Source organism: Variovorax stachyos, from assembly GCF_051400855.1.
In the GTDB taxonomy this organism is placed as follows: Bacteria; Pseudomonadota; Gammaproteobacteria; order Burkholderiales; family Burkholderiaceae_C; genus Variovorax.
The window spans coordinates 1-110,961 of sequence record NZ_JBLFFN010000002.1; the positions used below are offsets into that span (position 1 = coordinate 1).

105 protein-coding genes, 1 tRNA gene, 1 pseudogene and 2 riboswitches are annotated in these 110,961 nt (G+C 67.5%); of the genes and pseudogenes, 51 read left to right on the top strand and 56 right to left on the bottom strand.

The window, feature by feature from the left end; genetic code table 11:
• Positions 1-330: 330 nt before the first annotated feature.
• Positions 331-1,215, bottom strand: a complete 885-nt coding sequence (locus tag ACMGEZ_RS03230; protein WP_436820823.1) for a DMT family transporter — start codon at positions 1,213-1,215, stop codon at positions 331-333.
• A gap of 581 nt (positions 1,216-1,796) precedes the next feature.
• Here ACMGEZ_RS03230 and ACMGEZ_RS03235 point away from each other — a divergent pair.
• From ACMGEZ_RS03235 to ACMGEZ_RS03245, 3 genes are all read left to right on the top strand, one after another.
• A complete protein-coding gene (locus tag ACMGEZ_RS03235) occupies positions 1,797-3,035 on the top strand; it encodes an NHL repeat-containing protein (protein WP_436820824.1) in 1,239 nt (412 codons plus the stop codon).
• The gene (locus ACMGEZ_RS03240) at positions 3,032-4,402 is read left to right on the top strand and encodes a HupE/UreJ family protein (RefSeq protein ID WP_436820825.1); all 1,371 of its coding nucleotides are present in this window, start codon (positions 3,032-3,034) and stop codon (positions 4,400-4,402) included. Before ACMGEZ_RS03235 ends, ACMGEZ_RS03240 begins: the two co-directional genes overlap by 4 nt.
• Positions 4,403-4,493: 91 nt before the next feature.
• Entirely contained in the window at positions 4,494-4,778 is a 285-nt protein-coding gene (locus ACMGEZ_RS03245) for a hypothetical protein (protein WP_436820826.1), read from the top strand.
• A gap of 160 nt (positions 4,779-4,938) precedes the next feature.
• On the opposite strand, the gene ACMGEZ_RS03250 is transcribed toward ACMGEZ_RS03245, so the two are convergent.
• From ACMGEZ_RS03250 to ACMGEZ_RS03265, 4 genes are all read right to left on the bottom strand, one after another.
• Positions 4,939-5,232, bottom strand: coding sequence for a DUF1330 domain-containing protein (locus ACMGEZ_RS03250; protein ID WP_436820827.1), 294 nt, complete (start codon positions 5,230-5,232; stop codon positions 4,939-4,941).
• Between the two features lie 134 nt (positions 5,233-5,366).
• Complete coding sequence (locus ACMGEZ_RS03255) at positions 5,367-7,187, bottom strand: IlvD/Edd family dehydratase (protein WP_436820828.1); 1,821 nt, start codon at positions 7,185-7,187, stop codon at positions 5,367-5,369.
• Complete coding sequence (gene denD, locus ACMGEZ_RS03260; protein WP_436820829.1) at positions 7,187-8,203, bottom strand: D-erythronate dehydrogenase; 1,017 nt, start codon at positions 8,201-8,203, stop codon at positions 7,187-7,189. Before denD ends, ACMGEZ_RS03255 begins: the two co-directional genes overlap by 1 nt.
• A gap of 22 nt (positions 8,204-8,225) precedes the next feature.
• Positions 8,226-9,020 (bottom strand): FadR/GntR family transcriptional regulator, encoded by a 795-nt coding sequence (locus ACMGEZ_RS03265; protein WP_436820830.1) that lies wholly within the window; start codon positions 9,018-9,020, stop codon positions 8,226-8,228.
• Positions 9,021-9,194: 174 nt separating this feature from the next.
• Between ACMGEZ_RS03265 and ACMGEZ_RS03270 the strand changes: the two genes are divergently transcribed.
• From ACMGEZ_RS03270 to ACMGEZ_RS03290, 5 genes are all read left to right on the top strand, one after another.
• A complete protein-coding gene (locus ACMGEZ_RS03270) occupies positions 9,195-10,268 on the top strand; it encodes an ABC transporter ATP-binding protein (protein WP_436820831.1) in 1,074 nt (357 codons plus the stop codon).
• A 40-nt stretch (positions 10,269-10,308) separates the two neighbouring features.
• Positions 10,309-11,637, top strand: coding sequence for an ABC transporter substrate-binding protein (locus ACMGEZ_RS03275; RefSeq protein ID WP_436820832.1), 1,329 nt, complete (start codon positions 10,309-10,311; stop codon positions 11,635-11,637).
• Between the two features lie 79 nt (positions 11,638-11,716).
• On the top strand, positions 11,717-12,571 hold the full coding sequence (locus ACMGEZ_RS03280; RefSeq protein WP_436821355.1) for a carbohydrate ABC transporter permease: 855 nt from the start codon (positions 11,717-11,719) through the stop codon (positions 12,569-12,571).
• Positions 12,568-13,449 carry a carbohydrate ABC transporter permease gene (locus ACMGEZ_RS03285; protein WP_436820833.1) on the top strand — a complete coding sequence of 294 codons (882 nt, stop codon included), beginning with the start codon at positions 12,568-12,570 and terminating at the stop codon, positions 13,447-13,449. Before ACMGEZ_RS03280 ends, ACMGEZ_RS03285 begins: the two co-directional genes overlap by 4 nt.
• 206 nt (positions 13,450-13,655) lie before the next feature.
• On the top strand, positions 13,656-14,561 hold the full coding sequence (locus tag ACMGEZ_RS03290; protein ID WP_436820834.1) for a ZIP family metal transporter: 906 nt from the start codon (positions 13,656-13,658) through the stop codon (positions 14,559-14,561).
• A 3-nt stretch (positions 14,562-14,564) separates the two neighbouring features.
• On the opposite strand, the gene ACMGEZ_RS03295 is transcribed toward ACMGEZ_RS03290, so the two are convergent.
• Positions 14,565-15,998, bottom strand: coding sequence for an aldehyde dehydrogenase family protein (locus ACMGEZ_RS03295; protein ID WP_436820835.1), 1,434 nt, complete (start codon positions 15,996-15,998; stop codon positions 14,565-14,567).
• 52 nt (positions 15,999-16,050) lie between these two features.
• Positions 16,051-16,606: pseudogene (locus ACMGEZ_RS03300) on the bottom strand (peroxiredoxin).
• Positions 16,607-16,725: 119 nt separating this feature from the next.
• Here ACMGEZ_RS03300 and ACMGEZ_RS03305 point away from each other — a divergent pair.
• The 4 genes from ACMGEZ_RS03305 to ACMGEZ_RS03320 all read left to right on the top strand — a co-directional run bounded on the left by ACMGEZ_RS03305 (position 16,726) and on the right by ACMGEZ_RS03320 (position 19,777).
• Positions 16,726-18,300: a phospholipase D family protein gene (locus tag ACMGEZ_RS03305; RefSeq protein WP_436820836.1), complete on the top strand. Its 1,575-nt coding sequence runs from the start codon at positions 16,726-16,728 to the stop codon at positions 18,298-18,300.
• A 63-nt stretch (positions 18,301-18,363) separates the two neighbouring features.
• Complete coding sequence (locus ACMGEZ_RS03310) at positions 18,364-18,717, top strand: hypothetical protein (protein WP_436820837.1); 354 nt, start codon at positions 18,364-18,366, stop codon at positions 18,715-18,717.
• The gene (locus ACMGEZ_RS03315; protein WP_162575364.1) at positions 18,704-18,943 is read left to right on the top strand and encodes a hypothetical protein; all 240 of its coding nucleotides are present in this window, start codon (positions 18,704-18,706) and stop codon (positions 18,941-18,943) included. The genes ACMGEZ_RS03310 and ACMGEZ_RS03315 overlap by 14 nt, the downstream gene beginning before the upstream one ends.
• A 270-nt stretch (positions 18,944-19,213) precedes the next feature.
• Entirely contained in the window at positions 19,214-19,777 is a 564-nt protein-coding gene (locus ACMGEZ_RS03320) for a hypothetical protein (RefSeq protein WP_436820838.1), read from the top strand.
• Positions 19,778-19,827: 50 nt separating this feature from the next.
• Here the strand turns inward: ACMGEZ_RS03320 and ACMGEZ_RS03325 are convergent, their stop codons facing one another.
• The gene (locus tag ACMGEZ_RS03325) at positions 19,828-22,008 is read right to left on the bottom strand and encodes a sodium-translocating pyrophosphatase (protein WP_436820839.1); all 2,181 of its coding nucleotides are present in this window, start codon (positions 22,006-22,008) and stop codon (positions 19,828-19,830) included.
• A gap of 253 nt (positions 22,009-22,261) precedes the next feature.
• Here ACMGEZ_RS03325 and ppa point away from each other — a divergent pair, with 253 nt between their 5' ends.
• Positions 22,262-22,792 (top strand): inorganic diphosphatase, encoded by a 531-nt coding sequence (gene ppa, locus ACMGEZ_RS03330; RefSeq protein ID WP_436820840.1) that lies wholly within the window; start codon positions 22,262-22,264, stop codon positions 22,790-22,792.
• 16 nt (positions 22,793-22,808) lie between these two features.
• Here ppa and ACMGEZ_RS03335 read toward each other — a convergent pair whose 3' ends face one another.
• The 4 genes from ACMGEZ_RS03335 to ACMGEZ_RS03350 all read right to left on the bottom strand — a co-directional run bounded on the left by ACMGEZ_RS03335 (position 22,809) and on the right by ACMGEZ_RS03350 (position 27,125).
• Positions 22,809-23,843 carry an L-idonate 5-dehydrogenase gene (locus ACMGEZ_RS03335; protein ID WP_436820841.1) on the bottom strand — a complete coding sequence of 345 codons (1,035 nt, stop codon included), beginning with the start codon at positions 23,841-23,843 and terminating at the stop codon, positions 22,809-22,811.
• Positions 23,844-23,868: 25 nt separating this feature from the next.
• Positions 23,869-24,642, bottom strand: coding sequence for a glucose 1-dehydrogenase (locus tag ACMGEZ_RS03340; protein WP_436820842.1), 774 nt, complete (start codon positions 24,640-24,642; stop codon positions 23,869-23,871).
• An 84-nt stretch (positions 24,643-24,726) separates the two neighbouring features.
• Positions 24,727-25,680 (bottom strand): Bug family tripartite tricarboxylate transporter substrate binding protein, encoded by a 954-nt coding sequence (locus ACMGEZ_RS03345; protein ID WP_436820843.1) that lies wholly within the window; start codon positions 25,678-25,680, stop codon positions 24,727-24,729.
• The gene (locus ACMGEZ_RS03350) at positions 25,677-27,125 is read right to left on the bottom strand and encodes a M20 family metallopeptidase (protein ID WP_436820844.1); all 1,449 of its coding nucleotides are present in this window, start codon (positions 27,123-27,125) and stop codon (positions 25,677-25,679) included. Before ACMGEZ_RS03350 ends, ACMGEZ_RS03345 begins: the two co-directional genes overlap by 4 nt.
• Before the next feature lie 117 nt (positions 27,126-27,242).
• Here ACMGEZ_RS03350 and ACMGEZ_RS03355 point away from each other — a divergent pair, with 117 nt between their 5' ends.
• A complete protein-coding gene (locus tag ACMGEZ_RS03355) occupies positions 27,243-28,190 on the top strand; it encodes a LysR family transcriptional regulator (RefSeq protein ID WP_436820845.1) in 948 nt (315 codons plus the stop codon).
• On the opposite strand, the gene ACMGEZ_RS03360 is transcribed toward ACMGEZ_RS03355, so the two are convergent.
• Positions 28,178-29,326, bottom strand: coding sequence for a GNAT family N-acetyltransferase (locus ACMGEZ_RS03360; RefSeq protein WP_436820846.1), 1,149 nt, complete (start codon positions 29,324-29,326; stop codon positions 28,178-28,180). The two genes, ACMGEZ_RS03355 and ACMGEZ_RS03360, sit on opposite strands and share 13 nt — an antisense overlap.
• A 10-nt stretch (positions 29,327-29,336) precedes the next feature.
• On the bottom strand, positions 29,337-30,275 hold the full coding sequence (locus tag ACMGEZ_RS03365; RefSeq protein WP_436820847.1) for a DMT family transporter: 939 nt from the start codon (positions 30,273-30,275) through the stop codon (positions 29,337-29,339).
• 228 nt (positions 30,276-30,503) lie between these two features.
• On the opposite strand from ACMGEZ_RS03365, the gene ACMGEZ_RS03370 reads away from it, so the two are divergent.
• Positions 30,504-30,842 carry a P-II family nitrogen regulator gene (locus tag ACMGEZ_RS03370; RefSeq protein ID WP_068683717.1) on the top strand — a complete coding sequence of 113 codons (339 nt, stop codon included), beginning with the start codon at positions 30,504-30,506 and terminating at the stop codon, positions 30,840-30,842.
• A 37-nt stretch (positions 30,843-30,879) separates the two neighbouring features.
• On the opposite strand, the gene ACMGEZ_RS03375 is transcribed toward ACMGEZ_RS03370, so the two are convergent.
• From ACMGEZ_RS03375 to ACMGEZ_RS03400, 6 genes are all read right to left on the bottom strand, one after another.
• Positions 30,880-31,470, bottom strand: a complete 591-nt coding sequence (locus tag ACMGEZ_RS03375) for an LOG family protein (protein WP_436820848.1) — start codon at positions 31,468-31,470, stop codon at positions 30,880-30,882.
• 55 nt (positions 31,471-31,525) lie between these two features.
• Positions 31,526-31,921: a diacylglycerol kinase gene (locus ACMGEZ_RS03380; RefSeq protein ID WP_436820849.1), complete on the bottom strand. Its 396-nt coding sequence runs from the start codon at positions 31,919-31,921 to the stop codon at positions 31,526-31,528.
• Positions 31,918-32,487, bottom strand: a complete 570-nt coding sequence (locus ACMGEZ_RS03385; protein ID WP_436820850.1) for an RDD family protein — start codon at positions 32,485-32,487, stop codon at positions 31,918-31,920. The genes ACMGEZ_RS03380 and ACMGEZ_RS03385 overlap by 4 nt, the downstream gene beginning before the upstream one ends.
• Before the next feature lie 12 nt (positions 32,488-32,499).
• Complete coding sequence (locus ACMGEZ_RS03390) at positions 32,500-33,252, bottom strand: DUF3106 domain-containing protein (protein WP_436820851.1); 753 nt, start codon at positions 33,250-33,252, stop codon at positions 32,500-32,502.
• Positions 33,253-33,344: 92 nt separating this feature from the next.
• Positions 33,345-33,770: a DUF3619 family protein gene (locus tag ACMGEZ_RS03395; RefSeq protein WP_436820852.1), complete on the bottom strand. Its 426-nt coding sequence runs from the start codon at positions 33,768-33,770 to the stop codon at positions 33,345-33,347.
• Positions 33,767-34,333, bottom strand: coding sequence for an RNA polymerase sigma factor (locus ACMGEZ_RS03400; protein WP_436820853.1), 567 nt, complete (start codon positions 34,331-34,333; stop codon positions 33,767-33,769). The genes ACMGEZ_RS03395 and ACMGEZ_RS03400 overlap by 4 nt, the downstream gene beginning before the upstream one ends.
• Before the next feature lie 282 nt (positions 34,334-34,615).
• On the opposite strand from ACMGEZ_RS03400, the gene ACMGEZ_RS03405 reads away from it, so the two are divergent.
• The 7 genes from ACMGEZ_RS03405 (at position 34,616) to ACMGEZ_RS03435 (ending at position 43,730) form a co-directional block, all read left to right on the top strand.
• Positions 34,616-36,391 (top strand): acetolactate synthase 3 catalytic subunit, encoded by a 1,776-nt coding sequence (locus tag ACMGEZ_RS03405; protein ID WP_436820854.1) that lies wholly within the window; start codon positions 34,616-34,618, stop codon positions 36,389-36,391.
• Positions 36,392-36,521: 130 nt separating this feature from the next.
• Positions 36,522-37,013: an acetolactate synthase small subunit gene (gene ilvN / locus ACMGEZ_RS03410; protein ID WP_436820855.1), complete on the top strand. Its 492-nt coding sequence runs from the start codon at positions 36,522-36,524 to the stop codon at positions 37,011-37,013.
• A 47-nt stretch (positions 37,014-37,060) separates the two neighbouring features.
• Entirely contained in the window at positions 37,061-38,077 is a 1,017-nt protein-coding gene (ilvC, locus tag ACMGEZ_RS03415) for a ketol-acid reductoisomerase (RefSeq protein ID WP_162581199.1), read from the top strand.
• A gap of 88 nt (positions 38,078-38,165) precedes the next feature.
• A complete protein-coding gene (gene pssA, locus ACMGEZ_RS03420) occupies positions 38,166-38,990 on the top strand; it encodes a CDP-diacylglycerol--serine O-phosphatidyltransferase (RefSeq protein ID WP_436820856.1) in 825 nt (274 codons plus the stop codon).
• Positions 38,991-39,172: 182 nt separating this feature from the next.
• Positions 39,173-40,876, top strand: coding sequence for a 2-isopropylmalate synthase (gene leuA / locus ACMGEZ_RS03425; RefSeq protein ID WP_436820857.1), 1,704 nt, complete (start codon positions 39,173-39,175; stop codon positions 40,874-40,876).
• 18 nt (positions 40,877-40,894) lie between these two features.
• Positions 40,895-42,433, top strand: a complete 1,539-nt coding sequence (locus ACMGEZ_RS03430) for a 2-isopropylmalate synthase (protein WP_436820858.1) — start codon at positions 40,895-40,897, stop codon at positions 42,431-42,433.
• A gap of 115 nt (positions 42,434-42,548) precedes the next feature.
• On the top strand, positions 42,549-43,730 hold the full coding sequence (locus ACMGEZ_RS03435) for a serine hydrolase (protein ID WP_436820859.1): 1,182 nt from the start codon (positions 42,549-42,551) through the stop codon (positions 43,728-43,730).
• Positions 43,731-43,775: 45 nt separating this feature from the next.
• Here the strand turns inward: ACMGEZ_RS03435 and ACMGEZ_RS03440 are convergent, their stop codons facing one another.
• Genes ACMGEZ_RS03440 through aat form a run of 3 tightly spaced genes read right to left on the bottom strand, consistent with a single transcriptional unit; the run spans position 43,776 to position 46,101 of the window.
• Positions 43,776-44,570, bottom strand: a complete 795-nt coding sequence (locus ACMGEZ_RS03440; protein WP_436820860.1) for an IclR family transcriptional regulator — start codon at positions 44,568-44,570, stop codon at positions 43,776-43,778.
• Positions 44,571-44,602: 32 nt separating this feature from the next.
• Positions 44,603-45,352 (bottom strand): arginyltransferase, encoded by a 750-nt coding sequence (locus ACMGEZ_RS03445; RefSeq protein WP_436820861.1) that lies wholly within the window; start codon positions 45,350-45,352, stop codon positions 44,603-44,605.
• Positions 45,349-46,101: a leucyl/phenylalanyl-tRNA--protein transferase gene (aat, locus tag ACMGEZ_RS03450; RefSeq protein WP_436820862.1), complete on the bottom strand. Its 753-nt coding sequence runs from the start codon at positions 46,099-46,101 to the stop codon at positions 45,349-45,351. The genes ACMGEZ_RS03445 and aat overlap by 4 nt, the downstream gene beginning before the upstream one ends.
• A 116-nt stretch (positions 46,102-46,217) precedes the next feature.
• Here aat and ACMGEZ_RS03455 point away from each other — a divergent pair, with 116 nt between their 5' ends.
• Positions 46,218-48,548, top strand: a complete 2,331-nt coding sequence (locus ACMGEZ_RS03455; RefSeq protein WP_436820863.1) for a xanthine dehydrogenase family protein molybdopterin-binding subunit — start codon at positions 46,218-46,220, stop codon at positions 48,546-48,548.
• 3 nt (positions 48,549-48,551) lie between these two features.
• Here the strand turns inward: ACMGEZ_RS03455 and pobA are convergent, their stop codons facing one another.
• The gene (pobA, locus tag ACMGEZ_RS03460) at positions 48,552-49,733 is read right to left on the bottom strand and encodes a 4-hydroxybenzoate 3-monooxygenase (protein WP_436820864.1); all 1,182 of its coding nucleotides are present in this window, start codon (positions 49,731-49,733) and stop codon (positions 48,552-48,554) included.
• 133 nt (positions 49,734-49,866) lie between these two features.
• Here pobA and ACMGEZ_RS03465 point away from each other — a divergent pair, with 133 nt between their 5' ends.
• The 5 genes from ACMGEZ_RS03465 (at position 49,867) to ACMGEZ_RS03485 (ending at position 54,687) form a co-directional block, all read left to right on the top strand.
• Positions 49,867-50,637, top strand: a complete 771-nt coding sequence (locus tag ACMGEZ_RS03465) for an IclR family transcriptional regulator domain-containing protein (RefSeq protein WP_436820865.1) — start codon at positions 49,867-49,869, stop codon at positions 50,635-50,637.
• Positions 50,638-50,686: 49 nt separating this feature from the next.
• The gene (locus tag ACMGEZ_RS03470; protein ID WP_436820866.1) at positions 50,687-51,346 is read left to right on the top strand and encodes a response regulator; all 660 of its coding nucleotides are present in this window, start codon (positions 50,687-50,689) and stop codon (positions 51,344-51,346) included.
• Positions 51,343-52,656, top strand: coding sequence for an ATP-binding protein (locus tag ACMGEZ_RS03475; protein ID WP_436820867.1), 1,314 nt, complete (start codon positions 51,343-51,345; stop codon positions 52,654-52,656). The genes ACMGEZ_RS03470 and ACMGEZ_RS03475 overlap by 4 nt, the downstream gene beginning before the upstream one ends.
• Positions 52,657-52,726: 70 nt before the next feature.
• Positions 52,727-54,184, top strand: a complete 1,458-nt coding sequence (locus ACMGEZ_RS03480; protein WP_436820868.1) for a DegQ family serine endoprotease — start codon at positions 52,727-52,729, stop codon at positions 54,182-54,184.
• Positions 54,185-54,336: 152 nt separating this feature from the next.
• Positions 54,337-54,687 carry a hypothetical protein gene (locus ACMGEZ_RS03485; RefSeq protein ID WP_436820869.1) on the top strand — a complete coding sequence of 117 codons (351 nt, stop codon included), beginning with the start codon at positions 54,337-54,339 and terminating at the stop codon, positions 54,685-54,687.
• Positions 54,688-54,737: 50 nt separating this feature from the next.
• Here ACMGEZ_RS03485 and ACMGEZ_RS03490 read toward each other — a convergent pair whose 3' ends face one another.
• The 13 genes from ACMGEZ_RS03490 to ACMGEZ_RS03550 all read right to left on the bottom strand — a co-directional run bounded on the left by ACMGEZ_RS03490 (position 54,738) and on the right by ACMGEZ_RS03550 (position 65,956).
• On the bottom strand, positions 54,738-55,679 hold the full coding sequence (locus ACMGEZ_RS03490; protein WP_436820870.1) for a carbohydrate kinase family protein: 942 nt from the start codon (positions 55,677-55,679) through the stop codon (positions 54,738-54,740).
• The gene (gene xylB / locus ACMGEZ_RS03495; protein ID WP_436820871.1) at positions 55,672-57,138 is read right to left on the bottom strand and encodes a xylulokinase; all 1,467 of its coding nucleotides are present in this window, start codon (positions 57,136-57,138) and stop codon (positions 55,672-55,674) included. The genes ACMGEZ_RS03490 and xylB overlap by 8 nt, the downstream gene beginning before the upstream one ends.
• A 14-nt stretch (positions 57,139-57,152) precedes the next feature.
• A complete protein-coding gene (locus tag ACMGEZ_RS03500) occupies positions 57,153-58,088 on the bottom strand; it encodes an AraC family transcriptional regulator (protein WP_436821356.1) in 936 nt (311 codons plus the stop codon).
• A 31-nt stretch (positions 58,089-58,119) separates the two neighbouring features.
• Positions 58,120-58,908 carry an L-iditol 2-dehydrogenase gene (locus ACMGEZ_RS03505; protein WP_436820872.1) on the bottom strand — a complete coding sequence of 263 codons (789 nt, stop codon included), beginning with the start codon at positions 58,906-58,908 and terminating at the stop codon, positions 58,120-58,122.
• Positions 58,905-60,326 carry a D-arabinitol 4-dehydrogenase gene (gene dalD, locus ACMGEZ_RS03510; protein WP_436820873.1) on the bottom strand — a complete coding sequence of 474 codons (1,422 nt, stop codon included), beginning with the start codon at positions 60,324-60,326 and terminating at the stop codon, positions 58,905-58,907. The genes ACMGEZ_RS03505 and dalD overlap by 4 nt, the downstream gene beginning before the upstream one ends.
• Positions 60,327-60,342: 16 nt before the next feature.
• Complete coding sequence (locus ACMGEZ_RS03515) at positions 60,343-61,374, bottom strand: ABC transporter ATP-binding protein (RefSeq protein WP_436820874.1); 1,032 nt, start codon at positions 61,372-61,374, stop codon at positions 60,343-60,345.
• A gap of 11 nt (positions 61,375-61,385) precedes the next feature.
• Positions 61,386-62,210: a carbohydrate ABC transporter permease gene (locus ACMGEZ_RS03520; protein ID WP_436821357.1), complete on the bottom strand. Its 825-nt coding sequence runs from the start codon at positions 62,208-62,210 to the stop codon at positions 61,386-61,388.
• Between the two features lie 10 nt (positions 62,211-62,220).
• Positions 62,221-63,051, bottom strand: coding sequence for a carbohydrate ABC transporter permease (locus tag ACMGEZ_RS03525; RefSeq protein ID WP_436821358.1), 831 nt, complete (start codon positions 63,049-63,051; stop codon positions 62,221-62,223).
• A 152-nt stretch (positions 63,052-63,203) separates the two neighbouring features.
• On the bottom strand, positions 63,204-64,514 hold the full coding sequence (locus ACMGEZ_RS03530; RefSeq protein WP_436820875.1) for an ABC transporter substrate-binding protein: 1,311 nt from the start codon (positions 64,512-64,514) through the stop codon (positions 63,204-63,206).
• Positions 64,515-64,683: 169 nt separating this feature from the next.
• A complete protein-coding gene (locus ACMGEZ_RS03535; RefSeq protein ID WP_436820876.1) occupies positions 64,684-64,923 on the bottom strand; it encodes a hypothetical protein in 240 nt (79 codons plus the stop codon).
• A gap of 129 nt (positions 64,924-65,052) precedes the next feature.
• Positions 65,053-65,289: a hypothetical protein gene (locus tag ACMGEZ_RS03540; protein ID WP_436820877.1), complete on the bottom strand. Its 237-nt coding sequence runs from the start codon at positions 65,287-65,289 to the stop codon at positions 65,053-65,055.
• 28 nt (positions 65,290-65,317) lie between these two features.
• Entirely contained in the window at positions 65,318-65,494 is a 177-nt protein-coding gene (locus ACMGEZ_RS03545; RefSeq protein ID WP_436820878.1) for a DUF3606 domain-containing protein, read from the bottom strand.
• A gap of 117 nt (positions 65,495-65,611) precedes the next feature.
• Positions 65,612-65,956, bottom strand: coding sequence for a PRC-barrel domain-containing protein (locus ACMGEZ_RS03550; protein WP_436820879.1), 345 nt, complete (start codon positions 65,954-65,956; stop codon positions 65,612-65,614).
• 281 nt (positions 65,957-66,237) lie between these two features.
• Here ACMGEZ_RS03550 and ACMGEZ_RS03555 point away from each other — a divergent pair, with 281 nt between their 5' ends.
• The 4 genes from ACMGEZ_RS03555 to ACMGEZ_RS03570 are packed head-to-tail and all read left to right on the top strand — an operon-like array spanning position 66,238 to position 69,297.
• Positions 66,238-66,438, top strand: coding sequence for a hypothetical protein (locus ACMGEZ_RS03555; protein WP_436820880.1), 201 nt, complete (start codon positions 66,238-66,240; stop codon positions 66,436-66,438).
• A gap of 16 nt (positions 66,439-66,454) precedes the next feature.
• Entirely contained in the window at positions 66,455-66,652 is a 198-nt protein-coding gene (locus tag ACMGEZ_RS03560) for an aminoglycoside phosphotransferase (RefSeq protein ID WP_436820881.1), read from the top strand.
• Positions 66,653-66,679: 27 nt separating this feature from the next.
• On the top strand, positions 66,680-67,321 hold the full coding sequence (locus ACMGEZ_RS03565) for an ATP-dependent DNA ligase (RefSeq protein ID WP_436820882.1): 642 nt from the start codon (positions 66,680-66,682) through the stop codon (positions 67,319-67,321).
• Positions 67,318-69,297, top strand: coding sequence for a hypothetical protein (locus ACMGEZ_RS03570; protein WP_436820883.1), 1,980 nt, complete (start codon positions 67,318-67,320; stop codon positions 69,295-69,297). The genes ACMGEZ_RS03565 and ACMGEZ_RS03570 overlap by 4 nt, the downstream gene beginning before the upstream one ends.
• A gap of 19 nt (positions 69,298-69,316) precedes the next feature.
• Here ACMGEZ_RS03570 and ACMGEZ_RS03575 read toward each other — a convergent pair whose 3' ends face one another.
• Together ACMGEZ_RS03575 and ACMGEZ_RS03580 are read right to left on the bottom strand one after the other, a co-directional pair.
• Complete coding sequence (locus ACMGEZ_RS03575) at positions 69,317-69,772, bottom strand: outer membrane protein assembly factor BamE (RefSeq protein ID WP_436820884.1); 456 nt, start codon at positions 69,770-69,772, stop codon at positions 69,317-69,319.
• A gap of 35 nt (positions 69,773-69,807) precedes the next feature.
• On the bottom strand, positions 69,808-75,237 hold the full coding sequence (locus ACMGEZ_RS03580) for a YadA-like family protein (RefSeq protein ID WP_436820885.1): 5,430 nt from the start codon (positions 75,235-75,237) through the stop codon (positions 69,808-69,810).
• Positions 75,238-75,800: 563 nt separating this feature from the next.
• Between ACMGEZ_RS03580 and ACMGEZ_RS03585 the strand changes: the two genes are divergently transcribed.
• Positions 75,801-76,067, top strand: a complete 267-nt coding sequence (locus tag ACMGEZ_RS03585; RefSeq protein ID WP_436820886.1) for a hypothetical protein — start codon at positions 75,801-75,803, stop codon at positions 76,065-76,067.
• A gap of 278 nt (positions 76,068-76,345) precedes the next feature.
• Here ACMGEZ_RS03585 and ACMGEZ_RS03590 read toward each other — a convergent pair whose 3' ends face one another.
• The gene (locus ACMGEZ_RS03590) at positions 76,346-77,485 is read right to left on the bottom strand and encodes a sensor histidine kinase (protein ID WP_436820887.1); all 1,140 of its coding nucleotides are present in this window, start codon (positions 77,483-77,485) and stop codon (positions 76,346-76,348) included.
• Positions 77,486-77,683: 198 nt separating this feature from the next.
• On the opposite strand from ACMGEZ_RS03590, the gene ACMGEZ_RS03595 reads away from it, so the two are divergent.
• A complete protein-coding gene (locus ACMGEZ_RS03595; protein ID WP_436820888.1) occupies positions 77,684-78,091 on the top strand; it encodes a hypothetical protein in 408 nt (135 codons plus the stop codon).
• A 186-nt stretch (positions 78,092-78,277) separates the two neighbouring features.
• On the opposite strand, the gene ACMGEZ_RS03600 is transcribed toward ACMGEZ_RS03595, so the two are convergent.
• The 5 genes from ACMGEZ_RS03600 to ACMGEZ_RS03620 all read right to left on the bottom strand — a co-directional run bounded on the left by ACMGEZ_RS03600 (position 78,278) and on the right by ACMGEZ_RS03620 (position 81,485).
• Positions 78,278-78,353 (bottom strand) — tRNA-Asn (locus ACMGEZ_RS03600).
• 76 nt (positions 78,354-78,429) lie between these two features.
• Positions 78,430-79,344, bottom strand: a complete 915-nt coding sequence (locus ACMGEZ_RS03605) for a thiamine phosphate synthase (RefSeq protein WP_436820889.1) — start codon at positions 79,342-79,344, stop codon at positions 78,430-78,432.
• Between the two features lie 5 nt (positions 79,345-79,349).
• The gene (locus tag ACMGEZ_RS03610) at positions 79,350-80,165 is read right to left on the bottom strand and encodes a thiazole synthase (protein ID WP_436820890.1); all 816 of its coding nucleotides are present in this window, start codon (positions 80,163-80,165) and stop codon (positions 79,350-79,352) included.
• Between the two features lie 19 nt (positions 80,166-80,184).
• Positions 80,185-80,382 (bottom strand): sulfur carrier protein ThiS, encoded by a 198-nt coding sequence (gene thiS / locus ACMGEZ_RS03615; RefSeq protein WP_436820891.1) that lies wholly within the window; start codon positions 80,380-80,382, stop codon positions 80,185-80,187.
• On the bottom strand, positions 80,379-81,485 hold the full coding sequence (locus ACMGEZ_RS03620; protein WP_436820892.1) for an FAD-dependent oxidoreductase: 1,107 nt from the start codon (positions 81,483-81,485) through the stop codon (positions 80,379-80,381). The genes thiS and ACMGEZ_RS03620 overlap by 4 nt, the downstream gene beginning before the upstream one ends.
• 50 nt (positions 81,486-81,535) lie before the next feature.
• Between ACMGEZ_RS03620 and thiD the strand changes: the two genes are divergently transcribed.
• The gene (thiD, locus tag ACMGEZ_RS03625; RefSeq protein ID WP_436820893.1) at positions 81,536-82,381 is read left to right on the top strand and encodes a bifunctional hydroxymethylpyrimidine kinase/phosphomethylpyrimidine kinase; all 846 of its coding nucleotides are present in this window, start codon (positions 81,536-81,538) and stop codon (positions 82,379-82,381) included.
• On the opposite strand, the gene ACMGEZ_RS03630 is transcribed toward thiD, so the two are convergent.
• The gene (locus tag ACMGEZ_RS03630) at positions 82,326-83,648 is read right to left on the bottom strand and encodes a purine-cytosine permease family protein (protein WP_436820894.1); all 1,323 of its coding nucleotides are present in this window, start codon (positions 83,646-83,648) and stop codon (positions 82,326-82,328) included. The genes thiD and ACMGEZ_RS03630 overlap by 56 nt on opposite strands.
• An 83-nt stretch (positions 83,649-83,731) precedes the next feature.
• A riboswitch (TPP riboswitch) is annotated at positions 83,732-83,843 on the bottom strand.
• A gap of 52 nt (positions 83,844-83,895) precedes the next feature.
• Positions 83,896-85,590, bottom strand: coding sequence for a dihydroxy-acid dehydratase (gene ilvD, locus ACMGEZ_RS03635; RefSeq protein ID WP_436820895.1), 1,695 nt, complete (start codon positions 85,588-85,590; stop codon positions 83,896-83,898).
• A gap of 96 nt (positions 85,591-85,686) precedes the next feature.
• Between ilvD and ACMGEZ_RS03640 the strand changes: the two genes are divergently transcribed.
• Entirely contained in the window at positions 85,687-86,622 is a 936-nt protein-coding gene (locus ACMGEZ_RS03640) for a LysR family transcriptional regulator (protein WP_436820896.1), read from the top strand.
• Between the two features lie 66 nt (positions 86,623-86,688).
• Positions 86,689-87,522 carry a prolipoprotein diacylglyceryl transferase gene (gene lgt, locus ACMGEZ_RS03645; RefSeq protein ID WP_436820897.1) on the top strand — a complete coding sequence of 278 codons (834 nt, stop codon included), beginning with the start codon at positions 86,689-86,691 and terminating at the stop codon, positions 87,520-87,522.
• A gap of 159 nt (positions 87,523-87,681) precedes the next feature.
• On the opposite strand, the gene ACMGEZ_RS03650 is transcribed toward lgt, so the two are convergent.
• Together ACMGEZ_RS03650 and ACMGEZ_RS03655 are read right to left on the bottom strand one after the other, a co-directional pair.
• Entirely contained in the window at positions 87,682-89,001 is a 1,320-nt protein-coding gene (locus ACMGEZ_RS03650; protein WP_436820898.1) for a leucine-rich repeat domain-containing protein, read from the bottom strand.
• 166 nt (positions 89,002-89,167) lie between these two features.
• Positions 89,168-90,511 carry a leucine-rich repeat domain-containing protein gene (locus ACMGEZ_RS03655; protein WP_436820899.1) on the bottom strand — a complete coding sequence of 448 codons (1,344 nt, stop codon included), beginning with the start codon at positions 90,509-90,511 and terminating at the stop codon, positions 89,168-89,170.
• Positions 90,512-90,902: 391 nt separating this feature from the next.
• Between ACMGEZ_RS03655 and ACMGEZ_RS03660 the strand changes: the two genes are divergently transcribed.
• From ACMGEZ_RS03660 to ACMGEZ_RS03680, 5 genes are all read left to right on the top strand, one after another.
• Positions 90,903-91,571, top strand: a complete 669-nt coding sequence (locus ACMGEZ_RS03660; RefSeq protein WP_436820900.1) for a GntR family transcriptional regulator — start codon at positions 90,903-90,905, stop codon at positions 91,569-91,571.
• A complete protein-coding gene (locus tag ACMGEZ_RS03665) occupies positions 91,568-93,031 on the top strand; it encodes a malonyl-CoA decarboxylase (protein ID WP_436820901.1) in 1,464 nt (487 codons plus the stop codon). Before ACMGEZ_RS03660 ends, ACMGEZ_RS03665 begins: the two co-directional genes overlap by 4 nt.
• 71 nt (positions 93,032-93,102) lie before the next feature.
• Positions 93,103-94,092, top strand: a complete 990-nt coding sequence (locus ACMGEZ_RS03670; RefSeq protein WP_436820902.1) for a Bug family tripartite tricarboxylate transporter substrate binding protein — start codon at positions 93,103-93,105, stop codon at positions 94,090-94,092.
• On the top strand, positions 94,089-94,850 hold the full coding sequence (locus ACMGEZ_RS03675) for an enoyl-CoA hydratase/isomerase family protein (RefSeq protein ID WP_436820903.1): 762 nt from the start codon (positions 94,089-94,091) through the stop codon (positions 94,848-94,850). Before ACMGEZ_RS03670 ends, ACMGEZ_RS03675 begins: the two co-directional genes overlap by 4 nt.
• A gap of 12 nt (positions 94,851-94,862) precedes the next feature.
• On the top strand, positions 94,863-96,407 hold the full coding sequence (locus ACMGEZ_RS03680; RefSeq protein ID WP_436820904.1) for a malonate--CoA ligase: 1,545 nt from the start codon (positions 94,863-94,865) through the stop codon (positions 96,405-96,407).
• Between the two features lie 2 nt (positions 96,408-96,409).
• Here ACMGEZ_RS03680 and ACMGEZ_RS03685 read toward each other — a convergent pair whose 3' ends face one another.
• Both ACMGEZ_RS03685 and ACMGEZ_RS03690 read right to left on the bottom strand, forming a co-directional pair.
• Positions 96,410-97,468, bottom strand: a complete 1,059-nt coding sequence (locus tag ACMGEZ_RS03685; protein ID WP_436820905.1) for a phenylacetaldoxime dehydratase family protein — start codon at positions 97,466-97,468, stop codon at positions 96,410-96,412.
• Positions 97,469-97,483: 15 nt separating this feature from the next.
• On the bottom strand, positions 97,484-98,533 hold the full coding sequence (locus ACMGEZ_RS03690) for a carbon-nitrogen hydrolase family protein (RefSeq protein ID WP_436820906.1): 1,050 nt from the start codon (positions 98,531-98,533) through the stop codon (positions 97,484-97,486).
• A 167-nt stretch (positions 98,534-98,700) separates the two neighbouring features.
• On the opposite strand from ACMGEZ_RS03690, the gene ACMGEZ_RS03695 reads away from it, so the two are divergent.
• The gene (locus tag ACMGEZ_RS03695) at positions 98,701-99,657 is read left to right on the top strand and encodes an AraC-like ligand-binding domain-containing protein (protein WP_436820907.1); all 957 of its coding nucleotides are present in this window, start codon (positions 98,701-98,703) and stop codon (positions 99,655-99,657) included.
• Between the two features lie 45 nt (positions 99,658-99,702).
• Here the strand turns inward: ACMGEZ_RS03695 and ACMGEZ_RS03700 are convergent, their stop codons facing one another.
• From ACMGEZ_RS03700 to ACMGEZ_RS03715, 4 genes are all read right to left on the bottom strand, one after another.
• Positions 99,703-100,128, bottom strand: coding sequence for a universal stress protein (locus ACMGEZ_RS03700; RefSeq protein ID WP_436820908.1), 426 nt, complete (start codon positions 100,126-100,128; stop codon positions 99,703-99,705).
• 107 nt (positions 100,129-100,235) lie between these two features.
• Complete coding sequence (locus ACMGEZ_RS03705) at positions 100,236-101,051, bottom strand: sulfite exporter TauE/SafE family protein (protein WP_436820909.1); 816 nt, start codon at positions 101,049-101,051, stop codon at positions 100,236-100,238.
• 287 nt (positions 101,052-101,338) lie between these two features.
• Positions 101,339-101,689, bottom strand: coding sequence for a cell division protein ZapA (locus tag ACMGEZ_RS03710; RefSeq protein ID WP_436820910.1), 351 nt, complete (start codon positions 101,687-101,689; stop codon positions 101,339-101,341).
• Entirely contained in the window at positions 101,689-101,916 is a 228-nt protein-coding gene (locus ACMGEZ_RS03715) for a DUF904 domain-containing protein (RefSeq protein WP_436820911.1), read from the bottom strand. The genes ACMGEZ_RS03710 and ACMGEZ_RS03715 overlap by 1 nt, the downstream gene beginning before the upstream one ends.
• Before the next feature lie 39 nt (positions 101,917-101,955).
• Positions 101,956-102,193, top strand: a riboswitch (cobalamin riboswitch).
• Between the two features lie 81 nt (positions 102,194-102,274).
• Between ACMGEZ_RS03715 and ACMGEZ_RS03720 the strand changes: the two genes are divergently transcribed.
• Genes ACMGEZ_RS03720 through ACMGEZ_RS03755 form a run of 8 tightly spaced genes read left to right on the top strand, consistent with a single transcriptional unit; the run spans position 102,275 to position 109,993 of the window.
• A complete protein-coding gene (locus ACMGEZ_RS03720) occupies positions 102,275-104,161 on the top strand; it encodes a TonB-dependent receptor domain-containing protein (RefSeq protein ID WP_436820912.1) in 1,887 nt (628 codons plus the stop codon).
• Positions 104,158-104,727 (top strand): bifunctional adenosylcobinamide kinase/adenosylcobinamide-phosphate guanylyltransferase, encoded by a 570-nt coding sequence (gene cobU, locus ACMGEZ_RS03725; protein WP_436820913.1) that lies wholly within the window; start codon positions 104,158-104,160, stop codon positions 104,725-104,727. Before ACMGEZ_RS03720 ends, cobU begins: the two co-directional genes overlap by 4 nt.
• Positions 104,724-105,602, top strand: a complete 879-nt coding sequence (locus ACMGEZ_RS03730) for an ABC transporter substrate-binding protein (RefSeq protein WP_436820914.1) — start codon at positions 104,724-104,726, stop codon at positions 105,600-105,602. The genes cobU and ACMGEZ_RS03730 overlap by 4 nt, the downstream gene beginning before the upstream one ends.
• On the top strand, positions 105,599-106,606 hold the full coding sequence (locus ACMGEZ_RS03735; RefSeq protein WP_436820915.1) for a FecCD family ABC transporter permease: 1,008 nt from the start codon (positions 105,599-105,601) through the stop codon (positions 106,604-106,606). The genes ACMGEZ_RS03730 and ACMGEZ_RS03735 overlap by 4 nt, the downstream gene beginning before the upstream one ends.
• A 23-nt stretch (positions 106,607-106,629) precedes the next feature.
• Positions 106,630-107,373, top strand: coding sequence for an ABC transporter ATP-binding protein (locus ACMGEZ_RS03740; RefSeq protein ID WP_436820916.1), 744 nt, complete (start codon positions 106,630-106,632; stop codon positions 107,371-107,373).
• A 19-nt stretch (positions 107,374-107,392) separates the two neighbouring features.
• Positions 107,393-107,962, top strand: a complete 570-nt coding sequence (gene cobO / locus ACMGEZ_RS03745) for a cob(I)yrinic acid a,c-diamide adenosyltransferase (RefSeq protein ID WP_436820917.1) — start codon at positions 107,393-107,395, stop codon at positions 107,960-107,962.
• A 1-nt stretch (position 107,963) separates the two neighbouring features.
• Positions 107,964-108,992 carry an adenosylcobinamide-phosphate synthase CbiB gene (gene cbiB, locus ACMGEZ_RS03750; RefSeq protein WP_436820918.1) on the top strand — a complete coding sequence of 343 codons (1,029 nt, stop codon included), beginning with the start codon at positions 107,964-107,966 and terminating at the stop codon, positions 108,990-108,992.
• Positions 108,989-109,993, top strand: a complete 1,005-nt coding sequence (locus ACMGEZ_RS03755; protein WP_436820919.1) for an aminotransferase class I/II-fold pyridoxal phosphate-dependent enzyme — start codon at positions 108,989-108,991, stop codon at positions 109,991-109,993. The genes cbiB and ACMGEZ_RS03755 overlap by 4 nt, the downstream gene beginning before the upstream one ends.
• Before the next feature lie 25 nt (positions 109,994-110,018).
• Here ACMGEZ_RS03755 and ACMGEZ_RS03760 read toward each other — a convergent pair whose 3' ends face one another.
• On the bottom strand, positions 110,019-110,933 hold the full coding sequence (locus ACMGEZ_RS03760; protein WP_436820920.1) for a LysR family transcriptional regulator: 915 nt from the start codon (positions 110,931-110,933) through the stop codon (positions 110,019-110,021).
• Positions 110,934-110,961 lie beyond the last annotated feature (28 nt).

Consider the following 110,961-nt stretch of genomic DNA (forward strand, 5'->3'; position numbering starts at 1 on the left):
CCTACGCAGCGACTCTGCCCCGAGGCAAACCGCTGGTCTGTGCGACGAGACCACTGGATGACTCCGTGGCGCCGATGGCCACCACAAGGCCGCGTGGCCGGCATACTCGCAAGTCAAAAGCCATTTGCACACAACCTCGGCCCGCTGCGGTCCTTCAGCAACAAGAGAAGCTGACCTTCGTGAAAGTTGCTGAACGGCCATCAAGCGACATTTGCCGCTGTACCGGAATGCTGACCTTCGGGACGTACAAGCGAGCCGTAGGACGCGTAACCGGTGCGGCCACGGACAGCAGGTTTTCGCGGCGGACCTTGGTTCTGACGCGAAGGGGCTTCAGCTCCTCGCCCGCGCCGCCGCCGGCTTGAACAGCGCTAGGCCCAGGCCGACTGCGCAGCAAATCATCGCAGCCCACTGCACCAAGCCAAGGGGCTCAAGGTGGATGATCGCACCCGACGCCATGGCCACCACCGGCACCATCACCGACGACATCGCAGCGACGTTGGCGGGCAGCATGCCGACGATTGAAAACCACGCGACGTTGCCGATGGCGATCGGGACCAGCGTGATGTACATGATGAGCAGGATGCTGGTCGCCGACGGCATGAACCACGGCGCATCGCGGCCGAACCAGAATGCTCCGATGACGATGGGCACGGCGGCAATGAGCAGCTGCCACGCCGTCAGCACGAGCGGCGATACCGGCGCCGGGCTGCGCTTGAGGATGACGGTGCCCACGGCCCAACCGACGCCTGCGAGCAACCCCAGAGAAAAGCCAAGGGGAGCTTTCGCATACGCTTCGACACCGTTCACGATCAGCAGCACCACGCCCAGTCCGCCGATGGCCAGGGCTGCCAGCACGCGCGTGCGGGGCCGCTCGCCCAACCACGCCCACGTGATCAACGCCGCCCACAGCGGCATCGTGAACCCCAGGATGGCCGCTTGCCCGGACGGGATCAGGACGGCCGAGTACGTGCTGGCCACGTTCCAGACGAAGAAATACGCCAGCGACGATGTCACCATCGTTCCCCAATGCGCGCGCGGAATGCGCATCGACTCACCCTGGAAGCGTGCAAACGCTAGCAGCACGAGGCTCGCGCCGAGCAGGCTCACCGCGCGAAACGTCCAGACCGATACTTCGCGCACCGCGAGTGGGAAAAGCGGCCAATTAGTGCCCCAGACGAAGGTGAGCACAATGACGAACGGGATGGCCTTACGCATCGATGCAAGGTTAGCTCAAGCCCTGCTCCGCGAAGGCCGCGTACCCCTCTTCCTCGCAACCTTTCTGCAAAGGAATTGAGCAGACCTGCCGATCGGCAATCCTGATCAAACGTTCGCGGTTGACGCCATGGCAACGACCGCTTCTCGCCCACCCGAATGACCGCTCAGGATCGTTCAGCGCCAGTCGGGCGCGCGATCTCGCCGCCGTACAGCTGACATCCAAGTTGGCTGGCCCGATACCCGCCTTTCATGGCTGCCGGCGGTCGGCCATGAGCAGACGGTGACGAACGACTGTTTTGAGGAGTTGCCGATGCGATCCACCTGTCGGCATCATGTCGAGCAGTGAGCTTAATTTGACGGCGACCAGGAGGTCGGCCTGGCTGGCGAAGTCCTTATTCAAACTGACCCGCCAACAGTCGCTCGCCTCACCCTCGCGACCTTGATGTCAATCAATGCCCGATACGTTTTCGGGGTTTCTGACCCACGGTTGCCAACGCGACGCCCGAGTTCGATGATGGTCCAGCGGAGGGTCGCGACGTCCATGCCGGGTGCCATTCCGCACAACCAGCAGAAGGAGACAAATGGACACGCGAAAAAAGTGGTACGTGGGGGCGATGTTGTTCGCCCTCCTGTCGATTGTGGGCATCAGCGTCCAGGCACAAGGCTTTAAGGCCGATGCACGTCAGTTTCAGAACGACGATCGCCGTGATGGCCGCGACAAGAATCGTCCGCGACACCGGGATGCCCCCGAATTCAAGGTCGATCACGAGTGGCCCAAGACGCTGCCCAACCAGTGGCTGCTCGGGCAGGTGGCCGGCATCGCCGTCGACCGCCACGACAACATCTGGATCATCCAGCGACCCGGATCGCTGACGGCCGACGAAGCCGGCGCGGTGCAGGTCCCGCCGCGCTCGGAATGCTGCGTGCCGGCCCCCTCCGTGATGCAGTTCGACGGCCGCGGCAACCTGCTGCGCGCGTGGGGTGGCACCGCGGACCCGGATTTCCTGACCAGTCGCTGCACGCCTGCGATGGGGTGCGAGTGGCCGACCAATGAGCACGGCATCTTCGTCGACCACAACGACAACGTCTGGATTGCGGGCAACGGCGCAGTCAACCATCAGGTCCTCAAGTTCACCCGCGACGGCACGTTTCTGCTGCAGATAGGCAAAGCTGGCTTGACTGGAGGCAGCAACAACACGGCGGGGGCACCGAACGGCACCCCGTTGCTCGGGCAGCCGGCCGACATCGAGGTCGATCCGACGAACAACGAGGCCTATATCGCGGACGGCTATCAAAACAAGCGGGTGCTGGTCGTGGATGGCAACACGGGCCGGTATAAGCGCCACTGGGGCGCGTACGGCAACGTCCCCAACGACGCCAACCCGGGCCCGTATGTCCCTGGAGCGCCTGCACTGCAGTTTCGCAATCCCGTTCACTGCGTGCGCATCACCAATGATGGACTCGTCTACGTGTGCGACCGGGTGAACAATCGCATTCAGGTGTTCAACAAGAACGGAACGTACGTGAAGGAGATGTTCCTCGACCGCGCGACGCTGGGCAACGGGTCGGCGTGGGACGTCGACGTCTCGCCTGACCACCGTCAGCGCTGGCTCTACAACGCCGACGGTGAGAACAACAAGATCTGGATCCTCGAGCGGTTTTCGGGGTTGTTCGGAGACACCTTCGGCCGCAACGGCCGCTACGCCGGACAGTTCCACTGGGTCCACAACCTGGCGGTCGATTCCGAGGGCAACATCTACACGGCCGAGGTCGACACCGGCAAGCGCGCCCAGAAGTTCGTCCCCGAGCGTCGCCGGTGACCGCAGCGCTGGGCGGAGAGCAGAGCACTCGCGGAGGCGTGGCGCGTTGGCGCCACGCCCTCGTCGCGCTCGCTCTCCTGCTCTGGCTTCTTCCGGCGTCGGCCCACGACATCCCGGGCGAGGTCCGCGTGCACGCGTTCGCCAAGGTCGAGCGCGATCGCCTGCAGGTTCTTCTGCGCATTCCGCTCGGTCTGCTCCTGAACGTGGACCTGCCCAAGCAGGGGCCGGGGTACCTCGCCCTTAACGATATCGACGAGGGTCTGGCGCGAGCGGTGCGCGCCGCGGACAAGGACATCCGCTGGCTGGAGAACGGTCGCCCGCTCGCACCGGCGGCCAACTCGGCCCGCATATCGCTCCCTTCCGACAAGTCGTTCGACAGCTACGCCAACGCGCTGGCGTTGCTGCGCGGGCCTCGATTGCCTCCGACCGAGTACGTGTTCTGGAACCAGGGCTACTTCGACGCACATCTCGAGTACCCAATCGAGTCTTCCAAGTCGGCCTTCTCGCTCGACTTTCGCGTCGCGCCCGGATTGCGAGACAGGCTGAAGCTCGACCTGCGCTTCTTGTCCCCGGACGGCCGCGAGCGCGCCTTCGATCTCAGCACGGGCCAGGGCGCCGTCGTGCTCGACCCCCGCTGGTATCAGGCCGCCGCCACCTTCGCTGCTTCCGGATTCGAGCACGTCGTGCTCGGGCCGGATCATCTGCTGTTCCTTGTCTGCCTCATTCTTCCGTTCCGGCGGCTAGACGGCTACCTCGTCGGCGTGGTGACCGCGTTTGCGGTCGGCCATTCCGTCACCCTCATCGCCGCGGCGTACGGCCTTACGCCGTCGGGCGCGTGGTTCGCGCCGCTGGTCGAGGTGCTCATCGCCGTGTCGATCCTGTTCATGGCGATCGAGAACGTGTTGCGTCCGCAGCTGAAGCGCCGCTGGGTCACCAGCGGACTGTTTGGGCTGGTGCATGGGTTCGGCTTCGCCGCCATGCTGCAGTCGCAGCTCCAGTTCGCGGGGTCGAGCCTGATGGTCTCGCTGCTCGCGTTCAACGTCGGCATCGAAGGCGGCCAGCTGATGGTGCTAACGACGGTGCTGCCGACCGTTATCCTCCTGCGTCGTTGGCTGCCGGATTCGGACCGCACCATCGCCGTGATCGTCGGGCTATTCGCCGGTCATGTCGCGCTGCATTGGCTCAACGACAGGATGCAGGCGCTGTGGAAGGCGTCGGACCTCGCGAGCGAGTGGCTGCCGGTCTTCGGGCTCGGCCTGATAACCGTCGCGATCGCCTGCTGGGCCGCGTGGCGCGGCCGTGCCGCGCTGCGAAGTTCGAACAAGCCGCAAATGGCGCCTGTTTCAGGTCCGACGATGCCTTCCTGAGGACGGCCGCGGGGGGCGCTTGGCAGTCGCTTGCTGCGTCCGCCCCCGTTGCAGCGTCCGTGCCGCAGTGCTGCGCCCCACTAGCTGCGCAATGTCTGAACTGCGATCAACGGCTGCTTTCAAGCATGCAATTTGTAGCCCCGAGCTTCGCCTGAGGGTCGAGAGCGGCGTCGAGCGGCTGCTTTCTGGCATCCGCATTGAATGGCTGGTGATGGCCGACTGGAGCCTTCAGCAATTTTCTTGTCATTCGCCGTCGCGCGGATGCTTCGTCAAGGTGCGTTCCATGATGCCGGTGCGCTCCTCGCCATGGGAGGAGTCGCGCACCGCCTTGAATCTGCAAGCGCCCTCGGGCCGCAGCGCGCGAACGAATCGATAAGCTCAGCACCAGAAACGGTGCTGGTCGTTCTGCGGGGGACCAGGGCCACCCATTTCAGCGAGGGCCTAGCAACCGCAGGTGAAATGGATATCGGATTTATGGGTAGATTGGGGGAGAGCGGAAGGTCCGGGCCTGGCCCTGCAGCGGCCGGCCCAGGCGTCTAGGCGTCTAGGCCCTCGACGCAGACTAGGCGAGCTGAACTGCATTCGTCCCGAATTGCCTTTAGTCCCTGGTAGACAGGACCGTTGTAGAAGGTCTCCCACGCTGGCACCGAGGGAAATTCCAGAATGACTACTCGTCGAGGTGACCAGTCTCCCTCGTAGACCTTGTGGGCGCCTCCACGGGCTAAGTACCTCGCTCCAGCGGCTTCGAGCGCCGGCTTGACTTGGCGCATGAAATCCTGGTACCGCTGCGCGTTTCGAATCTGGACGTCAAAGATTACGTAAGCAGCCATATCACCTCCAGTGCTTGGGAACGCCTTAAGTCCTCATGTTCAGGTTACCGTCGACTACTCCGCTCGCTTTGCCTCCCGGTGCGTCAACGTATGGTCTGTTCCCGATGGGTTAGTTGTGGCTATCTCGACGGCCGTCAGTGGTTGTCCCGGGGGATGCCGAAGGTCGCATGGATCTTCTGGTACTTGACGGCCGGCTTGAGCACCATGCCTTCGGAGAGCTCGTCGACGATGGCGCGCTGGATTTCCTGCCACGGCGTCTGGCTCGGCGGGAAGGGGTAGCCGCCGGCCGCCTCGAGCCTTGCCCGGCGGCTGGCGAGCTCCTCCTGCGGGACCAGCATGTTCGCCGTACGCTTCTTCAGATCGATACGGACGCGATCGCCGGTCTTGAGCAGCGCGAGTCCGCCGCCAGTCGCGGCCTCCGGCGAGGCGTTGAGGATCGAGGGCGAGCCCGAGGTGCCGGACTGCCGGCCGTCGCCGATGCAGGGCAGCGCGGTGATGCCCTTCTTCAGCAGGTAGTCGGGCGCGCGCATGTTGACCACCTCGGCGGCCCCCGGATAGCCGACCGGGCCCACGCCGCGCATGCAGAGAATGCTGTTCTCATCGAGCTTCATGTTCGGGTCATCGATGCGGCGGTGATAGTCCTCCGGGCCGTCGAAGACGATCGCCGTGCCTTCGAAGGCCATCGGGTCTGTCGGGTTCTCGAGGTAGCGCGCATGGAATTCCGGCGTGATCACGCTGGTCTTCATGATCGCGGAGTCGAACAGGTTGCCGCTGAGGTTGAGGAAGCCAGCGTTCTTCTTCATCGGTTCGGCATAGGGAAAGATGACCTTGCGGTCGCTGGTGAACCTGCCTTCGCAGTTCTCGATGAGCGTCTTGCCGTTTGCGGTGAGCGAGGGCTGGATCTTGCCTTGGGCGATCAGCTCGGCGACCACCGCCGGCACGCCGCCGGCTCGGTAGTACTCCTCGGCCAGGTACTCGCCGGCCGGCTGCAGGTTCACGATCAGCGGGATCTCGTAGCCGTGCTTCTCCCAGTCGGCTGTCGTCAGCTCCACGCCGATGTGGCGCGCAATGGCATTCAGATGGATCGGCGCATTGGTGGAGCCGCCGAGCGCGGAATTCGCGACGATGGCGTTCTCGAACGCTGCACGCGTGAGGATGTCCGACGGCTTGAGGTCCTCTCTCACCATCTCGACGATGCGCTTGCCCGTCCTGTACGCCATCTCCTGGCGGTCGCGGTAGGGTGCCGGGATCGCGGCACTGCCCGGCAGCGTCAGGCCCAGGACTTCCGCCAGCGAGTTCATGGTCGATGCCGTGCCCATGGTGTTGCAATGGCCCGTCGACGGCGCCGACGAAGCCACGAGCTTCAGGAATTCCTGGTAGCCGATCCCGCCTGCGGCCATCATCTCGCGCGCTCTCCACACGATAGTGCCCGAGCCGGTGCGCTCGCCCTGGAACCAGCCATTGAGCATCGGGCCCGAATTGAGCGCAATCGCCGGAATGTCCACCGTCGCAGCGGCCATGATCTGTGCCGGCGTGGTCTTGTCGCATCCGGTCGTCAGCACCACGCCGTCGAGCGGATAGCCGTAGAGGACCTCGACCAGGGAGAGGTATTGCAGGTTGCGGTCGAGCGCCGCCGTCGGGCGCTTGCAGGTTTCCTGGATGGGGTGGATCGGGAACTCGAAGGCGATGCCGCCGGCATCCCGGATGCCTTCGCGCACGCGCTCGGCCAGCACCAGGTGATGGCGGTTGCACGGCGCGATGTCCGAGCCGGTCTGCGCGATGCCGATGATCGGGCGTCCCGACTGCAGCTCGTCGAAGCCGAGGCCGAAGTTCATCGTGCGCTCGATGTAGAGCGCCGTCATGTCGGCATTGGCCGGGTTGTCGAACCAGGCCTGGGAGCGCAGTGCCGCGGTCTTGCTCATCTTGCTGTTCTTGCTGTCATTCCCCGGCTTCATCAGCGCATTCCCTTCAAGGTCTGGTCCGCATCCGGCCCGGCGCGGCAGTCGTCGATGTACTGCCGCACGATGTCGGCGAAGTTGTCGTGCGCAAAGAGGCCGAGCCGCGCGGCGCGCTCAGCCGACGCGGCCGTGGGCCAGTTGGCCACGATGCCGGCGATACGCTCGTCGCGCTGGAAGCGCACGCGCGAGCGCACGGCGGACCCGGCGACCTGCTCGAGCGCGTCGAGCATCTCGCTCACGCGCACGTTGAGGGCCGGCAAGTTGAGCGCGGTGCGCCCGCCGAAGGCCTCGCGGCTGGCCTCGTAGACGGCGATGAGGCCCTCGACCGTGCGTTGCGGCGACGACACCGGATGCGACACGTCGGGCGACACCGGGCAGATCGACTCCACGCCGGCCAGGGGCTCGCGGATGATCCCGCTGAAGAAGGACGAGGCAGCGCCGTTGGGCCTGCCGGGGCGTACCGTCACGGTCATGAGCCGTGCGGCCCGGCCATCGATGTAGCCCTTGCGCGTGTAGTCGGCGACCAGGTGCTCGCAGATGAGCTTTTGCGTGCCGTACGAGGTCTGGGGCGCGGGCAGCGTGGTGTCGGCCACCACGCTGGGCATGGGCACGGCCGCATCAGGGCCGAAGACCGCGACCGAGCTGGAGAAGACCAAGCGCGCCACCTTGCCGCCCGCTTCGGCATGCGCGCGCAACGCGTCCAGGAGCGCGCGCGTGCTATCGAGATTGGAACGCAGGCCGAGCTCGAAATCGGCCTCGCACTCGCCGGAGACCGCAGAGGCCAGGTGGAAGACGCCATCGAAGGGCTCCTCGCGGAGGGCTTCGGTCTGCGAAAGCAGCGCGCCGGTGCGTGCCTCGACCCGCGCATCGGCGAGCAGATCGGTGGGCGGTGGCGCGATGTCGGTCAGCACGAGCCTGTCGATGCGCTCGCCGGCCAGGGTGCCGCGCGCGAGCAGCGCTCGCGCAAGCCGCGAGCCCACGAAGCCGCCGCCACCTGTGATCATCAGTTTCATACGCTGTCCTTGGTTGTCATTGCTATTCCTTCGGGGTGTGCAGGGGCGCAGCGGTGCGCACGGCCCTGGCTGCGGCGCGCCGGCGCCGGGCATCGATGACCCCGCTCTCGACGAGCCGCTGCTCGCTGCGGATCAGGTGATCGATGGCGTGATGTCTCGCCGCCACCTGATCGCGCGCGGCGATGGCTTCGAAGATGGCGCGATGCTCGCGCTGCACCGCCGCCATGAAGTCCGTGCGCCGGGCCTCGTTGCCGCGCGTGATGCGCATGCCCTCGCGCAGGTACTGTTCGAGAAAGCCAAGCAGCAGCCGGAACTGCGGGTTGCCGGTGGACTCGCCGATCACGCGGTGGAAGGCGAGGTCTTCCGCCACCCCGTCGCGCCCCTCGGCGACGGCAGTGTCGATGGCCTTCAGGCTGCGCCGCAGGGCGGCGATCTGCGCGCGGGTGGCGCGCTCGGCGGCCAGCGCGGCGATCTCGCCCTCGAGCACGCGCCGCACCTCGACCACGTGCACCACCGCCTGCACCGACCCCAGCACGGCGGGGTCGAAGGCCAGCGGCTGGTTCTTCGGTGGTGGCGCCACGAACACGCCCAAGCCCTGGCGCGACACCACCATGCCCTTGGACTTGAGCTGGTGCACGGCCTCGCGCACCACGGTGCGCGAAACCCCGTGCGAAGCCGCGAGCTGCTGCTCGGTGGGCAGCCGGTCGCCGGGTTTGAGCGCACCCGATTCGATCTGCGCGCACAGGCGCGCCGCCAGCCGGTCCGACAACCGGTCGACCGTCAACTGCTGGGGCTGGGAGAAGGTGGACGCCCGCACGGCGGTGGTGAGATGAGCTCGCTTATCAGGTCATCATACAAGTGTCATGTGGTAGCCGCCTACCGGTTTGCCCTGATGCGCGGGGCCGTCGCATTGCCAATACTGCGCCCTGCGACGGCTGCGGCTCTTGCCGCACCGGTGCCCGCCCGCTTGCGAACTCTCAGGACTCAGTGCATGGCCAGTGTCACGATCCAGGCAGTCAAAAAGAACTTCGGCGAGGTCCCGATCCTGCATGGGGTCGACATCGACATCCAGGACGGTTCGTTCACCGTGCTGGTGGGCCCGTCGGGCTGCGGCAAGTCCACGCTGCTGCGCATGATCGCCGGCCTGGAGGAGATCAACGGCGGCGAGATCCGCATCGGCAACCGGCGCGTGAACGAGCTGCCGCCCAAGGAACGCGACATCGCGATGGTGTTCCAGAACTACGCGCTCTATCCGCACATGACGGTGCGCGACAACATGGCGTTCGCGCTCGCGCTGGCCCGGCTGGACAAGCCCGCGATCGAGTCGAAGGTCAGGCGCGCCGCCGAGATCCTGGGCCTCATTCCACTGCTCGATCGCTTTCCGCGCCAGCTCTCGGGCGGGCAGCGCCAGCGTGTGGCCATGGGCCGCGCGATCGTGCGGGACCCGCAGGTGTTCCTCTTCGACGAACCGCTGTCCAACCTCGATGCCAAGCTGCGCGTGGCGATGCGCGGCGAGATCAAGGAGCTGCACCAGCGCCTGAAGACCACGTCGATCTACGTCACGCATGACCAGATCGAGGCGATGACCATGGGCGACAAGATCGTGGTGATGCGCGACGGGCGCATCGAGCAGACCGGCAGTCCGCTCGATCTGTACGACAACCCGGCCAATCAGTTCGTCGCCGGCTTCATCGGCTCGCCGGCCATGAACTTCCTGCCAGGCACGCTGCGGCGCCGGGAGGGCAGGGCGCACGTGGAACTGAAGGACGGCACCGAGCTCGCAGCACCGCTGCGCTGCGGGGGCGTGGACGGCCAGCCTGTCGTCTACGGCACCCGGCCCGAGCACCTGACGCTCGCGGACTCGAACGGCATCCCCGCGCGCGTGGCCGTGATGGAGCCGACGGGCATGGACACCTTCGTTGCATGCCGCCACGAAGGCGCGGAACTCTCGGCGGTGTTTCGAGAGCGCCACGACTTCGCGCCCGGGACCACGATCCATCTGCAGCCAGATCTGCAGCGCGCGCACCTCTTCGACGCAGGCACCGGCGAACGGCTGGTGTCCTGAATTCCACGGGCAGTCCGTTCAAAACACGAAGGAGACAGCAATGACTGGGTTCAATCGCCGAAAGTTCCTGGAAGGCTCGGCCGGCGTCGCCGCCGCCGCCACGATCGGCACGGGCACCGCGATCTTCCCAATGGCCTCGCACGCGCAGTCGATGACCTTCAAGCCGGAGAAGGGCGCCACGCTGCGCGTGCTGCGCTGGAGCCGTTTCGTGCAGGGCGACATCGACGCCTACATGGCCAACGTGAAGAAGTTCACCGAGGCGACAGGCGTGCAGGTGCGCGTGGACAACGAGACCTGGGAGGACGTGCGGCCCAAGGCGGCAGTGGCGGCCAACACGGGTGCGGGCCCCGACATCATTCTGTCGACCAACGACGACGCCAATCTCTATCCCGACAAGCTGCTCGACGTCACCGACCTGGCGGAGTACCTGGGCAAGAAGTACGGCGGCTGGTACCCGGCCGCGCAGGCCTTCATGCGGCCCGACGGCAAGAAGTGGATCGGCTTGCCGCTGGGCGCATCGGGTTCGCTGATCGTCTATCGCCAGAGCATGGTGAAGGCCGCGGGATTCGACACCTTCCCGAAGACCACGGACGAATTCCTCAGGCTCTACAAGGCGCTCAAGGAAAAGGGCACGCCCGGCGGCATGGCGCTGGGCAACGCGACGGGCGACAGCACCTGGACCAACTGGCTGGTGTGGGCCTTCGGCGGCAAGCTGGTCGACAAGAGCAACAAGGTGGTGATCGACAGCCCGGAGACGCTGAAGGCGCTGGAGTACGCGAAGGAGCTCTACGCCAACTTCATCCCGGGCACGCTCTCGTGGCTGGACCCGAACAACAACAAGGCATTCCTCGACGGCCAGATCAGCGTGACCAACAACGGCATCTCCATCTACTACGCGGCCAAGAACTCGCAGGACCCGAAGATCAAGGAGATGGCGGGTGACATCCACCATGCGGTGTTCCCGATCGGGCCGGTGGGCGTGCCGACGGAATCGCACCTCTTCTTCAACCAGATGGTGATGAAGTACACCAAGTACCCGCAGGCGGCGAAGGAGTTCCTGCGCTTCATGATGGAGCGGCCGCAGTTCGACGACTGGCTGCAGGGCGGCGGCGGCTACGTGGCCCAGCCGCTGGCCGACTACGAGAAGAACCCGATCTGGTCCGTCGACCCGAAGCACACGCCCTATCGGGACTCGGTGAAGAACCTGCGCCCCGCCGGCTACGAAGGCAAGCTGGGCTACGCCTCGGCGGGCGCGGCGGCCGACTTCATCATTCCGAACATGGTGGCGGAGGCGGCCAGCGGCTCGAAGTCGCCGAAGGAAGCCGCCGAACGGGCGCAAAAGCGTGCCGAGCGCTACTACAAGGTCTGAGCCCGCCACGGACGCGCCGGCGGCGCGTCCGTGGAAGGCGCGGCTCGCCGACAACCGCAACTTCCTCGGCTTGCTCTTCATGCTGCCGGCGGCGGGGCTGCTGCTGCTGTTCCTCACCTACCCGCTCGGCCTGGGCATCTGGCTCGGCTTCACCGACACCAAGGTCGGCCGCGGCGGCCAGTGGATCGGGCTGGAGAACTACGAGTTCCTCTGGGACGACGCGGTCACGCGGCTGGCGCTCTTCAATACGCTGCTCTACACGGTGGTGGCGAGCGTGTTCAAGTTCGTGCTCGGGCTGTGGCTGGCGCTGCTGCTCAACAAGAACATCCGGCTCAAGACCCTGTTTCGCGCCGTCATCCTGCTGCCCTACATCGTGCCGACGGCCCTTTCGGCCATCGCCTTCTGGTGGATCTACGACTCGCAGTTCTCCATCATCAGCTGGGCCCTGCTGAAGATGGGGCTGATCGACAGGTACATCGATTTCCTGGGCGACCCGTGGAACGCGCGCTGGTCCGTGATCGCGGCCAACGTGTGGCGTGGCATCCCGTTCGTTGCGATCACGCTGCTGGCCGGGCTGCAGACCATCTCGCCCTCGTACTACGAGGCCTCGGCCATCGACGGCGCATCGCCCTGGCAGCAGTTCCGGCATGTCACGCTGCCGCTGCTCACGCCCATCATCGCCGTGGTCATGACCTTCTCGGTGCTCTTCACCTTCACCGACTTCCAGCTCATCTACGTGATCACGCGCGGCGGACCGCTCAACGCCACGCACCTGATGGCCACGCTGTCCTTCCAGCGCGCGATCTCGGGCGGGGCGCTCGGCGAAGGCGCGGCCATCGCGATCGCGATGGTGCCGTTCCTGCTCGCCTGCGTGCTCTTCAGCTACTTCGGCCTGCAAAGACGCAAGTGGCAGCAGGGAGGATCCGACAAATGAGCGCCAGCAAAGCCGCAACGACCGACATGGTCGGCATGAGCTATCTCGAATCGGTGCCGCGCAAGGTGGTGACCGTGTACGTGCCGCTGGTGGTCTTCCTGATCGTGCTGCTGTTCCCGTTCTACTGGATGGCGATCACGTCGGTGAAGCCCGACGCCGAACTGCTGACGCGCGAGGGCAATCCCTTCTGGGTGGTGGCGCCGACCCTGGCGCATTTCCACAAGCTTCTGTTCGAGACCTCGTACCCCCAATGGATCTGGAACACGCTGCTCGTGTCGGTCGTATCGACCTTCTTTTCGCTGGGCTGCTCGGTGTTCGCGGCCTACGCGATCGAGCGGCTGCGCTTCAACGGCTCGCGCCAGGTGGGGCTGGCGATCTTCCTGGCCTACCTGGTGCCGCCATCGATCCTCTTCATTCCGCTCGCCAACGTGGTGTTCGGCCTCGGCCTTTTCGACACGCGCCTGGCCTTGATGCTCACCTATCCGACCTTCCTGATCCCCTTCTGCACCTGGCTGCTGATGGGCTATTTCCGCTCCATCCCGTTCGAACTGGAGGAGTGCGCGTTGATCGACGGCGCGAGCCGCTGGCAGATCCTCGTGAAGATCGTGCTGCCGCTGGCCGTGCCCGGCCTGATTTCGGCGGGCATCTTTGCGTTCACCTTGTCGTGGAACGAGTTCATCTATGCATTGACCTTCGTCTCCTCTTCGGAGATCAAGACAGTGCCGGTCGGGGTGGTGACCGAGCTCGTGCAGGGCGATGTCTACCAATGGGGGCCGCTGATGGCGGGCGCGCTCCTGGGCTCGCTGCCCGTGGCGTTCACCTACTCCTTCTTCGTGGAGTACTACGTGTCGGGGCTGACGGGATCGGTGAAGGAGTGACGGGGAAGGGCCTGGCGGGCAGGGCAGGGATATCCACCGGCCGGGACGTGGGCCGGCGCCCGTCTGGGCTACGCGGATCGAAGCATCCTGGAGCGACGCCTGCGCATCGAGTCGTGTGAGCCAACCGGGCCGGTTCAGCGCGCCGCTATCGCAAGGATTGAAATTCCCCAACCACGGCTCAGATGAGAATTACTATCATCTAGAGCATGAACCGCAGCTCGTCCCTCGCCAGCGCCGCCGTGCGCCCCTCCTTGCCCTTGCGGCAGGCCTTCGGGATAGCCATCGTGCTGGCCGGCGTGCTGGTGCTGGGGGTGCAGTTCTGGCAGTACGCGGCGGCCCGGCCGGTGGTGTTGCAGGCCCTGACCGGCGGCTCGGTGGCGGCACTCGCAACCGCGTTGGGCACCTTGCCCATTGTGTTCGCCCAGCGCTTGTCGGACCGCACGCAGGACACGCTGTTCGGCTTCGGCGCCGGCGTGATGCTGGCGGCGAGCGCCTTCTCGCTGATCATCCCCGGCATTGCCGCGGCGCGTGCTGCCGGCGCGGATGCCTGGGGCGCCGGCGGCATCGTCGGCAGCGCGATCCTGCTGGGCGGCCTGGCGCTGCTGGTGCTGGACCGGGTGCTGCCGCACGAGCACTTCATCAAGGGCGTGGAAGGGCGGGACACGCGCGTGCTGCGGCGCACCTGGCTCTTCGTGTTCGCGATCGCGCTGCACAACCTGCCGGAAGGTTTGGCGATCGGCGTCGGCTTTGCCGGCGGGGATGCGTTGCGCGGCGGTGCACTGGCGACCGGCATCGCGATCCAGGACGTGCCCGAGGGCCTGGTCGTCGCCGCGGCGCTGCTGGCGGCGGGCTACCGCCGGCCCTTCGCGGTGGCGATCGGCATGGCCTCGGGCCTGGTCGAGCCGGTGGGGGCGGTGTTCGGCGCCGCGGTCGTCAGCCACTCGGCGCTGCTGCTGCCCTGGGGCCTGGGGTTTGCGGCCGGGGCGATGCTCTTCGTGATCAGCCACGAGATCATTCCGGAGTCCCACCGCAAAGGCCACGAGGCCTTCGCGACGGGCGGGCTGATGGTGGGCTTCGTGCTGATGATGCTGCTGGATACCGCGCTGGGCTGATGCTCAGCCGTGGCGCACCGCCACGGTCTTGAGCGTGGTGAAGCCATAGAGCGCCTCGAAGCCCTTCTCGCGGCCGTAGCCCGAGGACTTGACGCCGCCGAAGGGCAGCTCCACGCCGCCGCCGGCTCCGTAGTTGTTGACGAAGACCTGGCCGCTCCTCACGCGCTTGGCCATGCGGAACTGGCGGGCACCATCCTTCGTCCAGATGCCGGCGACCAGGCCGAACTGGGTGGCGTTGGCCAGCGCCACGGCTTCGTCCTCGTCGCGGAAGGACATCGCCGCGAGCACCGGGCCGAAGACTTCTTCCTGCGCCAGCCGGTGCGTCACCGGCACGTCGCGCAGCAAGGTGGGCGCCTGGTAGAAGCCGGTCTGCGGCGCCTCGTCGACCACCACGCCCTGGGCCACCATCGGGATGCCGGCATGCTGCGCGTCGGACAGGAAGTCCCAGACGCGCTGCTGCTGGGTCTGGCGGATCAGCGGGCCGACGTCGAGGTCCATCGCTGCCGGGCCGACGCGCAGCGCCTCGAAGGCCTGGCCCAGGCGCTCCAGAAGCAGCTCGTAGATTTCGCGCTCGACCAACACCCGCGAGCCGGCCGAGCAGGTCTGCCCGGCGTTCTGCACGATGGCGTTGATCAGCACCGGGATGGCCGCGCCCAGGTCGGCGTCGGCAAAGATGATCTGCGGGCTCTTGCCGCCCAGTTCCAGCGTGACGGGGCAGTGGCGTTCGGCCGCCACCTGCTGGATCAGCGTGCCCACCTTCGGGCTGCCGGTAAAGCTGATGTGGTCGATGCCGGGATGCCGGGCCAGCGCGTCGCCCACCTCGTGGCCGTAGCCGGTCACGATGTTGATCGCGCCGGGCGGAAAGCCAACCTCCGCCGCCAGCTGCGCGACGCGGATCAGCGACAGGCAGGCGTCCTCGGAGGGCTTGACCACGCAGACGTTGCCGGCGGCCAGCGCGCCGCCGACGCTGCGGCCGAAGATCTGCATCGGGTAGTTCCAAGGAATGACGTGGCCGGTGACGCCGTGCGGCTCGCGCCAGGTGAAGACGCTGTAGCCCTCCTGGTAGGGGATGGTTTCGCCGTGCAGCTTGTCGCAGGCGCCCGCATAGAACTCGAAGTAGCGCACCAGCGCCAGCGCATCGGCGCGCGCCTGCTTGACGGGCTTGCCGCAGTCGCGCTGCTCGAGGAGCGCCAGCTCGTCCGTGTGCTCGGCGATCTTTTGCGACAGCCTGTAGAGCAGCCGGCCGCGCTCGGCCGCGCTGAGCTTCTGCCAGTGGCCCTCGAAGCAGTCGCGCGCTGCGCCCACGGCCGCATCGATGTCGGCTGCGTTGCCGCGCTGCAGCTCGTCGAAGGGCTGGCCGTCGGAGGGGTCGAGGACGGGGAGGGTGCGGCCGGAGGAGGAGGGGACGCTTTCGTTGGCGATGTAGTGGAGCTGCATGGCTGAAATTGTGCGCGAAGGCGGCCGGCCACGTACCGGAGACGGTCGGCAGCTAGCGTTTGGCTGTCGATTTCGGCAGCGCCTTCAGCGCATTGAGCATGCGCTCCACGTGCTTGTCGGGATTGAGGTTCTGGTAGTAGTAGGCGACGGTGCCATTGGGCGCAACCACGTACGACAGCCGGTTGGCGAAATCGGGGCGCGTCTGCATCACCGCGTCGAAGCCCTCGATCACGACCTTGGATCGGTCGGCCGCCACCGGGAACTTGCTCTGGCACTGCTTCACCGAGAAATCCTTCAGCGTCTCGATGTCGTCGGCCGAGACGCCGATTACCGTGGCACCGGCCGCCTCGAACTGGTCCATGGCCTCGGCGAAGGCATGCGCCTCGATGTTGCAGTCGGTGGTGCCGGCCGCGGGGAAGAAAATACACCACCACCGGGCCCTTGGCCAGTGCGTCGGCCAGCGAATAGTTGAAGGTCTTGCCGCCCAGTGCGGCAGTCGCGGTGAACTTGGGGACCGGATCGCCGATGTCCAGGGCCGCGAAGGCTGGGGAAAGTCCCAGGCTGGCGAGCCCCAGTGCAGCGAGACGCGCGAGAATCCGTCGGGTCATGGTGTAACTCCGGGAAGAGGCATCGCGAAATTCTAGAACCCGGATGCCTTGCGCGGCAGAGGTGAAACCAGCCTGCAACCGGCGCCGTATCCGGAACGAGTCCAAAGAGGGGAAAGATCATGAACGCATGGGTCCATCTGCTGCGCGCGGCGCTGCTGTGCGCCCTCGCCGCAGGGCTCGGCGCCTGCGGCTCGCTGCCGCCGGCCAGGGAGCGGCCCGCGGCATTCGCGGCGCCGGCCGATCCGTCGACCACGCTGGCCAAGGTGGTGGCGGCCTCGACGCCGCCCGGCGAACATTCCGGCTTTCGCCTGATGCCGCTCGGCGTGTATTCGCTGGACGCCCGCATCCAGCTCGCCAGGCGTGCCGAGCGCTCCCTGGTGGTGCAGTACTACCAGCTCGAGAACGATGGCGTCGGCCGGCTGCTGATGCGCTCGCTGCGCGAGGCCGCGGCCCGCGGCGTCAAGGTGCGCATCTTGGTGGACGATCTCTACACGGCCAACAGCCAGCACCTGCTGCTGGCGCTCTCGCAGACGCCCAATGTCGAGGTGCGGCTGTTCAACCCGTTCTGCTGCGGGCGCGACGGCTTCCTTTCGCGCTTCGTCGCCTCGCCGCACGAGATCTACCGGCTCAACCACCGCATGCACAACAAGCTGTTCATCGCGGACGGCGCCATGGCGGTGGTCGGCGGGCGCAACATCGCCGACGAATACTTCGTGCTGAGCGAGGCCCAGAACTTCATCGACATGGATGCGGTGGTGGTCGGCAAGGTGCTGCCGCAGCTCGAAGCCATCTTCGACGCCTACTGGAACAGCGAGCAGGTCTGGCCCATCGGCGACATCGTGCGCGGCCAAGGTGGCAGGACGCCCGGCACCGCCGAGTTCGATGGTTGGGTCGACATGGCTGCGCCGGCGCCCAAGATCGTGCTGCCGCCCAATGACATCCTCGGCTACGGCCCGATCTCCGAAGAACTGGACGAGGGACGAATGGGCCTGCTGTGGGGCGCGGCCTATGCGGTGGCGGACCCGCCCACCAAGCCCACGACCATGACTGCCGACGAGGCCCTGGCCACCAGCGTCACGATGCGGATCTGGGGCAGCCTGCTCGAGGCCAAGCAGGAGGTGCAGATGACCTCGCCCTACCTGGTGCCAGGCGAGAAGGGTATGGCTGCATTCGAGGAGCTGGGCAGGCGCAAGATCAAGGTCGTGCTCCTGACCAACTCGCTCGCGGCCAACGACGAGCCGCTGGTCCACACGGGTTACATGCGCTATCGCGAGCGTCTGCTGAAGGCCGGCGCCGATCTCTACGAGCTGAGCCCCGAGCGCACCACCGCGAGCTCGCGCTTCGGCTCCTTCGGCAGCTCGCTGGGGCGGCTGCACGCGAAGACCGCGGCCATCGACCGGTCGCGCATCATGATCGGCTCGGCCAACCTCGATCCGCGCTCGGCCACGCAGAACACGGAGATGGGCATGCTGATCGACAGCCCGCAGCTGGCGCGAGAGATGGTGCGGGTGATCAACGTGAGCCGGGTCCAGAACTCCTACCGCCTGCGGCTGGCCAAGGACACCGGGCGGCTCGAATGGCTGACCACCGATGGCGAGAAGGAGGTCGTCCTCACCTCCGAGCCGGAGGCGACCTTCTTCCAGCGCTTCTACAACAGGCTGATCGCGCCGATCGTGCCTGAGATGCTGCTTTAGCCCCGGTTGCCGGCCCCGCGGACGAGCACTTGTAATCCGGCATCCCCGCCCCAACTGCCCTGCATGAACGCTACCCAATCCCCGGCGCCCAAGACCGACCTGGCGGTGACGCATGTGCTGGCCCAGCTCCTCGAGCGGCTCGAGCACAGCCCCGTTCCAGTGGGCGCAGAGCAGTACCGCTCGGTCGTGATGCACCTGGTCGACGAGTTCCGCGACGTCGCTCCCGGCGACGGGCTGGGCAAGCTGCTGGACGCCTACCCTGCCGCGGCCGAGGTGTACGAGAACCTCAACTACCAGCACGCCGGCCTCTGCCGCTCCGGCCTGGACGCCTCGCTCGCCGCCGAGCTGGCGGCCAAGGATGCGATCCAGCGCGTCATGCGCCGCGCCGAGCCGGATACCACCCATGGCCAAAGCTGAGGTCAAGACCGCCATCGTCGCCGATGGCCTGCGCTACAAGGCCAAGGCCTCCGGGTCTCCCTTTCGGGCCTCGGCCTCGTTCAGTGGGGCGACCATGTCCTGCTTCCTGTGCGGCAAGCACCGCGTGCGCTCGCAAATGCGCACGCGCCAGTTCCTGGGCAAGTCGCAAACAGTCTGCGCACCTTCCTGCAAGGCGCTGGACGAGGCAGAGTCGGCCGCGGCGTAAATCGCCCCGGGAGGTACCGCTGTGCTGGGGCGCTTCATGCGCTCCGGCAGGCCTCGGTTCGTGACGCTGTCGAGACGTAGTTGAGCAATTCACTCGCCTCTGCAAACCAGCTACCAAAAGCGTCAGATTCGATCTACAGTTAGACACAATTGATGCAAATACTTGCGTCAATGCAAAAGTTCTAATTCACGGTCGATAAATGAGTTCGCTTAAAACCATTCACTGCTATTGGTTGCGGCGCCTCCATGACAACGGAAAGGGCGGTCTGCGATGAGTCGGCCCGCCCGTCATGTCGTGATGCAGGTCGTCAAGCGTTCGGGTGGCGCCACGCACCACGTGGAGTTCACCATGGACGACAACTTCGCCGAGCGCCTGCGGCAATTGCGTTCCCTGGTCCCGCCGCTGACCGCGCTGAACCGCCAGCGGGACCTGGTCATCGACAAGGTGCGCGTGCGGCTGCCCACCGCCGTGTGGCGCCTGGGCGGCGAAACGGAAGCGGAGGTCGACGGCTCGTGCATCGTCATCGCCGCCGAGGGCTTCTTCAATTGCGGCGGCAAGGATCGCAAGACCAAGGAGAAGCTGGTCACCTACACCTTCCCGATTGCGCGCCTCATCGAACTGCACACCGAGCGGCCCGCCGGCGAAACCTTCTATATCCGCGACGGCATCTTCACCAACGACGAGCCCGCCGACTCAGCGGCCGGCCGCTGGGTCGCCTCGCTGCACGAAATGGAAGAGACGCGTCCGCCGGAGTCGCCGTCCGACTTCGACACGCTCCAGGGCGTGCCGCTGCGCACCGAGCAGGGCACGCTGCCAGCCCACGGCCTGAACTGAGGGCACCGGCGGCCAGTCGCCGCCCGTGCCCATCCACCCTTACTGAAGCTTCACTTCGACCCGGCAGCGGGTGCCACCGCCGGTGCCGACACGGGAGCCGGGGCGACCGCCGGGGCGACCGCCGGAGCGGGCGAGCTGGCGGGCGGGGTCATCGCGCCCGCGTCGCCGGTGTGGAACTTGACCACCAGCGGCACGATGAGCAGCGCCACGATGTTGATGATCTTGATCAGCGGATTCACCGCCGGCCCGGCCGTGTCCTTGTAGGGGTCGCCCACGGTGTCGCCGGTCACCGCGGCCTTGTGTGCCTCGGAGCCCTTGCCGCCGTGATTGCCGTCTTCGATGTACTTCTTGGCGTTGTCCCAGGCGCCGCCGCCGGTGCACATGGAGATGGCGACGAACAGGCCGGTGACGATGGTGCCCATCAGGAGCCCGCCCAGCGCCTTCGGCCCCAGCACCAGGCCGACCACGATCGGCACCACGACCGGCAGCAGGCTGGGGATCATCATCTCCTTGATGGCGGCGCCGGTCAGCATGCTCACGGCGCGGCCGTACTCGGGCTTGCCGGTGCCTTCCATGATGCCGGGGATCTCGCGGAACTGCCGGCGTACCTCCTCCACCACCGAGCCGGCTGCGCGGCCGACGGCCTCCATTGCCATGGCGCCGAACAGGTACGGAATGAGTCCGCCGATGAAGAGGCCCACGATCACCATCGGCTCGCTCAGGTTGAAGCTGATGGCCTGGCCGTAGGTCTCGAGCTTGTGGGTGTAGTCGGCGAACAGCACGAGCGAGGCCAGGCCGGCCGAGCCGATCGCGTAGCCCTTGGTCACGGCCTTGGTCGTGTTGCCCACCGCGTCCAGGGGGTCGGTGATGTCGCGCACGCTGGCCGGCATCTCCGACATCTCGGCAATGCCGCCGGCGTTGTCGGTGATCGGACCGTACGCGTCGAGCGCCACGACGATGCCCGCCATGCTCAGCATGGCCGTGGCCGCGACCGCGATGCCGTAGAGGCCACCGAGCCAGTATGAAGCCATGATCGCGATGCAGACGCAGAGCACCGGCCAGGCGGTGGAGCGCATCGACACGCCCAGGCCCGCGATGATGTTGGTGCCGTGGCCCGTGGTCGAAGCCTGCGCGATATGCCGCACCGGCGAGTACTGGGTGCCGGTGTAGAACTCGGTGATCCACACCAGCGCCGCCGTCAGCGCCAGGCCGACGAAGCACGCGCCGAAGAGCTTGAGCTGGCTGCCCGAGGCCGCGATGGCGTTGTCCGGGATGAGCCACTGCGTCACGAACCAGAAGGCGATCAGCGACAGGATGCCTGCCACCGCCAACCCCTTGTAGAGCGCCGGCATCACGTTGACCATGCCGGGTGAGGCGCGCACGAAGAAGCAGCCGATGATCGAGGCAATGATCGACACGGCCCCCAGCGCCAGCGGATACAGCACCGCGTTGACGGGCGCCGCAGCGACCATGAGCGCTCCCAGCACCATGGTCGCGATCAGCGTCACCGCGTAGGTCTCGAACAGGTCGGCCGCCATGCCGGCGCAGTCGCCGACGTTGTCGCCCACGTTGTCGGCGATCACGGCCGGATTGCGGGGATCGTCTTCGGGGATGCCGGCTTCGACCTTGCCCACGAGGTCGGCGCCGACGTCCGCGCCCTTGGTGAAGATGCCGCCGCCCAGCCGCGCGAAGATCGAGATGAGCGAGGAGCCGAAGGCGAAGCCGATCAGCGGATTGAGCAGGGTGGCCAGCTTGGTGTCGGGCGTCAGCTGCCCGTTGCCCGTGAGGAACCAGAAGAAGACCGTGACCCCCAGCAGTCCCAGCCCCACCACCAGCATGCCGGTGATGGCGCCGCCGCGAAAGGCGACATCGAGCGCCGGGCCAATGCCCTGCGTGGCGGCCTGCGCGGTGCGCACGTTCGCGCGCACGGAGACGTTCATGCCGATGAAGCCGCAGGCGCCCGAGAGCACGGCGCCGATGATGAAGCCGATCGCGGTGGTGGCGTCGAGGAAGACGCCGATCAGGATCGCGAGCACGATGCCCACGACCGCGATGGTGCGGTACTGCTTGGCCAGGTACGCCGCCGCGCCGGTCTGGATCGCGGCCGCGATTTCCTGCATTCGGGCGTTGCCCGGGTCCTTGGAAAGTATCCAGCTGCGCGCCCAGAAGCCATAGCCCACGGCCACGAGGCCGCAGACGATCGCGAGGACGAGAGGGGTGTTGCCGATCATGCCTTGCTTCTCCATTCGTTCGTTGTGACTTGTGGAGACGAAAGCACCAATCCCTGCGCGCAACGCGTACGGGTCAGTGCTTCCGCCGCGTTGCTTCCTCGAAGCCCCGTCGCCTGGAAAGGCGGGGGCCGATTGGCCAACGGGGCCAATTTACAGGCAAAAGTCTCGTTTGGTGCGACCGGCCCGTGACACGGAAAGTAAACTGCGGGTTTGTCCGAATCCCTCTAACACTTATCCACTACAAGACCGCTCTATGTCCCTCGGCCTAGTTTCTCCCGGCAAAGACGCCCCCGAAGCCTTCAACGTCATCATCGAGATCCCGATGAATGCAGATCCGATCAAATACGAGGTCGACAAGGAGTCGGGCGCGATCTTCGTCGATCGCTTCATGACGACGGCGATGCACTACCCGACCAATTACGGCTACGTGCCGCAGACGCTTTCGGGCGACGGCGATCCGGTGGACGTGCTGGTCATCACCCCCTGGGCGCTGGTGCCGGGCGTGGTCGTGCCCTGCCGGCCGATCGGCATCCTGATGATGGAAGACGAGGCTGGCGTCGACGGCAAGGTGCTCGCCGTGCCGACCGACAAGGTGCTGCCCATCTACAGCCACTGGAAGAAGGTCGAGGACGTGAACCCGATGCGCCTGAAGGCCATCACGCACTTCTTCGAGCACTACAAGGACCTGGAGCAGGGCAAGTGGGTCAAGGTGCTGGGCTGGGAAGGCATCGATGCTGCCAAGAAGGAAATCATGGACGGCATCGCGAACTACAAGAAGGGCTGACGCGCCCCCTTCGACCTCAATCGAAGTTGAGCAGGACCTTCATGGCCTGCGAACGATCGGCGGCCAGCGCGAAGGCGCGCGCCGAATCGCGGTAGGACAGCGTGGCCGAGATCAGCGGCTTCACGTCCACCAGCCCCTTGTTGAGCAGCTCCACCGCCACGGCGAACTCCTCGTGGAAACGGAAGGCGCCGCGCAGCTCGAACTCCTTGGCCACGATGGTGTTGATGGGCAGCGTCATCTCGCCGCCGAGCCCGAGCTGCACGATGATGCCGCGCGGGCGCAGCGCATCGAAGGCGCCGACCAGCGCGCGCTGGTTGCCGCTGGCTTCGAACAGCACGTCGAAGCTGCCCTTGTCCGCAGTGAAGCGCACGAGCCCATCAGGCTCCTCGGCCACGTTCACGACCTCGTCGGCCCCGACCTTCAGCGCCTTGCCCAGCGTGTGCGAGCCGACATCGGTGGCCACGATGTGCGTGGCGCCCGCGCGCCGCGCCGCGATGATGGCCAGGGCACCGATCGGCCCGCAGCCGGTGACCAGCACGCGCTTGCCCAAGAGCGGGCCCGCGCGGCGCACCGCATGCAACGCTACCGAGAGCGGCTCGGCCATCGAGCCCTCGCCATCGCTCACGCTGTCGGCCAGTCGGTGCGCCTGCCAGTGCTCCACCACGATCTGCTGGCGGAAGGCGCCCTGCACATGGGGCGTGCGCATTGCGCTGCCGTAGTAGCGCATGTCGAGGCAGTGGTTCTGCAGGCCTTGCTGGCAATAGCGGCACAGCCCGCAGGGGCGGCTCGGGCTGATGGCGACGCGCTCGCCGGGCGCGAAGCCGCCCGCGCCGGCAGCCACGGCCTCGATCACGCCGGCCACCTCGTGGCCGAGCACCATGGGCTCCTTGATGCGCACTGTGCCGAAGCCACCGTGCTGGTAGTAATGCAGGTCCGAGCCGCAGATGCCCCCGCAGCGCACGCGCACGCGCAGCTGCCCGGGCCCGAGCTCGGGCGTGGGGACGTTCTCGACCCGCAGGTCGCCGGGGGCGTGGATGACGAGTGCTTCCATGATGTGTGCTTCCTTGGGGCGGGGCTCAGAGGGTGGCGGTCACGCCGCCGTCCACATAGAGGACATGCCCGTTGACGAAGTTGGAGGCATCGCTGGAAAGGAACACCGCCGCGCCCACCAGGTCTTCCACATCGCCCCAGCGGCGCGAAGGCGTGCGCCCCACCAGCCAGGCGGTGAACTCGGGGTTCTTGACCAGCGCATCGGTCAGCTCGGTCTTGAAGTAGCCGGGGCCCAGGCCGTTGACCTGGATGCCGTGCGGGCCCCAGTCGATGGCCATGCCCTTGGTCAGCATCTTCACCGCTCCCTTGCTCGCGGTGTAGGGCGCGATGCCGGGGCGGCCCAACTCGCTCTGCACGGAGCAGATGTTGACGATCTTGCCGCGCCCGCGCGGGATCATCTGGCGCGCCACGGCCTTGCCGACCAGGAACACGCTGTCGAGGTTGGTCTTCATCAACTCGTGCCACTGCGCTTCCTCGAACTGGTCCAGCGGCGCGCGGCGCTGCATGCCGGCGTTGTTGACAAGGATATCGATGGGGCCGATCTCCGCCTCGATGCGCTCGATGGCCGCATTCACCGCCTGGCCGGAGGTCACGTCGAAGGCAGCGGTGAAGACGGTGGCGCCTTCTTCCCGCAGCCGTGCGGCGGCCTGCTCGAGCTTGTCGGCGCTGCGCGCGTTGAGGACCACGCGCGCGCCGGCGCCTGCGAGCCCGCGCGCCAGCGCGTAACCGATGCCGGCGCTGGAGCCGGTGATGAGCGCGGTGCGTCCGCCGAGGTCGAAGCTTTTGAGGACAGGGTTCAAGGCGCAGTCTCCATCAAGGGTTGGGGCGCGGCATGGCCGGGCATCGAAGTATCGCCTTGGAGCTGCTGCCCGCAGCCCCCTTGCTCACTCGGCGGCAATGCCCGCGCGGTGCGCCAGCGCCCGATAGCGCGAGATCTCCGACTCCATCGTGCTGCGGAAGGGCGCCGCGCCGATCATCACGGGCTCCATGCCTTGGGCGCGGAACTGGTCCTGCAGTGCTTTGTCTGCCACTGCTGCACCGACTGCGGCCGCGAGCTTCTGCAGCACCGGCGCCGGCGTGCCGGCGGGCGCGGCCAAGCCGTACCAGGCGTCGAAGGTGGCGTCGGGCAGCTTGAGCTCCGTCATCGTCGGCACCTCCGGCAGCATGCTTGAGCGCGTCTTGCCCACGACGGCCAGGGCGCGCAGCTTGCCGGTGCGCACGTGCGGCGCGACTGCGGCCACGGTGTCGATGGCCATCTCGATCTCGCCGCCGATCAGCGCGACGGTGCTCTGGCTGCTGCCCCTGTAGGGCACGTCCTGGAGCTTCACGCCAACTGCCATCGCGAACAGTTCGCCGGCGAGGTGTGGGCCGGAGCCGCTGCCGAACGTGGCATAGCGGATGCCCTGGGGCCTGGCCTTGGCGGCCTCGGCCAGCTCCGCCACGCTGCGCCACGGCGAGCCGGCGTTCACGACCAGCACCAGCGGGGCCTTGGCGATGATGGCCACCGGCGCGAGGTCCTTCATCGGGTCGTACGGCAGGCGCGCTCGCAGCGCCGCGTTCACGCTGTAGGTGGTGGAGCCCGACACCAGCAGCGTGTAGCCGTCCGGCGGCGACTTGGCGACCGCGTCGGCGCCGGGCTTGTTCTCGATCACCACGACCTGCCCCAGTTTTTCCGCGAGCTTCTGGCCCAGACTGCGCGCCACGATGTCGGTTCCGCCGCCGGGCGGAAAGGGCACGACCAGCTTGACCGGCTTCGCCGGCCAGGCGTCGCTGGCCTGCGCAAGGCCGCTGGCGGCAAGAAGGGCGATGGCGGCGAGGAGATGGACGAAGGGCTTCATGCGGACTCGGCTTTCAGGGACGAGGAGGAGTTGGTGGTGATGGAAGACGCGGCGTGCCAGGGCGTGCTCGCCGCCGCGTCGCCGAGGTCCCAGTACAGGCCGGCCATGATCTGCAGGCCTTCGCGGGCCAGCGGTGCCAGCAGGTGTTCATTGGGCGCGTGCTGCGCGCAGGCCGGATAGGAATGGGGCACCCAGAGCGTGGGCAGGCCCAGCAGATCCGCGAAGACGTCGTTGGGCAGAGAGCCGGCGAGGTTCGGCAGGGTGTCGGGCCGCAGGCCCGTGCTCGCCTCGATCGACCGCTGCGCCCAGCCGACCCATGGGTTGTCGAGGTCCAGGCGCGTCGCCGCCCCTTCGAGCGTGACCTGCACTTCGACCTGGTCGAATCCGTGCGCATCGAGGTGCGCGCGCACGATCGAGGCGAGGTCTTGCCAGGGCGTGCCCGCCACGAAGCGCAGCTGGCAGTGCGCCACCGCCTCGCCCGGAATCGCGTTCACCGGCCGCTGCGCCGAGCCCGCGCCGAGGGCGAGCACCTCGATGGTGTTCCAGGCCATCAGGCGCTCCGCCGGGCTCAGCCCGGGTTCGCCCCAGCCGGCGTCGAGCGCAGGATCGTCGGCGCCGCCGCCGACCTCGATGCTCGCCAGTGCCTGGCGTACCGAAGCAGGGATGTCCCGCGGCCGCAGCGCGTCGACCTGGATACGGCCCTTCGCATCCACCAGCGTCGCCACGGCGTGGCTCAGCACCGTGGCCGGGTTCGCGAGCACGCCGCCCCAGTTTCCCGAGTGATAGCCGCGCGTCCGCGCACGCAGCCTGAGGCTGAAGTTGACCGCGCCGCGCGAACCGAGGAAGAGCGTGGGCCGCCGCGCGTTAACACGCGGGCCGTCGCAGGCGATCAGGAGGTCGGCGCGCAGCTTGTCGGCATGCAGGGCGCAGACTTCGTGCAGGCCGGGCGAGGCCGCCTCCTCGCCCATCTCGAGCAGCAGCGTCACGTTGTAGCCGAGCCTGCCGCCGCGCGCGCGGATCGCTTCCGCCAGCGCGCCGAGGTTGATGGTGTGCTGGCCCTTGTTGTCGGCGGTCCCGCGGCCGTACCAGCGCTCGCCCTCGACCGTGAGCGTCCAGGGGGCGAGACCCTCGCGCCATTGCGCGTCCTGGCCGCTCACCACATCGCCGTGGCCATAGCTCAGCACCGTGGGAAGCCCGGGGTCTTCGATGCGGCGCGCGATCAGGAAGGGGCCGCCGCCCGGCGCCGGGTTGTCGATCAGCTCGCAGTCGAAGCCGAGCTGCGCCAGCGGCGGGCCGATCTCGTCACGCAGATAGGCGCCGAGCGCGGGCGTCGCGACACCGGTGTCGCTCTCGGTGCGAAAGGCGATGCGCCGTCGCAGGTCGTCGAGGAAGCGGCCGTCGTCGAAATAGGCGGCGGCTGCGGAGAGGCAGTCGTGGCGTTGCATGGGTCTCGTGTTCCTGGTGATGGCGCAGACGCAAGTAAAAGGCCTGATCGGCATTGCGGGAACCACTGATTTCGCAAGCTACCATTGCCTTCAAGGCAACGCTGGCAAGGGCTTCCCATGGCGACTTCCATCCTCAGCATCCCCATGCGCTACTTCATGGAGGTGGCGACTCGCGGCTCGGTGAGCCAGGCGGCGGCCCACCTCTACGTCGCGTCCTCGGCGGTGAGCCGACAGATCGCCAAGCTGAAGGACTCGCTGCAGACGCCGCTGTTCGAGCGCAAGGCGCGCGGCATGGCGCTCACCCAGGCCGGCGAGCGGCTGGCCGCGCATCTGCGGACGACGCAGGCGGACACCGAGCAAGTGATCGAGCAGGTGCGCGGCATCGGCGGCCGGGAGGCCAGCCGCGTGCGCGTGGCCTGCACCGAGGGTTTTGCGGTGGGCTTCATGCCGGAGGTGATGCGCGGTTTCCGCGCAGCGCATGCCCAGAGCCGGATGCAGGTGCACGTCGGCGCGCCGGACGAGGTCAGCGAGCTGCTCGCCCGCGGCGACGTGGACCTCGCGCTCAAGTACGCGGTCGCGCCCGAGCGCGGCTTTCGCATCGAGCACTCGGCACCTGCACCGGTGTTCGCGGTGATGGCGCCGGACCACCCGCTGGCGCGGCGGCGGGCGGTGAGCGTGGCCGAGGTGGTGGGCTATCCGCTGGCCGTGGGAAGCCGGGGCGTCACCGCGCGTCAGCTTTTCGACCTGAGCTGCAGCGTGCAGGGCCTGAGTTACGAGCCAGCCTTCGTCAGCAACTTTTCATCGGTTCTGCTGCCGTTGGTGCGCACGCCGGAAATCGTGCTGTCTGGCCACCTCACGGCCGTTCACCTGATCGAGAACGGCACCCTGGTCGCGCGGCCTTTCGTGGAGGCGCAGATGCAGCAGCGGCGGCTGCAACTGCTGTCGCTCGAGGGGCGCACGCTGGCGCCGCTGACGCGTGCACTGGTGCAGCAGCTCGCCGCTGCCATTGCCGGCGGCAGCCGGCGCCGGCTCGGGCGTGCGCGGGCGGCGGCCTATTCGGCGTGACGGAAGGGGCTGCGTTCTCCCAGGTGGTCGATGTAGTTCGCGATTCCCTCGTCCTCGCGTTGCAGGAAACGCTCCACCGCGTCGGCGAAGGCGGGGTGGGCCAGCCAGTGGGCGCTGGTGGTCTTCACCGGCATCAGCGCGCGCGCCATCTTGTGCTCGCCCTGTGCGCCGCCCTCGAAGCGCTGAACGCCGTGCTCGATGCACCAGGCGAGCGGCTGGTAGTAGCAGGCCTCGAAGTGCAGGCAGTCCACGCGCTCGAGCGCGCCCCAGTAGCGGCCGTAGGCCACCGAGGTGTCGGCAGACAGGGCGATCAGGCTGCTGGCGATGGGCTTGCCGCCGCGCTCCGCGATGAACAGCAGCCAGGCCTCAGGCATGTGCTCAGCCATGCGGCCGAAGAACTCGGGCTTCAAATAGGGCGGGTTGCCGTGCTCGCGGTAAGTGCGGGCATAGCAGCGATAGAAGAAGTCCCAGTCGGCCTCGCGGATGTCGGCGCCGCGCGACCAGCGGAAGCGCACGCCGGCGTCGTGCACCTTGCGGCGCTCCTGGCGGATCTTCTTGCGCTTGTCGTGGGAAAGGCTGGCGAGGAAGGCGTCGAAGTCCTTCCAATGGGCGTTCTTCCAATGGAATTGAACGGTGTGTCGCAGCATCAATCCGGCATCGGCGCAGGCCTCGATGTCCTCGTCGGCACCGAAGAGCAGGTGCACCGAGGAAAGTTCTTCCTGCTTGCACCAGGCGAGCAGCGCCTGCACCAGCAAGGCGCGGCTGGCGGCGTCGCGGGCCAGCAGGCGCGTTCCCGGAACCGGGGTGAAGGGTACCGCCACCACGGCCTTCGGGTAGTAGGCGAGCCCATGCTGCTGGTAGGCGTTGGCCCAGGCCCAGTCGAACACGTACTCGCCGTAGGAGTGGCCCTTGAGGTACATCGGACAGGCTGCCGCCAGCTCGCGGCCGCGCCACACCGTCAGGAAGCGCGGCGCCCAGCCGCTCTCGGGCGCGGCGCTGTCGCTCTGCTCCAGGGCGTCCAGGTAGGCATGGCGCATGAAGGGGGAGGGCGCGGCCTGCGCGGCCAGCAAGCTGTCCCAGGCGGCGGCGTCGATCTCGGAGACGGCGCCATGGATGCGGACGACGAAGTCGGTCAAGGGCTCCCCATCAGCGGCCGCGCGGACCGGTCGTCTCGGCGATGTAGATGCCGCCCAATACCAGGGCCAGCGCTACCGCATGGTAGAGCGACAGCGCCTCGCCGAGCACGAGCACCGCGAGCAGCGGCCCGAAGATCGGCACCAGGTTGAGGAAGACACCCGCCCGCGCCGGACCGATCAGCCCGACGGCGTGGATGAAGGTGACCTGCGAGACGAAAGAGGGCAGCAGCCCGACGAACAGCACCAGCGCCCAGCCCGTGGGCGTGGGCACGAAGAAATCGCCCATGGCGACCTCTGCCACGAGGAGCGGCACCGACACCAGGCAGGCCACCGCCGCGGTCGCAGCGAAAAAGACGACGGCCGGCACGTCGGGCCGCCGGCGCAGGCCCAGCGCATAGGCGGTGTAGAGGATGCAGGCCACGATCATCCAGACGTCGCCGATGTTGAAGCCGAGCTCGGCCAGCAGCGCCGGGTGACCGCGCGAGGCCACCACGACGATGCCCGCGAGCGTCAACGCCACGCCCACCAGCTGCAGCCCGCCGACGCGGGTGCGAAAGAAGAGCAGGCTGCCCAGCAGCACCAGCACTGGAATGGTGCCCTGGATGATCGCGATGTTGATGGCCGTCGTGTGATGCGCCGCGGCGTAGAACAGGGCGTTGAAGCCGGTGAAACCCAAGGTGCCCATCACCGTGATGAAGCGCCAGGAGGGCAGCAGGCTGCGCCAGTGCAGGGCGATCTGCCGGCGCGCGCACAGGCCCAGCGCGATGCAGCAGACGATCCAGCGCGAGAAGGTCAGCATCATCGGCGAGACCTCGCCCACGGCCAGGCGGGCGGCGACCGCATTGGCGCCCCAGATCAGCGTCGTGAACACCAGCAGCACATAGGCTTGGTTGTAGAGCCAGGGGAAGAACGAGGAGAAAAGGCCGGTGGAGGAGGAACCAGAGCGCATGGCCTGCCGAGCGTAGCAGCCCCCGCGATCGTTGGCGCGGCGCCCTTCCCAAGCCTTCGGCGCAGGAAGGCAAATGACATAATCTTTTCGACTCGCTCGCCCCTGGCACGCTACATGCAGGATGACGAAGGCATCGTGGGCATCGGGTACGCCGTCGCCGCTTCGGCGCTGATTGGCGCTACCCTATCGCAAGCAAGTTCAACGAAATCGCCGAAGGAAAGAGACCCTATGAAGCAGATCACTGCCATCGTCAAACCGTTCAAGCTCGACGACGTGCGCGAGGCGCTGGCGGAAGTCGGGGTCACGGGGCTCACTGTCACCGAGGTCAAGGGCTTCGGCCGACAAAAGGGGCACACCGAGCTCTACCGCGGTGCCGAATATGTGGTCGACTTCCTGCCGAAGATGAAGGTCGAGGTGGTCGTCAACGAAGCCGACCTGGACCGCTGTGTCGATGCCATCGTCGCCGCCGCGCGCACCGGCAAGATCGGCGACGGCAAGATCTTCGTGACCAACGTCGAACGGGTGGTGCGCATCCGCACCGGCGAGGAAGACGAAGCCGCCGTCTAGGCGGCGCTCGGAGCCGAAGCCGCCGTGTATGCGGCGCTCAGAGCACTTCGGCGAGCTTGTCGCCGCGCGGGTGGCGGCCTGCCTCCACAACCAGCGCGTCGAGCAGGGCGGCGGCGTCGTTGCCCGAACGAATCAAGCCCATCTGCCATTCGCCCATGAAGCCCTCGCGAACGCTGTGGGACAGGAAGTCGAGCAGGCCTCCGTAGTAGCCCGCCACATCGAGGATGCCGACCGGCTTGTCGTGGTAGCCGAGCTGACGCCAGGTCCAGATCTCGAACAGTTCCTCGAAGGTCCCGATGCCGCCCGGCAGGGCGATGAAGGCATCGGCACGCTCTCCCATCATGGCCTTGCGCTCGTGCATGGTGTCGACCACGTGCAACTCGTCGCACAGGGGGTTGGCGAGTTCCTTGTCGACCAGCGCCTTCGGGATGATGCCGACCACGCGTCCGCCGCTGGTGCGCGTCGCCTCCGCCACCAGGCCCATCAGGCCGGTGCGGCCGCCGCCGTAGACGAGCTGGCCGCCGCGTTCGCCGATCCAGCGGCCGACCGTCTGGGCCGCCGCCGGGAATTCCTGCCGCTCGCCGGGGCGCGAACCGCAATACACGCAAATCGAAAAAGAAGGGGTCATCCCCCGATCATGCCGCCATCGAATGACGCTCGGCTTGCATCGGAGGCTGCTCGCGCTAGCCCGAAAAGCGGTGCCACAACGCGGCGAGCCAGACGCTGCAACACAGGAGGATGGACAGCAGCACCGCGGCGCTGCCCACGTCCTTGGCGTTCTTGGAGAAGGAGTGCCATTCCGGGCCCACGCGGTCGATGGCCGCCTCTATGCCGGTGTTGAGCAGCTCGACGACCATCACCAGGATCACCACCGCCGCGAGCAGCGCGGTTTCGACCCAGGTCCGGCCGACCCAGAAGGCGGCCGGCACCATGACAATGGCGCACAGCACTTCCTGGCGGAAGGCGGCCTCGCCCCAGCCGGCTCGGAAGCCGTCGAGCGAAATGAGGGTTGCGTGCCAGATGCGGTCCAGGCCGCGTCGCGACTTCTGTGGATTGACGGGGTTGTCGACGGTGCTCATCTACGGCTCAGCGGTTTGGAGGGGATCAGGCGGGTGCCGGCCCAGGCGTCGTGCCAGAACTGGCGTTCTGGATGAAAGCGCGAGAGTAGCGCCCAGACGATCACCCAGCCGAAAATCAGTACAGCGGATTCGCCACCGCCCAGCCGGAAAGGCGCTATGGCGGCCAGCGGCGGCAGGAACCAGACCCAGGAGAGCAGATAACGCAGCAACGCGCGCCCTTGCGTGACCGGGCGGCCGAGCCGGTCGACCACGCGGATGCCCCAGGTCTTCATGGCCAGGGTCTGCCCCTTGGACCAGAACCAGACGAAGTAGACGCCGAACACGACGAACAGGAACGCCTGCAGCAGGTGCCGGCGCGAATCCATGGCGTCGCGCATCTGGCCCAGCGTGCTGAACAGCCAGCCTGCGACGAACACCACGGCGAACAGCAGCATGCCCTCGTACAGCCAGCAAGCCATGCGCCGCCACAGGCCTGGTGCGCTCAGTTCGGGGGGAATCGGGGGAGCGGAGGGATCAGGAGAGGCCGTGCCGCGGGCACCGGCGCTGTCGGAGGAACTGGAAGCCATCGGCAGCTTGTATCACGGCGCGGCAGGGGGCTGATCGGTGGTGCGTACCGGAGAGGTGGCCGAGGCCGAGGCATCCGCCGGGGCGGCCGGCGGGGAGGGTGCTGGCACCTGCGCCTCTGCGGTGATCGGCGGGCCGGCTGTCGGGACCGGCGAACGGGTCACCGCCGCAGCCGCGGGAGGCAGGCGTGCGGGGAACGGCTGCGACATGGACGTCGGCGGCGCCAGCTGAATACGCGGGGTGTGTTGCGCGTCGGGGGCCGCAGCGGGCAACTGGACCAGCTTCTGGGCCGGCACCGGCCGGATCGACACTGCGGCTCCCGGGCGGGGCTTGGCCCGCGCGGCCAGCTCGCGCTTTTCTTCCTCGCTGAGCGCCTGGTAGGCCTCCCACTTGGCCTTGCGTTCGTCGACCGGAACCTGCTTCACCTCGGCGAAGTTGAAGCGAGCCTGAGAGCGTTGCTGGTTGCTCAGGGTGGCCCACTCGGTCATCCGGCTGTGGAGGATTTCCTGCTCGGCCGGCGACAGCCTGGCGTAGTTGCGCGAAAGGGCCAGCCATTTGCGCTTGTGAGGTTCGGTCAGGCTGTCCCACTGCAGCGCGAGCGGCTCCAGGGCGCGCTGCTGACGGGCGCTCAGGTCGCGCCACAACGGCTTGGATGGGGTTGCGGGCTTCGGCGCGGCGGACGAGGTCGTCGCGCCTGTGCCCTGGGTCGGGACCTGGGCGCCGGCGGGCTCCACCGCCGTGCCTGCGAGCGCGAACACCAGCAGCACGCACGCTCCTCCGACCGCGCCCGGCAGGAGCCGGCGCAACGGGATGGGCGCGAGGGAGCGAGGGCGTTGCGGCATGTGAAGGGACGGAAGACTCAGCGCTGGGCGGCGGCGCCCTCAGACTTCAGGAACTGGGCGAAACCAGGGTCGGTATAGGCCGCAGGCGGCAAGTCGTCGGTCAGCAGGGCGGCATCGACTTCGGCGAGCTCGTTGGTCCGGCTGTCCTCCTGCAGGGAGGTGATGACGACGAGGCCCGCCACGAGCGCGATCAGCGGGATGATGGCGCCGATCCGCGTCCACCAGCCACCGCCGAGCGCCGCGGTGCTGCCGTTCGGCAACATGGCCGGGGCCGCTTGCAGCACGCGCACCACCTTGCGGCGCGCCACGGCCTGCGTGCGCGCGGCGCGCAGGCGCTCGATGATCTCGTGCGGCAGATCCTCGGCGCCGGCCGAAAGCCGCTCGGCCACTCGGCGGCCGAACTGCTCTTCGGTCGCGGCAGAGGTCGAAAGCGTTGTATTCATAGCGAAATTCCCTTGGCCTTGAGTGCCTTGCTCAGGGCGTGGACGGCGCGCGAGCAATGGGTCTTGACGCTGCCTTCGGAGCAGCCCATTGCAGCGGCCGTCTCGGCGACGTCCAGCTCTTCCCAGTAACGCATCAAAAAGGCCTCGCGTTGACGACCCGGCAAAGCGGCGATTTGTTCCTCGATCTGGTGAAAAATCTGAGCGCGGCGGGTGGTGTCCTCGGCACTCTCGCTTTCCCGGGTGTCCGAGTTGACCGTGAAATGCTCGAGCAGGTCGAATTCGCCGTCCTCCGCGATGGTCTCGAAGTCGCTCATGTTCGAGAACAGGGCCCGCCGGGTCTTCTGGCGCCGGAACCAATCCAGCGTGCAGTTCGAGAGGATGCGCTGGAACAGCAGGGGGATTTCGTTGGGCGGCTTGTCCCCGTAGTGCTCGGCCAGCTTCATCATGCTGTCCTGCACGATGTCGAGGGCGGCTTCCTCGTCGCGCACGTGGTAGACCGTGCGCTTGAAAGCGCGCCGTTCGACGCCTTTCAGGAAATCGGAGAGTTCTTGTTCAGTGGCCAAGCGAGTCCGGCACAGTGCGCGCCGTATGGGGGAGGTGTCTCGGGGACAGGGCGTTTTTGACGCCGCGGATTATGCCTGCGCGCCTGTTACAGCCGTGCGTGCGGCTTCCGGCAGTTTTCCGGTGTCATAATCCGCGCTGCAAGTCAAAAGGCAAACGGGTCACGGTCCGGCGGTACGACAAGTCCGCTCATGGCTTTGGCCTCAAGTTTCGACGCGGCTTCACAAGAGCTTGCGAAGGAGCACCCAAGGTTTTTCGTTCCCGAAAAAACGCAAAGGTTGATCATGGAAATGTCAAAGGCGGAACTCGCTTCCGCGGCAGCCGTTACCGGCAGTCAAACGCAAGAACTCATGGGCGCCGAAGTGCTGGTCAAGGCACTCCAGGCAGAAGGCGTCCAGTATGTCTGGGGCTATCCCGGCGGCGCGGTTCTCTACATCTACGACGCGTTCTACAAGCAGGACACCATCCAGCACGTGCTGGTGCGCCACGAGCAGGCGGCGGTGCACGCGGCGGACGGCTATGCGCGCGCCACCGGCGAGGTCGGCGTGGCACTGGTGACCTCGGGGCCGGGCCTGACCAATGCAGTCACTGGTATTGCGACTGCTTACATGGACAGCATCCCGATGGTGATCATCTCGGGCCAGGTCCCGACGGCAGCCATCGGCCTGGATGCGTTCCAGGAATGCGACACGGTCGGCATCACGCGCCCGATCGTCAAGCACAACTTCCTCGTCAAGGATCCCAGGGATCTGGCGATGACGATGAAGAAGGCCTTCCACATCGCTCGCAGCGGGCGGCCAGGCCCGGTGGTCGTGGACGTCCCGAAGGACGTGTCCTTCAAGAAGGTGACCTACACCGGCTATCCCGACAAGGTCGAGATGCGCTCGTACAACCCGGTGCGCAAGGGCCATGGCGGCCAGATCCGCAAGGCGCTGCAGCTGCTGCTCTCGGCCAAGCGTCCCTATATCTATACCGGGGGCGGAGTGCTGCTCGGCAACGCGACCAACGAGTTGCGCGCGTTGGTCGACATGCTGGGCTACCCGGTTACGAACACGCTGATGGGCCTGGGCGCATACCCGGCGTCCGACCGCAAGTTCCTCGGCATGCTGGGCATGCACGGCACCATCGAGGCCAACAACGCGATGCAGAACTGCGATGTGCTGCTGGCCGTCGGCGCGCGCTTCGACGACCGCGTGATCGGCAACCCGAAGCACTTCGCGCAGAACGAGCGCAAGATCATCCACGTCGACATCGACCCCTCGAGCATTTCGAAGCGGGTGAAGGTCGACATCCCGATCGTCGGCGACGTGAAGGAAGTGCTGACCGAGCTGATCTCGATGATCAAGGAAAGCAGCACCAGGCCCGATGCGACCGCACTGGCCGGCTGGTGGGACACCATCGAGGGCTGGCGTGGCAAGGACTGCCTCAAGTACGACCGCGGCAACAAGGATGTGATCAAGCCGCAGCACGTGATCGAGACCCTCTGGAACATGACCAAGGGCACCGATACCTACATCACCTCGGACGTCGGCCAGCACCAGATGTGGGCGGCGCAGTACTACCGCTTCGACGAGCCGCGCCGCTGGATCAACTCCGGCGGGCTGGGCACCATGGGCGTGGGCATTCCCTACGCCATGGGCATCAAGCTGGCGAAGCCGGAGGCGGAGGTGTTCTGCGTCACGGGCGAGGGCTCGGTGCAGATGTGCATCCAGGAGCTGTCGACCTGCCTGCAGTACAACACGCCGATCAAGATCGTGTCCCTGAACAACCGCTACCTGGGCATGGTGCGCCAGTGGCAGGAGATCGAATACTCCGGCCGTTACAGCCACAGCTACATGGATGCGCTGCCCAACTTCGTGAAACTGGCCGAGGCGTACGGCCATGTGGGCATGCTCATCGAACGGCCTCAGGACGTGGAGCCCGCACTGCGCGAGGCCCGCAAGCTGAAGGATCGGACCGTGTTCATGGATTTCCGCACCGATCCTACCGAGAACGTGTTCCCGATGGTCAAGGCGGGCATGGGCATCACCGAGATGCTGTTGGGCTCCGAGGATCTGTAACGGACGACAAGCCTGTCCGCGAGCGGGTCGGCTCCTTTTTTAACTTTACTGCGGATGAATCTATTGTCCGTCGAGCCCGCGCATTACCGTGCACGGGGGAGGGCGGCGAAAAGAGGAATCCCTTCTTGACATGAAACACATCATTGCCGTGCTGCTCGAGAACGAGCCCGGTGCACTCTCCCGCGTCGTGGGCCTCTTTTCCGCCCGCGGCTACAACATCGAATCGCTCACCGTCGCCCCCACCGAGGACGCCAGCCTGTCACGCATGACCATCGTGACGGCCGGGTCGGACGACGTGATCGAGCAGATCACCAAGCATCTCAATCGCCTGATCGAGGTCGTCAAGGTCGTCGACCTGACCGAGGGCGCCTACACCGAGCGCGAGCTCATGATGGTGAAGGTGCGTGCGGTCGGCAAGGAGCGCGAGGAGATGATGCGCATGGCGGAGATCTTCCGCGGCCGCATCATCGACGTGACCGACAAGAGCTACACCATCGAGCTGACCGGCGACCACGGCAAGAACGACGCCTTCCTCGAGGCCATCGACGGCGGCGCCATCCTCGAGACCGTCCGCACCGGCGCCAGCGGCATCGGCCGCGGCGAGCGCATCCTGCGCGTTTGAGAAGCCCCCACTCACACATTTACCGAATTTACGAAGGAGCAAGCACCATGAAGGTCTATTACGACAAGGACGCCGATTTGAGCCTGATCAAGGGCAAGACCGTGGCGATCATCGGCTACGGCAGCCAGGGCCATGCGCACGCGCAGAACCTCAACGACAGCGGCGTGAAGGTCGTCGTCGGCCTGCGCAAGGGAGGCGCTTCCTGGCCCAAGGTCGAGAAGGCGGGCCTCAAGGTCGCCGAAGTGGCGGATGCCGTCAAGTCGGCCGACGTGGTGATGATCCTGCTGCCCGACGAGCAGATCGCCAATGTCTACAAGAACGATGTCGCCCCCAACATCAAGGAAGGCGCATCGCTGGTGTTCGCGCACGGATTCAACGTGCACTACGGCTTCGTGCAGCCGCGCGCCGATCTCGACGTGTGGATGGTGGCGCCCAAGGCCCCCGGCCACACCGTGCGCAGCACGTACACCCAGGGCGGCGGCGTGCCGCACCTGATCGCGGTGCACGCCGACAAGAGCGGCAAGGCACGCGACCTGGCCCTGTCCTATGCGACCGCCAATGGCGGCGGCAAGGCCGGCATCATCGAGACCAACTTCCGCGAAGAGACCGAGACGGACCTCTTCGGCGAGCAGGCCGTGCTGTGCGGCGGCACCGTGGAGCTGATCAAGGCCGGCTTCGAGACGCTGGTGGAAGCCGGCTACGCGCCCGAGATGGCCTACTTCGAGTGCCTGCACGAGCTCAAGCTGATCGTCGATCTGATCTATGAAGGCGGCATCGCCAACATGAACTACTCGATCTCGAACAACGCCGAATACGGCGAGTACGTGACGGGTCCGCGCATCGTGACCGAGGAAACCAAGAAGGTGATGAAGCAGGTCCTGAAGGACATCCAGACCGGCGAGTACGCCAAGAGCTTCGTGCTCGAGAACGCAGGCGGCGCCCCCACGCTGATGAGCCGCCGCCGCCTGAACGCCGAGCACCAGATCGAAGTGGTCGGCGAGAAGCTGCGCGCCATGATGCCCTGGATCAAGAAGAACAAGCTGGTCGACCAGACCCGCAACTGATCGGTTCCTCCGACTCGACAAGGGCCACCCGCGAGGTGGCCCTTTTCTTTGATGCAGCCAGAACAGCTGAACTACACTGCGCCGATCCATGCATGACGACACGCTCCCCGAAGATCTAGCGCCGCGCAAGCGCCGCAAGGGCATCTATATCCTGCCGAACCTGTTCACGCTGGCCGCGCTGTTCGGTGGCTTCTACTCGGTCGTGATGGCGATGAATGGGCGCTTCGACCTTGCGGCACTCGGCGTGTTCGCGGCCATGATCCTCGACAGCCTGGACGGCCGCGTGGCGCGCATGACCAATACGCAGAGCGCGTTCGGGGAACAGATGGACTCGCTGTCGGACATGGTGTCCTTCGGCGCCGCGCCGGCATTGATCGCCTATGAATGGTCGCTCAAGGGCCTGGGGCGCTGGGGCTGGATTGCGGCCTTCGTCTATTGCGCCTGCGCCGCGCTGCGGTTGGCGCGCTTCAACGTCAACACGGGCGTGGTCGACAAGCGCTGGTTCCAGGGCCTGCCTTCCCCGGCGGCCGCGGCGCTGGTGGCGGGCTTCATCTGGCTGATGACCGAATGGGGCAAGCGCGGCGGCGAGGTGCTGTATCTGTCCTGGCAGCAGATCACCTGGATCACCTTCGGCTTCACGCTCTATGCGGGCCTCACGATGGTGACCAACGCACCCTTCTACAGCTTCAAGGACATCCAGGTGAAGAAGAGCGTGCCCTTCGCCGTGATCGTGCTGATCGCGCTCGCCATCGCGGTGATCAACATCCATCCGCCGACGGTGCTGTTCGGCTTGTTCGTGGCCTACGGGTTGAGCGGCTACGTGGTCTACGGCTGGCGCAAGGCCAAGGGGCAGCCCGCGAGCGTGATCAGCACCTCGACGGAGGAGCCCGACGAGCGCGGGCTGCACAAGTGAATTGGCCTGTGCTACATTCGCCACTCTCATGAACAAGATTTCGCTGGCCCTACTACTGATCCCCCACGGGCGGAGACGGTAGAGCGCGCAAGCGAATCCATCACACGGCCCGTTCGCACCAGCAACGGGCCGTTTGTTTTGGGGTTGCTGGTTGTCCATCCAACCACAGCGAGAAATACCAGATGTTGAAGCAACCCGACCGCAAGTACCGCGCCTTCGCACCCATCGGCCTCAAGGACCGCACCTGGCCCGATGCCGTGCTGACCCAGGCCCCGGTCTGGCTGTCGACCGACCTGCGCGACGGCAACCAGGCGCTGGTGGAGCCGATGGACATCGCCCGCAAGATGCGCATGTTCGAGACGCTGGTGGCCATCGGCTTCAAGGAGATCGAGGTCGGCTTTCCCTCGGCCTCTCAGATCGAGTTCGACTTCGTCCGCAAGCTGATCGAGGAAGACCGCATCCCCGACGACGTGACGATCCAGGTATTGACGCAGGCGCGCGATCACCTGATCGAGCGCACCTTCGAGTCGCTCCAGGGCGCGCCGCGCGCGATCGTGCATCTGTACAACGCGGTGGCGCCCGTGATGCGCCGGGTGGTGCTCGGCATGGACGAGGACCAGATCGTCGAGCTCGCCACCTCCCACGCGCGCATGTTCAACGAGTTGGCGGCGAAGCAGCCGGCCACGCAGTGGACCTTCCAGTACTCGCCCGAGATGTTCTCCGGCACTGACCTGGCCTTTTCCAAGCGCGTCGTGGATGCGGTGACCGAGGTGTGGGCGCCGACGCCCCGGCGCAAGTGCATCGTCAACCTGCCATCCACTGTCGAGCACTCCACGCCCAACATCTTTGCCGACATGATCGAGTGGATGCACCGCAACCTGGCGCGGCGCGATTCGATCGTGTTGTGCGTGCATCCGCACAACGACCGCGGCACGGGCACCGCAGCCGGCGAGTTCGCCTTGATGGCGGGTGCCGAGCGCATCGAGGGATGCCTGTTCGGCAATGGCGAGCGCACCGGCAACCTCGACCTGGTGAACGTCGCGCTCAATCTGTACACGCAGGGAGTTTCGCCCGGGCTGGACTTCTCGAACATCGACGAGATCCGTGCAACCGTGGAGCATTGCAACCAGTTGCCGGTGCATCCACGGCACCCCTATGCGGGTGACCTGGTCTACACCTCTTTCTCCGGCTCGCACCAGGATGCGATCAAGAAGGCCTTCGCGGCCCGCAAGGACGGCGATATTTGGGAGATGCCGTACCTCCCGATCGATCCCAAAGATGTGGGCCGCAGCTATGAGGCGGTGATCCGCGTCAACAGCCAGTCGGGCAAGGGCGGGATCGCGTATCTGCTCGAAAGCGAGTACGGCCTCGAGCTGCCGCGACGCCTGCAGATGGAGTTCAGCCAGGTGGTTCAGCGCGTGATGGATGTCGCCGGCAAGGAGCTCACGGCGGCGGACCTCTGGCAGCTGTTCGAGCGCGAGTACCGCATCGTCGAGGGGGCGGGACCGCAGCATCGCGTGCTCGAGGAGCGCGGCGAGGGCGCCGAAGCGTCGGTGGTGCTGCGCGCCGACCTGCCGTGGGCCGGCGAGATTCGCCGCATCGAAGGCCAGGGCAACGGGCCGATCGACGCCTTCATCCACGCGCTGGCCGAGGCCACCGGGCATTCGATCCGGGTGATCGACTACCACCAGCATGCGATCGGCGCCGGCGCCGATGCGCAAGCCGTCGCCTATCTCGAACTTCGCGTCGACGAGACCCGCACGCTGTTCGGTGTCGGCAAGGACGCAGACATCGTCTCCGCCTCGCTCAAGGCCATCGTTTCGGGCCTCGAGCGGGCGCGGGCGCAGGGCGCCCGCAGCGCACAATCGGCGGTTGAAGCCGCCTGAAAACCAAGGAGATCCGCGATGGCCGACAAACTCATCATTTTCGACACCACCCTGCGCGATGGCGAGCAGTCGCCGGGTGCCTCGATGACCAAGGACGAGAAGCTGCGCATCGCGCGCCAGCTCGAGCGCCTGCGGGTGGACGTCATCGAGGCGGGCTTTCCGGCGAGCTCGAACGGTGATTTCGAAGCCGTCGCGGCGATCGCCGGTGCGATCAAGGAATCGACCGTCTGCGGCCTCTCACGGGCCAACGACCGCGACATCTCCCGCGCCGCCGAGGCCTTGAAGGGAGCGGCCAGCGGCCGCATCCACACCTTCATCGCGACGTCGCCGCTGCACATGGAAAAGAAGTTGCGCATGACGCCCGACGAGGTGTTCGAGCAGGCCAGGCTTTCAGTCCGCTTTGCCCGCAACCTGGTCGGCGATGTCGAGTTCAGCCCGGAGGACGGCTACCGCAGCGACGTCGACTTCCTGTGCCGGGTGCTCGAAGCGGTGATCAAGGAGGGCGCGACCACCATCAACGTGCCCGACACCGTCGGCTACGCCATCCCCGAGCTCTACGGCAACTTCATCAGGACGCTGCGCGAGCGCATCCCGAACAGCGACAAGGCCGTCTGGTCCGTGCATTGCCACAACGACCTGGGGATGGCCGTGGCCAACTCGCTGGCCGGCGTGAAGATCGGCGGCGCGCGGCAGGTGGAATGCACCATCAACGGCCTGGGCGAGCGCGCCGGCAACTGCTCGCTCGAGGAAATCGTCATGGCGGTGAAGACACGAAAGGACTACTTCGGGTTGGAGCTCGGCATCGACACCCGGCACATCGTGGCGGCGAGCCGCATGGTCAGCCAGACCACGGGCTTCGTCGTGCAACCCAACAAGGCTGTGGTGGGCGCCAATGCCTTCGCTCATGCGTCGGGCATCCACCAGGACGGCGTGCTCAAGGCGCGCGATACCTACGAGATCATGCGCGCGGAAGACGTGGGCTGGACCGCCAACAAGATCGTGCTGGGCAAACTCAGCGGCCGCAATGCCTTCAAGCAGCGCCTGCAGGAACTGGGCGTCGTGATGGAGAGCGAGGTCGACATCAATGCTGCCTTCGCCCGCTTCAAGGAACTCGCTGACAGAAAAAGCGAAATATTTGACGAAGACATCCTCGCACTTGTAAGCGATGAGGAGCATTCACACGTTGCGGAGCAGTTTGGTTTTGTATCCTTGTCGCAGCACAGCGAAACCGGCGAGCGCCCCCAGGCGCGCATCGTGTTCACGGTGCTTGGCAAGGAAGTCACGAGCGAATCGGATGGCAATGGTCCTGTCGATGCGTCACTGAAAGCCATCGAGGCCCACGTGAAGAGCGGGGCGGAGATGGTGCTCTATTCGGTGAATGCCATCAGCGGGTCGACCGAGAGCCAGGGCGAGGTTACGGTCCGTCTGCAGAACGCGGGCCGAGTCGTCAATGGTGTCGGTGCCGATCCGGACATCGTTGTGGCTTCAGCCAAGGCTTATTTGAGTGCTCTCAACAAGTTGCAGAGCCAAGCTGAGAGAGTGGCCGCACAAGGTTAGTTGTTTGGGGAATCCTTTGTTCCGAATGAAGAAAGGAATGCAAGTAACTGATATTGCGTGTCTTTTTTGATTTCGATACACTGCGATACCTGTTAATCGCCGCTGGAGTTTTTTGATGCCCGAAGCCCGTTCCTACCGAGTTTCCAGCCAGCGGCTTCTTCCCGCTCTTCGCCTCATCGCCGTCGTGCTCTGCGCCACGGCGTTTTTGTTGCCTACGGCCGAAGCCGCCAAGAAGGCACCCGCGAGCAAGAAGGCGCAGGTCGCCGACGAGGGCGGGCGTAGCGCGGCCTCCAAGCGCAAGGTGGCATCCAACAAGCGCAGCGGCAAGAGCGAGCAGGCGGACCGGGTGGTGAGCGGCGGGCGCAACGTGGTGGCTTCGATTCGCAAGCGCGGCGGCAAGACGGTGGTCGCGGTTCAGCGGCGCTCGCTCGTGCGTGTGCCCGAGGTCGCGGCGCGGCAGTCCTTCGGCCAGCTTGCCGGACTGCACAGCACCGAGGATGCGTTGGACCTGAAGTCCAGCGTGGCGCTGGTGATCGACCAGGACACACGCGAGGTGCTCTTCAGCAAGAACGACAACGTCGTGCTGCCGATCGCATCGCTCACCAAGCTCATGACCGGGCTGCTCATCAGCGAAGCCCATCTGCCTTCCGACGAGCTCATCACCATTACCCAGGACGACGTCGACACCGAGAAGGGGAGCCGCTCCAGGCTGACCGTCGGCACCACGCTGCCGCGCGGCGAGCTACTTCACCTGGCCCTGATGTCCAGCGAGAACCGTGCGGCGCACGCCCTCGGCCGCACCTATCCGGGCGGGCTCGCGACCTTCGTCAGCGTGATGAACGCCAAGGCCAAGATGCTCGGCATGAAGGACACTCGCTACGTCGAACCCACCGGTCTCTCGAGCCGCAACCAGTCGAGCGCGCAGGACCTGGCGCTGCTCGTCAATGCCGCCTACGCCGACGCCACGGTGCGCCAGCTCTCGACCTCCCCCGAGTACCAGGTCGAGGTCGGCAACCGCGTGCTCCAGTACAACACCACCAACCGCCTGGTCAAGAGCCCCGACTGGGACATCGGCCTCCAGAAAACCGGCTACATCTCCGAGGCCGGCCAGTGCCTGGTGATGCAGGCGCGGATCGCCGGCCGCAAGCTGATCATGGTGTTTCTCGATTCCGCCGGCAAGCTCGGTCGCATCGGCGATGCCGAGCGCGTGCGCCGTTGGGTCGAAGCCAATCACCACCTGATCAGCCCAGCGGCTTCCACGCCGCAGCCCTCCCTCACTGCCCACGTCGCGGGCTGATCCCCTTTTGTCCACGGCAGGCCGGAGCGCCGGCCCGCCGCCGTCTCAGCCGGCCGGCGGCGTAGCGGCGTTGTAGCCCAGCGCGTTGGAGATCTCGTTGGCGGTCGCCTGCAGCTTGGGCAGCCAACCGTCATCGAGCCGGTCGGCGGGGGCCGAGATCGACAAACCCGCCACCAGTTTTCCCTGATCGTCGTAGATGCCGGCAGCCATGCAGCGCACGCCGAGCTCCAGCTCTTCGTTGTCCCGGGCGATGCCGTACTGGCGCGCCTTGGAAAGCTCCCGTTCCAGGGCAGGCAGCTGGGTGATGCTGTTGCGCGTATGGCCTGCAAGGCCCGTGCGCGTGGCGTAGCTGCGCACGCGCTGCGGCTCGTCCACGGCGAGGAAGAGTTTGCCGGTGGAGGTCAGGTGCAGCGGTGCCCGCCCGCCGATCGCCCGGACCACCTGCATGCCGGAGCGCTCGCTGTAGGCGCGTTCGATGTAGACGATCTCATCCCCCTGCCGCATGCTGAGGTTGACCGGCTGCTGCGTCAGCTTGTGCAGTTCACGCATCGGCACCATTGCGGCGTCGCGCACGTTCAGCCGTCCCTTCACCAGATTGCCGAGCTCCAGCAGGCGCATGCCCAGCCGGTAGCTGCCGGCTTCCGGCCGGTCGACGAAACGGCCCACGGCCAGGTCGTTCAGGATGCGGTGGGCGGTCGACGGATGCAGGCCCGTCTTCTCGCTGATCTCCTTCAGCGAAATGGCCTCCTCACGGGAGGCGAGCACGTCGATCAGCGAGAACATGCGCTCGATCACCTGGATGACGGGCGCGGCCGGAATGTCTGATTGGGGTTTTCTCATGGGCAACGCGGTTGGGGGAACCGGTTGCGATTTTACTTGGTGAAATCAACCGGCGCTTGCCAGCGGCCGCCGATCAGAACCTCATGCGGCGCGAAGCGCGCCTTGTAGTTCATCTTGGTGCTGCCCTTGATCCAATAGCCGAGATAGACGTGGTCCAGGCCCAGCTTGCGCGCCTGCTCGATCTGCCACAGCACGCTGTAGTTGCCGTAGCCCGCGCCCGGCTCGGGCTCGTAGAAGGTATAGACCGCCGACAGCCCGTCGTTCAGCACGTCCAGGATGGACACCATCTTCAGGGCGCCCGGGCTGCCGTCCGGGCGCGTGTCGCGGAACTCCACCAGCCTGGAGTTGACCCGGCTCTGCAGCAGGAACTGGGTGTACTGGTCGATGCTGTCGTGATCCATGCCGCCGCCGGCATGGCGGCCGTTCTGGTAGCGCAGGTAGAGCTGGTAGTGCTCGGGCACGAAGCAGAGCTTCAGCACGCGCGCCTGCAGGTTGGCATGGCGCGCCTGCGCGCGGCGCTGGCTGCGGTTGGGCTTGAAGGCGCCGGCCAGCACGCGCAGCGGTACGCAGGCATTGCAACCGTCGCAGTGGGGCCGGTAGGTGAACATTCCGCTGCGGCGGAAGCCGCTCAGCACCAGGTCCGAGTAGGCGTCGTTGTGGATCAGGTGGCTGGGCGTGGCAACCTGCGAGCGGGCCTGCCGGTCCGGCAGGTAGCTGCACGGATAGGGCGCCGTCGCGTAGAACTGCAGCGTGTGGAGCGGAAGATCCTTGAGGTGCGTCACGTCGTTGGGGAAGTTCGCGCAGGCAGGAGTTCGGACCAGTATACGGGCTCGAAACGCCACTGCGGCCCCGCCAGATGACGTGCCCTCGCCACGTGTGAGAGAAAGCGCGCGCGCGGCATTTCACGGGCGCCCAGGCTGGCCAGGTGGCTGGTGTTCTGCTGGCAGTCGATCATCGCGATCCCGTGCCGGCGGCAGAACGCGACCAGTGCGGCGAGCGCGATCTTGGAGGCGTCGGCCCGGCGCGCGAACATCGATTCGCCGAACACGGCGCGCCCGATCCCGACGCAGTACAGCCCACCGGCGAGTTCGCCGCCGATCCAGGTCTCGACGCTGTGCGCATACCCGGCCTGGTGCAGCGCCGTGTAGGCGCGCAGCATCTCGGGCAGGATCCAGGTGCCCGTCTGGCCGGCGCGCGGGGCTTGGGCGCAGGCCCGGATCACCGTCTCGAAGCCGTGGTCGATCCGGATCTCGCAATCGGGGGCGGCCCGGAAGCGCTCCAGCGTCTTGCGCAGCGAGCGGTGCAGCCTGAAGTGCTCCACGTCCAGCACCATGCGCGGGTCGGGGCTCCACCAGAGAATCGGCTGGCCTTCGCTGAACCACGGAAAGATGCCGTGAGAGTAGGCCTGCAGCAGGCTGGCGACATCGAGGCCGCCGCCGGCCGCCAGCAAGCCGGGAACGGGGTCGGATTCGCCCCACGCCAAGGCGGCGTCGGGCAGTGGGTCACCGGGGGCGAGCCAGGGCAGTTGCATGGTCGAAGGTATACACGGCTTCGGCAGTGCACGATGTCGTCGGAAGCGCGAAAGCACCGGTGCCCATATAGTCGTCCCCTGATTCGCGGCCCGCGCACAACGGAAAGAGGACCCAGGTGACAACACAAACGAATCCCACGCGCTTCGGCAGCGGCCAGGCCGTACGGCGGCTCGAGGACGAGAGCCTCCTGGCCGGCGCCGGACGCTACACCGACGACGTCACGCTACCGCTTCAGACCCATCTGTTCTTCGTGCGTTCCCCGTACCCGCATGCCCGGTTGAAGGCCATCGATGTCGCCGCGGCGACGGCAATGCCGGGCGTCCTGCGCGTGTTGACGGGTGCCGATCTGCAGCAGGCCGGCGTCAAGCCCATCCCTGCCGCCGTCGGCTTCAAGCGCGCCGACGGTGCCGCTTGCGCATCGCCGCCGCGGCATGTGCTCGCGATCGACACGGTGCGCTTCGTGGGCGAGCCGGTGGCCGCCGTGGTCGCCGAAACGGCCGCCCAGGCGCGCGATGCCGGCGAGGCGGTGATGGTCGACTACGAGGAACTCCCGATGGTGGTGGACACGCAGGCCGCCGCCGCCGAGGGCGCGCCGCTGGTCTGGGGCGAAGCCACCGGCAACATCGCCGCCGAGATGCGCCACGGCAGCGCCGAGGCGGCCAGCGCGGCCTTCGCTCGCGCCGACCACGTGGTGGCGCTGGACGTCGTCAACCAGCGGGTGGTCGCCCTCACGATCGAGCCCCGCTCGGTGCTGGCCGATGCCGACCCGGAGTCCGGCCGCCTCACCCTCCGCATGAGCACCCAGATGCCCTCGGGCGTGCGCAACTCGGTGTGCGACGCCATCGGCCTGCCTGCCGAGCAGGTGCGCGTGGTGGTGGGCGACGTGGGCGGCGGCTTCGGCATGAAGACCGGCGCCTATCCGGAAGACATCGTGGTCGCCTTCGCGGCGCACCAGTTGCGCCGCCCGGTGAAATGGGTGGCCGAACGCAGCGAGGAATTCCTCTCGACCTCGCACGGGCGCGACATCGAGGCGCGGGCCGAGCTCGCGCTCGACGCCAATGGCAGGATCCTCGCGCTGCGCATCCGTACCCTGGCCAACGTGGGCGCCTATGCCACCGCCACCGGCGTCGCGATCCAGTTGCTGATCGGCCCCTGGGTGCAGACCAGCGTCTACGACATCCAGACCATCGACTTCCATTTCCTGGCGGTGCTCACCAACACCGCGCCGACCGGTGCCTACCGCGGCGCCGGCCGCCCCGAGGCGATCTACACCATCGAGCGGCTGATGGACGAGGCCGCGCGCCAGATCGGCATCGACCGCATCGAGCTGCGCCGGCGCAACTTCATCCAGCCGGCGCAGATGCCCTACACCAACCCGATGCAGCAGACCTACGACACCGGCCGCTTCGAATCGGTCATGGACCAGGCGCTGGCCCTGGCCGACTGGCAGGGCTTCGACGCGCGGGCGGCCGAGTCGGAGCGCCGGGGCCGGCTGCGCGGCCTGGGTATCGCGACCTTCCTGGAGTGGACCGGCGGGAACGTGTTCGAGGAGCGGGTGACGGTCTCGGTGCAGGCCGACGGCGTCATCGAGGTGTTCTCGGCCGTCAACGCCATGGGGCAGGGCATTGCGACCAGCCTGGCGCAGCTGGTGGTGGATGCCTTCGGCGTCCCGATCGAAAAGGTGCGCATCGTGCTGGGCGACACCGACCGGGGCGACGGCTTCGGCAGCGCCGGCTCGCGCTCCATCTTCACCGGCGGCTCGGCCGTACGCGTGGGCGCCGAGCGCACCATCGACAGGGCACGCGCCCTCGCGGCGCAGGAGCTCGAGGTGGCGCCGGAAGACGTCCAATACGAGGCCGGTGTTTTCAAAGTGGCCGGCACCGACCTGGCGCTGGACCTGTTCGCGCTTGCCGGGCGCCAGCCCGAGCGGCAGATCTTCGTCGACTCCACCAGCGCCGTCGCCGGCCCGACCTGGCCGAACGGCTGCCACATCTGCGAGGTGGAGATCGATCCGCCGACCGGCGAGATCGGCGTCGTGGCCTATGCCTCGGTCAATGACGTCGGCCGGGTGATCAACCCGCTGATTGTGCGCGGCCAGCTCGAGGGCGGCGCCGTGCAGGGCATCGGCCAGGCGCTGTGCGAGCGCGTGGTCTACGACGCCGAGACCGGCCAGCCGTTGACCGGAAGCCTGATGGACTACGCGGCACCGCGCGCCGACATCGCCGCCGCGATGTTCAAGACCGAGATGGACCAGAGCACGCCCTGCCTGAACAACCCGCTGGGCGTGAAGGGCGTGGGCGAGCTCGGCACCATCGGCGCCACGCCTGCGGTGGTCAATGCGGTGGCCGACGCCTTTGCGCGCAGCGGCATGGCCGGGCTCACGCCGCGCCTCGACATGCCGCTGACGCCCGCGCGCATCTGGCAGCTGATGCAGCCCGGCCCCTGAAGCTCAGAAATCCTCGAGCGGAAGTCCCACGTAGTTTTCCGCCACCGAGGTCGAAGCCGCGCGCGAATGCACCAGGTAGTCGAGCTCGGCTTCCTGGATCTTCTGCCCGAACTCGCCGGTGTCCGGGAAGCGGTGCATGAGCGAGGTGAACCACCACGAGAAGCGCTCGGCCTTCCAGATCCGGCGCAGGCACAGCTCGGAGTAGCGATCGAGCGCCGATTCGCTCTGCTCGCGGTAGAAGACCTCGAGGGCGCGCGACAGGAAGCCGACGTCGGCCGTGGCCAGGTTCAGGCCTTTCGCGCCCGTGGGCGGCACGATGTGGGCCGCATCGCCTGCGAGGAACAGCCGGCCGAAGCGCATCGGCTCGGCGACGAAGCTGCGCAGCGGGGCGATGCTCTTTTCCAGCGAGGGGCCGGTCACCAGCCGCTCGCGAGCCTCGGGATCCAGCCGCAGCCGCAGCTCGTTCCAGAAGGCGTCGTCGCTCCAGTTCTCCACGCGCTCCTCCAGCGGCACCTGCACGTAGTAGCGGCTGCGCGTGGGGCTGCGCATGCTGCACAGCGCGAATCCGCGCTGCGTGTTGGCATAGATCAGCTCGTGCGACACCGGCGGCACGTCGGCCAGCACGCCCAGCCAGCCGAAGGGGTAGACCTTCTCGTAGGTGTGGATGGCGCCCGCCGGCACGCTGGCGCGGCTCACGCCGTGATAGCCGTCGCAGCCGGCGATGAAGTCGCACTCGATTTCGTGGGTGGCGCCGTCCTTCTCGTAGCGCACCATCGGGCGCTCGCCGTCGAAGCCGTGCAGGCTGACCTGCGAGGCGCTGTAGATCGTCATCAGGCCCTCGGCCTCGCGCGCATTCATCAGGTCGTGCGTGACCTCGGTCTGGCCATAGACCGTGACCTGCTTGCCGCCGGTCAGGCCATGCAGGTCGATGCGGTGGCGCGCGCCCTTGAAGAGCAGTTCGATGCCCTCGTGCGGCAGCCCCTCGGCGTTGGCGCGGGCGTCGACGCCGGCACGCGCCAGCAGGTCCATCGTGACCTGCTCCAGCACGCCGGCACGGATGCGGCCGAGCACGTAGGCGCCGGTCTGGCGCTCGACGATCACGTTGTCGATGCCGGCCTTGAAGAGCAGCTGACCGAGCAGCAGGCCGGCCGGGCCGGCGCCGATGATGACGACTTGGGTGCGCATGGAGGTCTCCTGGATGTCAGGGTGAAGCGTAGGACCGGACGGTCGTCCTGGCATCACCCCGGCAACATCTGCTGTGCGATGATGAGCCCGCTTGCGCGATGATCGCGCAACACTTCGACGCCGCCGACCTGCCATGACCATCGCCAAGCCGGACTTCATCGAGGGCATCGCCAAGGGCATGGCCGTGCTCGAGAGCTTCGACACCGAGCGCCAGCGCCTCAATGCCACGCTGGCCGCCGAGCGCGCGGGCCTCACGCGCGCCGCCGCCCGGCGCCACCTGCTCACGCTCGCCCACCTGGGCTATCTCGAGACCGACGGCAGCTACTTCTGGATGGCGCCGAAGGTGCTGCGCTTCTCCGGCAGCTACCTTGCCTCGTCGCGGTTGCCGCGCGCGCTGCAGCCCACGCTGAACCGGCTGGCGGCGCAGACCGGGGAGTCCTTCTCGGCCGTGGTGCTCGACGGCGAGGAGGTGGTCATCGTCGCGCGCAGCGGCGCCTACGGCACGCCCACCCGCGTGCTCGCCTACGGCCTGCACCTGGGCGCGCGCCTGCCTGCGCACGCGACTTCGACCGGCTGCGTGCTGCTGGCGGCAATGAGCCCCGCGCAACTCGCGCAGTGGCTCAAGGGCCGCCTGCTGCCGCGCCTCACGCCGCACACCATCACCACTGCGCGCCTGCTGCGCCAGCGCATCGCCCAGGTCCGCAAGGACGACTACTGCTTCGCCAGCGAGGAGCACGAACTCGGCGTGCAGGCGCTCGCGGTGCCGCTGCGCAACATGCAGGGCCACACCGTGGCGGCGCTCAACGTGGTGTTGTCCGGCGGCCGTCACCAGGAGGAGACGCTGCGCCGCGACCTGCTGCCGCTGCTGTTCGAGGCGGCGCGCGAGGTGCGCTCGCTGCTCTGAACTTCGCCCCCGCTACGATCTCGAACAAGCCTTTGCCGGACCCCTCAACATGCGACTGCTGCTGCTCGAAGACGACGTGATGATCGGCGAGGCCGTGCTGGACCTGCTGCGGGCCGAGCACTACGCGGTCGACTGGGTCAAGGACGGCGAGGCCGCCGACACCGCCTTGCGCACCCAGCAGTACGACCTGGTGCTGCTCGATCTCGGCGTGCCGCGCCGCGACGGGCTCGAGGTGCTGCGCGCGCTGCGTGCGCGCAAGCAGCGCATGCCGGTGTTGATCGCCACCGCCCGCGACTCGGTGCAGCAGCGCATCGAAGGCCTGGATGCCGGCGCCGACGACTACGTGCTCAAGCCCTACGACCTCGACGAGCTGCTGGCGCGCATCCGCGCCTTGCTGCGCCGTGCTTCGGGCCGGGCCGAGCCGGTCTACGAGCACATGGGCGTGAGCATCCACCCGACCACGCGCGAAGTCTCGGTCAACGGCCAGCCTGTGGTCCTGTCGGCGCGCGAGTGGGCGGTGCTCGAGCCGCTGATCGCGCGGCCCGGCATGGTGCTGTCGCGCGCCCAGCTCGAGGAAAAACTCTACGGCTGGAAGGACGAGATCAGCAGCAACGCAGTCGAGGTCTACGTGCACGGGCTGCGCAAGAAGCTGGGCGCGGACCTGATCCGGAACGTGCGGGGGGTGGGGTACATGGTGCCTAAAGAATGAAGTCTTTGCGCGCGCGGCTGCTCCTCTTCCTGCTCGCGGCCATCGTGCTGGCCGCCGGCACCCAGGCCTTCGTCGCCTACCGCACGGTGCTGAAGGAAGCCGACCAGATCTTCGACTACCACATGCAGCAGATGGCCCTGTCCCTGCGCGCCGGCCTGCCGCCCAGCGCGGCCGTCGGCGGACTCAGCGACGGCGAGCAGAACTTCGAGTTCGTGGTGCAGGTGTGGACCGCCGATGGCGTGCTCGTCTTCGAATCGGCCGCGCAGGCCGCGCTGCCGCAGCGTGCGGTGCTGGGCTTCTCGAACGTCAACGCGCGCGGCACCACCTACCGCGTCTACTCGCTGCAGGCCCGCTCCCTGGTGATCCAGGTGGCGCAGGACATGGCAGCGCGCCGCCACATGGCAGGCACGCTGGCGCTGCGCACGGTCGGGCCGATCGCACTCGCGGCGCCGCTGCTCATGCTGGTCGTGTGGTGGGTGGTGAGCCGCTCGCTGGCGCCGGTCGCGCGCGTGCGCGGCCAGGTCGCGGCGCGGCAGGCCGACGACCTCTCGCCCGTGAGCGAGAGCGGCCTGCCCGAGGAGGTGCGCCCGCTGGTGCACGAGCTCAACCTGCTGTTCGACCGCGTGCGCCGGGCCTTCGAGGCGCAGAAGCACTTCGTGGCCGATGCCGCGCACGAGCTGCGCTCGCCGCTCGCCGCGCTGAAGCTGCAGGTGCAGGGCCTGCAGCGCGCACCCGACGAGAGCACGCGCGAGCTGGCCGTCAACCGCCTTGCCGCGGGAATCGACCGGGCAACCCGCCTGGTCGAGCAGATGCTGGCGCTGGCGCGGCAGGAGGCCAGCGCGGCGGCCGGCACGCCGCCCGAGGCGGTAGAGCTGCAGGAGGTCGCGCGGCTCGCGCTCTCCGATGCCATCGCGGTGGCCCAGGCGAGGCGCATCGATATCGGCATTGCCAGCGCGCAAGCGGCCCGGGTGCAGGGCCGGCCCGAGGCCCTGCGCACGCTGCTGCGCAACCTGCTGGACAACGCGGTCAAGTACACGCCCGAAGGCGGGCGCGTCGACATCCGCATCGCGCAGCAGGCGAATGGCGCCGAGCTGGTAGTGGAGGACAGCGGCCCGGGCCTGCCGGCCGAGGAGCGCGAGCGCGTGCTCGATCGCTTCTACCGCGCCGGTGAACCGCAGGCGCCGGGCAGCGGCCTGGGGCTGGCGATCGTGAAGTCGATCGCCGACCAGCATGGCGCCACGCTGGACATCGGGCGCTCCGCGAGCCTTGGCGGCCTGCGGGTGAGGCTGCTTTTTCCTTCCACTGCTTAAGGCGGGCCTAAGCGAACGGACCGACATTTCCTTTCATCGTGTTTCCGCTGACACCTCGAAAGGAGTCCCCATGAATGTCCGTCTGAAATCGCCCCGCACCCTTGTCGCCGCGCTGGCGGCCGCCAGCGTGATCGGCGCTGTCGGTGCCGGGGCCTACACCAGTGCCAGCGCCGTGGGCGCGCCCGCGGCGGCGACTGCCGCGGCGGCGCCCCTGGTCACCATGCCCGACTTCTCGACCATCACATCGCGCGGCGGCCCGGCGGTGGTCAACATCAGCGTGACCGGCACCACCAAGACTTCGATGGAGGGTATGGCCGGCATCGATCCGGACGACCCGATGTTCGAGTTCTTCCGCCGGTTCGGCGGCCAGTTCGGTCCTCGCATCCAGCAGCGCGAGGTTCCCGTGCGCGGCCAGGGCTCGGGCTTCATCGTGAATGCCGACGGCATCATCCTGACCAACGCACACGTGGTGAAGGATGCCAGCGAAGTCACGGTCAAGCTCACCGATCGCCGCGAGTTCCGCGCCAAGGTGCTCGGGTCGGACCCCAAGACCGACATCGCCGTGCTCAAGATCGACGCGAAAAACCTGCCGACCCTGCAGCTGGGCAGCACCAAGGACCTCAAGGTGGGCGAATGGGTGCTCGCCATCGGCTCGCCCTTCGGTTTCGAGAACACCGTGACGGCCGGCGTGGTGAGCGCCAAGGGCCGCTCGCTGCCCGACGACAGCTACGTGCCCTTCCTGCAGACCGACGTGGCCATCAACCCCGGCAACTCGGGCGGCCCGCTGCTCAACACGCGCGGCGAGGTGGTGGGGATCAACTCGCAGATCTACAGCCGCAGCGGCGGCTACCAGGGCGTGTCCTTCGCGATCCCGATCGACGTCGCGATCCGGGTGAAGGACCAGATCGTCGCCACCGGCAAGGTGAGCCACGCCCGGCTCGGGGTGGCGGTGCAGGAGGTCAATCAGGCCTTCGCCGACTCCTTCAAGCTCGACAAGCCTGAAGGCGCGCTGGTGTCCAGCATCGAGAAGGGCGGCCCGGCCGACCAGGCCGGCCTGCGCCCGGGCGACGTGATCCGCAAGGTCGATGGCGAGCCCATCGTGGCGTCCGGCGACCTGCCGGCCCTGATCGGCGAGAAGAAGCCCGGCACCCGCATCACGCTGGACGTGTGGCGCCAGGGCGAGCGCCACGAGATCAGCGCCCGGCTCGGCGATGCGAGCGAGAAGACGAGCGCCGTGGCCAGGAACGACGCCCCCGCCGGCCAAGGCAAGCTCGGTCTCGCGCTGCGCCCCTTGCAACCGCAGGAAAAGCGCGAGGCGCGCGTGGATGGCGGCTTGCTGGTCGAGGATTCGGGCGGCCCCGCGGCGCTGGCCGGCGTGCAACCTGGCGACGTGCTGTTGGCCATCAACGGCACGCCCGCCAAGTCCGCGGAGCAGGTGCGCGAGGTCGTGGCCAAGGCCGACAAGTCGGTCGCGCTGCTGATCCAGCGCGACGGCGACCGGATCTTCGTGCCGGTTCGCCTGGGCTGAAGAAGGTGTGAGCCAGGGCGCCGCAACTGCGGCGCCCTTCACGCGGTGCCGCGCCGGCCTCCATCACCTGGAGGAGACACCGTGCAAAAGTACCTTTGCCGATAAGCAACCCGGCTGTAACAATTCGCGACATTCAACAAGAGGTTTTCCCGATGGCGCTCCGTGACCTTGCCCTGACCGTTCTCGAACTCGAACCCGATGAATTCCATTGGGTGCTGATGGAGGCTGTTCAAGCCGACTCGGACGAGTGCCTGGTCTACCGGCCGGTGGATTCCTCGACCCGTGGCCTGCCGGACTACTCGGAGGCGCTGATCGAAGGCGCTTCGGCGCTGCGCGTCGTGCAGAGGTTGGCGCCCTTCGGCAAGCCTCCGGCGCCGGTGGGCATCGGCGAGGGAGAGGCGGCCGAGCCGCCGGTCATGCGCCCGGCTGCCGGGCGCGACAGGCGGAGGCCGGACTCGGATGCGGACTCCTGCCTCTTCACCACCGATCACTCGATCCTGTAAGGCGGATCGAGGCGAGCGCCACCTCGGCGGTCAATCAACCAATCAATCAATCAATCGACCGGCAGTTCCCTGCGCCGCGGCATGTCGGCACCGCGGCGCGAGCAGGTGATCGCGGCGGCGCCGGTCGCGAAGCGCAGCAGGGCCGAGAGCCGCTGCGCATCGAGCGCTTCGAGTCCCGCAACGCTCAGGACCTGCTGTTCCTCCAGCCAGGTCAGCAGCGCGGCCTGGAAGGTGTCGCCGGCGCCCACTGCGTCCACCACCTCGACCGGCAGTGCGGATTCGGCAGCGTGCGTACCCGCCGTCCAGGCTTCGCTGCCCAGGGCGCCGCGCGTAACCACGACCAAGCGTGCCCCGAGCGACAGCCAGCGCCGGGCTACCTCGGCCGGCGCTGAATCCGGATAGAGCAGGCGCAGGTCCTCATCGCTCGCCTTCACGATGTGCGAGAGCGCTGCCATGGCCTCGACGGCCGTGCGCCAGCGCGCCAGATCGGGCTCGACGTTGAGCCGCACGTTGGGGTCGTAGGCCACGAGGCACCGGCCGCGCTCGCGTGCCGCCAGGGCGCGCAGGGCGCTGCCGACCGGCTCGACCACCAGCGCATAGGAGCCGAACTGGAGCACGCGAGCGTTCTGCGGCAGCGCGGGCAGGCTGGCAGTGTCGATGGTCCGGTCCGCCGCGCCGTGGCCGTAGAAGGCGTAGTGCGGTACGCCGGCCGCGTCGACGCTCACCACGCTCAGGGTGGTCGGCGCATCGCTGCGCAGCACCAGGCGCGTGTCGACGCCTTCTGCGTCCAGCGCCTGCATCAGCCGTTCTCCCGCGGCGTCGCGCGACAGGCCGGTGAGCAGCGCCGAGCGGCGCCCAAGCCGCGCCAGGCCTACGGCCACGTTGAAGGGCGAGCCGCCGATGCGCGCGTCCAGGTGCAGGCCGGTGGGCGTCGTCGCCAGCACGTAGACATCCATCAGCGCTTCGCCGCACACCACGAACATGTCATTCATCCTTCCAGCCGAAGAGCGGGCGCAGCCCGACGTAGAGCGCCTTGAACCGGGCATGCCGCGCGCGAAGCTGATCGGCCGGCGATCGGGCCGCCTCGAAGCGCCGTCGCAGCATGGGGCGGCGACACACCTCGTGCAGCGTGCCGCCGTCCGATAGCCAAGCCAGCCGCGCGGCGCCCAGCGCGCCGCCGGCCTCGCTGCCTTCGCAAATCGCAAGCGGCGTGTCCAGCACGTCGGCCAGCAACTGCGCCCACCAGGCGCTGCGCGCGCCGCCGCCGACCAGCACCAGGTCGCCAATTGGCCGGGCGAGCGTGTCGAGGCCGTCGCGCAGCCCGAAGCTCACGCCTTCGACCACCGCATAGGCGATGTCGGCCGGACCGTGTGCGTGCGTAAGCCCGAACAGCACGCCTTGCGCATCGGCGTCGTTGTGCGGGGAGCGCTCGCCTGACAGGTAGGGCAGAAACAGCGGAGCGCGTTGCCGCGCCTCATCGCCCAGGGAAGCGGCAGCGGCGAGCAGCGCCGCCTCGTTGCCGAGGCCGAAGCTGCGGGCGCCCCAGCTCACGGCGCTGGAAGCCGAGAGCATCACCGACATCTGGTGCCAGCGGCCGGGCAACGCATGACAGAAGGCATGCACCGCGGCGTCGGGCCGGGGCTCGAAGCGCTCGCCGCCGATGAAGATCACGCCGGAGGTGCCCAGCGAGACGAAGCCTTGTCCCGCTTCCACCAGGCCCATGCCGACCGCGCTCGCCGCGTTGTCGCCGGCGCCCCCGGCGAGGGGCACGCCGGCCGGGATGCCCCATCGTTGCGCGAGCGCGGGCTTGAGCCGCCCCGCGGGCGCGCTGCCTTCCACCAGGCGCGGCATCTGCGCGCGCGACAGGCCACAGGCACCCAGGAGTTCGTCAGACCAGTCGCGGGCGCCCACGTCGAGCCACAGCGTGCCCGAGGCATCCGACATATCGCTCGCGAGCTCGCCGCTCAACATGAAGCGCAACCAGTCCTTGGGCAGCAGCACGTGGGCAATGCGCGCGAACAGCTCGGGCTCGTGCTCGCGCATCCATAGCAGCTTGGGCGCGGTGAAGCCCGGCATCGCCAGGTTGCCGGCGATGTCGCCCAGCCGCGGCACGCGTGCGGCGAGCGTGCGGCACTGGGCGGCGCTGCGGCCGTCGTTCCAGAGGATGGCCGGGCGCAGCACCCGGTCTTGTGCATCCATGGCCACTGCACCGTGCATCTGGCCCGAGAGGCCGATGGCGCGCACGGCCGACAGCGCCGCAGCCTGCGTGCGCCGCAACTCGGCCATCGCGGCTTCCAGCGCCTCCCACCACTGCGAGGGCGCCTGCTCCGAGAACAGCGGCGCCGGCCGATCGACCGTGAGCGGCGCCCGCGCCAGCGCGACGATGCGATGGTCCGGCGCCAGCAGCAGCACCTTCAGCTCCGAGGTGCCGAGGTCGAGTCCGAGGTACAAGCGCTGGCCCTTCTTCAGCCGCCGCCGAAGCGGTGGTCGCTCTGGCGCCGGAACTCGGTCGGCGTCATGCCCTTGATCTCCAGGAAGCGGCGGTTGAAGTTGGCGACGTTGTTGAAGCCGACCTGGTAGCAGATGTCGGTCACGTAGTGGTCGGTCTGCATCAGCAGGTGGCAGGCGCTGTTGATGCGCACGCGGTTCACGAAGTCCGTGAAGCTGTTGCCGGTCGAGCGCTTGAAGAAGCGGCTGAAGCGGCTTTCGCTCATGCCCAGCTCGGTGGCGATGTCGGCCATCACGATCGGCTCGGCCAGGTTGGAGGTGATGCGGTCGACGATGATGTTGATCTGGTCCACGCCGGCCTCGCCTTCCACGCCCTGCATCTGCACGTTGGAGAGCAGCCGGTAGTCGGTGCACTGCGCCAGGTCGGCCAGGTAGGCGCAGAAGAGGCCGAAGCGGCGCAGCCCGCGTGCGCCCTTGACCGCATCCCAATGCGCCAGCGCGCGCTCCGCCATGCCGAAGAACTCGATGCCGTGGCGCGCGCGCTCGAGCAGCTGCATCACCTCGCGCAGTTCCGGAATCTCCGCCGCCGCGCGCTCGATGGGCTCGTGGCGGAACTGGATCACGCGGTCGCGTCCGGCCGCGCCGCCCTCCGGCACATCGAGCGAGATCCAGTTGTGCGGCAGCCGCGGTCCGCACAGCACCAGGTGGCCGGGCTGGAAAGGCCCGATCCAGTCGCCGATGAAGGCCTTGCCCGAGGTTTCCGTGATCAGGTGCAGCTCGTACTCTTCGTGGAAATGCCAGCGCACCAGCGGGCTCGGAAAGCCGTGTGCCAGGCAGCGCACCAGGCCCGCTTCCTCCGGCGCCTCGTAGCCGAGCGAAGGCGAGCGCGTGATGTCCCGCTCGAGCTCGGGTTGGCGGTGGCGGGGAAGCTTGCGGTGGCGCACCGATGTCATGGCCGGTTTCTCTTGGAAGGGGTTCACGCCGTCAGCTCATGACGTTACCACCGTCGACGTTGAGCGTCTGGGCCGTGATGTAGCGCGCCTCGTCGCTGGCCAGGAACACGGCGGCCCCGGCAATGTCGCGCGGCGTGCCCATGCGGCCGAGTGGCACCTCCAGGCCGACCTGGCGCTTCTTCTCGCCCGGCGCGCGGCCTTCGTACCTGGCGAACAGCGCATCCACATGGCTCCACATCGGCGTGTCGACCACGCCGGGCGCGATGGCGTTCACGCGGATGCCGTGCGGTGCCATCGCCAGCGCCGCACTCTGCGTGTAGCTGATGACGGCGGCCTTGGTCGCGCAGTAGTGCGACACCAGCGCTTCGCCCCGGCGTCCGGCCTGGGAGGCCATGTTGATGACCGAGGCGCCGGGCGTTGCGGCGTCCACCATGTGCTGCAGCACGCGCTGCATCACGAAGAACATGCCCTTCACGTTGACCGCGAACAGGCGGTCGAAGGAGGCTTCGTCGCTCTCCAGCAGCGGCGCCATGTCGAAGACGGCGGCGTTGTTGACCAGCGTGTGCACCGGCCCGTGGGCCGCCTGCGCCGCATCGAGCAGGCGGGCGAGCGATGCGGTGTCGGCGACATCGGCCTGCAGGTAGGCCACGCGCCCGGGGTGGCCGCGCTGCAGGTCTTCCACGGCTTCGGTCGGCGCGGGCGCGCGGTCCACCAGCGTGCACCGCGCGCCCTCGGCGAGGCAGGCCTCGGCGATCGCGAGGCCGATGCCGCCACCGGCGCCGGTCACCAGCAGGTGGCGTTGTTCGAGGCGGCCCGTCATGCTCTTGCTCCTTCGATGAGTGTTCGTACGCGCGCACCGGCCTCGCGCACCGCCTGCTCGAGGCGCGTGTCGCCAGCGGTGTCGCCCCAGAGGCCGGTATCGGCGCACAGTGCCGCGACCGGATCGGCCGCGTCGCAGATGGCGTGCGCGGCGGCTGGGTCCATGCCCTGATCCTGGTAGGCGTAGGGGAGGGTGCCTTGATGCCAGCGCCGCAGGAAAGCGAGGAAGAGCGCCGGCAGCAGCGCGACGCCGTCGATGCGCTCGCCGTGCGCCAGGCGCTCGCGCACGGTCGGCGCAATGAAGCCCGGGATCTTGGAGAAGCCGTCCATCGCCACGCGCTGGTTGGTGTCGCGGATGGCCGGATTGCCGAAGCGCTCGAGCACCACGTCGCGATACGCAGGCAGGTCGACCGGGCTCGGGTGCCCGCCGCGGTTCAGGCAGGGAATCACATCGTCCGTCACGTAGTCGAACGCCATCTGCCGGATCGCCGGCGTGTGCGTGCCCTCGTGGATGTACTGCAGCCCGATGAGCGTGCCGGCCCACGCGATGCAGCTGTGGCTGGCGTTGAGGATGCGGATCTTCGCCTCCTCGTAGGGTTGCACCGAATCGACCAGCTCCACGCCCACGCGTGCCCAGTCCGGCCGGCCGTGGATGAAGTCGTCCTCGATCACCCACTGGCTGAAGCGCTCGGCCGTGACCGGCGCCGCGTCGTCCCAGCCGGTCGCCTCGCGCACGCGCCGGCGCAGCTCGGGCGGCGGGCGCGGCGTGATGCGGTCGACCATCGCGTTGGGGCAGGTGGTGTTCTCGCGCACCCAGGTTGCCAGTGCCGGCAGGCCCGCGCGCTCGATGAATTCCAGCAGTCCCCCGCGGAAGCGCTCGCCGTTGTGGCGCAGGTTGTCGCAGTTGAGCAGCGTCACCGCGCCGGCATCGGCCGCGGCACTGCGGGCGCGCAGGATCGCGCAGACCGCGCCGTAGATGGTCTGGCCGGGTTCGCCGCGCCGGGCGCGCGCGAGGTCCTCGGCCAGCTCGGCGTCGCCCATGTCGAGTCGGCCCTGCGGGTCCAGGTAGTAGCCGGCCTCGGTGACGGTGAAGGACACGATGCGCGTGCGCGGATCGGCCCCGCGCGCGACCACTGCCGCCAGCGACCGCTCCCAGGCCAGCACCTCGCGGATGGCGCCGATGCGCTGGTAGCGGTAGTCGCCGGCCGGCGAGACGGTTTCGACCGTGTAGCGGCCGTCCTGCGCCCGCAGGGCGGACAACAGCTCGGCCATGTCCGGCCGCAGGTTGGCGCCCGAGAGCGACCAGCGGGCGTCGCCGGCCTCGATCAGCTGCTGCAGGTAGACCGCCTGGTGGGCGCGATGGAAGGAGCCGAGTCCGAGATGCAGGATCACGAACTCCGAGAGAAGACGAACGGGCATGGCGCGAGGAACAGGCTCAAGCAGCGACGGTGCGGCCTTCGCGGTTGAAGAAATGCAGCACGGACGGATCGAGCTCGACGCTGACCACGTCACCCGGATGCAGCGGCGTGCGCTCGTTCTGCCGCGCCACCAGCGGCACGCCGCCGACGTCGACGTGGATCAGCGTGTCGGCGCCGAGCGCCTCGACCAGCTCGACGCGCGCCGGCGCGCCGTGCTGCGTGTCCGGGTGCACGCGCAGGCCTTCGGGCCGCACGCCCAGGAAGCCATCGGCCGGCAGCCGGCCGTTGACCTGCGCGGCGAAGCTCGGAATGGCGCGTGCCTGCACCATGTTCATCGAGGGCATGCCGATGAACTGGGCGACGAACTGGTTGGCGGGCCGGTCGTAGAGCTCCATCGGCGTGCCGACCTGCTCGATCAGGCCGTCGCGCAGCACCACCACCCGGTCGGCCAGGGTCATGGCCTCGACCTGGTCGTGCGTCACATAAATGCTGGTGGCGCCGAGCGCGCGGTGCAGCTTGCTGATCTCCACCCGCGTGTTGCCGCGCAGTGCCGCGTCGAGGTTGGACAGCGGCTCGTCGAACAGGAAGACCTTGGGCGCGCGCACGATGGCGCGGCCGATGGCCACGCGCTGGCGCTGCCCGCCGGAGAGCTCCTTCGGCGTGCGGTGCAGGTACTGCGTGAGGTTCAGCGTCTTGGCCGCGTGGTCGACCTTGGTCTTGATCGCCTCCTTGGGCACCTTCGCCAGCTTGAGCGCGAAGGACATGTTGTCGTACACGCTCATGTGCGGATACAGCGCATAGCTCTGGAACACCATGGCCAGGTCGCGCTTGCCCGAGGGCGTGTGCGTGATGTCCCTGCCGTCGAGCGACAGGGCGCCGCTGGTGATGGGCTCGAGGCCGGCGATGAGGCGCAGCAGCGTCGACTTGCCGCAGCCCGAGGGGCCCACGAAGACGATGAACTCGCCCTTGTCGATCTGCAGGTCCACGCCCTTGATGACGTGGGTGTCGCCGAAGCTCTTCTTGATGTTGTCGAGTTGGAGGTAAGCCATGGAGAAGTCCTTTACTTGACGGCACCGAAGGTGAGGCCCTGCACCAGCTGCTTCTGGCTGAACCAGCCGAACACCACGATGGGGGCGATGGCCAGCAGCGAGGCGGCCGAGAGCTTGGCCCAGAACAGGCCTTCGGGGCTGGAGTAGGAGGCAATCAGCACCGCCAGCGTGCCGGCCTTGGCCGAGCTGAGGTTGAGCGCCCAGAAGGCCTCGTTCCAGCTCAGCACCAGGCACAGCAGGCCGGTGGAGGCGAGCCCGCCGACCGACAGCGGCATCACCACGTGGCGGAACTCCGTCCACAGGTTGGCGCCGTCCATGCGCGCGGCTTCCAGGATCTCCGGCGGGATGTCCTTGAAGGCGGTGTAGAGCATCCACACCATGATCGGCAGGTTCGACAGCGTGAAGACGATGACGAGCGCGGTGCGCGAGTCCAGCAGGCCCGCGGTCTGCGCGAGCACGTAGATCGGCACCAGCGCGCCGACCGCCGGCATCATCTTGGTCGAGAGCATCCACATGAGGATGTCGCGCGTGCGCTTCGTGCGGAAGAAGGCGAACGAATAGGCTGCCGGCGCGGCGATCAGCAGGCCGAGGATGGTGGAGCCGATGCTGGTGATGAGCGAGTTCTTCGCGAACGCCAGGTAGTCGCTGCGGCGCTGCACCTCGGCGAAGTTGTCCAGCGTGGGCTCGAACACGAAGAGCGGCGGCACGTGGATCGCCTGCAGCTCGGTCTTGAAGGAGGTCAGCACCAGCCAGCCCAGCGGGAAGAAGAGCAGCAGCGAGACGGCCCAGGCACCGGCGGTGCGCAGGACGAGGGGGACGACGCTGTCGGTTTGCATATGCATGCCCTCAATCAAGGCTCTTGCCGATGATGCGGATCAGGAAGGCCGCCACGATGTTGGCCAGGATCACCGCGAACAGCGCGCCCGCCGACGCCACGCCGACGTCGAAGTTCATCAGCGACTGCTTGAAGATCATGTAGGTGAGGTTGGTGCTCTCGTTGCCCGGCCCGCCGTTGGTCGTGACCGCGATCTCGGCAAACACCGAGAGGAGGAAGATCATCTCGATCATGATCACCACCGCCATCGGCCTGGCGAGGTGCGGGATGGTGAGATAGCCGAAGCGCTGCACCGCGCTCGCGCCGTCCATGCGCGCGGCCTCCATCTGCTCTCGGTCCAGCGACTGCAGCGAGGTGATGAAGATCAGGCAGGCGAAGGGCAGCCACTGCCACGCCACCATGATGATCACGGAAAGCAGCGGCACGTCGGTCAGCCAGTCCACCGGCTCGGCGCCGAAGAAGCGCCAGAGGTCCGCGAGCACGCCGTAGATCGGGTTCATCATCATGTGCTTCCACAGCAGCGCATTGACCGTGGGCATGACGAAGAAGGGCGAGATCAGCAGCACGCGCACGATGCCGCGGCCCGGGAAGGGCTCGTTGACCAGCAGCGCCAGCAGCACGCCGAGCACCACGGTCGACACGATCACGCTGCCGATCAGGAGCAGGGTGTTCCACACCGCCGGCCAGAAGTCCGGGTCGGTGATGAAGTAGTGGAAGTTCTCGATGCCGGCGAAGGGATGGTCGCCTGGCTGCATCAGGTTGTAGTTGACGAACGAGAAGTAGATCGTCATCGCCAGCGGCACGATCATCCACAGGAAGAGCGTGAGCACGGCCGGCGCCATCAGCAGGCGCGGCAGAAGGCGCGGGGTCGCAGCGGTCTTTTCCTTGTTCTTCTTTCCGCTCTGCCGGGAGAAGCCGGGAAGAGGCGGCGCGCCGTCCGCGCTTTCCACGCCCGTGGCCCGGCCCTCCCCGACTGGGGAGGGGATCAGGGTGCTCACTTGTAGTACCCGGCTTTCTTCATCTCGCGCTCGGCCGCCGTCTGCGAGACCTTGAGCGCCTGGTCGACCGTGGTCTTGCCCGAGAGCGCTGCGCTCATCTGCTGGCCCACTGCGACGCCGATGGCCTGGAACTCGGGGATGGCGGCGTACTGCACACCGACGTAGGGCGACTTGGGCAGGGTGCTGTCGTTCGGGTTGGCGGTGTCGATGGCCTTCTTCTCGGCTTCGGCGAAGCGCGCCGCCTTCATGAACTCGGGCGTGGCATAGGTCGACTTGCGCGTGCCGGTCGGCACCGCGCTCCAGCCGTGTTCCCTGGCGACCAGCTTGATGTAGTCCTTGGAGGTCGCCCACTTGATGAAGGTTTGCGCCGCCTCGGTCTTCTGCGAGCCGGCGGGGACCGCCAGCGCCCAGGCCCACAGCCAGTTGGCGCCCTTGGGCGTCACGGCGGTCGGCGCCTGCGCGAAGGCCACCTTGTCGGCCACCTTGGACTGCTTGGGATCGCTCACGAAGGAAGCCGCGATGGTCGCGTCCACCCACATCGCGCACTTGCCTTCGTTGAAGAGCGCCAGGTTCTCGTTGAAGCTGTTGGCCGAGGCGCCGGGCGGGCCGTAGGCCTTCATGAGGTCGACGTAGAAGGTGATCGCGTCCTTCCAGGGCTTGGTCTCGAGCTGCGGCTTCCAGCTCATGTCGAACCACTGGCCGCCGTTGGTGTTGACCATGGTGGTGATCAGGGCCATGTTGTCGCCCCAGCCCGGCTTGCCGCGCAGGCACATGCCGTAGACGCCGCCCTTCGGGTCGTGCACCTTGCCGGCGAGTTCTTTCACCTGGGTCCAGGTAGGCTGGTCGGGCATCTTGAAGCCCGCCTTGTCGGCCAGGTCCTTGCGGTACATCAGCATCGAGCTTTCACCATAGAAGGGCGCGGCGTAGAGCTTGCCGTCGGCCGACAGCCCACTGCGCATGGCCGGCAGCAGGTCGTCGACGTCGTAGGCGGCGTCGGTGGCGATGGGATGGAGCCACCCCTTCTTGGCCCAGATCGGCGTCTCGTACATGCCGATCGTCATCACGTCGAACTGCCCGCCCTTGGTCGCGATGTCGGTGGTGACGCGCTGGCGCAGCGTGCCTTCCTCGAGCGTGACCCACTTGAGCTTGATCTCGGGGTGGGCCTTCTCGAACATCGGCGTGAGCTTCTGCATCTCGATCATGTGCCCGTTGTTCACCGTGGCAATGACCAGTTCGGTCGCGGCATGGGTGGCCAGGCCCGCGCCGGTGAGCGCGAGCACCAGTCCCGCCTTCAGAAAACGCTTCATCTCGATGTCTCCTTGTGGTTGGGCGACGAGGCAGTCGCTTCAACCCATTCTGGAGACCTTGGCTTGCGGAATTGGTACTCGACTTGTCGATTTCTATACTTGAATGCACTGATTGATCAGTGACTTCCCTAATTCAAGCAACCAGGGATGGGCCGCGCGCCCACCGGCCTCAGAGATCGTTGGCGTCCTGGAGCTGGCCTTCCAGGGCCTTGTGCCCCTTGGGGGTGATGGCCAGCACCTGGGCCGGCTTGTGGCTCTCGGACCCGCCGGGCAGCGACTCCGGCGGCGGGATGAACGCCGTCACGAGCTCGGCGGCGCGCAGCACGCGCAGCTTGTCGAGCTCGGCCGGCGCGTAGACCGTGTAGGGCAGCGGTTGCTGCGCGATGTGCCGAAGCAGTTCCATCGGCATAGGCCGTCTCCTTTCTCTTTCAGCGACGGTCATTTTGTGCAAATGCCGGGCCGATGCAAGACATGGCCGCTGGTGTGCGGCCAGTCTGCGCGTGCTGCAGTGCAGCGCGAAAGCTCCCCCGGGGCTGCTTCAGGATTCGTGTACTTCGGCCCGGCTGTCCGCCCACTGCATGGCCTGCTGCTCGGCATGCCGCACAGCCTCCGCCTCGGTGCGGCAGAGATCGGCGTCGTTCATGAGCGGCACCAGCTTCTCGCTGGGCCATCCGAGCTGCCGGATGACGATCGGCCGGAACTGCCCCGGCCGCTCCTTCTCGGCGCTGCAGATGAAGTGATAGCCCCGATACACGAACACCACGTTCCTGGACATGGCTGCTCCACGTCCGCCAATCTTGCTGCTACTTCCCGAGGTATTGGCGGACTGCCTCGACCGAAGTGCCTGCGGCGGCGACTGCCGCCCTCAATTGCGCCTCGCTGACGCCCAGCTCCTTCGTCCAGTAGCGGAGCTCGTGCGTCTCGCTGACGTCGATGCGCGACCGATCCTGCGGGCCGCGGTTGCTCAAGTCGTCCGACATGCTGTGTCTCCTGCGTTTTCTGTGCTTTGAGTGTTCGAGCGGTGAAAAAGTGCTGGCGCCCGGATGCGCGCGCAGCGGTCCGTGAAGGAACCGTGCGCGTGCAGGAGGCCCGGCCGATCAGAGCCCGTAGTACTTGTCCACCGTCGCGCGGTAGGTGTCGTCGTAGTCGGGCACGCTGTCGTCCGCGTAGCTCGGCGCGCCTTCGAGCTTCGCCTTGTCCAGCGGAACCACATAACCCTCCTGCGAGGTGTCGTACTCCAGCATGTTCCAGGGGATCGGGTAGCGGTCGGTGCCTATGCCCAGGAAGCCGCCGAATTCCATGACGGCGTAGCGGACCTGCCCGGAGATCTTGTCGATCATCAGGTCGTCGATGGTGCCGAGCTTCTCGCCTGCCGTGTTGTAGACCGTGGTTCCTTCGACGCGGTCGGACGAAATGACGTCGTGGGTGGAAGTCGTGGTCATTCCAGTTTCTCCATGCATGGCCGACACGGCTGGGGATGCCGGCCCGGTTCTTCGAAGGCCCAGCAATGCGTGGTATCTCGCGCGAGCGGCCTTGGATTGATCGGGCAGCGAGCCGTCGTTCTGTAGGCTCGCGCCCGCAAAGTGCTGCGGGTGGAAGGCGCACGGTCACAGGGGTGTCGCGGACTCTGCTGGCTTTTCGGTACAGGCCCCTGCGTCCCTGTCTGACGGCGCGGCGGCCGGTGCGATGGGTAGCCTTGGGCATTGGATGCAAGGAATCGACCATGGCTATTCGACAAACGCAGGCCAAGAGCAACGACCGCGACGACCGGCGCGTCTTCCGCTGGGGCGTGATCATGGTGGCCGTCCTGGTGGTTCTGGCCGTGCTGGCGACCTACCTGCTCACCGAATCGAGGGAGCGCTCTCCGGTCATGCAGGAGCCAACGCAGCAGACCCCGCAGAAGCCGGCCGCGCCGCCCCAGTAGCCGACAAGGAGTTGCGATGCCTGAAGACCTCGACATTCCCGTTCCCTCTGCCCCCGAGTCCCCGCGAGCGGTCTTGCAGGCCCTGGCGGAGCGCGTGGGTGTCCTGGCGCCCGGCGCGCCGCTTTCCGACGAACTCCTCGCGTTCGCCATGGCCGTCGCGGATCTGCAGGCGGAGGGCAAGCTGGGGGACCGAGGAAAGGCCGGGCGCCGCTGAGCCCTCGGGGCGTCCGCGCCCGCAGCCATGGTCCGCCTCGAAGATTTCAAGCCCATGCTCCTGTCGGAGCGCTCGCTGGGCCTGCACGAGCCCGGCTGGATCTATGAGCTGAAATACGACGGCTTGCGGATGACCGCCGCCTTCGGCGATGGCATGGCGCAGCTCAGAACGCGCAACGGCGCCAACGCGACCAAATGGTTTCCCGAGCTCGACGACAGCTTGTCGGGCCTGGCTGGCGGTCCTTACGTCACCGATGGCGAGGTGTGTGTCGTCGATGAGGAAGGTCGAAGCGATTTCCAGGCGCTGCAGGAACGGGCCCGGCATCGCTGTTGGTACGCGAGTGCGAAGCCGGTGGTCTACTGCGTATTCGATCTTCTCGTCGATCGAGGGATCGACATCACGGCCCAGCCGCTGATGCTGCGCAAGGCCGCGCTGGGACGGCTGTTCCAGGAGCCTCCCTGGGGCATCCTCGTGGTGAGGTACTCCGACAAGGGCGGGGCGCATCTGGTCAAGCAGCCGGCGAATCCCCCTGGCCCCGAGGCGTACATCGCCAAGCGGCGCTCCAGCATCTATCTGCCGGGCGTGCGCACCAGCGAATGGGTGAAGATCAAGCGCAAGCCTCGGCCCGCTCGCGAGCCGGCCTTTTCCTTTAACCTGCATCGTCCATGAAGCTTTTCGTCGCCTCGCTCGCTGTCGCGTTCGCTGGAATTTCCCACGCCGCAGAGCCCCGACAGCCGGATGGCCCGACGCCGGCGCTTGCCGGAGACATCGTCGACGCCTCGGGCAAGGTCATCGCAAGCGCCTACCGCGACCTGGCGTACAAGTTCGGGCAGGACGCAGGCGTGGCCTACCGCTTCGGACCGCCGGCATCGAAAGCCGGCGTGCCCACGCTGCCGCTGCGCGAGGACATCGGCGCCATTTCACACTGCGCAGATGGTGCCGGCTGCAAGATGCATTACCAGCTCGGCAAGGAAAGCAGCACGCGCGACAACGCCTATGTGAGCACGCATGGCGTGGCGATCGGGACGCCGGACAAGCCCAACTCCGTCGCCGGCTCGGTCGCATGGTTCCAGGCGCAGGCCACCGACCGCGAGACCTGGATGCAGCGCCCGCAGCTGCTGTGGCAGGACAGGTCGCTGTCTCCGCCGGCGCTGCGCGACTACGTCTCGCTCGGTGCGCTGTCGCCGAACAGCCCCGCCGGTCTGCCGATCGCGGAAACCCGGGGGGAGGGCGGCCCGGACGGACCCTCCACCCGCATGTCGCTGGTCGCGACGCAAGGAAGCCCGACCGAAGGCGCCACCATCTACACCGTCGGCACGTACACCGCGCAGCAGCGCGCGTTCGTCAGGCTTCCGGCCGGCAAGGTGCCCACCGCCCTCACGGTAACGCCCATGTCCGAATTCGCACTGGCGACGATCTGGGACACGGTCGCGCTCAAGGGCCAGATCGCGGTGATCGCCTTGGGTGGCGTGCCGATGTATCGCACCTGGCAAAAGAAGGACGACTGGTACGACTGGTGGCACGACTGGATGGATGGCACCAAGCCGGGCTTCCCGAATCAGGGCGGCATCGGGTTCATGAAGGTCGTGGGCTACGTCGACCTGCCGGCGAACGTGACGGCACCCACGGCCATCAAGGTCACGACCGGGATCGATCCGGTCGCCATGACAGTGCACCCGGTGGGCAAGGAGATCTCGTCGATCGGCGCCCTGGGCTCACCGCTGGCCAGCAACCGGGCGAAGTTCCTGCCCGGCGGCGAGTTCTACGAGCGCTATGCGAAGGGCGGGGTGGCCGTCGTCACCTCGCAATCGGAGAAGACGGCAGCCTTCGTCGATCTCGGCCCGCTGTTTCGCTACTTCAATGCGATGTACCTCGACACCGCCGAGAAGCATGCGCAGACCCAGAAGCTCGGCATGGGTGCCGGCCAGTGGCCCTACCCGCTGGCGCCCGCCGCGATGCCTGTGGTTGCGAAGGTCGTCAAGGTGCCGGGTACGCCGGTCGCCGTCGAGACCACCGCCACGCTGGGCTACTGGTCCAAGGATGACCGGGAGCGCGTTCCCGGCACGCCGTACTGGCGGCCCACGCCGCGCTCCGCGAGAGCCTGGATCGCGACCCGCGAGGGCGAGTTGCACATCTACTCGCTCGGGCGCTACGCCGCCGGGCCGAAGCCGACCACGCCGACGCCGGCCGACATCGCGCCAGTGGGCAAGGTCACGGGTCTGGGCAGCAACGTCACGTACCTGGCCAAGTCGAAAGGCTTCCCCGGCCGCCGCGACACGGCGAACGATTCAGTCCTCTTCACCGCACGCGGCGACCGTGCATGGGGATGGGTCGGCTTCAGCGACGACCAGAACAGTGGGTCGGTGATACGCCGCATGGCCGACTCGCGCGTCGACCCGATCGTGGTGACCGAGGCCGACCAGTACTCGACCGCCGGCGGCGTGGTGACGGTGGCCGACTACACGGGCAAGGCGATCAAGAACTACCGCTTCAGCAGCGTGGTCTACCCTCGCGATGCGAGCCAGACCTCGTTCTGCCCGCGCGACAAGGGCGGCTGCCCGACGCTGACGCCCGAGGGGGAATACGCCGGATCGCTGGATCTGCCTTTCCGGCCGTTCTCGGTGCACTCGTCGAACGCTCCGTGAGCGCCGTGCCGCAGGCGCGTCATCCGGCAGTGCGCTCGGCGGGCGGCGAAGCCGCCTTCAGCACCTCTGCGCAATCCGCCGGCAGCCAGTGGAAGCTTTGAGCCCGAAGCGCGGTGTCGTAGATCACCTTGTATTGGCAGGTCTTCACACCGCCTGCGACGCGGAAGTTGAAGACGTAGTCCCACTCCCGGACGTTGAACAGGCCTTCGCGGAAGTGGGGCCGGCCCACGAGGTCGTAGAGCTGGTCCTTGCTGACGCCGGGCGCGATGCGTCGCAGGTTGTCGGGGTTCGGGAAGGTGCCTTCCTGCAGCCAGGCATCGTTCTTGATGTCAGGGAAGACGACTTCGCCCGCGCGGCCGTCATCCGAGATGTTCTTGCTGACCCAGGACGTGCCGCAGCCCGCCAGTGACAACAGTGCGGCGATCGCCGCCGCCGCGGCCAACGTCGTACGTGGCGCCTTGATTTGCTTGTTCATGAGTAGCCTCGAAAAACTGCTTTCTATCGGGTGGCTTACCAGTGGAAGCCCATGCCGGCGGCGACGCCGACCTTGCCTCGGGAGTTGGCCGTGCCGCTGAACTTGACGACCCAGCGGCCGTTGTCGGCGAGCTTCGACACGCCGAGCGCCAGCGCGGCTTGCCCATCAAAGCCCGCGACACCTGCGGCCACCATGCTCTTTCCGGGGATGGCAGCCTGCGGCAGGTTGGCCATCGCCATCGCGCCGGCCGCCGCCGCGTTGGCTTCCTTGCTCACTCTCTCGACATTGGCCTGGACCTGGCCGACCCTGGCATCCGTGTACTGGTTGGCGGCAGCAATGCCGGCATTCAGCTGATTCACGTTGACGGCGTCGTTGCCTGCAACGCCATTGGCGACGTTGTGCAGGCTCACCGGGGCGTTCGTGTTCGTGCCGCCCAGGCTCACGCTGTTGTAGTTGGTCGAACCGTCGGCGTTGGTTTCGTACTTCACTGCGGACTGGTCGACACTCGCGACCGTGTTCTGCACGGCCCTCAGTTGCGACACGTTCACCGCGTCGCTGTCCAGCGAACCCGCTGCCACCCCGTTGATCTGTCGGAACTGGCCATTGGCCGCATCGCCCACCGACACCGCCGACAGCGTGCTGGTGGTGGCTTGGACAGCCGCGATCTGCGAGGTCGACGCACCCGTGGGCACGTAGCCGGCCGCACCGGCCGCCGTGGCGGCGACCGAACCTGCGCCCAATGCGACGCCGCCGGCCTGGGTCACGCTGCTGCCTGCGCCGATCGCCACGCCCTGCACCGCTGCCGCAGAAGACTGCGTGCCGAGCGCGATGGAGTCCGCCCGGTGCGAGGTCGCACCCTGTCCGATCGCGACGCCGCCGGGCGCGGTCTGCTGCACCACCGCGCCGTTGCCGATGCCCACCCCGTTGTCGCCGTTGACCACCGTGCGAGGGCCGACCGCCACCGATTCGGCGCCGACGGCCAGCGAGTCGGTTCCGGTCGAATTGGCGTGGAAGTACTGGATCGGCGTGACGGCGAAGGATTGCAGCGCGCCGCTGAGCTGGCGCACCGTCACTGCATCCTGCGCCTGGGTGCCGTCCGCCACGTTGGTGATCTGCCGGAAGCTCGTCGCACTGCCGACGGAGACGGCGCCCAGCAGGATCCGGTCGGTCGTGTTGTATGGGATCAGCGAGCTGCCCGCGGGAATATCGCCGGTGGTTCCCGCAACGAAGCGGTCGGAGACCGAGCCTGAACCGAGTGCAATGGAACCATCGACGGTTGCGCTGGCGCCCAGTCCCTGCGCAATGCTGTTCGCTCCGCTGGCGGCCGCATCCTTGCCGGACGCGATCGCATTGGCACCGGTCGCGCCGAGGTTGTCCTCATTGCCGCCACCGGTAGAGTTGACGCTGTAGTACCGGATCCTGTTGGCATCCACGGTGCTACTGAGATTCTCGATCGACTGGTGGGTGGCGAAGAGCTGCGAGCCGTTGATCGCATCGGTCGAGCCGATGGCGATCCGCCCGGCCGCCACATTCGTGATCGTGCGCTCGGCACCCACAGCGCCGACGCTGACCGTGCTCGTCGGCGTGGCGCCGGCAAAGTTGTAGGTGATGCCGTCGATCACGGTGCCCGCCGTGCCGACCGCCGCCGCCGTCGAGGAGCCCAAGCCCAGCGCCACGTCGCCGGTGTTGCTGGCGACCGCGTTCGGGCCGATGGCGACGGAATTCGTTCCCAGCGCCTGAGAGTCGGGCAGGGCCGAATTGGCGTGGAAGTACTTGATGCCCCCGCCGTTCGTGAGATTGTTGATCGAGGTCGTGTTCGCCGTCACCTGCTGGTTGGTGGCGAACAACTGCGAGCCGTTGATGGCATCGGTCGAGGTGCCGGAGATCCTGCCCGCCGCCACGTTGGTGATCGTGCGCTCTGCACCCGGAGCGCCGACGCTGACCGTGCTCGTCGGCGTGGTGCCTTCAAAGTTGTAGGGGTTACCGCCGATCACGGTGCCGGACGTGGGGACCGCTGCCGCAGTCACGGAGCCCGCGCCTAGAGCCACGCTGCCCGGCTCGTTGGCGGTCGCGCCAGCACCCAGCGCCACGGCCTGAACGCCGTTCGATGCCGAGTTGGTGCCCAAGGCAATGCCATCGGCAAAGTTGACGGTCGAGTTCTGGCCGATCGCGGTTCCACCCGGTGCGGTTGCCTCGACAAGGGCACCATTGCCGATGCCGATGCCGTTGTCCCCATTGACCACGGTGGTTGGGCCGATGGCCACGGACTCCGCACCGATCGCCAGCGAATCCCCCGCCGCCGAGTTGGCATGGAAATACAACGTCGGTGTCACCGCGAACGAACTCAAGCCGCCGCGCAACTGGCGCAACGTCACCGCGTCCTGGTCTTCGGTACCGTCCGCGACGTTGGTGATCTGACGATAGGAAGTCGCGTTGCCGACAGAGACCGCACCCAGCAGGATCTTGTCGGTCGTGTTGTACGGGACCAGGCCGCTACCGGCAATGATGCCGCCGGTCTGCGGTACGACCGCACGGTTGGATGCCGAACCCGCGCCCAGTGCCACCGCGCCATCGGTGGTCACGCTGGCGTTGTTGCCCAACGCCACACCCTGCGCACCCGTGGAACTTGCGCCCACGCCGGCCGCCAGTGCGTTGATGCCGGTGGCGCCGTCGTTGTTGTAGTTGCCGCCCTGCACGCCGTTGTCGTTGACGCTGTAGTAGTGCGTCACGTTCGCCGCCACGGTCTGGTTCAACTGATTCACGTTGACGGCATCGGTGCCCGCCACGCCCGGCGCGACGTTGGTGATGGTGGTGCCGCCAGCATTGATGCCGGTGTTGGTGATGCTGGGACCGCCGCTGGTGAAGCTGACGCTGCCGTTGTTGATGACGGTATCGCCCACCGTGATGCTGTTGAAGCTGGGGTCGGCCACCATGCCCACCGTCAGCGTGCCGGTGGCATCGCTGTAGGTCACCGCAGCGTTGCTGCCCGCGGCCACCCTCAGCGTCTCGCTCGGCGCGATGTTGCCGCTGTTGGTGCCGTCGGTAATGTTCCAGCCGGCGTTGGCGGTCGCGGCCGCCGCTTCGACGGCCTGATTGGTCGCAAACAGCTGCGAACCGTTGATGGCATCCGTCGAGGTGCCGGAGATCCGGCCCGCCGCCACGTTGGTGATGGTGCGTTCGCTGCCCACAGCGCCCACGCTGGCCGTGCGGGTCGGCGTGGTGCCGGCGAAGTTGTAGGTCACGCCATTGATCACTGTGCTGGTGGTCGGCACCGCCACCGCTGTCACCGAACCCGAACCCAGCGCCACGTCACCCGCATTGTTGGCCACCGCCGTATCGCCGAACGCCACCGCGCCCGCCGCCAGCGCGCGGCTGGTGCTGCCGATGGCCACACTCCCCTGCCCGACTACCTGATTCTGGAAGCCGATACCCACCGCGCCCTGCGCCGCGGTGCCCGGCGTGCTCACCGCCTGGCCGCCGCCGCCGACCATGTTGGTGTTACCCATTGCCACCGAGCCGTTGCCAGTGGCGGTGTTGTCCAGGCCGGATGCGATCGCGCCGTCGCCGGTGGCGGTGTTCGGGTCGCCGATCGCCACCGCGCCGTTGCCGCTGGCGATGTTGCCGGAGCCGATCGAGACTGCCCGACCGCCGGTGGCGGTGGCATTCGTGCCAATGGCTACCGCTTCGGCCGAGTTGGCCACGGCGTTGGCGCCCATCGCGATGGCATTGACGGCAGCCGCATTGGCCTGGACTCCCAATGCAAGAGCATTGATGCCGGTCGCCCTGGCCGCAATGCCAAGTGCGGCGGCGTTTTCCTGCGATGCCGTCACATCCGTGCCGATGGCGATAGCGCCCGGCGCAGTGGCGCCCCCTCCCACAAGGGTGCGCGCGCCAAGATTGATGGAATTCAACTGAGATGCGACCGACTGGAAACCAATGGCAATGGCGTTCCGGCCGGCTGCGTTGGCACTGCTGCCTTGCGCGATGGCATCCAGTGCGGATGCGCTTGCCTGGGTACCGATGGCGACCGCGTTGCCCACGCTGGCATTCGCATTCAGGCCGATCGACGTGGTTGCGTTGCTGGCGACGCCGATACCGGCGTTGGTGCCGATGGCGATGTTGTCGTTGCCGCTAACCAGGCTGCCTGCCGCAGCGTCCAGCGTGGCATCGTAGGCGACCGTGCCATCGCCTGTGCCGAAGGCGACGTTGCGCGTTCCCGTGACACCCGAACCCGCGCCGCGCATCACACTCGCAATGCCTCCGCCGATGGCGGTGTTCTGCGCGCCGGTGACCAGCGCCCCGGAGGCAATACCCAATGCGATCGAACCGGTATTGGCGGCCGTCGAGCCCGCACCGGCACCCTGGCCGACCGCAACGGTGCTGGTACCCATCGCGAGCGCTTGCGCGCCGAGCGCGAGCGAACTGTTCCCCAGCGCTCGAGCGGCGTTGCCGACGGCGGTGGCTGCGTCACTGGTTGCCTCTGTCTGATTGCCTACCGCGACGGTGCGCACCGCGGTCGCCTGGGATAGAAAGCCTCCAGCGAATGCGAAGTTTCCACCTGCCACGGAGTTGACACCGACTGCGGTGGAGTTCCCTCCCGTAGCCGCGGAGGCGGTGCCCAACGCGCTGGCTCCGGCTCCGGTGGCCTGGGCATTGATACCGAGCGCGACCGTATTGATATTGCTTGCGACCGTATCGTTGCCAAGTGCCAGGGAGTTGATCGCGCTGGCAGCAGCTGAGCGACCGATTGCCGCGCTACCGTCGGCGCTCGCAGCGGCCGCAGTGCCGAACGCAATGCTGGAATTGGCGAGAGAACTCGAGTTGACGCCGATCGCGATGGCGTTGGGCACGGCCGTGTTGGCCTCGACACCCGCGTTCGCGCCCAGGCCGAATGCGATTGACTGGTTGCCCCAGGCCCTGGATGCGGTACCCATGGACACGGCGCTCGTGCCTGTCGATCTGGCCTGGATGCCTATGGCAACAGTGCCATCAACGGTAGCGGCCACGTCGGTGCCGATGCCGATGGCGCCTTGGCCCAGAGCACCCGTTCCTCCGGCAGTGCGCGCACCCAGGTAAATGGAATTAATCCCAGATGCAATGGATTGGTAGCCGAGAGCCGTGGCATTCAGCCCCGTACTGCTGGCGGAATAACCTATTGCAGTGCCTCCGCCAAGCAGGGCTTGGGACTGAAAACCGGCGCACGTCGCACTGCCGCTATAGAAGTTGTACGGCGCCGCACTGCAGTTCACCTGCGCCTGCGCCGACGCGGCCCACATTCCGCCCACCGCCAGCAGCGCGCTCATGATCGCAATTCGGAGGCTCGTGCGGGGCGATGCAGTCACGCCCCCCTCGGCGGTGATCGCCACGCGGCTGCCAGTGCGCTTGCCGCGAGCCCGGGTGCTCTCGGACGCAGCGATCCAAGCGCCGATGGATTCATTCCAGACAGTCAAGTAAATTCGGTTCATGGCCTAAATGTGTACAACAATGTTATTACTTCTTACAAAAGCAACACTTCTATATAGGTCGATGCTATGAGGATTTTTGTTGCGCTGGCGGTACCGATTTGAGATTTAAGAATGTTTGACATTTGTCATGCCAAATTGGTGCAGGATGCGCGCGGCACTGTGCGAACTTTGGTGGTTTTGGGGGTAAGAAATGCTTAATCCAATTTAATTATTCTTAACTGGAAAGCGTTATTGAGCCCGAGTGAGCCGCTCTCGTCAGATGTGTTTTATTTCCCACAGCGAGAGGACGTGTGGGGGCTTGTCGAAGCGCGTTTTCCCCCCTGTGCGGAGGGGTTTGTTGCTGCGCCTGGCGCTCGCGAACGCCATCAGGGGCAGGGCAGTGCTAGGTTGGGGACCGCGGCCATTGCGCGCGCGCTGGCGCTGGCGCTGGCAGCGTGTTGAGAGTGGACGTCGTCGTGCGCGTGCTCCTACGGCGCGTCGTCCTTCAACTGGTGCATCCGCGCACCTGCACCCCGTCTCCTTGGCGGTGGCGCACGATCTCGGGAACTCCAGAGGCCATAGGCATGAAAGACTCCAGCACCCCCATTTCCGACGGCCACTCACTCGAATACCGCGGCTTCCGCTTCGAGTTGCGCGCAGAGCCCGCGCGAGGCGGCTATGAGCCCATCGTCGTGCTTGTACGCACCCCAGCGGATGAGGAAGAGACCCAACTGCCGAGGGACACGGAAGAGATCGTTTATGGCACTGAGGCCGAGGCAATCCGGCACGCAGAGCAGCAGGCGATGCGCTGGGTTCATGACCGGACCGGGACCGGACGGACGCAGTTCTAGCTCCCGCACCGGCGGGGGTCACACGATCCCATCAAATCCGCCGTGATCCTACTTCTGGCGAATGACGCGCAACGAAGGGCCCTCCGCCAACTTTCGTTTGTTCGGAGGGCCCTCGCAGTCTCGGATTGCCGCGGAGGGTGTTGCCGAAACCGTGCACCTATTCTGGTAGAACGCTCCAGCGCCGCAATCAGCTGGGCGCCATAGTCCGTGCAGGAGGTGGCGCAGGGAGCGTTCTGCCGGGCAGCACAGGAATGCCGGCAGCAGCGGGGCGGCTGCGATTACTTTGTTCGCTGGGGGCCGGCTGTCGAGGATCTTGGAAGCGTCATCGTGAACCGTACCCTGCTACCCGCGGAAAGGCCATTCAGCTCCCCTCCATGTGCCTTTGCGATTTGCCTCGCAATGAAGAGGCCCAGGCCGAGGTGCGTGCGGTCTGAGAATGGTCGCTGTACGGCTCCGCGGCGTAACGGCTCGAACAGCTGCTCCATCTCGGACGCTGGAATGTCTTGGGCTATCGCATTCTCTACCCACAGTCGCACGGCCTCATCGTCGCCCTCTAGTCGAACCAACACCGGCTCGGAAGGAAGCCCATGCTTGACGGCGTTTGTGACCAGATTGCCGAGCGCTTCGCGAATCCGGGAGCCGTCGAACTCACCTTGCGTGTTCCCGTTGACGCTCAGCTCGATGCTGGCCTTGGGATGTGCAGCGCGTTGGAGTTCGAGTTCCTCGTTGCACGCTGCCCCAAGGTCGATCGAAGTTGGCGCGAGCACCATTCCACCGCCTAGGCCCGCCCTGTTGTAGTCCAGAAGCGAGTCCAGCAGCGAGGCCATGCGTTGGGTACTCCGCCTCAAGATTGCTGTAGTCGAGGTAAGGTCTCCCGGCGCCCTCTGCGTGATGAGTTCTGTGGTCAGCGTGATCGCATTCAGCGGAGCGCGAAGGTCATGACCAAGAATGCCGAGAAAGAGCTGGCGCCATCGCTCGACTTCGGCGGCATAAACCCTCACTGACTCTGCCAGCGCCTGGTCAATCGCCTCATTAAAACGGCCGACGTCCCGAAGGGCATCAGGGTCCGGAGGAGCAGCCTCCGACCAGAGTCGCAGGACACTTGAGCGTAGGGCGCGGTATTCGGCGAAGACCTGCTCGATGTGCAGGCCACTGCGCGCCCGCAGCAGACCGTGGGTCTCGGCGGCGGTCTCCCGTGCTATGGCAGCAGCAGGGGCGACGCCATGAGACTTGTCAATGGACGCCGTCCTACTCTGAAGGGTGCGTAGGTCCGCTGAAATGGCCTCCAGCACCCTGGGCAAATGGTTTCGAAGAACGGCCTCCTCTTCATCCTTCAGCCAATCAATAGTCCTCGCGTAGGCAACGGCGTCAGCCAGGATCTCCTCTTTGGAAAACTCTATGAAGTCTGCTAGTTGCATGGCCTAGGTGCAGGTCCGGCGTCAGGTACGCCGCTTGCCTAGTGATAGCCGAGCCATCCGAAGAAGGCAACAAGAAATGACACGCGCCGTTGACATTCTCGTTCTTGACGACGAGCGTGATGCTGCTGATGTGAAAGTGGCCTTGTGGGCGGGGCGTGACCCTGCTTGCACATGCCTCACCTACGCGACCTGTAGCCCATGCTGTTCGACGAGCGCCTGCTGCGCCTGGTGCTTCCCTGGGTCGCGACAGCGGGAATCGATCCGGCTGCCAAAATGAACCCCCTGACCAGAGGACTCCACATGAAGATCTATTCCATTAACAAAGAGGGCACAAACAATGTGCACGACGTGTTATTCAATATGGATGGCCCGATCGATCACGAAGCAATGCTTTCGGTAAATGTGCCTGGTTTCAACGTCAAGGTGGATCAACAGCGTCTTCGTGTGCAGTCCATCGGGGAGCATGTGGTCAACGCCGATACGGTCCGCGCGGTGAATGAAGCGCTTGAAGCTGCGGTGACCAGCAAGGAGCACAAGGATGCGCAGGTCGCAGCGGATCGTGAGCGCATGCTGGCGTTGGTTCAGGCAAATACGGGGCTCAAGTGAAAGTAGGCGCCTAGTGTTGGGTCGTTCATTGGGCTGCCCACCAGGCGTCCGCGAACCGGACGTTCTTGACGGTAAGGAACTGGATATTGGACGTATCCAATAAGGCATCCAATATCGTCGCCCAAAGAAAAAGGCCCCGCTACCAGTTTGATAGCAGGGCCTTCATTGCCTATGCGGCCTTGTAGGTGGCTCCTCGACCTGGGCTCGAACCAGGGACCTACGGATTAACAGTCCGGCGCTCTACCGACTGAGCTATCGAGGAACAAGCCTCAAATTATAGCGTGACTTTTGGGGCCTCCCGGCCGAGCTGCATCGCCTTGCGCGCAAGCGCCAAAAATTCACCCGGCCATGGCCTTCATCAGGCTGGCCGCAGCAGCCTCGGGATCGGGCTCGGCCACCAGCGCCCGCACGACAGCCACCGAACCCACGCCCGTGGCCAGCACCTCGGGCAGGCGCTGCGCATCGACGCCGCCAATGCCCACTTGCGGGTAGCCGCGCATCAGGCGCGCGTAGGCGGCCAGCCGGGCCACGCCCTGCGGCGCCGTGGCCATCTGCTTCAGCGTGGTCGGATACACCGCGCCCATGGCAACGTAGCTCGGGCTCACCGCGTCGGCGCGCACCATCTCGGCATAACCGTGGGTGCTGACGCCCAGGCGAATGCCTGAGGCGCGGATTGCCTGCAGTTCCTGCGGGCCCAACGCATCCAGGTCTTCCTGGCCCAAGTGCAGCCCGTAGGCCTCGGCCTCGATCGCGGCCTGCCAGTGGTCGTTGATGAAGAGCAGGGCGCGGGTGCCGCGCACCGCCTCCACGGCCGCCTGCACTTCGCGCTTGATGGCGTCCGCGTCGCCGGACTTGAAGCGCAATTGCACGGTCGGTACGCCTGCGCGTGCCATGCGGCCGACCCAGGCGGCATCGGGCAGCACCGCGTAGAGGCCGAGCCGCTCGGGGCAGGGCGGAAAGGCATCGTCGCGCGCCGACGGCGGGAAGGGCCGCATGCCGAAATCGGCCGGATGTTCGGGCCAGGCGCCGGCATCGAAAGCGCCGGTGCGCCGGGTCTGCGCCTGCCAGGCGCCGGCCAGGCATTCGGCATCGACCTCGATGAAGCCCAAGGCCGCCGAGGCGATCTTGGCGCCGCGGTACACCGCATCGTCGGAAGAGAAGGAGGCTGGGCGATCGCTCGTCTCGCCGAAGCGAGCCGCATGCACCGCGACGATGGCGCGGGCGATATCGTTCTGGTCGTTCATGGCATTCATCGCAGTCATTGAGAGTTGGCGTGATGCCAGAAGGGCGTGCCCAGCACCGGCGTGCTGGGCTGTGCCGAATCCTGCGCGGCCATGGCGCCGGCCCGGTGTGCACTGCGGCCTGCCTGCACCGCGTCGGCAAAGGCGCCGGCCATCGCGACCGGGTCCTGCGCCAGCGCGACGGCGGTGTTGAGCAGCACGCCGTCGTAGCCCCACTCCATCACCTGGCAGGCATGAGAGGGCAGGCCCAGGCCGGCATCGACCAGCAGCGGCACCGCAAGGCGCTCGCGCAGCACCTGCAACGCATAGGGGTTGACGGGCCCGCGGCCGGTGCCGATGGGCGCGGCCCAGGGCATCACGGCCTGGCAGCCCACATCGACCAGGCGCTGGCACAGCACCAGGTCCTCGGTGCAGTAGGGCAGCACATGGAAGCCGTCGCGCACCAGCCGCGAGGCGGCGTCGACCAGGTTGAGGGTGTCGGGCTGCAGCGTGTAGTCGTCGCCGATCAGCTCGAGCTTGATCCACGGCGTATCGAACAGCTCGCGTGCCATCTGCGCGGTGGCGATGGCCTCCTCCACGCTGTGGCAGCCGGCGGTGTTGGGCAGCACCGGGACGTCCAGGCGCCGCAGCAGCTCCCAGAAGCCGTTGCCATCGCTGCCATTGCCGGGTGTTGCGGTCTGGCGGCGCAGCGAGGCAGTCAGCATCGCCGGCCGGGCGCGCCGCACGGCTGCTTCGAGCACGTCGGGGGAGGGGTAGCGCGCGGTGCCGAGCAGCATGCGGCTCTGGAAAGCCTGGCCATAGAGCACCAGGGGATCGTCGGCGTTCGTGTTCATGATGCGTGAGGTCTCCGGTTCAGCCGCCCGTCACGGGGCGGATCACTTCGATGCGGTCGTCGGGATGCAGGGCGTGCGATGCGTAGTTCGAGCGCGGCACGAACTGGCGATTCACCGCGGCGGCGAAGGGGGGTTTTGCTTCGATCAGGGCGATGGCGTCGGCCAGGGTGGCGCCTTCGGGCAAGGTCTTCGGACTGTCGTTGATCAGGATGTTCATGGTGCGATGGACTCCAGGCCGGGCGCCAGCGCGAAGCGTTCGGCCAAGGCCGAGCCTTCCTCGCGCAACAGCTCCAGCGCAACGTCGAGCATGGCCGGCGCGATCATGAAGCCGTGACGGTAGAGGCCGTTGATCTGCATCACGCGTGCGCGCGGCTGGCGGAAGGCCGGCAGGTTGTCGGGCAGCGTCGGGCGGCACTGGGTCGCGATCTCGAGAATGCGCGCCTCGGCAAAGCCGCTGTGCACCGCATAGGCCGCGCTCAGCAGCTCCAGCGTCGAGCGCACGCTGGCCGGCGACATGTCCTCGGACTCGATCTCGGTGGCGCCGATGACGAACACCCGGTTCGGCTTGGGCGCAATGTAGAGCGGGTAGCGCGGATGCACCAGGCGCGTGGGCCGCGTCAGCGCGACCTCGGGCGCATGCACGCGGATCACCTCGCCGCGCACGCCGCGCAGCGCGCTCCATTGCGGCCGGGCGCCGAGTCCGCGGCAGTCGATGACGCGCTCGCCCTCGCCGGGCCGGAAATCATCCAGGCTGCGCGGCGCGTGCCAGTGCAGCTGCACATTCGGCAGGGCCTCCAGCGTGGCGAGCAGGGCCGCCAGCAGCTCGCGGTTGTCGAGCTGGCCTTCTTCCGGCAGCAGCAGGCCTTGCACGAAGCGGCTGCCCAGCGCGGGCTCCAGCGCGGCGATGCCGGGCGCATCCAGCGTGCGCATCGCCGGCAATTCGGGCACCTGCTCGACGGTGCGCGCCAGCACGCGCGCCAGCCGCGCAGCCTCGGCCGCATCCTGCCGGTGCCACAGCACGAGGGTGCCTTCTCGCTGGAAGAACACCGGCTGCGCCAGCTCGCCCAGCAGTTCCGGCCAGCGCGCCAGCGCGTAGCGGCCCATGCGCACCACCGAAGGCGGCGCCACGGCCGATTCGGCCAGCGGCGCCAGCATGGCGGCGGCGACCCGCGCCGCCGCGCCATCGGCCTGCGGCCCGCCGGCATCGAAGAGCTCGACGCGGCAGCCCGCGCGCGCCAGCGCCACCGCCAACAGCCGGCCCATGAGCCCGGCGCCGAGGATCGCGGCCGAGGCGAATGGAAGAGCCTCGCGCGTCGTCATCGACATGGCCTCCGGCGGGTCCCGCGATGGCGTGGACCATAATTTTCGGCATGACCCAAGCAACTTCCCGTTATGCCCGCGTGCTGTCCATCGCCGGTTCCGATAGCGGCGGCGGCGCCGGCATCCAGGCCGACATCAAGACCTTCTCGGCCCTGGGCTGCTACGGCATGACGGCGATCACCGCGCTGACCGCGCAGAACACGCTGGGCGTCTCCGGCATCCACGGCGTGCCACCGGAATTCCTCAAGGCGCAGATCCAGGCGGTAGTGGAGGACATCGGTGTCGACGCCGTCAAGCTCGGCATGCTGCATGCGCCCGAGGTGGTGGAGGTGGTGGCCTGGGCCATCGACCACTACAAGCTCGACAAGGTGGTGCTCGACCCGGTGATGGTCGCCACCAGCGGCGACCGGCTGATCGCGGCCGAGACGGTGCAGGTGCTGGTGCGCGAGCTGTTCCCGCGCGCGACCGTGGTCACGCCCAACCTGGACGAGGCGGCGCTGCTGATCGGCCATGCCATCCCGGGCGTGGACGCGCTCGACGATGCGGCGAGCGAGCTGCTCGCGCTCGGCGCGCGCGCCGTGCTGCTCAAGGGGGGGCACCTGCCGGGGAACGATGTGGTGGACCTGCTGGCCGAAGCCACTGGCGAGCGGCTGCGCCTTGCATCCGAGCGCATCGCGAGCCGCAACCTGCACGGCACGGGCTGCACCCTGTCGTCGGCCATCGCCGCGCACCTGGCGCTGGGCTACGCGCTGCCGGAGGCGGTCGAACGCGCGCGCGGCTACGTCGTGGCCGCGATGGCGGCCGGTGCGGACGTGAAGATCGGCGCGGGCCATGGACCCCTCAACCACGGTTTTGCGCCAGTGCCGACGGTCCGCCTGCCGCTGCCTGGCGCGTGAACCAGGCCAGCGCGAAGGTGAAGGCCAGCGTGGGCAGGGCCGAGCCGAGCTGGGGCGCCCACTTGGCACAGCCGTGGTAGACCGCGATGCCGGCGATCCAGATCAGCGCGGCGCCCAGGTCGACGCGGCGCGTGCCCGAGGTGGCGGGCGCCTCGCCGGTCCCCAGCCGGCCGAGGATCACGCCGTAGAGCGGCACGAAGACCGAGCTCAGCAGCAGCAGGAACGGCTCCAGCGTGTGCATCGGCAGCACCAGCGCGAAGCCGATGCACACCACGGCCAGCGCCAGGCCCCAGCGCTTCACGCTCCAGCGCGGCTTCAGGCTGTGGGCCGAGACCGAGCCCGAATAGACGTCGCCGTAGGCGTTGTCCAGCTCGTCGATCAGGATCAGGCCCAGCGCCACCAGCCCGCCCTGAGCCAGCAGGAGGGCCGTTACCAGGTTGCTGCCCGGCTCGGCCGTGCTCGCCACCATCACGCCCAGGCCATAGCACCAGATGTTGGCGAGCGCGTAGCCGACCCAGGTGCCGGCGAAGGCGCCGCCCAGCCCGCCCGTGCTGCGCCTGCCGTGGCGCGCGTAGTCGGCCACCAGCGGCAGCCAGGACACGGGCATCGCAATCACCAGGTCGAGTGCGCTGAACAGGCCCATGCTGCCATTGCCCGGGCGCGCCCAGAAGGCCTCCAGCCCCTTCGCCTGCAGCTGTGCCGCGAACTGCCAGCTCAGCCACAGCAGCGACAGCAGCACCAGCGGCAACCCGAAGCGGCTGACGAAGCGCCGCACCAGCTTGACCATGGATCCGGCCAGCAGCGCGAGCAGCACTGCGCCCCACAGCAGCGTGGTCAGCAGGCTGCCGAGGCTGCCCTCGAGCGACCAGCCGAAGGCCTGCTTGCCGATGGCCTGCGTGCCCTCGCGCATGATCACGAGCTCGAAGGTGGTCCAGCCGATCAGCTGCACGATGTTGAGCACCACCGGCAGCCGCGCGAAGGCGCTGCCGTAGGTCGCATGCATGAGCCCGGCGCTGGCCAGGCCGCTTTCGCAGCCCAGGCGTGCGGTCCAGGCCAGCAGGCCGGCCCCGATGCACGAGCCCAGCACGATCGCGAGCACGGCGTCGCGCGTGCCGACCGCCGGCACCAGGTAGGCGCCGATCTGCATCACCAGCAGGCCCACGCCGAGGCTGAACCACAGCGACAGGTGGTCGTGCCAGCGGAACACGCGGCTGCTCGCGGCGAGCGGCGTCAGTGCTTCATTGCTTTCGGCGGAAGTGATTGCCATCCATTTGCTCCATTGCAAAGTGTTTGGCAGGTGGGCGAGGCCACGGCGGCGGGACCACCGCGCGAGAGGAGACAAAGACGCGGCGGCCGCCGGACCAGCTTCCCTGCGCGAGGATTACCTCAGTCAGGTTCAAAGGGACTCTCTCAGCCGGCCTGCGATCCTTTGGGCCGCGGGCCGGCACCCCTAGCGTTGCTTCAGTCGGTCTGGCGAAGCGAGGGCCATTGTAGGCCGGTCGCCGGAGACCGGATCAGAACTTGTCGAGCACCGCGCCAGAGCTCGCGCTCGAGGCGTTGAAGGCGAACTTCGCCTGCACGCCGCGGGTGTAGCGCGGCGCCGGCGGCTTCCAGCCCGCGCGGCGCTTGGCGATCTCGGCCTCGGGCACATTGAGCTCGAGCTTCAGCTCGTGCGCGTCGATGGTGATGGAGTCGCCTTCGTTGACGAAGGCGATGGTCCCGCCGGCCGCCGCCTCGGGCGCCACGTGGCCGACCACCATGCCCCAGGTGCCGCCCGAGAAGCGGCCGTCGGTGATCAAGCCCACGCTCTCGCCCAGGCCGGCGCCGATCAGCGCGCCCGTCGGCGCGAGCATCTCCGGCATGCCGGGGCCGCCCTTGGGGCCGAGGTAGCGCAGCACCATCACGTCGCCGGCCACGATCTTGCCGTCGAGGATGGCCTGCAGCGCAGACTGCTCGTCGTCGAAGACGCGCGCCGGGCCGGTGATGACCGGGTTCTTCAGGCCGGTGATCTTGGCCACCGCGCCCTCGGGCGACAGGTTGCCCTTGAGGATGGCGAGGTGACCCTCGGCGTACATCGGGTTCGAGATGGGGCGGATCACGTCCTGGTCGGCGCGCGGCTGGTCGGGCACGTCCTTCAGCACTTCGGCAATGGTCTGGCCGGTGATGGTGATGCAGTCGCCGTGCAGCAGGCCGGCGCTCAGCAGGATCTTCATGACCTGCGGGATGCCGCCGGCCCGGTGCAGGTCGACGGCCAGGTACTTGCCGCTGGGCTTCAGGTCGCAGAGCACCGGCACCTTCTTGCGCATGCGCTCGAAGTCGTCGATGGACCACTCCACGCCGGCCGCGTGTGCGATGGCCAGGAAGTGCAGCACCGCGTTGGTCGAGCCGCCGGTCGCCATGATCACCGCCACCGCGTTCTCGATTGCCTTCTTCGTGACGATGTCGCGCGGCTTGATGTCCTTCTTGATCGCCTCGATCAGCACCTTGGCCGACTCCTTGGCCGACTCGGCCTTCTCGTCGTGCGGGTTGGCCATGGTGGAGGAGTAGGGCAGCGAGATGCCGAGCGCTTCGAAGGCCGAGCTCATGGTGTTGGCGGTGTACATGCCGCCACAGGAGCCCGTGCCCGGAATGGCGCGCTTCTCGATTTCCTTCAGGTCCTCGTCGCTCAGGTTGCCGGCGGCGTTCTGGCCCACCGCCTCGAACACGCTCACGATGTTCAGGTCCTGGCCCTTGTACCTGCCGGGCAGGATGGTGCCGCCGTAGACGTAGATGGCCGGCACGTTGGCGCGCAGCATGCCCATCAGGCCGCCGGGCATGTTCTTGTCACAGCCGCCGACCACCAGCACACCGTCCATCCACTGGCCGCCGACGCAGGTCTCGATGCAGTCGGAGATCACCTCGCGGCTCACCAGCGAGTACTTCATGCCCTCGGTGCCCATGGCCATGCCGTCGGAGATGGTGGGCGTGCCGAACACTTGCGCATTGCCGCCGGCTTCCTCGATGCCGGCGATGGCGGCATCGGCCAGCTTCTGCAGGCCCGAGTTGCAGGGCGTGATGGTGCTGTGGCCGTTGGCCACGCCGACCATCGGCTTCTTGAAGTCGCCTTCCTCGTAGCCCATCGCGTAGAACATGGAGCGGTTGGGCGCGCGCGACTTGCCTTCGACGATGTTGGCGCTGCGGCGGTTGATCTGGATAGTCTTGGTGTCCATCGTGTCTCTGCTCGTGGGAATCGGGGAATGCAAGTATCGGACGATTGACTGATTGCTTCCAATCCGATTTTCAAGGGCGATTGATATGCTCGGTGTATGAGAGAAGCCTCCATCGAGCTGCGCGCCTGGCGCCAGTTCCTCGCCGTCGCCGAGGAACTGCACTTCGGGCGCGCGGCGCAGCGCTTGCACATGACGCAGCCGCCGGTCACGCAGGCCATCGCCCAGTTGGAAAAGGCGCTCGGTGTCGTGCTCTTCGACCGCACGCGCCGCCGCGTCGCCCTCACGCCGGCCGGCGAGGCGCTGCTGCCGGAGGTGCGCGAGCTGCTGGCGCGCGCGCAGGCGCTTCCCGGTCGCGCCCGCGCGGCCGCCGCCGGCGAGCTGGGGCGCGTGCGGCTGGCCTTCGTCTCGACCATCGGCTTCGAGCGCCTGCCGGCCTGGGTGCGCGAGTTCCGCCTGCAGTGCCCGGAGGTCGCGCTGGAGCTGGTCGAGGCCACCGGCGATGTGCAGCTCGAGGCCTTCGCGCGCGGCGAGATCGATGCCGGCCTGATGCTGCATTCACCCGGCTTTGCGCCGCCGGGGCTGGAGCGCTTGCCGGTGTCGGAGGAGCCGCTGGTGCTGGCGCTGCCGGCGCGGCATCCGCTCGCGCGCCGCCCGAAGCTGCCGCTGGCGGAGGCGCTGGCCGAGCCGCTGGTGATCTTCCCGCGCCGCATCGTGCCCTCGCTGCACGACGCGATCTTCGGGCTCTATCACGCGGCCGGTCGTGTGCCGCAGGTGGCGCAGGAGGCGATCCAGATGCAGACCATCGTCAACCTAGTGTGGGGCGGCCTGGGCCTGGCGTGGGTGCCCGAGAGCGTCACGCAGTTCCGGCGTGCCGGCGTGGTCTACCGCGCTGCCGCCGAGTTCGCACCGGCCGCACGGCGCCGGGCGCCCGTGCTGCCGGCCGGCGAGACCAGCCTGGTCTGGCCCGCCGCCGGCGCCAACCCGGCGCTCGCGCGCTTCGTGCAGTTCATCGCCGCGAACGGTTCGCCATGACAATGACCCCACGGATACGGCCGCCGCTGCCGCAGGCGCGCAAAAACCGCGCGGCACAATAGCCCGATGCTGATGTACCCCCAGATCAACCCCGTGGCCTTGCAGCTCGGGCCGATCGCGATCCACTGGTATGGCCTGACCTACCTGGCCGCCTTCGCGCTCTTCTACTTTCTCGGCACGCGCCGGCTGCGGCACGAGCCCTTCCGCTCCATCACCGGGCCCGGCGCCTGGACGCGCAAGGACCTGGAAGACATTCTTTTCCTCGGCGTGATGGGCGTGATCGTCGGTGGGCGGCTGGGCTACTGCCTGTTCTACAAGCCCGGCTACTACCTCACGCATCCGCTGGAGATCTTCTTCGTCTGGCAGGGCGGCATGAGCTTCCACGGCGGGCTGATCGGCGTGATCGCAGCGATGGGCTGGTTCGCGCGCTCGCGTTCGCGGCCTTTCTGGCAGGTGATGGATTTCGTCGCGCCCTGCGTGCCCACCGGACTGGCTGCGGGCCGGGTCGGCAACTTCATCAACGGCGAGCTGTGGGGGCGCTTCAGCAGCCCCGATCTGCCTTGGGGCATGGTGTTTCCGCAAAGCGGCTCGATGCTGCCGCGCCATCCGTCGCAGGTCTACCAGTTCCTGCTCGAGGGCTTGCTGCTCTTCGTGATTCTCTGGTTGTATGCGCGCAAGGAGCGGCGCGAGCGCCGCGTCTCCGCGGTCTTCCTGATCGGCTACGGGGTGATGCGCTTCATTGCAGAGTTCTTTCGCGAGCCCGACGACTTCCTGGGCCTGCTGGCGCTCAATATGAGCATGGGGCAGTGGCTGTGCGTGCCGATGGTGCTGTTCGGCGTGTGGCTCTATGCCAGCGCGCCGGCGGCGCAGCCGGCCTACGGAGCGCGCCGGCCGGGCTGATCGCGCCCAGGGGGCGCGGCCATCGCATGCTTCTCCCGATGATTGTCTGTTGAGCAGAATCAAGACCGTCTCGACCTTGGCATGCTTGTCATCGATGGCGAGCGCCCATTGAGCTGCATGCTTGGCGATTCCGGGGTTCACACGGCGGGGAGCAGGATCTCATTCCGGATCGACGCGCGTCATGTCGCCCAGCAATACCTCCGTGCCACGCGGGAGGACTGTGTCATTCCATTCCCGCTGATTGCGATCGACGAAGGTCATGAGGGCGAGATGGTTTTCAAAGGAGCGATGAAATTCCTCCTCCTTCATATTGGGGCGATTTCTCTCGAAGTTCCCGATCTCAAGGGATCGCAGCGATCGGTTCGACTTCATGACGTCGACGAAGAGACCGCAGTCAGCGTCCGACATGAACGGCAGGCGCAGAGAAGCAAGTTTCAACTTCTCAAGCCGAAAGGCCAGGCATCTCAAGCCTATGCGTTCCATATCCGCACTGGAGAGATCGAGATGCTGAAGTTTTTCGGTGTGCCCCAGTTGTGAAAACATCGTCGATGCACACGTCCAAGGGAATTGGTTGTAGGAGAGATCGAGATGGACAACGCCCAGAGTGGCCATCATTCCTACTCGACTCCAGTTGACACCGTCGTCTTTCGGCCAGCAGCCCGCGAGCGCCAGGCTGATCAGGGTGGTTTTGTCTCGCAGCGCCTTCGACAGGAGGCCACAGCTGCTTCCACTCAGTGGGTTCCAGGAAAGATCCAGATGTGTCAGCGTCGTTGTCGCCATCGCCAGGAATCGGACGTAGTGCTTCAGCGAGTCCTGGAATGTTCGGAAGGGTGCCGGCCACCTTCTGAGTGCCAAGTCGCGCAGCTTGCCTTGAGCGCCGAGCATCTTGGCGAGGGCGGCATGATCGTTGTCGTCCATGCCAAGGTCCTTGACAAGATGAAGCTTGCTCACTTGCGAAACCGCGGGATTGAGAACCGCCTGCAACAGCGGGAAGGGTTTCTGCGTGTCCTCAATGTGCAAGTCCTGCAGATGGGGCAAGGCCCGACAACTCAGCTCGTTGACGACTTCGCGGAAGGTGCAGCCTAGGAGGCGCAGGGATTTCAGTTCGGGCATTTGTCCCAGGGTCTCCAGAAGGAGCGCGCCCGTGCAGTCGTCGAAGTAGTTGCGACGCAGAGTCAGCTGCCTGATCGAGCAGTCTTTCGGCAAGGCACTCAGCAAATCCAACCATGGTTTCTCGCCTGCGATGTCTTCAATGTGCAGCGTCTGCAGGGGCAACTTCGCCAGGACCTTGCCCAGCGCTTGGCAGTCGCCACGCTTCATGCATTTGCGGACAAGTTCGCTCGACTCGCCCTCACTCAAGGCTTGCGGATTCATGTGGAACTTGTTGAACAGCTCGTCAAAGCGGGGACGTGGATGCTCTGGAGGAGGCACTCCCCGCTTCGGCCCGTAGTCGCAATTGCTATGGCCGGTGGAATTCATGGCATTTTTCTTCCGCTGGTGTTGGACATGTCTCCGCCGATGCAGAGGACCCACTGGGTAACCTCAGCGAGAGGAATGGTTCCACGCGCGGGCTCTGGTCCGCGTGTGCGGCGCCCTGCAATGACTGCGGATGCAGATCTGGAATGAAAACTGCTGGACGCCCGACTTACTTCTCTTCTTGAAGCCGCTTCAGTGCTGCCTGGCCTTCCTCGTTCGCTTTCTTGTTGAGGAGGCTCAGGGTCATGGCTTGGTTGCCATCTCCCTCGATGGCCACATGACCAGCTGCATAGCGGGCGATCTCTTGAAAAACATTCCCTGGATCGGTGCGGCCCAGCCCGCCCAGCACGACCTTCATGCCGCCTTCCATGAGCGCGAACCTTTCCTCCTCCCAGGCTCTCCGGTTGAGCGAGATCTGCCCCATGAGGGCCAGATAGTTGGGATAGAGCTGATGAGATTCCTCCGCTGACGTCGTGGAGCACCACCGCTCGATCTCCGGGATGGGCAGGGACCGCAGCATTTGGTTCTGCTTCATGGCCTCGACCAAGGGTGCGAAGTCGCTGTCGTCCAAGGGCGGCAGTTGCAGAGAGACGAGCGTCTTGTTGTTCTCCAGAATGGCGGGCAGTCCGAAGGTGATGAGCGCATTGGTCATACTGAAACCGCTGAGGTTGAGATGCTGCAGGCTTGGGTGGCCCCGCATTGCCATCAGCACTGGCCCCATCGACGAGGGGAATTTGTTGCGCGAGAGATCGAGGCTGACAAGGCTCGGTAGCTTGACGAGCCTGGCGAGGTCCTTCCAATCGGATGTGTCGCTCATGCTTCGCCAACAACCTGCGAGCGACAGGTTGGTCAAAGTGGATTTGTCTTGGAGAGCCTTCCACAGATCTTTACAGGTGTCCGGGCCCAGGGGGTTCCCGGAAAGATCCAAGTGTGTGAGCGCTTTCGCCTTCTTTAACAGGTCGATGTATTGCGCGACGCATTTTTCATCTCTTAAGGCTCTGAGCGTCAGCTTTTGGAGCGTGGAGGCATGGCTGTCGGAGAGCTTGGTGGCGAGATAGCGATGCTTCTCATCGTCGATGTCGATGTCGGCGTTGGAGTCAAGGTGGAACTCGCTCAGTTTTGGGGAGGCGTCGAGGAGCGCAGACAGCAGGTTGAAGGGGTCGTCCGTATTCTTGACGTGCAGGTTCCGCAGCTCGAGTAGGGGAGGGCAAGATGGTGGATCGCGCAGTGTCCAGAATGTGAAGGCGCACGAATCGAAGTGCGGAGATTTCAGGTCGGGCATTCGACCCATGAGATCGAACAGTAGAGAAGTGTTGGTCCAGTCAAACTTTTGCTTGGACAGGATCAACTGGCTGACCGAGCAGGAAGCTGGCATGGCCTCGAGCAATGTCTGCCATGCGCGTTCGTTAGCGGGCCTGGCGATGTGGAGCGTCTGCAAGGGTAGCTGCGCCAGCATATTGCTTAGCGCTTTGACCTTCCCACGGAACATGCATTCACAGATCAGGCTGTTCAACTCAGCCTCAGTTGGGATGTAGTTGGGGTTCTGGACAAGCTTGCGGACCAGTGCATTGCATTCATGAGACAGATCGGAGGGTGAAAGCTTGGCAAGGCTCTCCCTCCAGCTCTCGGTAGGCAAAGGTCGGTAGGCGTAGGGGTAGGGGTTACCGGTAGTTCTGATGTGCATGACGCTCTTCTCACTGCTCGTTGCGGACTTGGACGCCTCCTGCAGATGCAGGTGTCAAGGTCTGTAACGGCAGCGCGCGCAAGGTTCCGCGCTGCGGCCTCGGGCAATACTCCGAGCAAGATTCCAAGCGCAGCGCTCATGGAGGCCGAGAGACCTGCGACTGATAATTACGCGTAATTACCAATAATCACGGCTGCGCCAGCCTGCTACAACAGCATCGATGCGCATCGTCCACAACTCCCTGCACGACGAAGTCGCCGCCACCCTCCGCGAGGAGATCTTCGCCGGCACCCTCGCGCCCGGCAGCTTTGTCGACGAGGCGGCGCTGTGCGAGCGGCTGTCGATCTCGCGCACGCCCTTGCGCGAGGCGCTCAAGGTGCTCACGGCAGAGGGCCTGCTGCGCCATGAGCCGCGGCGCGGCTGCTTCGTGGCCGAGGTCACGCACAAGGATCTGGACGACATCTTCCCGGTCATTGCGCTGCTCGAAGGTCGCTGCGCCTGGGAGGCGGCGCGCAATGCCAGCGATGCCGAGTTGGAGGCGCTGGAGGCCCTGCACGACAAGCTGGCCCGCCATGCGCGGGCCAAGCGCATCAACGAGTACTACGCCACCAATTACGCGATTCACGAGGCCATCATCATGCTGGCGGACAACCGCTGGCTCGCGCAGGTCATCGGCGACCTGCGCAAGATCCTCAAACTCGCACGCCTGCAGCAGTTGCACGCACCGGGTAGGCTCGAGCAAAGCCTCTCGGAACACTTGGCCGTGTTCGCTGCGCTCAAGGCGCGCGACAGCGACGGCGCCGAGGCGGCCATGCGCACCCACCTGAACCGCCAGCGCGAGGCCCTGCGGGCCGTCGCCGCGCAACAGAAAGCGAAGCTGATTTCATGATCACCAATGCCTCCGACTGGATTACGCGCAACGTTTCTCGGCTGCGCCCGGGCGCCGACGCCGAGGGCAAGAAGGCCGCGGGCGCCCAGGCGTCCAAGGCCGCCGGCGTCGGTCCGCGCCCGTTGGCCGAGCGGCTCGAGGCCACGCTGCGCCGCCCCGGCGAGGGGCTCGCGCCACGTGCTTTGCGCCGCGCGCTCGCCGAGCTGCAGGCGGTGATCGATCCGCGCATCAGCGAGGTCGAGGCCGGCCGCCGCGCTCATGCGGTGGTCCAGTGGTACGCCGGGCGCGAGCTCGACGAGCGGCGCGACGTCTGGCTGCTGATGAGCGAGCGCTTCGCCCCCGATCTGGGCAAGGTCAGCACGGCGCGCGACCACCACCAGGCCGCCATGGGCACGGCCGAAGAAGGTCAGGCCGAGGTGCACCTGCGGCGCGCCCTGGTCTCGCCGCGCCTGCGCCTGCTGCAGCGCTTTGCCATCGAGCCGGAGGGCATGCGCTTCCTGGTGGACCTGCGCGCGCAGCTGCTGCCGCACCTCAAGGGCGACCGCCGCCTGCTGCCGCTCGATGCCGAGCTCGAGCACCTGTTCTCGACCTGGTTCGACGTCGCCTTCCTGGACCTGCGGCGCATCAGCTGGGACTCGCCGGCCTCGCTGATCGAGAAGCTCATTCAGTACGAAGCGGTGCACGACATCAAGAGCTGGGCCGACGTCAAGAACCGGCTCGACAGCGACCGCCGCTGCTACGGCTTCTTCCATCCGCGCCTGCCCAACACGCCGCTGATCTTCGTCGAGGTGGCGCTGGTCGACCACATCAGCGAGGGCATCGTGCCGCTGCTCGACGAGGCGGCTGCGCCGGTCAAGGCCGACCGGGCCACCACCGCCATCTTCTATTCGATCAGCAACACGCAGGACGGCCTGCGCGGCGTGAGCTTCGGCGACTCGCTGATCAAGCGCGTGGTCGAGACGCTGCAGGCCGAGCTGCCGCGCCTGAAGATCTTTGCCACGCTGTCGCCGATCCCGGGCTTTCGCGGCTGGTTCGCGAAAAATGCCGCAGCGCTGCTCACGCGCCTGGACGAGAAGCGCCAGACCGAGCTGGGCCGCGTGGTCGGCTCGCTGCCGCCCACGGCCGAGCGCGTGCTGGCCGCAGCAGAGGAGGCGGGCACGCTGGACGCCAGGTCGCCCGTGCGGCAGCTGCTGATGAATGCCGCCGCCGAGTACCTCGGCCGCGCCACCGCCGAAGGCAAGCCCGTCGATCCGGTGGCGCGCTTCCACCTGGGCAACGGTGCGCGCGTGGAGCGCCTCAACTGGGCCGGCGACCCCTCGCCCAAGGGCCTGAAGCAATCCTACGGACTCATGGTCAACTACCTCTACGATCTCAAGCGGCTCGACAAGCACCGCGGCCTGCTCGCGCAGGGCAAGGTGGCGGTGTCGGGCGATGTGGACGATCTCTTTCTCAAGGGTTGATCCCGAGAGGGGCCGTGTGCGGCGCCGTGGGCCCCGGCGCATTCGTGGTGACAACTTCAGGAGACACAGCAATGAGCTCAACCTTTCAGCGGCGCGACGTCCTGCGCCTGGCCGCGGCGGGTGCTGCCGTCACGCTCGGCGGGGCCGCGTACGGGCAATCGGCCTGGCCGGCCAAGCCGGTGACGCTGGTGGTGCCATTCCCCGCCGGCGGCGGCACCGATGCCTTCGCGCGGCCGCTGGCGGCCCAGTTCTCGAAAGCGACCGGGCAGTCGCTGGTGATCGACAACCGCGGCGGCGCCGGCGGCACCCTGGGCGCGAGCATCGCGGCCAAGGCGCAGCCCGATGGCTACACGCTGTTCATGGGCGCGGTGCACCACGCGATCGCGCCCTCGGTCTACCCGAAGCTGGACTACGACATCGAGAAGGACTTCGTGCCGCTGATGCTCCTGGCCAGCGTGCCGCAGGTGGTGGTGATCAATCCCAAGCGCGTGTCGGCCACGACGCTGAAGGATTTCGTCGCCGAAGCCAAGAGGAATCCCGGCAAGCTCAACTACGCCTCGGCCGGCGCCGGCACCTCGCACCACCTGGCGGGCGAGCTCTTCAAGCTGCAGACCAACACCTTCATCACCCACATCCCCTACCGCGGCGCAGGCCCGGCGCTGCAGGACCTGATCGCCGGCAACGTCGACTGCATGTTCGACGGCCTGGGCTCCTCCGCGCAGCACATCAAGGGCGGCCGCATCAAGGCGCTGATGATGGCGGGCAGCAAGCGCAACCCTGCCTTCCCCGACGTGCCGAGCGCGTCCGAGGTGGGGCTGCCGGACTACACCGTCACGACCTGGTACGGGCTGTGGGCGCCCAAGGGCACGCCGGCGGAGGTGCAGACCAAGATCGTCGAGGACATGCGCAAGACGCTGGCCACCGACGAGCTCAAGGCGATCTGGGCCAGCAACGGCGCCGAGATCCCGAACCTGGTCACGACGGCCTACGGCAGCTTCGTGAGCTCCGAGGTCAAGCGCTGGGCCGGCGTGGTCAAGGCCTCGGGCGCGAAGATCGAATGACGCACGGAGCCGTCAGGCTGGAGCGCGAGGGCCCGATCGCCTTGGTCACGCTCGCGAATCCGGGGCGGCTCAACGCGATGTCGCGCGCGATGTGGCGCGAGCTGCGCGCCGTGTTCGACTCGGCGCTGGCGCACGACCGCTCGCTGCGCTGCGTGGTCGTGCGCGGCGAAGCGGGCCAGTTCTGCGCCGGCGGCGACATCTCCGAGTACCCATCGTTCCGCTTCGACGAAGCCTCGCTGCGCGAATTCCACGAGAACGAGGTCTGGGCCGCGCTGGCCGCCATGCTGGCCTGCGAGCTGCCGCTGGTCGCGCAGATCGAGGGCGCCTGCATGGGCGCAGGCCTGGAGATCGCGAGCTGCTGCGACATCCGCCTCGCCGGGCAGAGCGCGAAGTTCGGCGCCCCGATCGCGAAGCTGGGCTTCCCGATGGCGCCGCGCGAAGCGGCCCTGGTGCGCGGTGCCGTCGGCGACACGCTGGCGCGCGACATGCTGCTGGCCGCCAGCGTGCATGGCGCGCAGCGCCTTTGCGATGCCGGCTTTCTGCTGGCCGTGGTGCCCGATGCGGAGGTCGCCACGAAGGCGCTGGCGCATGCCCGGCGCATTGCCGCGCTGGCGCCCGAGGCCGCCCGCGCCAACAAGCGTGCGCTGGCGGCGAGCTCGGCCGAAAGCCTGCTCGCCAACGCCTACGACTATGCCGACTCGCCCGAGCATCGCGAGGGGATCGCCGCCTTCCTGGCCAAGCGCCCGCCCGTCTTTTGAATGTCCGATGAGATGACCGACCCGACCAACGCCAACCTTTTCGCTGCGCTGCGTGCGGCCTTCCCCTTGGACCTCGATGCCATCGCGGTCGAGACCGACGACGGCCTGTACTACTCCTGGCGCGACCTGGAACGCGCCAGCGCGATGATCGCCAACCTGCTCGATGCGCTGGGCCTGAAGGCGGGCGACCGCGTCGCGGTGCAGGTCGAGAAGTCGGTCGAGGCCATGTTGCTCTACCTCGCGACCCTGCGCGCGGGCTATGTGTTCCTGCCCCTCAACACCGCCTACCGCGAGGCCGAGATCGCCTACTTCCTCGGCAACGCCGAGCCGGCCGTGGTGGTGTGCAGCAGCGCCAACGCCGGCTGGGTGACGCCCCTCGCCACCGCTGCCGGCACGCGGCACGTGTTCACGCTCGACGACGACCGCAGCGGCACGCTGCTCGAGGCCGCGGCGCAGCGCAGCGACCAGCATCGGGTGGCGCAGAAGAAGCCTGAGGACCTCGCGGCGATCCTCTACACCAGCGGCACCACAGGCCGCAGCAAGGGCGCAATGCTCACGCACCGCAACCTGCATTCGAACGCCGAGGTGCTGAAGAACTACTGGGGCTGGCGCCCGGGCGCCGACGTGCTGATCCATGCGCTGCCCATCTTCCACGTGCACGGCCTCTTCGTCGCCATCCACGGCGCGCTGATCAGCGGCAGCCGGATGATCTGGCTCAACCGCTTCGATCCGAAGCGCGTGGTGGCCCGGCTGCCGGATGCGACGGTGTTCATGGGCGTGCCCACGCTGTACACGCGCATGCTGGCCGAGCCCACGCTCACGCGCGAGGCGTGCAACGGCATGCGGCTCTTCATCTCCGGCTCCGCGCCGCTGCTGCTCGAGACCTTCGAGGCCTGGCGCGAGCGCACCGGCCACACCATCCTCGAGCGCTACGGCATGAGCGAGACCGTGATGCTCACGTCCAACCCGTACAGCGCGGTGCAGGGCGAGCGGCGCGGCGGCACGGTGGGCTTTCCGCTGCCGGGCGTGCAGCTGCGCGTGCGCGATGACGCGGGCCGGCCTTGCTCCACCGGCGAGATCGGCCACATCGAGGTGGCGGGCCCGAATGTGTTCGCGGGCTACTGGCGCATGCCCGAGAAGACCAAGGAGGAGTTCACCGACGACGGCTTCTTCAAGACGGGCGACGTGGGCCGGATCGACGAGCTGGGCTACGTGACGATCGTGGGCCGCAGCAAGGACCTGATCATCAGCGGCGGCTACAACGTCTATCCGGCCGAGATCGAGGGCTACATCAACGACATGCCGGGTGTCGCCGAGAGCGCCGTGATCGGCGTGCCGCATCCGGACTTCGGCGAGGTGGGCGTTGCCGTCGTTACGCCGAAGTCCGGCGCCGCGCTCGACGGCGAAGCGATCATCGTCGAGCTCAAGGCCAAGCTGGCGAACTTCAAGATTCCCAAACGATGCTTCATCGTGCCCGAGCTGCCGCGCAACGCCATGGGGAAGGTGCAGAAGGCGCTGCTGCGGGAGCAGCACAAGGCCCTGTTCGAGGCCGCGTAGCGTCAGGCCATCAAGCCGTTCAGCAGCCCGGTGCGCGGGTGGCAGTTGATGTACTCGTAGCTCTGTTCGTCCGCCTTCAGCACCGCAACCTCGTGGTACACGCGCAGCTGCAGCTGAAAGTTCAGCGCCTGCACATAGCGCATGAAGCCGCCGAAGATCGCCACGTGCGTGGGGTGCGATTCGGCCCAGCGCTCCATGTCGGCGAGCGAGCGCCAGAAGCTCAGGCCGAACGACTTCTCGAGCGGCGCACCCGACGCATCGAGGTGATGCATGTAGCGGTTGCTGTAGCAGCCGATGCCCAGGCCCTGGTCGCGCAGGAAATCCATGCCTTCGCGCAGCACGGGCTGCATCTCTGCGAGATAGAGCGTGCGCTCCTGGCCCCGCGTGTCGACCCATTCCTGGCCGGAGCGAATCATCGCAAGATGCTCATGACCGGCCACGCGCACATGCCGGCCCGGCTCGGCAGCCGGCCCGACGATGGCGCGCGCACCCGAAGGCACCAGGGCGTCGGTCTGCGACAGCGGGATGCGCTCGCGCATCGATCCCCAATAGGCATGCTCCTGGATCTCGCCGCTGGCGCTGCCCATCACGACGCCGATGCCCTCGAAGCGATCGGGCGTGTTGAAGAGCGTCTCGCAGTGAGCGACACGCGGCGAGACGATCTCGCGGAAGTACCCGATGCCTTCGTCCAACCGATCGCTCGAGCGCCACCAGTCGTCGATCTCCGGCGTGGCGCACCAGCGTGCAAAGCGTGTGGGATCGTCCCAGTACGCGATGGCGATCATGTTGTCGAAGCCGTCCGCATCGACGAAGTGCGCGAGGTCATGGTGCCCCGGCCCGTCGGGCAGGCCGAAGCTGCGCGCGATTCCGGACAGTGCGGCGCAGGCCCGGCCCTGCATTGCGGCGCCGCGCGATTGCACGCCGAAGTAGCCCATCACCACCTGGGTGACTGCGCCCGTGGCGCGCGCCGACCAGGCAGGGTAGGGCGGGACGTAGTCGTCCTCGATGCGGCGATGCCGCGTGCGCGGGCATTTCAGGGCTTCGGCGATGGCGGATTCCATGGGCGACCCCGCGGCTCAGGCGGCCAGCGGCAGCGGCGTGCTGCCGGCCGCGGCCTCTGGCTTGGCGACCACGGCCTCGAAGGCGCCGGCCTCCGCCTCCGGCTGCCGCTGGAACACCACCGGCTCGCGGCGCGCCTTGTTGAGCAGCAATTGCGTGACGTCGGGCCGCGCATAGTGGCCGCTCGGATCGCCGGCCGCCTTGGCGAGCGAGATCATGCCGAGGTCGATGTCGGCCATCACCAGCCCTTCCTGGTCCTCGGCCAGCGGCGTGCCCAAGGGCGCTCCGTCGGGTCCGTAGATGCGCGCGAAGCCGCCGCCCACGCGAAGCATCTGCTGCTTGCCGGGGTCGGTGCACAGCATGTCGCTCATGGCTTGCGAAACGGTGGCGCAGGGCGCGACCACGAAGCATTGGCCTTCGGCCGCGTAGACCTGGCTGGCGGCGTTGTTGACCTCGGCGCCGAGTGCGTAGGCCGCGCCCCGGTAGAGCGAGAAGCTGGGCCAGGCGGCGCAGTGGATCTGCTCGTTCTGCGCATACATCGCGTACTTGCTGAGTGGCTGCAGGTGCTCCCAGCACGACAGCGATCCGATGTTGCCGATCGCCGTCTCGCACACGGTGAGGTCGGAGCCGTCGCCTTCGCCGAACACGGTGCGCTCCACGTGCGTGGGCTTGAGCTTGCGGCGGGTCTGCACCGTCCGGCCCTGATCGTCGATCAATGCCTGGGCGATGTAGAGGCTGCCGCCCGCCTTTTCGCTGTAGCCGAGCGAGACCCAGATCCCGTGCTTGCGCGCGGCCTCGCGCACGCGGTCGAACTCGGGCGAGCCGACGACCAGCGAATTGTCGTGATAACGCTGCACGAACTGCATGCCCCAGGCGGGCGAGTCGAGCCAGATCCACCAGGGATAGCCCGGTGCCCAGGTCTCCGGAAATGCGATCAGCTGCACGCCCTGCGCCGCCGCCTGGGCGATCAGGTCGACGGTCTTGTCGAGGGTGCCGTCGAGATCGAGGAACACGGGCGCTGCCTGGACGGCGGCGACACGAAGTCGGGGATGGGTCTTGCTGGCCATGGCGGGCTCCGGAGAGTGAGGGAAGAAGGCCGCACGCGTCGCGCGCATCGGGTTTGCGCGGTGGCATGCGGGTTGCTTGAAGCGTAAGTTCGACCCCGCCGTTCATCTTGTCCGGATCTCGCGGCGTTCTTGTCCCTGCGTTGCGCCCTTGCCTCCGGGAGGACCCCATGACCCAGTTGTTCAGCACCGATGCCGTCCCCCGCGACCAGCGCCTTGCGTACTGGACCGACATGATCTGCAACGTCTACGTGCAGCTCGGATGCGATCCGGTGCGCGAGCGCCCGGCCGGCGACTTCACCGGCAGCATCCGCCGCCATACCTTGCCCAGCCTCGACGTGTCGGTGGTGAACTCCGGCGCGCAAAGCGTGATGCGCACGCCCGGCCACATCGCGCGCTCCACGGACGACTATTTTCTGGTGGGCATCCAGACCGCCGGCCGCGGCGTGGTGCGGCAGGACGGGCGCGACGCCGTGCTAGCCGTCGGCGATTTCGCGCTCTATGACAGCACGCGGCCCTACCAGCTGCTGTTCGACGAGGCCTTCGAGCAGATCGTGCTCAAGCTGCCGGGCGAACGCCTGCGCAGCGAGCTGCGCCAGACCGAGGCACTGACGGCCACCACCGTGTCGGGGCGCGAAGGCGCCGGCCATCTGCTGATCAGCATGATCCGCACCTTGCGCGAGGACATCGATGCGCTGCAGCCCGCGTCGGCACTGGCAGTGGCGAACGGCGTGCTCAGCATCCTGGTGGCGGGGCTGCAGACGCTGCCGGCTGCGCGCTCGCCGGGGCTGAGCCATCTGGCGGCCTATCACCTTGCGCGCATCAAGCGGTGCATCGACGAGCAACTGGCCGATCCGGCGCTGTCGGTGAGCAGCCTGGCGGCGGAGCTCGGTCTGTCGGTCAGCCAGATCCACCGCGTGTTCAGGAGCGAGCCGCTCACGCCCGCGCAGTACATCTGGGAGCGCAGGCTGGAAGCCTGCAGCCGCGACCTGCGGGAGCCGCGCCTGGCAGGCCGCACGGTCAGCGAGATCGCCTTCGGCCGCGGCTTCAACGACGCGGCGCACTTCAGCCGCGTGTTTCGCGATCGCTTCGGTTGTTCGCCGCGCGAGTGGCGGCTGCGGCACTAGGTTTTTCTCGACCCCGCTCGCCTGGCGGCGGCGAGGGGCCGGGTGCTACTGGACCAGCAGCACCGAGATGTCCGTCTCCGCGATGACCTTGGTCGCCACCGAGCCCATGAGGGCGCGGCCGAATATGCCGTGGCCATGCGTACCCATCACGACCAGTTCGGCGCCGGACTCGGTCGCGGCCTTCAGGATCTCCTCGGCGGCGTGGCCATGGCGTCCGTGGCTGCGGAAGTTCGTGATGCCCTGCTTCTGGAAGAAGGCCTTGACGGGCTCGAGGACCTTTGCGTTCTCCTCGGCGTAATAGTCTCCCAGCACGTCGCGGCTGAGGTGGCGCGCCACGTGGCCGGGCACGCCGGTGGACACGTGCACCACCACGAGTTCATTGCCTTCGACGAACATGGCGCGATGGGCGACCAAGTAGTCGAGCGCCTTCTGGGTATGGGGACTGCCGTCGACGGCGACCAGGATCTTCATGAAAGCCTCTCGTTGTCTGGAACCTGCGGCCAGGCGCCGCATGCCAGGGTTATACGGCGCGGCGCCGCGCGCGTACAGAGAAGCCCATCGTATGCAGGGATTTGCGCTCAGCCGCGCAGGCCCTTCCAGAGCATGTAGGCCGCCAGCACGTACAGGATGCTCGCGAACACGCGCTTGAGCTTCGACACGGGCAGGCTGTGCGCGGCCTTGGCGCCGAGCGGCGCGACGAGGAAGCTGGAGATCGCGATCACGGCCAGCGCCGGCAGCCAGATGTAGCCGATCGAGCCCTCGGGCAGGCCCTGCACCGATCGGCCGCTCGCCACGTAGCCGGCCACGTTGGCCACCGCGATGGGGAAGCCCAGGGCTGCGCTGGTCGCCACCGCGTTGTGAATCGCGATGTTGCACCAGGTCATGAAGGGCACGCTGATGAAGCCGCCGCCCGCGCCCACCAGGCCCGAGACGAAGCCGATCACGCCGCCGGCCGCGAGCTGGCCTCCGGTGCCCGGCATCTGCCGCGTGGGCTTGGGCTTCTTGTCGAGGAACATCTGCGTCGCCGAGAAGCCGACGAACAGCGCGAAGAAGACCGCCAGCGCCTGGCCCTTGAGCAGCGCGAACACGCCGAGGCTGCCGACCAGGCTGCCGATCACGATGCCCGGTGCGAGCCGCCGGGCGATGTCCCAGCGCACGGCCCCGCGCTTGTGGTGCGCGCGCACGCTCGAGATCGAGGTGAAGATGATGGTGGCCATCGAGGTGGCGATCGCCATCTTGACCGCCAGGTCGGCCGGGACGCCTCGGTGGCCGAGGATGATGGTGATGAAGGGCACCATCAGCATGCCGCCGCCGATGCCCAGCAGACCGGCGAGGAAGCCGGTGCCGACGCCCAGCACGGCGAGTTCGGCAACCAGCAGAGGGGCGAGCGTCATGGGGGAAGTCTTGGTCTTCTGGGGCTTAAAAAAGCCACGGCCCCGAAAGCGGGGCCGTGGCCGTCGAGAAAAGGTGTCTGCGAGTGGGGCCGGACTCGCATCCTGAACCGGGGTTCAGGTGGGCGAGGGCAGCAAGGCTTCGGGTTCATCTGACGCGAGATGATCACACCCGCCAAGCGATATACCAAGCCCTGCTCCGTAGAGCATTGGAACAAGGACATATAGAGCCCGACGCACACCGCAGACGAAGCGGATTTTACGCCCGCCGCCGGCCTGGTGGGTGCGCCTCAGAGCAAATGGCCGTCGCCGGCGAGGGCTTGATCGAGGCGCTGGATCAATTGCGCGGCACGTGCGTCGTCGACATCGCTGGTGCCCGGGGCCGCGGCCGGCGTCGGCGCGGGGATGGGTGGGGGCGCCATGGCAGCGGCCAGCGAGGCCTCGCGCTGGGCCAGGTCGAAGGCCAGGTTCAGCGAGGCCAGCACCGCGATGCGGTCGCGGGCCTTGACCTTGCCCGCGTCGCGGATCTTGCACATCGCGGCATCGACCCGCTCGACCGCCTCCCGCAGCTGCTGCTCGCCGCCTTCGGGGCAGCCGAGCAGGTAGCTCTGGCCCATGATCTGGACTTCGACTTGTTTCATCAGTTGGAGGAGGAGGCGTCTTGGGGAGGATCGGCTGGTAGTTGCTCGAGCAGCGCATCGAGCCGGCTGCGCGCCGCGGCCAGGCGCGACTTGAGGGCGTCGCGCTCGCGCGTCAGTGCAGTCACCTGCTCCTGCAGCAGCGCATTGGTTCGCTGCACCTCTTCGTGGCGCACAAGCAAACGTTCGACGCGCTCGGCGATTTGATCAATACGGCTCGGTGCAGGCATGGGGGGCGATTGTAGTTTCCGGCCAAGCCGGCGTTTACACATAAAATCCGCCGCGTTGGTGCTCGCGCCGCGGTTCACGCGGCGCAGTTCAACGGGAAGCAGGAGTCGAAGCCCCTCAGGGCCCAGCCAGCCTGCGCTGCCCCCGCAACGGTCAAACAGCCGGCACCCCTCGGTGCCACCCTCGTCAAGAAGCCACTGGGCGCCCTGAAACAGGTGCCTGGGAAGGCGGCGGGGGCGTGCTGTCAGCCCGGATACCGGCCAACGAGGCGGCTGCCGCATGCGCGAGCAGGCGGCAGCCATGACGTCCAAGCACCGGCGGGGAAGCCGGTGACGGGCATTGATCTCTTGTGTCTTCATGATGACTTCCAGCGTTTCTTCCGCGCATGCCGATGGTTGCGGCTCGTCGCGTCTTCTCCCCGGGCCGCGTGCCCTGGCCCTCCCCATCGTCGCGGCCCTGGGCGGCCTGGCTAGCGCTGCGGCGCTCGCGCAAGGCACTCCCGCGCTCGCCGAGACGGTGGTGACCGCAAACCGCACGCCGACGCGTGCCGACGAGCTGCTGTCCGACACGGTCGTCATCGACCGCGCGCAAATCGAGCAGCAGGCCAGCCGCACGCTGCCCGAGATCCTGGCGCGCGTGGCCGGCGTGCAGATCGCGGCCAACGGAGGCCCGGGCAAGGCCAGCAGCGTGTTCATCCGCGGCGCCGAGGCGCGCCACACCCTGCTCCTGATCGACGGCGTGCGCTACGGCTCGGCCACGCTCGGCACGCCGGCCTGGGAGAACATCCCGGTCGACATGATCGACCGCATCGAAGTGGTGAAGGGCCCGGCCTCGGCGCTGTACGGCAGCGACGGCGTCGGCGGCGTGGTGCAGATCTTCACGCGCAAGGGCAAGGCGGGCGATCCGCTGTTCAGCCCGCGCGCTTCGACCACCCTCGGCAGCGAAGGCTACAAGCAGGTCACCGGCGGCTTCAGCGGCGCCTCGGGGCCGTTCACCTATTCGCTCGATGCGCAGCGCACTGCCGACAAGGGCTTCTCCTCGACCAACCGCAGGGTGCCCTTCGGCAACTTCAACCCCGACCGCGATCCGTTCTCGCAAAGCGCGCTCAATGCATCGCTGGGCTTCCAGATCAATCCCGACTGGAAGATCGACAGCGGGCTGCTGTATTCGGAAGGCGTCAACCACTACGACGACGGTCCGGAGTTCGATACGCGCAGCCGGGTGCGCACGCAGACGGCCTACATCGGCGCGAGCGGCGCGGTGACCTCGGCCTGGAAGACGCAGCTGCGCTATGCGCAGAGCCGCGACTACACGCGCAACATCGTCGCGGACCCGTTCAACATGCCGGGCCTGTTCGAGACCACGCAGAAGGAGTACCTCTGGCAGAACGACATCGCGACGCCGATCGGCACGGTGCTGGCCGGGCTGGAGCGCCGCACGCAGGAGGTGAACAGCGACACGCGATACACCGTCACCGATCGCGACATCGATTCGGCCTTCGTCGGCCTCAACGGCAATGCGGGCAACCACAGCTGGCAGGTCAATGCGCGGCACGACCGGAACTCGCAGTTCGGCGACAGCGATACCTGGTTCGCGGGCTATGGGTATCGCATCTCGCCGAACTGGCGCATCCATGCGTCGCACGGCACCAGCTTCGTCGCGCCTTCCTTCAACCAGCTCTACTACCCTGACTTCGGCAACCCCGCGCTGCAGCCGGAGGAGGGCAGGAACACCGACGTCGGCATCACCTGGAGCCAGGACGGCCACAGCGTGAAGCTGGTGCGCTACGACAACAAGATCCGCGGCTTCATCACCAGCACCACGCGCCCCGAGAACGTGCCGCGCGCGCGCATCGAGGGCTGGACGCTGGGGTACGACGGCCAGTTCGGGCCTTGGACGGTGCACGCGAGCCTCGATTCGCTCGACCCCCGCAACGAGCTCACCGGCGCGCAGCTGCCGCGCCGCGCCAAGAACCAGGCCTCGCTGGGTGTCGACTACGCGGTCGGTCCCTGGAAGTTCGGCGCCTCGGCCCTGCACGTGGGCCGGCGCTTCGACGACACGCGCAATACCATGCGGCTTGGCAACTTCACCACCGTGGATCTGTATGGCGAATACAAGGTGTCGAAGGACTGGGCCGTGCAAGGCCGCATCACCAACCTCAACGACGTGAACTACGAGACCGTCTATGGCTACAACCAGCGTGGACGCGCGGTCTACCTGACGCTGCGGTGGCAGCCGAAGTCGTGAAACCCACATCGCGCGAGCTGATCCTGGGCGGCCAGCGCAGCGGCAAGTCGCGCCGCGCCGAGCTGCGCGCGGCCGAATGGCTGGCGCGCGATCCGGCGCACCGCGCCGTGCTGATCGCGACCGCGACGGCGCACGACGAGGAGATGCGCGAGCGCATCGCGCGCCACCGTGCCGATCGGGCGCAGCGCGTGCCCGCGCTCGTCACCGTGGAGGAGCCGGTCCAGCTCGGCCCTGCCGTGGCGCGGCACAGCGCGCCCGGCACGCTGGTGCTGGTCGACTGCCTGACCTTGTGGCTGACCAACCTGCTGATGCCTTCCGAATCCGCGGGCGCGGCGCCGCCTTGCGCCGACACCGCCGAGATGGCGCTGCTGCACGCACTGCACGATGCGCGGGGCCCGGTGCTGCTGGTGAGCAACGAGATCGGTCTGGGCGTGATTCCCATGGGCCGCGAGGCGCGCGCCTTCGTCGACGCGCTGGGCCGGCTCAACCAGCAAGTCGCCGCCGTCTGCGAGCGGGTGACGCTGATGGCGGCCGGCCTGCCGCTCAGCCTGAAGGAGCCTGCATGAATGCCTTTCCCAGGCATCTGTTCGCCGGGCTGCTGGTCCTCTGCGCGCTCGCAGCCCATGCGGCGGTCGTGACCGACGAGCGCGGCGTGCACGTGGAGTTGCCGCGGCCGCCGCAGCGCATCGTGACGCTGCTGCCCTCGCTGACCGAGTCGGTCTGTACGCTGGGTGCCTGCGAGCGGCTGGTCGGCGTCGACCGCTATTCCAACTGGCCCGAGGCGGTGCGCGCGCTGCCGCAGCTCGGCGGCGGCATCGACCCCAACGTCGAGGCCATCGTGGCGCTGAAGCCCGACGTGGTGCTGCTCGCCGCCTCCTCGCGCGTCACCCAGCGGCTGGAGGCGCTGGGCCTCAAGGTGCTGGTCCTCGAGCCTCGCAGCCATGCGGATGTGCGGCGCGTCCTGGAAGTGCTGACCCAGGTGCTGGGCAGCGGCGATGCGCAGCGCGTGTGGCAGGCCATCGATGCCAGCGTCTCGGCCGCGGCGCAGTCGCTGCCGGCCGGCAACTCGCGCACCCGCGTCTACTTCGAGGTCAACAACGCCCCCTACGCCGCGAGCGAGAGCTCCTTCATCGGCGAGACGCTCGCGCGGCTGGGCGTGAAGAACATCGTGCCGGCCTCGCTGGGGCCCTTTCCCAAGCTCAATCCCGAGTACGTGGTGCGCGCCGATCCCGACCTGATCATGGTCGGCGAACGCAGTGCGCAAGGGCTCGAGCGGCGACCCGGCTGGGGCGGCATTCGGGCGGTTCGAGAGGGCCGCATTTGCCGCTTCACCGCGGAGGAGTCCGATGTGCTGGTGCGTCCGAGCCCACGCATGGGCGAGGCCGCGGGCCTGATGGCGCGCTGCCTGCGGGAAAAGGCGCCCGGAGGCGCCGGCGGGTGAGGAGCGAACACCGCCGCGCACTCGCGCTGGGCATTGCATTGCTGGCCTTGGGCGCGGCCCTGCTGGTGCTGGGCACGGGCATCGGCAGCACCGGTTTCGAGAGCGTGCTGGCGGCGCGCCACGACCCGGTGGCGCTGCAGATCGTGTGGGGCATCCGCCTGCCGCGCACCCTTGGCGCCTGGCTCGCCGGCGCGCTGCTGGGGCTCGCCGGGGCAGTGGCGCAGGGGCTGTTCCGCAATCCGCTGGCCGACCCGTATCTGCTGGGCAGTGCCTCGGGCGCCTCGCTGGGCGTAGCCGTGGCCCTGGCGATGTTCGGCGTCTCGCCGACCAGCACCGAGTGGGTGGTGCGCCTGGGCCTGACCGGCGCGGCCTTCCTGGGCGCCGTGCTGGCGGTGCTGCTGACGCTGCTGCTCGCGCGCGGCGTGCAGCAGACGCTGCGCCTCCTGCTCGCGGGCGTGATCGTCGGCGTGGTGCTGGGTGCCGTCAAGGACCTGATTTCCATTGCGTCCGCCGACATCCTTCAGGCGCTGCAAAGCTTCATCCTCGGCAGCACCGGCCTGGTCGGCTGGAGCGCCTGTGCCGTGATGGGCGCCATCGGCGCGGCGTGCGTGCTGCTGGGCTGGATGCTAGCACCCCTGCTCGACGGCCTCGCGCTCGGCGAGGCCACCGCGGCCAGCCTGGGCCTGCCGCTGGGCGCCATGCGCGCGGCGCTGGTGGTGGTGCTGGCGCTGGCCACCGGCGCGGCCGTGGCGCAGACGGGGCTGATCGCCTTCGTCGGCCTGGCCTCGCCGCACCTGGTGCGCTCGGTGGTCAAGACCACGCACGCGCGGCTGCTCGTGCTGTCCACCGCGATGGGCGGCCTGCTGCTGATGGCGGCGGACCTGCTGGCACGCTGGCTGATCGCGCCGCAGGAGCTGCCGGTCGGCGTGCTGACGGCGGTGCTCGGCGGCAGCTACCTGCTGTGGCTCATGCATCGGCGCAACGCGCACGGGGGCTTCCGTTGACGGCGGCCTTGGAGGCCAGGCAAGTGAGCGCGGCGCTGGGTGCCGTCGAGGTGCTGCATGCGATCGACCTCTCACTCGCGGCCGGTCGCTGGACCAGCATCGTCGGGCCGAACGGCGCTGGCAAGTCCACGCTGCTCAAGGCGCTGGCCGGGTTGCTGGCGCATCGCGGCGAAGTGCGCATCGGCGGCGAGCCCCTTGCTGCGCTGTCGAGTCGCGCGCGTGCCCAGCGGCTGTCCTGGCTGGGGCAGGGCGGGGCAGGCGAGGGCAGCGCCGACGACCTGATGGTCTACGACGTCGCCATGCTCGGCCGCCTGCCGCACCAGCGCTGGCTGGCGGCGCCTACCGAGGCCGACCGCGCGGCGGTCGAGCGCGCGCTGCGCAGCACGCAGGCGTGGGACTGGCGCGATCGTCCGCTGGGCCAGCTGTCGGGCGGCGAGCGGCAGCGCGTGCTGCTGGCGCGTGCGCTCGCGGTCGAGGCCGAGCTGCTGCTGATGGATGAACCCCTGGCCAACCTCGACCCGCCGCACCAGGCCGACTGGATGGCGCTCGCACGCGCGCTGGTGGCCGAGGGCCGCACGGTGGTCAGCGTGCTGCACGAGCTCAACGTCGCGCTCGCGGCCGACGCAATGGTGGTCATGGCGGGCGGCCGCGTGCTGCACCAGGGCAACTGCCAGGACCCGGGGACCCACCAGGCGCTGGAGTCCGTGTTCGGCGGGCGCGTCGTGGTGCACCGGGTGGCCGGGCAATGGATCGCCATGCCGCACTGAACATCGACAAGGAGAACCCATGCAGATCGAAACCCCACCCAGCGAGAAGCCCTACGACAAACCCGAGGGCGAACGCCGCGGCCTGGTGATCGTCAACACCGGCGACGGCAAGGGCAAGAGCACCGCGGCCTTCGGCCTGGCGCTGCGCGCGCACGGACGCGGCAAGGCGGTGAAGATCTTCCAGTTCATGAAGGTGCCTAGCGCGCGCTTCGGCGAGCACCGCATGTTCGAGCAGCTCGGCATTCCCATCGAGGGACTGGGCGACGGCTTCAGCTGGAAGAGCCAGGATCTCGAGCACTCGGCGCAGCTCGCGCGCGAGGGCTGGGAGAAGGCGAGAGCGGCGATCCTCGCGGGCGAGCACTTCATGGTCGTGCTGGACGAAATCACCTATCCGCTGATCTATGGCTGGCTGCCGCTCGACACGGTGCTGGAGACCTTGCGCACGCGCCCGCGCGAGGTGCACGTAGTGCTGACAGGGCGCCGCTGCCCGCCCGAGATCATCGAGCTGGCCGACACCGTGACCGAGATGCAGATGGTCAAGCACGCCTTCAAGGCGGGCATCCCGGCCCAGCGCGGCATCGAAGACTGAGATGCCCTGGCTCTGGGTCCCGCCCCCTTTGGGGGAGGGCTGGGGTGGGGGCAGCCCCTCGCTGGCTCACGCCGCAGCGGTGGTCCTTGCCCTGGCCATCGACCGAATGCTGGGCGAGCCCCCGGCCCGCTGGCACCCGGTGGTCTGGATGGGTCGCTACCTCGCCTGGACCGGCCGGCGTATCGCACCTCCGACCGATGCCGCATCGCCCCGCCGGTTCGGACCCTTCGCCGCCGGCGCGCTGGCCTGGTGCGCCGGCGCCGCCGCCATCCTGCTTGCTGCAACAGCCCTGAGCGCCGCTGCCGCTCGCCTGCCCGACTGGGCTGCGGCTCTGCTGCTCGGCCTGGCGCTCAAGCCTTTGCTCGCCTGGCGCATGTTGCGCGACGAAGTTCTGGCCGTCGAGGCGGCGCTGGCCTGCTCGCTCGCGGAAGGGCGGGACCGCCTCGCGCAGCTCGTGAGCCGCGACGTCCTGACGCTGGACACAGGCGAGGTGCGCGAAAGCGCCATCGAGTCGCTGGCCGAGAACCTCAACGACTCGGTGGTCGCGCCGCTGTTCTGGTTCCTGCTGCTGGGCCTGCCCGGCGCGGCGCTCTACCGCTTTGCCAACACTGCCGACGCGATGTGGGGCTACCGCGGCGAGCGTCAGGGCCGCGTGTGGGAATGGGCCGGCAAGTGGCCCGCGCGGGCCGATGACGTGCTCTCCTGGCTGCCCGCCCGCCTGACCGCGCTGCTGCTCGCCCTGTCTTGCTCCCTCCTCCTCCGGGGGAGGGCTGGGCTGGGGGCACGCGCCCTCGTTCGAGAAGCCCGACTGACCCCATCTCCCAACAGCGGCTGGCCCATGGCCGCCATGGCCTTGCTGCTCGGAGTGCGCCTTGCCAAGCCCGGCGTCTACGTGCTGAACGCAGCAGGCCGCGAGCCCGCCGCCTCCGACACCCGCCGCGCGGCGACGCTCGGGGCGCGGGTCGTCTGGATGACAGCCGCGCTGGCGGCAATGGCGCTTCTCATTCCTGCAACATGGCGCAACCCATGAACCCCGACGAAGAAGCGTTGCACGGCGGCCCCGACGCCCGCGGGGCGGTGCCGCACGACTTCTCGACCAATGCCAATGCCTGCGGCCCCTGCCCGATGGCCGTGCAGGCGCTGGCGCAAGCCGATCCGACCCGCTATCCCGACCCGCGCTACACCGCGCTGCGCGAGACGCTGGGCTGCTTCCATGGCGTCGCGGCCGAGCGCATCGTGATCGCCGCGAGCGCCAGCGAATTCATCGTGCGCATCACGGCCGCGGTCGCGCAGCAAGGCGGCCGGAGGGTCTGGCTGCCGCGGCACGCCTATGGCGACTACCAGCGTGCCGCCGCGGCCTGGGGGCTCGACGTGCGGCGCGAGCCCGAAGCGCCGGCAGGCGCCGCGCTCGCCTGGTGCTGCGATCCGTCGAGCCCGCTGGGCGAGGCCCAGCCGGGCCTGGCGACCCTGGTGGATGCGTTGGAGGCCTCCAGCACCTGCGTGCTGGACATGGCCTATGAGCCCCTGCGGCTCGAAGGCCGCCTTGACCTCGGCGCGGCGCAGCGGGATCGCGTCTGGCAGCTGTGGACACCGAACAAGGCGCTGGGCCTGACGGGTATCCGGGCCGCCTATGCCATCGCCTCATCGGAAGCGGCCCCCATGGCCGAGCGGCTGGGCCGGCTCGCGCCTTCCTGGCCCCTGGGTGCCCAAGGCGTCGCGCTGCTCGAGGCCTGGACGCTGGCCGAGACGCAGGGCTGGCTTGCCGCGAGCCGCGACCGGCTGCGCGGCTGGAAGCGCGAGCAGCAGGCCCTGTGCGCCGCACTGGGCTGGTCCGTCCTCCCCAGCGTCGCCAATTACTTCTGCGCGCGTCCCGATATCCCGTATGCGCCGCGCTCGGCGGCCTTGCGGGAGGCCGGCATCCAGCTGCGGGATGCCAGTTCCTTCGGCCTGCCCGGCCACGTGCGGCTGGCTGTGCTGCCGCCGGCCAGCCAGGAGGCCCTGGCGCGCGCCTGGCAAGCCGCCCGCACCTGAGAAGGCGCCGACGCCGCCTGCGAGTTCAACGCCGCTGCAGCTTCGGATTCTTCGCGAACAGGTCGGCCGCCCAGTCCACGAACACCCGCACCTTGGCGCTCAGGTGCCGGTTGGGCGGATACACCACATGCACCGGCAAGGGCGCGCGGGTCCATTCCGGCAGCAGTTCCACCAGTTCTCCGCTCTCGATGTGCGGATCGGCCATGAAGGTGATGCATTGCGAGAGGCCGAAGCCGCCCAGCACGGCAGCCAAATGGGCATTGCTCTCGTTGACCGACACGCGGTAGGGCCCCGAGATCTCGATGTGCTCGTCGTCCTTGTGGAACTCGTGCGGATAGACCCGGCGCGAGCCGGCCGCGAAGTAGCTCACGACATGGTGGCGCTTCTCGATGTCCGACGGATGCTCCGGCTTGCCGTAGCGCTTGACGTAGGCGGCCGATGCCACCGTCACGAATTCCAGCGTGCCGATGCGCCGCGCCACCAGCGATTGGTCGGTCAGGTCGCCGGCCCGGATCACGCAGTCGACGTTGTCGGTGATCAGGTCGACCGGGCGGTCGCTCACCCCCAGGTCGAGCTGGATGTCGGGGTAGCGGTCGCTGAAGGTGTGCAGCGCCGGCAGGATGATCAGCCGCGCCGTGGACGAGCCCACGTCGATGCGCAGTCGCCCGGTCGGGTTGGCCTGCGCGTTGGTCATGCTGGCCTCGATGTCGTCGAGGTCGTTCAGCAGGCGCGCCGTGCGGTCGTAATAAGCGGCACCGTCCGGCGTCACGGTGACGCGCCGCGTGGTACGGTTCAAAAGCTTCACATGAAGACGGGACTCCAGCGCCTGGATCTGCTTTGTGACTGTGCCCTTCGGCAGCCCGAGCGAGTCCGCGGCACGGGTGAAGGTGCCGGCTTCCACGACGCGGACGAAAATCCGCATGGCCTGGACCTGGTCCATTGGTGCTCCTAGGGAAAAACCCGCGCAA

Bases quoted from the DNA above. Each gene is read 5' to 3' on its own strand.
- ACMGEZ_RS03355 (WP_436820845.1), top strand. From the start codon at position 27,243: ATGGCGACTTCCATCCTCAGCATCCCCATGCGCTACTTCATGGAGGTG.
- ACMGEZ_RS03490 (WP_436820870.1), bottom strand. From the start codon at position 55,679: ATGAATGACATGTTCGTGGTGTGCGGCGAAGCGCTGATGGATGTCTAC.
- lgt (WP_436820897.1), top strand. From the start codon at position 86,689: ATGCTGATGTACCCCCAGATCAACCCCGTGGCCTTGCAGCTCGGGCCG.
- leuA (WP_436820857.1), top strand. From the start codon at position 39,173: ATGTTGAAGCAACCCGACCGCAAGTACCGCGCCTTCGCACCCATCGGC.
- ACMGEZ_RS03275 (WP_436820832.1), top strand. From the start codon at position 10,309: ATGACTGGGTTCAATCGCCGAAAGTTCCTGGAAGGCTCGGCCGGCGTC.
- ACMGEZ_RS03640 (WP_436820896.1), top strand. From the start codon at position 85,687: ATGAGAGAAGCCTCCATCGAGCTGCGCGCCTGGCGCCAGTTCCTCGCC.
- denD (WP_436820829.1), bottom strand. From the start codon at position 8,203: ATGAAACTGATGATCACAGGTGGCGGCGGCTTCGTGGGCTCGCGGCTT.
- ACMGEZ_RS03665 (WP_436820901.1), top strand. From the start codon at position 91,568: ATGATCACCAATGCCTCCGACTGGATTACGCGCAACGTTTCTCGGCTG.
- ACMGEZ_RS03535 (WP_436820876.1), bottom strand. From the start codon at position 64,923: ATGCCGATGGAACTGCTTCGGCACATCGCGCAGCAACCGCTGCCCTAC.
- ACMGEZ_RS03270 (WP_436820831.1), top strand. From the start codon at position 9,195: ATGGCCAGTGTCACGATCCAGGCAGTCAAAAAGAACTTCGGCGAGGTC.
- ACMGEZ_RS03310 (WP_436820837.1), top strand. From the start codon at position 18,364: ATGAACGCTACCCAATCCCCGGCGCCCAAGACCGACCTGGCGGTGACG.
- ACMGEZ_RS03345 (WP_436820843.1), bottom strand. From the start codon at position 25,680: ATGAAGCCCTTCGTCCATCTCCTCGCCGCCATCGCCCTTCTTGCCGCC.
- ACMGEZ_RS03475 (WP_436820867.1), top strand. From the start codon at position 51,343: ATGAAGTCTTTGCGCGCGCGGCTGCTCCTCTTCCTGCTCGCGGCCATC.
- ACMGEZ_RS03700 (WP_436820908.1), bottom strand. From the start codon at position 100,128: ATGAAGATCCTGGTCGCCGTCGACGGCAGTCCCCATACCCAGAAGGCG.
- ACMGEZ_RS03720 (WP_436820912.1), top strand. From the start codon at position 102,275: ATGACTTCCAGCGTTTCTTCCGCGCATGCCGATGGTTGCGGCTCGTCG.
- ACMGEZ_RS03580 (WP_436820885.1), bottom strand. From the start codon at position 75,237: ATGAACCGAATTTACTTGACTGTCTGGAATGAATCCATCGGCGCTTGG.
- ACMGEZ_RS03320 (WP_436820838.1), top strand. From the start codon at position 19,214: ATGAGTCGGCCCGCCCGTCATGTCGTGATGCAGGTCGTCAAGCGTTCG.
- ACMGEZ_RS03500 (WP_436821356.1), bottom strand. From the start codon at position 58,088: ATGACATCGGTGCGCCACCGCAAGCTTCCCCGCCACCGCCAACCCGAG.
- ACMGEZ_RS03440 (WP_436820860.1), bottom strand. From the start codon at position 44,570: ATGAGAAAACCCCAATCAGACATTCCGGCCGCGCCCGTCATCCAGGTG.
- ACMGEZ_RS03250 (WP_436820827.1), bottom strand. From the start codon at position 5,232: ATGGCTGCTTACGTAATCTTTGACGTCCAGATTCGAAACGCGCAGCGG.
- ACMGEZ_RS03280 (WP_436821355.1), top strand. From the start codon at position 11,717: ATGCTGCCGGCGGCGGGGCTGCTGCTGCTGTTCCTCACCTACCCGCTC.
- ACMGEZ_RS03590 (WP_436820887.1), bottom strand. From the start codon at position 77,485: ATGCAACTAGCAGACTTCATAGAGTTTTCCAAAGAGGAGATCCTGGCT.
- ACMGEZ_RS03370 (WP_068683717.1), top strand. From the start codon at position 30,504: ATGAAGCAGATCACTGCCATCGTCAAACCGTTCAAGCTCGACGACGTG.
- ilvC (WP_162581199.1), top strand. From the start codon at position 37,061: ATGAAGGTCTATTACGACAAGGACGCCGATTTGAGCCTGATCAAGGGC.
- ACMGEZ_RS03435 (WP_436820859.1), top strand. From the start codon at position 42,549: ATGCCCGAAGCCCGTTCCTACCGAGTTTCCAGCCAGCGGCTTCTTCCC.
- ACMGEZ_RS03465 (WP_436820865.1), top strand. From the start codon at position 49,867: ATGACCATCGCCAAGCCGGACTTCATCGAGGGCATCGCCAAGGGCATG.
- ACMGEZ_RS03245 (WP_436820826.1), top strand. From the start codon at position 4,494: ATGTCTGAACTGCGATCAACGGCTGCTTTCAAGCATGCAATTTGTAGC.
- ACMGEZ_RS03690 (WP_436820906.1), bottom strand. From the start codon at position 98,533: ATGGCCAGCAAGACCCATCCCCGACTTCGTGTCGCCGCCGTCCAGGCA.
- thiS (WP_436820891.1), bottom strand. From the start codon at position 80,382: ATGAACATCCTGATCAACGACAGTCCGAAGACCTTGCCCGAAGGCGCC.
- ACMGEZ_RS03550 (WP_436820879.1), bottom strand. From the start codon at position 65,956: ATGACCACGACTTCCACCCACGACGTCATTTCGTCCGACCGCGTCGAA.
- thiD (WP_436820893.1), top strand. From the start codon at position 81,536: ATGACCCAAGCAACTTCCCGTTATGCCCGCGTGCTGTCCATCGCCGGT.
- ACMGEZ_RS03430 (WP_436820858.1), top strand. From the start codon at position 40,895: ATGGCCGACAAACTCATCATTTTCGACACCACCCTGCGCGATGGCGAG.
- ACMGEZ_RS03285 (WP_436820833.1), top strand. From the start codon at position 12,568: ATGAGCGCCAGCAAAGCCGCAACGACCGACATGGTCGGCATGAGCTAT.
- ppa (WP_436820840.1), top strand. From the start codon at position 22,262: ATGTCCCTCGGCCTAGTTTCTCCCGGCAAAGACGCCCCCGAAGCCTTC.
- ACMGEZ_RS03730 (WP_436820914.1), top strand. From the start codon at position 104,724: ATGAATGCCTTTCCCAGGCATCTGTTCGCCGGGCTGCTGGTCCTCTGC.
- ACMGEZ_RS03230 (WP_436820823.1), bottom strand. From the start codon at position 1,215: ATGCGTAAGGCCATCCCGTTCGTCATTGTGCTCACCTTCGTCTGGGGC.
- ACMGEZ_RS03560 (WP_436820881.1), top strand. From the start codon at position 66,455: ATGCCTGAAGACCTCGACATTCCCGTTCCCTCTGCCCCCGAGTCCCCG.
- ACMGEZ_RS03715 (WP_436820911.1), bottom strand. From the start codon at position 101,916: ATGCCTGCACCGAGCCGTATTGATCAAATCGCCGAGCGCGTCGAACGT.
- ACMGEZ_RS03555 (WP_436820880.1), top strand. From the start codon at position 66,238: ATGGCTATTCGACAAACGCAGGCCAAGAGCAACGACCGCGACGACCGG.
- ACMGEZ_RS03630 (WP_436820894.1), bottom strand. From the start codon at position 83,648: ATGGCAATCACTTCCGCCGAAAGCAATGAAGCACTGACGCCGCTCGCC.
- ACMGEZ_RS03685 (WP_436820905.1), bottom strand. From the start codon at position 97,468: ATGGAATCCGCCATCGCCGAAGCCCTGAAATGCCCGCGCACGCGGCAT.
- ACMGEZ_RS03565 (WP_436820882.1), top strand. From the start codon at position 66,680: ATGGTCCGCCTCGAAGATTTCAAGCCCATGCTCCTGTCGGAGCGCTCG.
- ACMGEZ_RS03515 (WP_436820874.1), bottom strand. From the start codon at position 61,374: ATGGCTTACCTCCAACTCGACAACATCAAGAAGAGCTTCGGCGACACC.
- ACMGEZ_RS03380 (WP_436820849.1), bottom strand. From the start codon at position 31,921: ATGAGCACCGTCGACAACCCCGTCAATCCACAGAAGTCGCGACGCGGC.
- dalD (WP_436820873.1), bottom strand. From the start codon at position 60,326: ATGCCCGTTCGTCTTCTCTCGGAGTTCGTGATCCTGCATCTCGGACTC.
- ACMGEZ_RS03505 (WP_436820872.1), bottom strand. From the start codon at position 58,908: ATGACGGGCCGCCTCGAACAACGCCACCTGCTGGTGACCGGCGCCGGT.
- pssA (WP_436820856.1), top strand. From the start codon at position 38,166: ATGCATGACGACACGCTCCCCGAAGATCTAGCGCCGCGCAAGCGCCGC.
- cbiB (WP_436820918.1), top strand. From the start codon at position 107,964: ATGCCCTGGCTCTGGGTCCCGCCCCCTTTGGGGGAGGGCTGGGGTGGG.
- ACMGEZ_RS03595 (WP_436820888.1), top strand. From the start codon at position 77,684: ATGCTGTTCGACGAGCGCCTGCTGCGCCTGGTGCTTCCCTGGGTCGCG.
- aat (WP_436820862.1), bottom strand. From the start codon at position 46,101: ATGCAACTGCCCTGGCTCGCCCCCGGTGACCCACTGCCCGACGCCGCC.
- ACMGEZ_RS03235 (WP_436820824.1), top strand. From the start codon at position 1,797: ATGGACACGCGAAAAAAGTGGTACGTGGGGGCGATGTTGTTCGCCCTC.
- ACMGEZ_RS03585 (WP_436820886.1), top strand. From the start codon at position 75,801: ATGAAAGACTCCAGCACCCCCATTTCCGACGGCCACTCACTCGAATAC.
- ilvN (WP_436820855.1), top strand. From the start codon at position 36,522: ATGAAACACATCATTGCCGTGCTGCTCGAGAACGAGCCCGGTGCACTC.
- ACMGEZ_RS03525 (WP_436821358.1), bottom strand. From the start codon at position 63,051: ATGGCGCCGGCCGTGCTCACGCTCTTCCTGTGGATGATCGTGCCGCTG.
- ACMGEZ_RS03605 (WP_436820889.1), bottom strand. From the start codon at position 79,344: ATGAATGCCATGAACGACCAGAACGATATCGCCCGCGCCATCGTCGCG.
- ACMGEZ_RS03385 (WP_436820850.1), bottom strand. From the start codon at position 32,487: ATGGCTTCCAGTTCCTCCGACAGCGCCGGTGCCCGCGGCACGGCCTCT.
- ACMGEZ_RS03255 (WP_436820828.1), bottom strand. From the start codon at position 7,187: ATGAAGCCGGGGAATGACAGCAAGAACAGCAAGATGAGCAAGACCGCG.
- ACMGEZ_RS03660 (WP_436820900.1), top strand. From the start codon at position 90,903: ATGCGCATCGTCCACAACTCCCTGCACGACGAAGTCGCCGCCACCCTC.
- ACMGEZ_RS03365 (WP_436820847.1), bottom strand. From the start codon at position 30,275: ATGCGCTCTGGTTCCTCCTCCACCGGCCTTTTCTCCTCGTTCTTCCCC.
- ACMGEZ_RS03675 (WP_436820903.1), top strand. From the start codon at position 94,089: ATGACGCACGGAGCCGTCAGGCTGGAGCGCGAGGGCCCGATCGCCTTG.
- ACMGEZ_RS03760 (WP_436820920.1), bottom strand. From the start codon at position 110,933: ATGGACCAGGTCCAGGCCATGCGGATTTTCGTCCGCGTCGTGGAAGCC.
- ACMGEZ_RS03295 (WP_436820835.1), bottom strand. From the start codon at position 15,998: ATGCAGCTCCACTACATCGCCAACGAAAGCGTCCCCTCCTCCTCCGGC.
- ACMGEZ_RS03530 (WP_436820875.1), bottom strand. From the start codon at position 64,514: ATGAAGCGTTTTCTGAAGGCGGGACTGGTGCTCGCGCTCACCGGCGCG.
- ACMGEZ_RS03650 (WP_436820898.1), bottom strand. From the start codon at position 89,001: ATGAATTCCACCGGCCATAGCAATTGCGACTACGGGCCGAAGCGGGGA.
- ACMGEZ_RS03575 (WP_436820884.1), bottom strand. From the start codon at position 69,772: ATGAACAAGCAAATCAAGGCGCCACGTACGACGTTGGCCGCGGCGGCG.
- ACMGEZ_RS03470 (WP_436820866.1), top strand. From the start codon at position 50,687: ATGCGACTGCTGCTGCTCGAAGACGACGTGATGATCGGCGAGGCCGTG.
- ACMGEZ_RS03315 (WP_162575364.1), top strand. From the start codon at position 18,704: ATGGCCAAAGCTGAGGTCAAGACCGCCATCGTCGCCGATGGCCTGCGC.
- cobO (WP_436820917.1), top strand. From the start codon at position 107,393: ATGCAGATCGAAACCCCACCCAGCGAGAAGCCCTACGACAAACCCGAG.
- ACMGEZ_RS03680 (WP_436820904.1), top strand. From the start codon at position 94,863: ATGACCGACCCGACCAACGCCAACCTTTTCGCTGCGCTGCGTGCGGCC.
- ACMGEZ_RS03520 (WP_436821357.1), bottom strand. From the start codon at position 62,210: ATGCAAACCGACAGCGTCGTCCCCCTCGTCCTGCGCACCGCCGGTGCC.
- ACMGEZ_RS03395 (WP_436820852.1), bottom strand. From the start codon at position 33,770: ATGAATACAACGCTTTCGACCTCTGCCGCGACCGAAGAGCAGTTCGGC.
- ACMGEZ_RS03545 (WP_436820878.1), bottom strand. From the start codon at position 65,494: ATGTCGGACGACTTGAGCAACCGCGGCCCGCAGGATCGGTCGCGCATC.
- ACMGEZ_RS03695 (WP_436820907.1), top strand. From the start codon at position 98,701: ATGACCCAGTTGTTCAGCACCGATGCCGTCCCCCGCGACCAGCGCCTT.
- ACMGEZ_RS03335 (WP_436820841.1), bottom strand. From the start codon at position 23,843: ATGGAAGCACTCGTCATCCACGCCCCCGGCGACCTGCGGGTCGAGAAC.
- ACMGEZ_RS03485 (WP_436820869.1), top strand. From the start codon at position 54,337: ATGGCGCTCCGTGACCTTGCCCTGACCGTTCTCGAACTCGAACCCGAT.
- ACMGEZ_RS03405 (WP_436820854.1), top strand. From the start codon at position 34,616: ATGGAAATGTCAAAGGCGGAACTCGCTTCCGCGGCAGCCGTTACCGGC.
- ACMGEZ_RS03325 (WP_436820839.1), bottom strand. From the start codon at position 22,008: ATGATCGGCAACACCCCTCTCGTCCTCGCGATCGTCTGCGGCCTCGTG.
- ACMGEZ_RS03290 (WP_436820834.1), top strand. From the start codon at position 13,656: ATGAACCGCAGCTCGTCCCTCGCCAGCGCCGCCGTGCGCCCCTCCTTG.
- pobA (WP_436820864.1), bottom strand. From the start codon at position 49,733: ATGCGCACCCAAGTCGTCATCATCGGCGCCGGCCCGGCCGGCCTGCTG.
- ACMGEZ_RS03350 (WP_436820844.1), bottom strand. From the start codon at position 27,125: ATGCAACGCCACGACTGCCTCTCCGCAGCCGCCGCCTATTTCGACGAC.
- ACMGEZ_RS03480 (WP_436820868.1), top strand. From the start codon at position 52,727: ATGAATGTCCGTCTGAAATCGCCCCGCACCCTTGTCGCCGCGCTGGCG.
- ACMGEZ_RS03705 (WP_436820909.1), bottom strand. From the start codon at position 101,051: ATGACGCTCGCCCCTCTGCTGGTTGCCGAACTCGCCGTGCTGGGCGTC.
- ACMGEZ_RS03670 (WP_436820902.1), top strand. From the start codon at position 93,103: ATGAGCTCAACCTTTCAGCGGCGCGACGTCCTGCGCCTGGCCGCGGCG.
- ACMGEZ_RS03570 (WP_436820883.1), top strand. From the start codon at position 67,318: ATGAAGCTTTTCGTCGCCTCGCTCGCTGTCGCGTTCGCTGGAATTTCC.
- ilvD (WP_436820895.1), bottom strand. From the start codon at position 85,590: ATGGACACCAAGACTATCCAGATCAACCGCCGCAGCGCCAACATCGTC.
- ACMGEZ_RS03375 (WP_436820848.1), bottom strand. From the start codon at position 31,470: ATGACCCCTTCTTTTTCGATTTGCGTGTATTGCGGTTCGCGCCCCGGC.
- ACMGEZ_RS03620 (WP_436820892.1), bottom strand. From the start codon at position 81,485: ATGACGACGCGCGAGGCTCTTCCATTCGCCTCGGCCGCGATCCTCGGC.
- ACMGEZ_RS03305 (WP_436820836.1), top strand. From the start codon at position 16,726: ATGAACGCATGGGTCCATCTGCTGCGCGCGGCGCTGCTGTGCGCCCTC.
- ACMGEZ_RS03755 (WP_436820919.1), top strand. From the start codon at position 108,989: ATGAACCCCGACGAAGAAGCGTTGCACGGCGGCCCCGACGCCCGCGGG.
- ACMGEZ_RS03710 (WP_436820910.1), bottom strand. From the start codon at position 101,689: ATGAAACAAGTCGAAGTCCAGATCATGGGCCAGAGCTACCTGCTCGGC.
- ACMGEZ_RS03610 (WP_436820890.1), bottom strand. From the start codon at position 80,165: ATGAACACGAACGCCGACGATCCCCTGGTGCTCTATGGCCAGGCTTTC.
- ACMGEZ_RS03540 (WP_436820877.1), bottom strand. From the start codon at position 65,289: ATGTCCAGGAACGTGGTGTTCGTGTATCGGGGCTATCACTTCATCTGC.